79 protein-coding genes and 1 pseudogene (1 of these 80 running past the window's edge) are annotated in these 115,343 nt (G+C 71.1%); 39 read left to right on the forward strand and 41 right to left on the reverse strand.

Annotated elements, in window-relative coordinates; all coding sequences use genetic code 11:
* On the reverse strand, positions 1 to 227 hold a 227-nt coding region (locus JQN84_RS29100; protein WP_204961791.1), incomplete at its 3' end, for a hypothetical protein.
* Between the two features lie 431 nt (positions 228 to 658).
* Positions 659 to 952, reverse strand: coding sequence for an SCO4848 family membrane protein (locus tag JQN84_RS29105; RefSeq protein ID WP_204961792.1), 294 nt, complete (start codon positions 950 to 952; stop codon positions 659 to 661).
* A 289-nt stretch (positions 953 to 1,241) separates the two neighbouring features.
* On the opposite strand from JQN84_RS29105, the gene JQN84_RS29110 reads away from it, so the two are divergent.
* Both JQN84_RS29110 and argS read left to right on the forward strand, forming a co-directional pair.
* Complete coding sequence (locus JQN84_RS29110) at positions 1,242 to 1,676, forward strand: PRC-barrel domain-containing protein (protein WP_204961793.1); 435 nt, start codon at positions 1,242 to 1,244, stop codon at positions 1,674 to 1,676.
* 454 nt (positions 1,677 to 2,130) lie between these two features.
* Positions 2,131 to 3,849, forward strand: coding sequence for an arginine--tRNA ligase (gene argS, locus JQN84_RS29115; protein ID WP_204961794.1), 1,719 nt, complete (start codon positions 2,131 to 2,133; stop codon positions 3,847 to 3,849).
* Between the two features lie 45 nt (positions 3,850 to 3,894).
* Here argS and JQN84_RS29120 read toward each other — a convergent pair whose 3' ends face one another.
* The 3 genes from JQN84_RS29120 to JQN84_RS29130 are packed head-to-tail and all read right to left on the reverse strand — an operon-like array spanning position 3,895 to position 5,734.
* Positions 3,895 to 4,398, reverse strand: a complete 504-nt coding sequence (locus tag JQN84_RS29120; protein ID WP_204961795.1) for an SRPBCC family protein — start codon at positions 4,396 to 4,398, stop codon at positions 3,895 to 3,897.
* The gene (locus JQN84_RS29125; RefSeq protein ID WP_204961796.1) at positions 4,395 to 4,757 is read right to left on the reverse strand and encodes a metalloregulator ArsR/SmtB family transcription factor; all 363 of its coding nucleotides are present in this window, start codon (positions 4,755 to 4,757) and stop codon (positions 4,395 to 4,397) included. The genes JQN84_RS29120 and JQN84_RS29125 overlap by 4 nt, the downstream gene beginning before the upstream one ends.
* 47 nt (positions 4,758 to 4,804) lie before the next feature.
* On the reverse strand, positions 4,805 to 5,734 hold the full coding sequence (locus JQN84_RS29130) for an oxidoreductase (protein ID WP_204961797.1): 930 nt from the start codon (positions 5,732 to 5,734) through the stop codon (positions 4,805 to 4,807).
* Between the two features lie 105 nt (positions 5,735 to 5,839).
* Between JQN84_RS29130 and JQN84_RS29135 the strand changes: the two genes are divergently transcribed.
* Positions 5,840 to 6,412 (forward strand): TetR/AcrR family transcriptional regulator, encoded by a 573-nt coding sequence (locus JQN84_RS29135; RefSeq protein WP_204961798.1) that lies wholly within the window; start codon positions 5,840 to 5,842, stop codon positions 6,410 to 6,412.
* 10 nt (positions 6,413 to 6,422) lie between these two features.
* Here JQN84_RS29135 and JQN84_RS29140 read toward each other — a convergent pair whose 3' ends face one another.
* Positions 6,423 to 8,219, reverse strand: a complete 1,797-nt coding sequence (locus tag JQN84_RS29140; RefSeq protein ID WP_204961799.1) for a sigma-70 family RNA polymerase sigma factor — start codon at positions 8,217 to 8,219, stop codon at positions 6,423 to 6,425.
* 129 nt (positions 8,220 to 8,348) lie between these two features.
* Between JQN84_RS29140 and JQN84_RS29145 the strand changes: the two genes are divergently transcribed.
* From JQN84_RS29145 to JQN84_RS29160, 4 genes are all read left to right on the forward strand, one after another.
* Positions 8,349 to 10,853: a S8 family peptidase gene (locus tag JQN84_RS29145; protein WP_204961800.1), complete on the forward strand. Its 2,505-nt coding sequence runs from the start codon at positions 8,349 to 8,351 to the stop codon at positions 10,851 to 10,853.
* Positions 10,854 to 10,960: 107 nt separating this feature from the next.
* Positions 10,961 to 11,821, forward strand: coding sequence for a hypothetical protein (locus tag JQN84_RS29150; protein ID WP_204961801.1), 861 nt, complete (start codon positions 10,961 to 10,963; stop codon positions 11,819 to 11,821).
* 164 nt (positions 11,822 to 11,985) lie between these two features.
* Positions 11,986 to 13,212 (forward strand): cytochrome P450, encoded by a 1,227-nt coding sequence (locus JQN84_RS29155; RefSeq protein WP_204961802.1) that lies wholly within the window; start codon positions 11,986 to 11,988, stop codon positions 13,210 to 13,212.
* 41 nt (positions 13,213 to 13,253) lie between these two features.
* On the forward strand, positions 13,254 to 13,439 hold the full coding sequence (locus JQN84_RS29160) for a ferredoxin (protein WP_204961803.1): 186 nt from the start codon (positions 13,254 to 13,256) through the stop codon (positions 13,437 to 13,439).
* A gap of 56 nt (positions 13,440 to 13,495) precedes the next feature.
* On the opposite strand, the gene rph is transcribed toward JQN84_RS29160, so the two are convergent.
* Both rph and JQN84_RS29170 read right to left on the reverse strand, forming a co-directional pair.
* Entirely contained in the window at positions 13,496 to 16,159 is a 2,664-nt protein-coding gene (gene rph / locus JQN84_RS29165) for a rifamycin-inactivating phosphotransferase (RefSeq protein WP_204961804.1), read from the reverse strand.
* A 361-nt stretch (positions 16,160 to 16,520) separates the two neighbouring features.
* Entirely contained in the window at positions 16,521 to 17,228 is a 708-nt protein-coding gene (locus JQN84_RS29170) for a TetR/AcrR family transcriptional regulator (RefSeq protein WP_204961805.1), read from the reverse strand.
* Positions 17,229 to 17,342: 114 nt separating this feature from the next.
* Between JQN84_RS29170 and JQN84_RS29175 the strand changes: the two genes are divergently transcribed.
* The 4 genes from JQN84_RS29175 (at position 17,343) to JQN84_RS29190 (ending at position 21,621) form a co-directional block, all read left to right on the forward strand.
* Complete coding sequence (locus JQN84_RS29175) at positions 17,343 to 18,323, forward strand: NAD(P)-dependent alcohol dehydrogenase (RefSeq protein ID WP_204961806.1); 981 nt, start codon at positions 17,343 to 17,345, stop codon at positions 18,321 to 18,323.
* A 277-nt stretch (positions 18,324 to 18,600) separates the two neighbouring features.
* The gene (locus JQN84_RS29180; RefSeq protein ID WP_204961807.1) at positions 18,601 to 19,992 is read left to right on the forward strand and encodes a carbohydrate-binding domain-containing protein; all 1,392 of its coding nucleotides are present in this window, start codon (positions 18,601 to 18,603) and stop codon (positions 19,990 to 19,992) included.
* Positions 19,993 to 20,155: 163 nt separating this feature from the next.
* Positions 20,156 to 20,749, forward strand: a complete 594-nt coding sequence (locus JQN84_RS29185; RefSeq protein WP_204961808.1) for a DUF4956 domain-containing protein — start codon at positions 20,156 to 20,158, stop codon at positions 20,747 to 20,749.
* Positions 20,746 to 21,621 (forward strand): polyphosphate polymerase domain-containing protein, encoded by an 876-nt coding sequence (locus tag JQN84_RS29190; RefSeq protein WP_281902128.1) that lies wholly within the window; start codon positions 20,746 to 20,748, stop codon positions 21,619 to 21,621. The genes JQN84_RS29185 and JQN84_RS29190 overlap by 4 nt, the downstream gene beginning before the upstream one ends.
* Here JQN84_RS29190 and JQN84_RS29195 read toward each other — a convergent pair.
* From JQN84_RS29195 to JQN84_RS29215, 5 genes are all read right to left on the reverse strand, one after another.
* Positions 21,540 to 22,265, reverse strand: coding sequence for a response regulator transcription factor (locus JQN84_RS29195; protein WP_204961883.1), 726 nt, complete (start codon positions 22,263 to 22,265; stop codon positions 21,540 to 21,542). The two genes, JQN84_RS29190 and JQN84_RS29195, sit on opposite strands and share 82 nt — an antisense overlap.
* 200 nt (positions 22,266 to 22,465) lie before the next feature.
* On the reverse strand, positions 22,466 to 23,758 hold the full coding sequence (locus tag JQN84_RS29200) for a poly(ethylene terephthalate) hydrolase family protein (protein WP_307821478.1): 1,293 nt from the start codon (positions 23,756 to 23,758) through the stop codon (positions 22,466 to 22,468).
* Between the two features lie 103 nt (positions 23,759 to 23,861).
* Positions 23,862 to 24,974 (reverse strand): ricin-type beta-trefoil lectin domain protein, encoded by a 1,113-nt coding sequence (locus tag JQN84_RS29205; RefSeq protein WP_204961810.1) that lies wholly within the window; start codon positions 24,972 to 24,974, stop codon positions 23,862 to 23,864.
* A gap of 284 nt (positions 24,975 to 25,258) precedes the next feature.
* Positions 25,259 to 26,974, reverse strand: coding sequence for a PQQ-dependent sugar dehydrogenase (locus JQN84_RS29210; protein ID WP_307821480.1), 1,716 nt, complete (start codon positions 26,972 to 26,974; stop codon positions 25,259 to 25,261).
* Between the two features lie 31 nt (positions 26,975 to 27,005).
* The gene (locus tag JQN84_RS29215) at positions 27,006 to 28,070 is read right to left on the reverse strand and encodes an SMP-30/gluconolactonase/LRE family protein (protein ID WP_204961811.1); all 1,065 of its coding nucleotides are present in this window, start codon (positions 28,068 to 28,070) and stop codon (positions 27,006 to 27,008) included.
* A gap of 531 nt (positions 28,071 to 28,601) precedes the next feature.
* On the opposite strand from JQN84_RS29215, the gene JQN84_RS29220 reads away from it, so the two are divergent.
* Positions 28,602 to 29,453 (forward strand): SAM-dependent methyltransferase, encoded by an 852-nt coding sequence (locus JQN84_RS29220; RefSeq protein ID WP_239486421.1) that lies wholly within the window; start codon positions 28,602 to 28,604, stop codon positions 29,451 to 29,453.
* 96 nt (positions 29,454 to 29,549) lie between these two features.
* Here JQN84_RS29220 and trpS read toward each other — a convergent pair whose 3' ends face one another.
* Positions 29,550 to 30,665, reverse strand: a complete 1,116-nt coding sequence (trpS, locus tag JQN84_RS29225; protein ID WP_204961812.1) for a tryptophan--tRNA ligase — start codon at positions 30,663 to 30,665, stop codon at positions 29,550 to 29,552.
* 141 nt (positions 30,666 to 30,806) lie between these two features.
* Positions 30,807 to 31,592, reverse strand: a complete 786-nt coding sequence (locus JQN84_RS29230; protein ID WP_204961813.1) for a class I SAM-dependent methyltransferase — start codon at positions 31,590 to 31,592, stop codon at positions 30,807 to 30,809.
* A 47-nt stretch (positions 31,593 to 31,639) separates the two neighbouring features.
* Between JQN84_RS29230 and JQN84_RS29235 the strand changes: the two genes are divergently transcribed.
* Positions 31,640 to 32,227 carry a helix-turn-helix domain-containing protein gene (locus JQN84_RS29235; protein WP_204961814.1) on the forward strand — a complete coding sequence of 196 codons (588 nt, stop codon included), beginning with the start codon at positions 31,640 to 31,642 and terminating at the stop codon, positions 32,225 to 32,227.
* On the opposite strand, the gene JQN84_RS29240 is transcribed toward JQN84_RS29235, so the two are convergent.
* From JQN84_RS29240 to JQN84_RS32455, 6 genes are all read right to left on the reverse strand, one after another.
* A complete protein-coding gene (locus tag JQN84_RS29240) occupies positions 32,217 to 32,363 on the reverse strand; it encodes a hypothetical protein (protein ID WP_204961815.1) in 147 nt (48 codons plus the stop codon). The genes JQN84_RS29235 and JQN84_RS29240 overlap by 11 nt on opposite strands.
* Before the next feature lie 198 nt (positions 32,364 to 32,561).
* The gene (locus JQN84_RS29245; protein WP_204961816.1) at positions 32,562 to 33,335 is read right to left on the reverse strand and encodes a hypothetical protein; all 774 of its coding nucleotides are present in this window, start codon (positions 33,333 to 33,335) and stop codon (positions 32,562 to 32,564) included.
* A 437-nt stretch (positions 33,336 to 33,772) separates the two neighbouring features.
* Positions 33,773 to 35,422 carry a serine/threonine protein kinase gene (locus JQN84_RS29250; RefSeq protein WP_204961817.1) on the reverse strand — a complete coding sequence of 550 codons (1,650 nt, stop codon included), beginning with the start codon at positions 35,420 to 35,422 and terminating at the stop codon, positions 33,773 to 33,775.
* A gap of 265 nt (positions 35,423 to 35,687) precedes the next feature.
* On the reverse strand, positions 35,688 to 37,229 hold the full coding sequence (locus JQN84_RS29255; RefSeq protein WP_204961818.1) for a cellulose binding domain-containing protein: 1,542 nt from the start codon (positions 37,227 to 37,229) through the stop codon (positions 35,688 to 35,690).
* A 179-nt stretch (positions 37,230 to 37,408) separates the two neighbouring features.
* Entirely contained in the window at positions 37,409 to 38,890 is a 1,482-nt protein-coding gene (locus JQN84_RS29260; RefSeq protein WP_204961819.1) for an endo-1,4-beta-xylanase, read from the reverse strand.
* A 345-nt stretch (positions 38,891 to 39,235) separates the two neighbouring features.
* Positions 39,236 to 40,630: a LuxR family transcriptional regulator gene (locus JQN84_RS32455; protein WP_204961820.1), complete on the reverse strand. Its 1,395-nt coding sequence runs from the start codon at positions 40,628 to 40,630 to the stop codon at positions 39,236 to 39,238.
* A gap of 132 nt (positions 40,631 to 40,762) precedes the next feature.
* On the opposite strand from JQN84_RS32455, the gene JQN84_RS29270 reads away from it, so the two are divergent.
* The 4 genes from JQN84_RS29270 (at position 40,763) to JQN84_RS29285 (ending at position 45,126) form a co-directional block, all read left to right on the forward strand.
* Complete coding sequence (locus JQN84_RS29270) at positions 40,763 to 40,936, forward strand: putative ATP-grasp target RiPP (protein WP_144081550.1); 174 nt, start codon at positions 40,763 to 40,765, stop codon at positions 40,934 to 40,936.
* A gap of 67 nt (positions 40,937 to 41,003) precedes the next feature.
* The gene (locus JQN84_RS29275) at positions 41,004 to 41,987 is read left to right on the forward strand and encodes an MvdC/MvdD family ATP grasp protein (protein WP_204961821.1); all 984 of its coding nucleotides are present in this window, start codon (positions 41,004 to 41,006) and stop codon (positions 41,985 to 41,987) included.
* A complete protein-coding gene (locus JQN84_RS29280) occupies positions 41,984 to 42,976 on the forward strand; it encodes a TIGR04500 family putative peptide maturation system protein (RefSeq protein WP_204961822.1) in 993 nt (330 codons plus the stop codon). Before JQN84_RS29275 ends, JQN84_RS29280 begins: the two co-directional genes overlap by 4 nt.
* Complete coding sequence (locus JQN84_RS29285) at positions 42,973 to 45,126, forward strand: peptidase domain-containing ABC transporter (RefSeq protein WP_204961823.1); 2,154 nt, start codon at positions 42,973 to 42,975, stop codon at positions 45,124 to 45,126. The genes JQN84_RS29280 and JQN84_RS29285 overlap by 4 nt, the downstream gene beginning before the upstream one ends.
* 5 nt (positions 45,127 to 45,131) lie before the next feature.
* Here JQN84_RS29285 and JQN84_RS29290 read toward each other — a convergent pair whose 3' ends face one another.
* Positions 45,132 to 45,821 (reverse strand): histidine phosphatase family protein, encoded by a 690-nt coding sequence (locus JQN84_RS29290; protein WP_204961824.1) that lies wholly within the window; start codon positions 45,819 to 45,821, stop codon positions 45,132 to 45,134.
* A gap of 270 nt (positions 45,822 to 46,091) precedes the next feature.
* Between JQN84_RS29290 and JQN84_RS29295 the strand changes: the two genes are divergently transcribed.
* The 4 genes from JQN84_RS29295 to JQN84_RS29310 all read left to right on the forward strand — a co-directional run bounded on the left by JQN84_RS29295 (position 46,092) and on the right by JQN84_RS29310 (position 54,237).
* Positions 46,092 to 47,150 (forward strand): polysaccharide deacetylase family protein, encoded by a 1,059-nt coding sequence (locus JQN84_RS29295; RefSeq protein ID WP_204961825.1) that lies wholly within the window; start codon positions 46,092 to 46,094, stop codon positions 47,148 to 47,150.
* 315 nt (positions 47,151 to 47,465) lie between these two features.
* Positions 47,466 to 49,925 carry an IPT/TIG domain-containing protein gene (locus JQN84_RS29300; RefSeq protein ID WP_204961826.1) on the forward strand — a complete coding sequence of 820 codons (2,460 nt, stop codon included), beginning with the start codon at positions 47,466 to 47,468 and terminating at the stop codon, positions 49,923 to 49,925.
* Positions 49,926 to 50,218: 293 nt separating this feature from the next.
* Positions 50,219 to 51,628: a poly(ethylene terephthalate) hydrolase family protein gene (locus tag JQN84_RS29305; RefSeq protein WP_204961827.1), complete on the forward strand. Its 1,410-nt coding sequence runs from the start codon at positions 50,219 to 50,221 to the stop codon at positions 51,626 to 51,628.
* 251 nt (positions 51,629 to 51,879) lie between these two features.
* Positions 51,880 to 54,237: a low temperature requirement protein A gene (locus tag JQN84_RS29310; RefSeq protein WP_204961828.1), complete on the forward strand. Its 2,358-nt coding sequence runs from the start codon at positions 51,880 to 51,882 to the stop codon at positions 54,235 to 54,237.
* A 25-nt stretch (positions 54,238 to 54,262) separates the two neighbouring features.
* Here the strand turns inward: JQN84_RS29310 and JQN84_RS29315 are convergent, their stop codons facing one another.
* Positions 54,263 to 55,492, reverse strand: a complete 1,230-nt coding sequence (locus tag JQN84_RS29315; protein ID WP_204961829.1) for a cellulose binding domain-containing protein — start codon at positions 55,490 to 55,492, stop codon at positions 54,263 to 54,265.
* Positions 55,493 to 55,719: 227 nt separating this feature from the next.
* On the opposite strand from JQN84_RS29315, the gene JQN84_RS29320 reads away from it, so the two are divergent.
* From JQN84_RS29320 to JQN84_RS29330, 3 genes are read left to right on the forward strand one after another with little or no spacing between them, the layout of a single operon-like run.
* On the forward strand, positions 55,720 to 56,397 hold the full coding sequence (locus JQN84_RS29320) for a vWA domain-containing protein (protein ID WP_145922261.1): 678 nt from the start codon (positions 55,720 to 55,722) through the stop codon (positions 56,395 to 56,397).
* Positions 56,394 to 57,248: a protein phosphatase 2C domain-containing protein gene (locus tag JQN84_RS29325; protein WP_204961830.1), complete on the forward strand. Its 855-nt coding sequence runs from the start codon at positions 56,394 to 56,396 to the stop codon at positions 57,246 to 57,248. The genes JQN84_RS29320 and JQN84_RS29325 overlap by 4 nt, the downstream gene beginning before the upstream one ends.
* Positions 57,245 to 58,864: a protein kinase family protein gene (locus JQN84_RS29330; RefSeq protein ID WP_204961831.1), complete on the forward strand. Its 1,620-nt coding sequence runs from the start codon at positions 57,245 to 57,247 to the stop codon at positions 58,862 to 58,864. Before JQN84_RS29325 ends, JQN84_RS29330 begins: the two co-directional genes overlap by 4 nt.
* Before the next feature lie 832 nt (positions 58,865 to 59,696).
* On the opposite strand, the gene JQN84_RS29335 is transcribed toward JQN84_RS29330, so the two are convergent.
* Positions 59,697 to 60,065, reverse strand: a complete 369-nt coding sequence (locus JQN84_RS29335; protein WP_204961832.1) for a hypothetical protein — start codon at positions 60,063 to 60,065, stop codon at positions 59,697 to 59,699.
* Positions 60,066 to 60,148: 83 nt separating this feature from the next.
* Between JQN84_RS29335 and JQN84_RS32460 the strand changes: the two genes are divergently transcribed.
* Positions 60,149 to 62,989 carry a CHAT domain-containing protein gene (locus JQN84_RS32460; RefSeq protein ID WP_204961833.1) on the forward strand — a complete coding sequence of 947 codons (2,841 nt, stop codon included), beginning with the start codon at positions 60,149 to 60,151 and terminating at the stop codon, positions 62,987 to 62,989.
* Positions 62,990 to 63,152: 163 nt separating this feature from the next.
* On the opposite strand, the gene JQN84_RS29345 is transcribed toward JQN84_RS32460, so the two are convergent.
* The gene (locus JQN84_RS29345) at positions 63,153 to 63,410 is read right to left on the reverse strand and encodes a hypothetical protein (protein ID WP_204961834.1); all 258 of its coding nucleotides are present in this window, start codon (positions 63,408 to 63,410) and stop codon (positions 63,153 to 63,155) included.
* A gap of 316 nt (positions 63,411 to 63,726) precedes the next feature.
* Between JQN84_RS29345 and JQN84_RS29350 the strand changes: the two genes are divergently transcribed.
* A complete protein-coding gene (locus tag JQN84_RS29350) occupies positions 63,727 to 64,038 on the forward strand; it encodes a trypco2 family protein (protein ID WP_204961835.1) in 312 nt (103 codons plus the stop codon).
* Positions 64,039 to 64,110: 72 nt separating this feature from the next.
* Here the strand turns inward: JQN84_RS29350 and JQN84_RS32465 are convergent, their stop codons facing one another.
* Positions 64,111 to 69,279, reverse strand: a complete 5,169-nt coding sequence (locus JQN84_RS32465) for a type IV secretory system conjugative DNA transfer family protein (protein WP_204961836.1) — start codon at positions 69,277 to 69,279, stop codon at positions 64,111 to 64,113.
* On the reverse strand, positions 69,272 to 69,832 hold the full coding sequence (locus JQN84_RS29360; RefSeq protein ID WP_204961837.1) for a hypothetical protein: 561 nt from the start codon (positions 69,830 to 69,832) through the stop codon (positions 69,272 to 69,274). The genes JQN84_RS32465 and JQN84_RS29360 overlap by 8 nt, the downstream gene beginning before the upstream one ends.
* 191 nt (positions 69,833 to 70,023) lie before the next feature.
* On the opposite strand from JQN84_RS29360, the gene JQN84_RS29365 reads away from it, so the two are divergent.
* On the forward strand, positions 70,024 to 70,908 hold the full coding sequence (locus tag JQN84_RS29365) for a hypothetical protein (RefSeq protein WP_204961838.1): 885 nt from the start codon (positions 70,024 to 70,026) through the stop codon (positions 70,906 to 70,908).
* Positions 70,909 to 70,930: 22 nt separating this feature from the next.
* Here the strand turns inward: JQN84_RS29365 and JQN84_RS29370 are convergent, their stop codons facing one another.
* The gene (locus JQN84_RS29370) at positions 70,931 to 73,012 is read right to left on the reverse strand and encodes a serine/threonine-protein kinase (RefSeq protein WP_204961839.1); all 2,082 of its coding nucleotides are present in this window, start codon (positions 73,010 to 73,012) and stop codon (positions 70,931 to 70,933) included.
* 276 nt (positions 73,013 to 73,288) lie between these two features.
* On the opposite strand from JQN84_RS29370, the gene JQN84_RS29375 reads away from it, so the two are divergent.
* The gene (locus JQN84_RS29375) at positions 73,289 to 73,456 is read left to right on the forward strand and encodes a hypothetical protein (RefSeq protein WP_204961840.1); all 168 of its coding nucleotides are present in this window, start codon (positions 73,289 to 73,291) and stop codon (positions 73,454 to 73,456) included.
* Between the two features lie 2 nt (positions 73,457 to 73,458).
* Here the strand turns inward: JQN84_RS29375 and JQN84_RS29380 are convergent, their stop codons facing one another.
* Entirely contained in the window at positions 73,459 to 74,064 is a 606-nt protein-coding gene (locus JQN84_RS29380; protein WP_204961841.1) for a hypothetical protein, read from the reverse strand.
* Positions 74,065 to 74,488: 424 nt separating this feature from the next.
* Between JQN84_RS29380 and JQN84_RS29385 the strand changes: the two genes are divergently transcribed.
* The 9 genes from JQN84_RS29385 to JQN84_RS29425 all read left to right on the forward strand — a co-directional run bounded on the left by JQN84_RS29385 (position 74,489) and on the right by JQN84_RS29425 (position 89,232).
* Positions 74,489 to 75,646, forward strand: coding sequence for an NAD(P)/FAD-dependent oxidoreductase (locus tag JQN84_RS29385; protein WP_204961842.1), 1,158 nt, complete (start codon positions 74,489 to 74,491; stop codon positions 75,644 to 75,646).
* 35 nt (positions 75,647 to 75,681) lie between these two features.
* On the forward strand, positions 75,682 to 75,894 hold the full coding sequence (locus JQN84_RS29390) for an MbtH family protein (RefSeq protein WP_204961843.1): 213 nt from the start codon (positions 75,682 to 75,684) through the stop codon (positions 75,892 to 75,894).
* 439 nt (positions 75,895 to 76,333) lie between these two features.
* Complete coding sequence (locus JQN84_RS29395) at positions 76,334 to 77,521, forward strand: LeuA family protein (protein WP_204961844.1); 1,188 nt, start codon at positions 76,334 to 76,336, stop codon at positions 77,519 to 77,521.
* On the forward strand, positions 77,518 to 78,915 hold the full coding sequence (leuC, locus tag JQN84_RS29400) for a 3-isopropylmalate dehydratase large subunit (protein ID WP_204961845.1): 1,398 nt from the start codon (positions 77,518 to 77,520) through the stop codon (positions 78,913 to 78,915). Before JQN84_RS29395 ends, leuC begins: the two co-directional genes overlap by 4 nt.
* A 9-nt stretch (positions 78,916 to 78,924) precedes the next feature.
* Positions 78,925 to 79,551 (forward strand): 3-isopropylmalate dehydratase small subunit, encoded by a 627-nt coding sequence (leuD, locus tag JQN84_RS29405; RefSeq protein WP_204961846.1) that lies wholly within the window; start codon positions 78,925 to 78,927, stop codon positions 79,549 to 79,551.
* Positions 79,491 to 80,711, forward strand: coding sequence for a pyridoxal phosphate-dependent aminotransferase (locus tag JQN84_RS29410; protein ID WP_204961847.1), 1,221 nt, complete (start codon positions 79,491 to 79,493; stop codon positions 80,709 to 80,711). The genes leuD and JQN84_RS29410 overlap by 61 nt, the downstream gene beginning before the upstream one ends.
* Before the next feature lie 25 nt (positions 80,712 to 80,736).
* Positions 80,737 to 81,765 (forward strand): isocitrate/isopropylmalate dehydrogenase family protein, encoded by a 1,029-nt coding sequence (locus JQN84_RS29415; protein WP_204961848.1) that lies wholly within the window; start codon positions 80,737 to 80,739, stop codon positions 81,763 to 81,765.
* Positions 81,766 to 82,008: 243 nt separating this feature from the next.
* Positions 82,009 to 83,049 carry a serine O-acetyltransferase gene (locus tag JQN84_RS29420; protein WP_239486422.1) on the forward strand — a complete coding sequence of 347 codons (1,041 nt, stop codon included), beginning with the start codon at positions 82,009 to 82,011 and terminating at the stop codon, positions 83,047 to 83,049.
* Between the two features lie 138 nt (positions 83,050 to 83,187).
* Positions 83,188 to 89,232: a non-ribosomal peptide synthetase gene (locus JQN84_RS29425; protein ID WP_204961849.1), complete on the forward strand. Its 6,045-nt coding sequence runs from the start codon at positions 83,188 to 83,190 to the stop codon at positions 89,230 to 89,232.
* A 38-nt stretch (positions 89,233 to 89,270) separates the two neighbouring features.
* Here JQN84_RS29425 and JQN84_RS29430 read toward each other — a convergent pair whose 3' ends face one another.
* The 9 genes from JQN84_RS29430 to JQN84_RS29470 form a co-directional block, all read right to left on the reverse strand.
* Positions 89,271 to 89,987: an aspartate/glutamate racemase family protein gene (locus JQN84_RS29430; protein WP_204961850.1), complete on the reverse strand. Its 717-nt coding sequence runs from the start codon at positions 89,985 to 89,987 to the stop codon at positions 89,271 to 89,273.
* 36 nt (positions 89,988 to 90,023) lie between these two features.
* Positions 90,024 to 91,337 (reverse strand): MFS transporter, encoded by a 1,314-nt coding sequence (locus JQN84_RS29435; protein WP_204961851.1) that lies wholly within the window; start codon positions 91,335 to 91,337, stop codon positions 90,024 to 90,026.
* Between the two features lie 2 nt (positions 91,338 to 91,339).
* Positions 91,340 to 94,576: a non-ribosomal peptide synthetase gene (locus JQN84_RS29440; protein ID WP_307821482.1), complete on the reverse strand. Its 3,237-nt coding sequence runs from the start codon at positions 94,574 to 94,576 to the stop codon at positions 91,340 to 91,342.
* Positions 94,573 to 96,573: an amino acid adenylation domain-containing protein gene (locus JQN84_RS29445; protein ID WP_239486423.1), complete on the reverse strand. Its 2,001-nt coding sequence runs from the start codon at positions 96,571 to 96,573 to the stop codon at positions 94,573 to 94,575. Before JQN84_RS29445 ends, JQN84_RS29440 begins: the two co-directional genes overlap by 4 nt.
* Before the next feature lie 12 nt (positions 96,574 to 96,585).
* Complete coding sequence (locus JQN84_RS29450; RefSeq protein WP_204961853.1) at positions 96,586 to 101,097, reverse strand: non-ribosomal peptide synthetase; 4,512 nt, start codon at positions 101,095 to 101,097, stop codon at positions 96,586 to 96,588.
* 188 nt (positions 101,098 to 101,285) lie between these two features.
* Entirely contained in the window at positions 101,286 to 102,149 is an 864-nt protein-coding gene (locus tag JQN84_RS29455; protein ID WP_204961854.1) for a hypothetical protein, read from the reverse strand.
* On the reverse strand, positions 102,146 to 103,141 hold the full coding sequence (locus JQN84_RS29460) for a fatty acid desaturase family protein (protein ID WP_239486424.1): 996 nt from the start codon (positions 103,139 to 103,141) through the stop codon (positions 102,146 to 102,148). Before JQN84_RS29460 ends, JQN84_RS29455 begins: the two co-directional genes overlap by 4 nt.
* 3 nt (positions 103,142 to 103,144) lie before the next feature.
* On the reverse strand, positions 103,145 to 104,158 hold the full coding sequence (locus tag JQN84_RS29465) for an amidinotransferase (protein ID WP_307821483.1): 1,014 nt from the start codon (positions 104,156 to 104,158) through the stop codon (positions 103,145 to 103,147).
* Positions 104,159 to 104,299: 141 nt separating this feature from the next.
* Positions 104,300 to 105,313: an aldo/keto reductase gene (locus JQN84_RS29470; protein ID WP_204961856.1), complete on the reverse strand. Its 1,014-nt coding sequence runs from the start codon at positions 105,311 to 105,313 to the stop codon at positions 104,300 to 104,302.
* A 265-nt stretch (positions 105,314 to 105,578) separates the two neighbouring features.
* Between JQN84_RS29470 and JQN84_RS29475 the strand changes: the two genes are divergently transcribed.
* Complete coding sequence (locus JQN84_RS29475) at positions 105,579 to 106,430, forward strand: alpha/beta fold hydrolase (RefSeq protein WP_204961857.1); 852 nt, start codon at positions 105,579 to 105,581, stop codon at positions 106,428 to 106,430.
* On the opposite strand, the gene JQN84_RS29480 is transcribed toward JQN84_RS29475, so the two are convergent.
* Positions 106,354 to 108,453: a BTAD domain-containing putative transcriptional regulator gene (locus JQN84_RS29480; RefSeq protein ID WP_204961858.1), complete on the reverse strand. Its 2,100-nt coding sequence runs from the start codon at positions 108,451 to 108,453 to the stop codon at positions 106,354 to 106,356. The two genes, JQN84_RS29475 and JQN84_RS29480, sit on opposite strands and share 77 nt — an antisense overlap.
* Positions 108,454 to 109,298: 845 nt before the next feature.
* Between JQN84_RS29480 and JQN84_RS29485 the strand changes: the two genes are divergently transcribed.
* The gene (locus tag JQN84_RS29485; protein WP_204961859.1) at positions 109,299 to 112,604 is read left to right on the forward strand and encodes a non-ribosomal peptide synthetase; all 3,306 of its coding nucleotides are present in this window, start codon (positions 109,299 to 109,301) and stop codon (positions 112,602 to 112,604) included.
* A 132-nt stretch (positions 112,605 to 112,736) separates the two neighbouring features.
* On the opposite strand, the gene leuS is transcribed toward JQN84_RS29485, so the two are convergent.
* Together leuS and JQN84_RS29495 are read right to left on the reverse strand one after the other, a co-directional pair.
* Positions 112,737 to 115,202, reverse strand: a complete 2,466-nt coding sequence (gene leuS, locus JQN84_RS29490) for a leucine--tRNA ligase (RefSeq protein WP_307821484.1) — start codon at positions 115,200 to 115,202, stop codon at positions 112,737 to 112,739.
* Positions 115,203 to 115,312: 110 nt separating this feature from the next.
* A pseudogene (locus tag JQN84_RS29495) lies at positions 115,313 to 115,343 on the reverse strand (IS5/IS1182 family transposase); its annotated part runs 68 nt beyond the window's last position; the annotation flags it as partial.

Here is a 115,343-nt window from a genome sequence, read left to right on the forward strand (position 1 = left end):
CACGCCGCCAGCGTTCGTCCTGAGCCAGGATCAAACTCTCCAACAAAAACTGTGTTGAACAGCAATCCCGACAACAAACAAATGTTGCCAAAGGAATCCCCACCAAACAAACCCGAAAGCCTGCCCAGTGCGGGGTATAAATCATAATTGGCACTGGCTTTACAAGCACCCTGTTGAGTTCTCAAAGAACAACCACACACCAACCAGACAGCCGCATCAGCAGCCACCCGACCGGGGCATTTTGTTCACTGCGCCCCGCGCTTTCGCGCTGGGCACTTTTACTACGTTACCTCACCGTCTTCCCCGTGTCAACCGGTGTGTCCCGGTGTGTCCCGGTGTGTCACGCTTCGTACGGCCTTGCTCCGCTGAGCGCACGCAGCGGCCAGCGCTACGATTGATCATCGGATTTGGCAGAACCGGCCGCTGCGGTCTCCCGCATGCTCGCCCGGTGCTCTGCCGGTCGACAACCTTACCCGGTCGGTTCCGCCCGGCCAAATCCACCCTGCGGCGTTCGGCGAGCCCCACCCGGACCGCGTCGTCCCGGAGACAGTGCCCCCGGCGACCCGGTGCCACACATCGAATCTGGCCCCGGGGCTTTCACCCCGTTTGCCCGTTCCGCGCTGGCAGAGAGAAAGTTACGCGGCCTCGGGTTTGATCGTCAAATCCGCTGGTCATCGGCTTCCGCGCCGCCCGCCTGACGCCTGCGGGACAGGCGGGGTGCCGCCCGCCACCCCCGGACGCCCAGCACACCGGCCGTGGAGCCGATGGCCAACGAGGCGGCGATGAGTACCGCGTGGATCCAGAGGAATCCGGTCGGAGCACCCACGCCGACCGCGTCCCCCGTCCAGGCCCGTGTGTCGTTCCAGATGGCGAGCCCGAACCTCGGCCAGATCACCCAGGTCCACACCCCGACGCCGACCAGGAACAACGACCAACCTCGCGACAACACCATGGTCGACGAGTATCCCAGCGCCCCACCGCCTCACCCCACTCCCGTCCCCGACGCACACTCCCCGCCACCGAACCGCGTTGATCAAGAGGTTTGCGTCATCCTCGGGAACATCCGTGACGCAAACCTCTTGATCAACGCGGCCAAGCAGCGGCGGGCGGCGGGCGGACGGCGGCCAAACGACGGGCGGGCGGCGGGCGGGCGATGGGCGGGCGGATCTGGCGGGCGGGGTTTCCGCTGGTGGGGGTCGGGGCACCTGGCAGGGGTCGACGACGACGTGGAGGTGACCCGGATGCAGCCGTTCGACCCGTGGGCATGGCGTGACCCGGCGGCGCTGGCCGGCGGATACGACCACACCGAGCCGGGTGAGCGGCCCGACCGGGAGTCGCACGACGGGCCGGACGCGCCCGGCCCGGGAACACCGCTCGACCTGACCGGCTACCGGGTGGAGGCGACCGACGGGCGGATCGGCGCGATCGACGAGGCGAGTGAGGAGGCGGGCGCCCGCTGGCTGGTGGTGGACACCGGGCCGTGGATCTTCGGGCGGAAGGTCCTGCTGCCGGTCGGCACGGTCGCCCGGGTGGACCACGGGGACCGGGTGGTGCACGTCGACCGGAGCCGGGAGCAGGTCAAGGACTCACCGGCCTTCGATCCCGAGGACGGTGCCCGGCCGGACTACCGCGACCAGGTCGGTGACTACTACGCGCAGAGCTACCGCCGGGGCTGACCGCCGGGGAGCCCGGTCCGCCCGGCGGGCACTCACGGCGGACCGACCAGGCCGCGACCGGACGCGCCCAGCAGGGCCGACCGGGCCGGGGCGGGAGGTGTCGGCAGGGCGACTGACCAGGTCGCGAAACCAGGCACGGCCAGCAGAGCCGACCAGGCCCGCAGGGCGGACCAGCCACGCCGGGGACCGGACCCGGCCGGCAGGGCGGATCGGCCACACGGCCGGTCCGGTAGGCTGCCGGCATGACCAGCGCGACCGCTCAGCACACCCGGACGTCGTACGACGTCGTGGTCGGTGCGGAGCGACGCCGGCGATCCGTCGCCCGCCCGCGCTGACCCATTCCCTGCGACCGGCGGATCGAGCCGCCGGTCCTTTCCGCTGTCCTCGGTCCGTCCGCAGGCTCCCCCGTCCGGGGATCCGCCTGGCTGACGGATCCGAGCAGATTGGCGTACCGATGGATCTTGAAAGGTTGCTCACCGACCGGCTGACGCCCGCGTTCGCCGCCGTGGCCGGCGAACCGGTCGCGCCCGCCGTGCGGCGCTCGCCGCGGGCGGACTTCCAGTCCGACGCGGCGCTGGCGCTGGCCCGGCGGCTCTGCCGGCCGCCGCGCGAGATCGCCCGGGCGGTGCTGGACCGCGCGGACCTCGACGACGTCTGCGCGGTGGCGGAGATCTCCGGCCCCGGCTTCGTCAACCTGACCCTCGCCGACGGGGCGCTGGCCGGGATGGTCGCCGCGCTCGCCGGCGACGAACGGCTCGGGGTGCCGGTGACCGGCGACCCGGAGACCGTGGTGGTCGACTACTCGGGGCCGAACGTGGCGAAGGAGATGCACGTCGGACACCTGCGCTCGACGGTCATCGGCGACGCGGCCGTCCGGGTGCTGGACTGGCTCGGGCACCGGGTCGTCCGGGTCAACCACCTGGGCGACTGGGGCACCCCGTTCGGGATGCTGATCGCACACCTTGCGGACCTGGGTGAGGCGGAGGCGGCGCAGGAGCTGTCCATCGGCGACCTGGACGGGTTCTACCGGGCGGCCCGGTCGAAGTTCGACGCCGACCCGGCGTTTCGGGAACGCGCCCGGCAACGGGTGGTCGCGTTGCAGGCCGGCGACCCGGAGACCCGCCGGCTGTGGCGGTTGCTGGTCGGGCAGTCCCAGCGGTACTTCCTGACCGTGTACGAGCTGCTCGACGTCACCCTGACCGGGGCGGACTTCCGGGGCGAGAGCGCGTACAACGACCGGCTCGGCGCGGTGGTGACCGACCTCGACCGGCTCGGGTTGCTGACCGACAGCGCCCGGGCCGCCTGCGTCTTCCCGCCCGGATTCGTCGGACGCGACGGCGTCGGGCTGCCGTTGATCGTGCGTAAGGGCGACGGTGGGTACGGGTATCCGGCGACGGACCTGGCGGCGCTGCGGTCGCGCGTCGACGAGCTGGGCGCGACCCGGCTGCTCTACGTGGTGGGCCTGCCGCAGCGGCAGCACTTCGCGATGGTGTTCGCGGTGGCCGGACAGGCGGGTTGGCTGCGTCCACCGGTCCGCGCCGAGCACCTGGGCTTCGGCTCCGTCCTCGGCCCGGACGGGCGGATGCTGCGCAGCCGGGCCGGCGGCTCGGTGAAGCTGGTCGACCTGCTGACGGAGGCGGTCACCCGGGCCACCGCGCTGGCCCGCACCCGCAACCCGGACCTGGACGAGGCGGCGGCGGCCGAGATCGGCCGGGCCGTCGGCATCGGCGCGGTCAAGTACGCCGACCTGGCCACCGACCGGACCCGTGACTACGTGCTCGACTGGGAGCGGATGCTCGCCCTGGACGGCAACACCGCCCCCTACCTCCAGTACGCGTACACCCGGACCCGGTCGGTGCTGCGGCGGGCCGGCGCGGTGCCGGGGCCGGCGACCGGGGTGGTGCTCGGCACCCCGGCCGAGCGGGCGTTGGCGTTCGAGCTGCTCGGGTTCGCCGGCGTCGTGCACGAGGTGGCCCGGACGGCGCAGTTCCACCACCTCGCCGGCTACCTGCACCGGCTGGCCACCCGGTTCAGCACGTTCTACGAGCGGTGTCCGGTGCTGCGGGCGGACGGCGAGCTGCGGGCGAGCCGGCTGCTGCTGACCGACCTGACGGGACGGACCCTGCGGCAGGGACTGGCCCTGCTCGGCATCCGCACGCTTGACCGGATGTGAGCACGGCGGGGCCGCGCCGGGCGACCGGACGCGGCCCCGACGGGCTCAGCCGGTCGGACCGCGTAGCCCCTCGTAGTACGGCTTCATCGCCGGGTAGTAGTCGTCGAACCCGGCCTTCGGGGCGTCCGTCCCGGCGGCCACCAGCAGGTCGAGGTAGTACTCCCAGCCGGGGCCGATCTCGCCGACGTGCTCCTCGCTGTCGAGGTGGTGGGTGAACCGCAGCTCGGTGCGGCCGGCCGTCTCGGTGAGCAGCAGCTCGATCCGCCAGCCGCCCGACCCGTCGGCCGCCGACACGGCCAGGTGCCGGGGCGGCTCGCAGGTGTCGATCCGCAGCTCGGTCCAGGGGGCTTCGTCCTCGAACACCATCTGCAACCGGATCGTCCGGCCGGGGCCGGCGTCGCCCTCCCAGGGGCCGAACCAGCGGGCGGTGCGCTCGGGTTCGGTGACGCTCGCCCAGACGTCCGCGACGGGGGCGCGGAAGGTGCGTACCAGCACCAGGTCGGTGCCGGTGGCGGTACGCGCCAGCCGGCCGGTGGGGGTACCGGTCACGCGGTTTCTCCTCTGGCTCGGTCCGCCGTGTCGCGCGTGCGACGCTCCCGGCGGGTGCGGTGGACCTCCGTTTCGAGCGCGTCGAGGTGCTGGGCCCAGCCGCGTGGGCGGCGGAACCGGGCGAGCCACTCGGCGAGCTCGGTGAACCGGTCGGCGTCGAGCCGGTAGCGCCGTTGCCGGCCGACCAGCTCGCTGCGGACCAGGCCGCTCTCCCGCAGCACCCGCAGGTGGCGGCTGACCGCCGGCCTGCTGATCGGGAACCGGTCGGCGATCTCCCCGGCGGGGAGGTCGCCGTCGCGCAGCAGCTCGAGGATGTGCCGACGGACCGGATCGGATATCGCCGCCGCCACCTCGTCCACCGGGGAAGCGTAACCTATGGGTTACGCTTTCACCCGGGCGGCCCCGTTCAGCGCAGCGGGGTGGGGGTCAGGCGCACCCCGGTGATCTCTTCGGAGCGGGCCCACAGGTCGGCGGCGAGCCGCCGGTCGGTGGCGACGCCGCGCAACGGCGCGAAGGTGGGCTCGGCGCGGCGGAAGCGCCGGCCGGGACCGATGTGCCGGCCGGTGGGCGCGCTCGGGTCGGTGGCGGCGAAGAGCATGGGCGCGGCGGCCTCGTCGAGAGGACGGCGCAGCGGGCGCGCGAGCACGGTCTCGATCCGGCGGACGAGCGGTGGCAGGTCCCGGGAGAGGTCGGTCCTGGTCATCCCGGGGTGGGTGAGCAGGCTGCGTACCGGCGAGGCGATGGCCCGTAGCCGGCGGTCGAGTTCCAGCCCGAACAACACGTTGGCGAGCTTCGAGGTGGCGTAGGCGCCGGCGGCGGAGTAGCGGCGTTCGGCGGCCAGGTCGCTCAGGTCGAGCCGGCCGAGCCGGTAGAGGCCGGAGGAGACGGTGACCACGACCGGCTGCCGACCGGCGGTCAGCGTGGGCAACAGCCGGACGGTGAGGGCGAAGTGCCCGAGGTGGTTGGTGGCGAACTGGCTCTCCACCCCCTGCGGGCTCAACCGCCGGGGGACGGTGCCGATGCCGGCGTTGTTGACCAGGGCGTCCACCGTGTCGACGTCGCGGTCGAGACCGTCGACGAAGGCGTGGACGGAATCGAGGTCGAGCAGGTCCAGGCGGCGGACGACGAGATCGGCCCGGGGGTGGGCGTCGAGAAGTTCGGCCCGGACCCGGGCGCCCTTGGCGGTGTCCCGGACGGCCATCACCACCCGACCGCCCCGGGCGGCCAGGTGGCGGGTGATCGCCGCGCCGAGGCCGCTGCTGGCGCCGGTGACCACGAAGGTCCGGCCGGACTGGTCGGTGAGATCGGCGGCGGTCCAACCGGGTGCGCGGTCCATGGCATGCCTTCCGACGGAGAAGTGGATTACCCATCCGATTCAAGCCGGGATTAAACGGATTGTCAATCCGATCGGATGGGTGATCCGCTGCGTTAGGCTGGTGTGGTGACCACGACCCTGCGCGCGGACGCCGCGCGCAACCGCGACCGGGTGCTGGCCACCGCCCGTGCGCTGGTGACGGAGGGCGACCTGTCGTTGCAGCTCAACGACATCGCCCGGCGGGCCGGCGTCGGAGTCGGCACCGTCTACCGGCACTTCCCTACCCGGCGCGCCCTGCTGGAGGCGCTCGCCGCCGACGCCTTCGCCACCCTGCTCGACCAGGCCCGGACGGCGAGCCGCGAGGACGAACCGTGGGCGGGACTGCGACGGCTCACCCGCAGCCTCCTAGTCGGCCAGCTCACCGAGCCGACCCTCGCCGAGGTGCTCTCGACCAGCCCGGACGAGGACGCCACCGCGCCGACCACGACCCGCCGGGCGGAGTTGGCCGCGCTGGCCGCGACCGTGCGGGAGCGGGCGGTCCGGGCCGGTCAGCTACGCCCCGACCTGACCCTGGACGACCTGCAACACCTGGTCTGCGGAACCGCGTTCGCCGCCCGGATCGCCGACGCGCCGGCGGACCGGGTCGAGCTGTACCTGGCCGTGCTGCTCGCCGGCGTCCGCGTACCCGACCAGGGGTGACCCCGCCCGCCTAGCCCGGCCGCACGCACGGGTCGGCCACCGTGGACGACGGGCTCTGCGCGGTCCGGCCGTCGACGGCGGTCACCCGTACCGTCCAGGTCACGGCGGACGCCCGGAGCTGACCCACGGTCACCCGGGCGGACGATCCGTCCACCGTCATCGCCCGGCTCGTCGGGGCGCCCCCGGCGGGGGTGTACCGCACCTGTGCGTCGACCAGCGCACCGCTGCCGGTGGCCCGGACGACCAGGGTGTAGGTGTCCGGGCCGCAGCGGACGTGCGCGTTCGCCGACACCGTGAAGGGCGCGGCGAGCTGCGCACCCGTCGTCGGGCGGGGAGCGGCCGGCGGCCGGGAGGGTGCCGGCGTCGGGCCCGGGACGGCACCTGTCGTGGTGCCGGTCGGTGCACCGCCGGGCGCGGACGGGTCACCGGCACCGCTCGTGTCGGGCCCCGGGGTCGTCCGGGCCGAGGGCGCCGCGGTGGCGACGACGGACGGCGTGACCGCCGCCGCACCGGTGGGGACGCCTGACGTCACCGACACCTGCTCGGCGTCCCGCCCGGCCGCCGACACCGCCCAGGTGCCGGCCACCACCAGGAGCAGCAACAGCCCGGCGGTCACGGCCATCCGCCGCCGACGCCGCCGGTCGCGGTCCCGGGTCGCGGTGGACGTCGCCGTCGCGCCGGCCGGGGCCGCCGCGATGCCGGCCGGGGCCGACCCGGCCCGCCCGGCGGCATCCGACCGACCGGCGACGACGGACGACCCGGCCGTCGAAGCCGGATCGGCCGTCGGCATCGGATCGGCCGGGCGCGTCGGACCATCGGGCGACGACGGACCATCGGGCGACAAGGGATCAGCCGGTGAGGACGGATCGGTGGGGGACGACGGATCGGCGGGACCGGGACCGGTCGGAGAGTCCGGCCCGGCAGGGCGGTGGGCTGCGGTGGCGTCGCTGCCGGCGGTGGGCCCGGGCGGGTCGGTGGCGGCCGGACCGGTGCCGGCCGGCAGCCCGGCGGTGGCCTGCACGGCGGTGGAACCCGCCTCGGCCAGCCGCGACCACACCGTCTCGGCCACCACCAGGAACCCCGGCGCGGTGTACGCGGTCAGCAGCGCCGCCGGATTGCACTGTTCACGCCGGAGGAGCCCGCACCGTGCGCAGTCGTCGATGTGCCGGGCGAGCCGCTTGCGTAGGACCGGGGTGAGCCGGCCCTGCCAGTCGCCGAGCAGCTCGGCCAGGACCGGGCAGTCCCGCGCCCCACTGCGGGCGACGAGCAACGTGCCGAGCGCCCGTTCGAGCTGTGAGCGGGCCCGGGACAGCCGGGCGTGCGCGTGGTTCGCGGGCACCCCCAGCGCCGTACCGATGTCGGCCGAGGAAAGGTCGTGGCGGATCGCCAGGTGCACCACCTCGCGGTCGCCGGGGTTGAGCGCGTCGACCGCCAGGTGCACCAGGGCGCGTACCTGGTCGGCGTTGACGGCGGCGGCCGGGTCACCGGTGTCGGCCGCCGGCTCGGCCGCCTCGGAAAGCGGCGCGGACCGGGACCGTTCCCGCAACTGCCGCAGGCATTCGCTGCGCACGATCGCGTACAGCCAGGAACGCAGCCGGTCCGGGTCACGCAGCTGGTCGATGCGCTGGCCGGCGGTGAGGAACGCGTCGTGCACGGCGTCCGCGGCGGCCTCCGGCTCGTGCAGCATCGTCCGGGCGTAGGTGTAGAGCCGGTCGGCGTAGCGCCGGTAGATGCCCTCCAGGCCGATCCGGTCACCGCGCCGGAGCGCTTCGACGAGCGCCCGGTCGTCCTGCGCCATCACGTTCATCAGTGCTCCCACCGCTCGTCGACCGGTCCAGTACAGCGAAGAAAAAATTCCCCGGGAACTTTCTGTTGGCATGCCGACCCCGGCGCGCTCCTACCGGTGTCATCGCAGCGCCGACACCGGGAGACACCCATGACAACGACACGCTCCACAACCCACCGGACCCACGTCCGCCGGTACCTGACCACCGTAGTGGTGGCGGCGCTCGCCGCCGGGTTCGTCGCCACCACCGACGCCGACGCCGCCGCCACACCGGACGGCCCGGCCGGGCGGTCCGCCGCCGACGCCGGGCCACTGGCCTTCCGGGTCGACCCGGGCCTGACCCCGCCCCGGGTGCAGCTCGACCCGGTCGGTCGGACCGGCACCGACCGGGAGGTCGGCGTGGTGGCCGGACCGGACGGCTCGCCCGCCGGCCTGGTCCTCGACGAGGTGATGGTGCGGACCGCCGACCAGGCCGAACTGGACGCCTTCCTGGCCCGCTGGGGTGGCCAGGTGCTCGACTCGTTCGCCCCCGACGAGCAGGGGCAGGACCACCTGGTCCGGGTGGACGTCGACAAGGCCGACCCGGCCGGGCTGGTCACCGACCTGCTCGCCGCCGAGCCGCGTCAGGCCGGCGGCTACCGGGTCGGCGACGAGCGGGCGCTGCGGCTGCTCGCGCTGGCCGCCGCCGAGTGGCGTACGGGCACCGAGCTGGTCCTCGACTGGCTGGTGGAACCGTCAGGCATCGCCGACGGGCAGGTCTTCGAGGCGCCGGACATCGGCAAGAACGTCTTCGACTGGTCGTTCATGCGGGCCGGTGGCGCGCTGGACGTCGGGGTCGCGCCGGCCTGGCAGCTGCTGGACAGCAAGGGCCGGCTGACCAAGCAGGTGAAGTACCTGGTGCAGGACGGCGGGTTCCAGTTCAACTCCGATTTCCCGAGCAAGGTGTCTCTCCACAAGGCGGAGTGGGGCGAGACCAACACCAACGACTGCACCGGCGGAACGCCCTGCCCGTGGCACGCCACCAGCGTGGTGCTCGCCGGGATGGGCCGGGTCGACAACGACTACGGCACCGCCGGTCCGGCCGGGCCGGTGGTGCAGGAGCTGGTCGCCGTCCGCAACGGCATCGACTACTGGACGGTCCTGCGGCGGCTGGAGAAGGCCGCCGAGTCGACCCACCCGGACGTGGTCAACCTCAGCTTCACCCGGGACGTCGACCTCGGTGTCAGCCACGCCCGCACCTGGACCGACAGGCGGATGAAGCACGTCCGGGACACCGGGGCGCTGATCGTCGCCGCCGCCGGCAACAACGGCACCAACGTCGACGGCGACACCCTCTGGGTGCCCTGCGAGAGCACCCACGTGATGTGCGTGGGTGGAATGAACCAGGACGCGACCGTGGCCGGCGGGTCGAACTGGGGCACCAAGGACCTCACCACGTCGGTGGAGATCTACGGTCCGATGTGTGTGCCGGGCCTGACCGACCCGGGCACGCCGGCCGTCAACACCACGAAGACCACCTGCGGCACCAGTTTCGCCTCACCGTTCGTGGGCGGGGTGGCCGCCCTGGTGATGGCCGCCGACCCGACGCTCACCTCCGAGCAGGTCCGGCAGATCCTCAACGACACCGCGCACGTCGGTGGGCTGGGTGCCAAGGTGACAGGCAGCCAGCGCCGGGTCGACGCGCTGTCCGCCGTCGCCGAGGCGTTGGGCGTGACGGTCGGCAAGCCGGCGGTGAGCATCAGCACCCCGAAGACCAAGCAGAAGTTCGCGGTGGGCCAGTCGGTCGACCTGTGGGGCACCGCGACCGACTTCCTGGGCAAGGAGATCCCGCTCAGCTGGACCAGCAGCATCGACGGTGAGCTGGCGACCGGGTCGCAGACGTTCGTGCCGTCGCTGTCCGCCGGCACCCACGTGGTCACCGCCAGCGCCACCGACAGTCTGGGGCGTACGGGTTCGGCATCGGTGACCGTCACGGTGGTGGACAGCCCGACGAAGGTGGCCATCGTCTCGCCGCCGGCGGGGCTGACCCTCGTCGCGGGGCAGCCGGTCGGGCTGCTCGGCACCTCGAACGACCCGGACGAGTTCGGGCCGGTCCCCGACGCCCAGGTGACCTGGACGGTGCGCCGGGGCGACACGGTGGTCCTGGAGAAGACCGGCCACCAGGCGGTGCTGCCGGCGAACGCGGTCACGCCCGGGGCGTACACGGTGACGTTCGCGACGGCCGGGTCCAGCGTGCAGCGCGCCTTCTCGGTCACCGCGGCCCCGGCCGGGCAGTCCCGGCCGACGGCCACGATCACCAAGCCGGCCACCGCGCTGGACCTGACCACGGTCGAGGCCGGGCCGAAGTCCGTCGCGTTCGCCGGGACCGGCACCGACGCCGAGGACGGCACGGTCGCGGGGACCCGCTTCCGGTGGACCGCGTACGGCGACGGCGGCGTCAAGCAGGTGCTGTGCCAGGGCGGCGGGGTGCCCACCGGCGAGCCGGTCGACGACAAGGGCTCGCCGAAGGACTGTGCCTCGTTCACCGGGGCGCTGGCCCAGCTGACCAGCGGGACCGACACCACCACCTGGTCGGTGTGGCTGGAGGTGTTCGACGCGACGGGACTGGTCGGCACGGATTCCGTGCCGGTCCGCATCCGGCACCTCGTCGGCTGACCGATCCGTACCGGCGGGGGCGGGCACCACCCGGCTCCCGCCCCCGATCCGACCCTGACCGGGGACCTGCCGGTTCCCGGACCGTACGCACTCAAGGAGAGCACATCATGCGTGGACAAACGTGGACGCGTCGGACGGTCGCCCTGGGCGGCGCGCTGCTGAGCACGGTCGTGCTCGGTCAGGTCGCGCTCAGCGGGCCGGTGGCGGCGGTGCCCGGCCTGTCGATCCGGACCACTGTCGGGCCGAACAACAGCGTCGCCAAGTCGCAGAACGCGGTCTGCCCGACCGGCACCACCGTCATCGGTGGTGGCGGGGCGATCAGCGGGTCGGGTCTCGGCCAGGTGGGCATGGACATCGTGCAGCCGCTGGCCGACGCCGGGCTCTACTCGGTGACCGGCCGGGAGGACCCGAACGGTGTCGCCGGGAACTGGTCGCTCACCGCGAGCGCGATCTGCGCCCCGACGCCGTCGGGCCTGGAGGTGGTGACCGGCCACTCGGCGGTCAATTCGGTCAACCCGAAGTTCCTGGAGTTGTTCTGCCCGGTGGGCAAGCGGGCGATCGGCGGCGGTGGCGCAGCCGTCGGCTCGGGAGCGAGTGACGTGCTCCTGGAGGACCTGCGGATCGGTCAGAGCAGCGTGACGGTGGCGGGGGTCGAGGCCGGCAACGCCTTCGCGGGCAACTGGTCGGTGGACGTCTCGGTGATCTGTGTCGACCCGCTCCCCGGCGAGCAGCGGGTGATCGTGGACAGTGCCGACAACTCCACGGCCAGCCGCGCGGTCACTGCCACCTGCCCGGCCGGGAAGAGCCTGCACGGGGTCGGCGGTGAGATCGTCGGTGGCGAGGGCCAGGTGAGGCTGACCGAGATGCGGCCCACCTCGTTGACCACGGCGACCGTCCGCGCCGCCGAGGACGAGAACGGCTTCAGCGGCAACTGGAAGGTACGCGCGTACGCGGTCTGCGCGAACTGACCGGTCGGGCCGTCGGACGACGGCCACCCGCGGCCCGCGCCGATCCGTCGGTGCGGGCCGCCTGGCCGTTCACCCGGGGTGGGCTTCGGGGTTGTGTCGACCTCCGTCGATCGGTAACGTCACGAATCGATACGACTACTCACAGTCATGGCAGGAGTGTCCGCATGACACAGATCACGGAAACCGAACTGCCCCACTGGCCGCCGGTCAACCCGGCCCGCAGCCCGTTCGCCCTGATCGACGACGCCGAACGGCAGCCCCTCGCCGACCGGGCGGTGACCCGGGTGCAGCTGCCCACCGGCGCCACCGCCTGGCTGGTCACCCGGCACACCGAGGTACGGCAGCTGCTGCGCCACCAGGCGTTCAGCTCCGATCTGCTCCGCCCAGGCTTCCCCCTGCTCCGCCCGCTGCCGCCCGAGGTCACGGCGGACGCCCAGGGGGCGTTCATCCGGTTGGACGGTGAGGCGCACCTGCGGCTGCGCCGGATGCTCACCGCCGAGTTCATGATCAAAAATGTCCGCCGGATCGAGCCGCTGATCCACCAGACCGTCGCCGAGGCCCTGGCCGACCTGGCCGCCGCCGGTTCCCCGGCCGACCTGGTGTCGACGTTCGCCCTGCCCCTGCCGTCCAAGGTGATCTGTCACCTGCTCGGCGTCCCCTACGCCGACCACGACTTCTTCCAGTCCCGCAGCCGGCTGCTGCTCGACCGGCAGGCACCCATCGAGCAGATCCAGCACGCCGCCCAGGAACTGCGGGACTACCTCCGGTCACTGATCGACGCCAAGCAGGCCCACCCCGACGAGGCGGACGACCTGCTCAGCCGGCTGATCCGGGAACGCGTCGAGCCGGGTGAACTCGGCGTCGACGAACTCGGCGGGATGGCCCTGCTGCTGCTCATCGCCGGTCACGAGACCACCGCCAACATGCTCGGGCTGAGCGTCCTGCTGCTGACCCGCCACCGGGAACAGTGGGCGATCCTGCGCGACCGGCCCGACGTCGTCCCGGGGCTGGTCGACGAGTTGCTGCGCTACCTCAGCATCGTCCGTACCGGGCTGTTCCGGGTGGCCACCGAGGACGTCGAGATCGGCGGCCGGCTGATCCGCGCCGGTGAGGGCGCCATCGCCCTGCTCTCCCTGGCCAACCGGGATCCCGGGGTCTTCGACGACCCCGAGGGGTTCGACCCGTACCGGGAGGCCCACCAGCACCTGGCCTTCGGGTTCGGGATGCACCAGTGCATCGGGCAGCCCCTAGCCCGCGCCGAACTGCGCATCGCGCTGGTGGAACTGGGCCGCCGCTTCCCCGACCTGCGGGTGGCCGTCGACCCGCAGGAGCTGAGCACCCGGGACAACTCGGTCGTGTTCGGCCTCGACGCCCTCCCGGTGACCTGGTGACGCCGGGCGGACGGCAGGCGGTCGGGGGGACCACGTCCCGGGTGGCCGTCGACCGGGACCGCTGCTGCGGGGCCGGCAACTGCGTGCTGACCGCCCCCGAGGTCTTCGACCAGGACGACACCGACGGGCTGGTGCTGCTGCGCGACCCTACGCCGGGGGCCGCGCTGCTCGACCGCGTCCGTCGGGCCGTCGAACTCTGCCCGGCCGGCGCGATCCGGATCGACTGACCCCGGTGGGCGTCGGACGGGGTGCACCCCGTCCGACGCCCACCGGGCTGCGGCGCTCAGGGCAGTAGTTCGACGTACCCGTCGGTGCCGTGCACCCGGATCCGCTGCCCGTCCGGGATCAGCCGGGTGGCGTCCACCACCCCGACGACGGCCGGCAGGCCGTACTCCCGGGCGACCACCGCGCCGTGCGTCATCAGGCCACCGACCTCGGTCACCAGCCCGGCGACGGTGACGAACAGCGGCGTCCAACTGGGATCGGTGTACGTGGTGACGAGGATGTCCCCCGGTTCGAGATCGGCCCGTGCCACGTCCCGGACGACGCGCGCCCGACCCTCGACGGTCCCGGCGGAGACCGCCAGCCCGACCAGCGCGCCGACCGGCACGTCGTCACGGCGGTACGTCCCGGCGACTATCTCGCCCTCCGAGGTGAGCACCCGGGGCGGGGTGAGCGCCCGGTACGACAGATGCTCCGCCATCCGTCGGCGGATGAGCCCGTCGTCGACCCGGCGGGTGCGGACGACCTCGTCGAGTTCGGGGAACGTGAGGTACCAGATATCCTCCCGGTCCCGCAGCACACCGTCGGCCACCAGGCGGTCGGCCTCGGCCAGCAGCGCCTGCTTGTACGCGAAGGTGCGGGTGACCATGCCGAACTTCGGGTACTCCCGGTAGCCGACGAACGTCCGGGCCCGGTCGATCATCCGTTTGGTCCGGTCCGCCTTGTCCGCGCCGCCGTCGGGCAGGGCCCGCAGCCGCTCCAGCACCTCCCGCTCCTTGTCCCACGCCGTCCGCAGGCCCTGCTCGAAGTGCCGCCCGCCGGCTCCCGGCGCGAAGTTCCTGACGTTGCCCAGGATCAGCGGCACCAGCATGGCGGGGCGTTCCCGCCAGCGGGGCCGGGTGATGTCGATCTCACCGACCCCCCGCATGCCGTATCGGTCGAGCCAGGACCCGATGGCCACCCGGGCCTCCCGGCCACCGGCGAGCTGGTCCAGCCCGGCCAACAGGTCGTCCGGCCCACCGGGGCCGTCGTGCTCCCGGCCGGGCCCGCCGTCGTCGGCCACCCGGCTGCCGTCGTCGGCCACCCGGCTCAGGAAGGCCACGACCTTCGGGTACGGCCGGATCGCGTCCGCGACGTCCAGCAGGGCCAGCCCCATCTCCGAGGTGACGTTGTGCGGGACGGACTGGGTGAGCGGGTCGGCGGCGTTGCGCTCACCGAGCCACTCCTGCAGGTGCTCGTTGAGCCACCAGACCGCCTCCATCCCGGCCAGGATGACCGGGATGCTCCTCGGGTCGATCATCATCCGGGTCAGCCGGGGGAAGTCGGTCCGGATGAAATCCAGCAGCGCCGGCCCGGACTTCGTCCGGATCTCGCGGCGCAGGGCGGCGTTGGCGTCGTCGATCCGGGTGATCAGCTCGGTGACCAGCGCGGGATCGGTCTCGACGGACGGTGCCGCCGGCGCGGCCGGCGGGGCGGCGGGCTTCTCGTCCGGCACCTCCCGGACGAAGTCGCCGCGCTCGACGACGGTCCGCAACGCGTCCCCGATCAGCGGGTCGGATCTGCCCAGGGCGGCCAGCAGGCCGACCCGGCCGGTCGGCGACGCCAGCTCGGGCGTCACGTCGGCGAACAACCGGCCGGCGGCCTCGTACATGGGCCGGGCCGCGATCAGCTGGTACATCGAGTACCCGAGGGGCTTCATCGGGTCGGTCATCATCTGCTGGTGGCCCACGGAGACGTAGACGTGGTTGTCGGTGTCGTCGGCCACCGGGACGGGGAACAGCGTGGTGACCGGTCGGGTCTGGACGATCTGGAAGTCGTCGTCGACCAGGCACCACTCCACGTCCTGCGGCTGACCGAAGTGCGCCTCGATCCGCCGACCCAGCCGTGCCAGCCGGACGACCTGCGGGTCGGTCAGCGCCGGCTGGTCCTGCCGCTGCGGGTCGATCGCCACCACCCGCGTCCCGCCGGTCGTCGTGGTCCGCAGGGCGTGACGTTTGGCAGCGATCGTCCGGGCGACGACCCGGTCGCCGCGGACCCGGAACACGTCCGCGTCGACCAGCCCGGAGACCAGGGCCTCGCCGAGGCCGAACCCGGCCTCCACGAAGGAGACCCGCCGGTTGCCGGTGACGGGATCGGCGGTGAACAGGACGCCCGCCGCCCCGGCGGGGACCATCCGCTGGACGACCACCGCCATCGCGACCCGCCGGTGGTCGATGCCGTTGCGCTGGCGGTAGGTGACGGCCCGCGCGGTGAACAGCGAGCCCCAGCACCGGCTGATCTGCCGCAGGACCGCGGCCGGGCCGACCACGTTGAGGTAGCTGTCCTGCTGTCCTGCGAACGAGGCGGTCGGCAGGTCCTCCGCCGTCGCGCTGGACCGCACGGCGTACCCGCCGGGCTCGCCGAGCGCTTCGAGGGCACGGGTGACCTCCGTCGCGACGTCGTCGGGCACGGTGACGCCCTCGATGGTCCGGCGGAGCTGCGCGCTGAGGACGCCGATCGCCGCCCGGTCGGTGGGCGCCAGCCGGGCCAGTCGGTCGAGTTGCCCGTCGAGTCCCGGTGCCAGCGCGGTGACCCGCCGGAAGGCGTCCGTCGTCACGCAGAAGCCCGCCGGCACCCGGACCCCGTCGAGCCGGGTCAGCCCACCGAGGTTGGCGCCCTTGCCGCCGACCAGTTTCCGCTGCGTCGGGTCGACCTCGCGCAGCCCCCGCACGTACCGCCCGCTCATCGGACGGACCCCGGGACGGTCGGGCCCGGCCGCGGGACGGCGGTCGGGCGATTCAGCGGCCCCGAATACGTCGTCGGGTACGTGGACATCATTTCGCCTTCCGCTGGTGATGAGGTCGCCGGCGCACCGTGGTGATGCATTTCCGCTGGTGGCGACCACGGCTGACGATTCTGCGGGGTGACCCGGGTCTTGCGGCAAGTCCCCCCGTGCGCTATATGTTGGGAGAGCAGGAAATGGTGGGCGCGCGAGAATGGTGAACGCGCCAGGCGAAAACGTTTCCACCAGGTCGCCTGTCGATATCGGGGCCGGGGCGTGATGCGACGCGACACGCCGGTGACCGGCCCGCGCCGACCTCAGCGGATCAGTGCGTCGACGTCCAGCCCTGCGCGCGCAGCCGTTCGATGCCATCCAGCAGCAGGTCCAGCGCGAACTCGAACTCGAACTGGTCGTCGCAGCCCGCCCCGACGACGGTGCCGGTGTCGTGCGCGGCGGCGGTGGCGATCTCCGCGACGTGCGGGAACCGGGCCGCGACCTCCGGCGGCAGGGGCGCGGGGGGTGTCGGGACGGTCGGGCCGGTCCGGCCGGCCTGCCGGGAGGCGTCGAACAACTCCTGGCTGAAGCCGAGGATGCGGCTGCCCATGGCGTGCATGACGTGGTGGGTGAGGTCGGCGGAGAGCCCGCCGGCCCGCAGCGCCCCGATCATCGAGTCGAGGTAACCGAGGACGGCCGGCGTCGCCGTGCTCCGCGACTCGATGGCCAGCGAGGCCCAGGGGTGCCGGCGCAGCACCTGCCGGGCCGAGAGGACCCGCCGACGGATCGCGGGCTGCCAGCCGACGCCCGGGGTGAGCGGCTCGATCTCGCCGACCACCACGTCGATCATGCCGTCGAGCAGTTCGTCCTTGTTGGCCACGTGCTTGTAGAGGGCCATCGGCACGACGCCCAACTCCTGAGCGAGGTTGCGCATGCTGAGCGACTCGATCCCGGCCCCGTCGGCCAGCGTGACGGCGGCGCGCAGGATGCGGTCCCTGTTCAGCGGCGTCCGGCGCAGCGTCTCAGCCTGCTCGGCCATCTCGGTTCCCGTCCTCGGTCGGCGAGGGAAACCATAACCGCATTGACAGGTGTACGGCGTACACCTACCGTGGAGACACAGTAGGTGTACGCCGTACACATTTGAGGAGGAGCCATGCGGGCGATCGTGCAGGACCGGTACGGGCCGCCGGAGACGTTGACCCTCGCCGAGGTCGACGTGCCGGTGCCCGCCGCCGACGAGGTGCTCGTCCGGGTCGAGGCCGCCGCGCTCAACGCGTACGACTGGCACGTGATGCGGGGCGACCCCCGGATGGCGCGACTGACCCTGGGCCCGACCCGGCCCCGGGCCCGGATCCGGGGACGGGACGTCGCCGGCCGGGTCGAGGCGGTCGGCGTCGACGTGCGGGACCTCCGCCCGGGCGACGCCGTCTTCGCCGACCTCGGCGACACCGACGGCGCGTTCGCCGAGTACGTGTGCGCGCCCGCCACCCTGGTCGCGCCGAGGCCGGCGAACCTGACCGCGCCGCAGGCGGCAGCCCTGCCGCTGGCCGGGGTCACCGCGCTACAGGGGCTACGCGACGCGGCCCGGGTCGGGCCCGGCCAGCGGGTGCTGGTCAACGGCGCCTCCGGCGGGGTCGGCACCCTGGCCATCCAGCTCGCCAGGGTGCTCGGCGCGACGGTGACCGGGGTGTGCAGCACCCGCAACGTCGAGCTGGTGCGCTCCCTCGGCTGCACCCACGTGATCGACTACACCCGCGCGGACTTCACCCGGGGCGGCCGGTACGACGTGGTGTTCGACCTGGTCGGCAACCGTTCGCTCGGCGCGCTGCGGCGGGCCCTGACCCCGACCGGGACGCTGGTGCTCTCCGGCGGCGGCGTATACCGGGGCGGCAGCCTGCTCGGGCCGGTCCGGCTCCTGGCCCGGGGGCGGCTACTGGCCCCCTTCGTCCGGCAGCGCATCGTCGTCCTCACGGCGACCCCCGGCCGGGAACACCTCGACGCGCTGCGCGCGTACGCCGAGGCCGGCCAGCTCACGCCGCTGATCGACCGGACCTATCCGTTGGCTGAGGTGCCCCGCGCCATCGCCTACCTCGAAGGTGAACACGCCCGCGCGAAGGTGGTCGTCACCCTCTGACCGCCGCCGCGGTCGATCCGGCCCGGTCCCCGATTCCCCGGTCAAGTGCGCCCGGCTCAGAGTTTCGTCAATGTCACCTGTCAATCAGCTGACAATCGTGAAAGCGCTTCGATTTCCCGCTCCAGCCCTGTCGACACGCGGCGTACTTCATTTAGCATCGTCAATGCCAAGCCTCGTTCATCCGCCGTTCACCTTGCCGACGGCCGGCCGTCGAGGCGTCCGCACCGCGCCCGGGCCCAGCGCACCCCTCCGCCCACACCGAGGAACAGGACCCCCCATGACAGCCACCGCACGCCGTACCGCCGTCCTGGCCGGCCTCACCGCCACCCTGCTGGCCGGCCCGCTCGCCGTCGCCGCCGTCGCCGCCGCGACCGCCACGATCACCCTCAACGGCTCCAGCGCGAGCGTCACCGGCAGCAACGTCACCGTGGCCGGCAGCGCCGTCACCATCACCGCGCCCGGCTCCTACGAGATCAGGGGCACCCTGAACAACGGCTACGTCAAGGTCGACACCGCCGTCACCGGCACCGTGGAACTCATCCTCGCCGGCGCCTCGATCACCAACTCCACCTCCTCGCCGCTGTACGTGACGAACGCCAGCGCGGTCACCCTCACGCTGGCCGCCGGCACCAGCAACAACCTCACCGACGCGACGACGTACACCAACACCGGCGAGCCGGACGCCGCCCTGTTCAGCGCCGCCGACCTGACCATCGGCGGCACCGGCGCGCTGACCGTACGCGCCAACCACGCCGACGGCATCGTCAGCAAGGACGACCTGGTCATCCAGTCCGGCACCATCACCGTCAACGCGGTCGACGACGCGATCCGGGGCAAGGACTCGCTCACCGTCAACGGCGGCACGATCGCCGTGACCTCGTCCGGCGGCGACGGGCTCAAGTCCAACGACACCGAGGCCGGCAAGGGCGTGCTCACCATCACCAACGGCACGATCACGGCCTCGGTCGCCGACGACGCCATCAAGGGTGAGAACGACCTGAACATCTCCGGCGGCACCATCAACGTCACCCGGTCCTACGAGGCGCTGGAAGGGCTCCGGACCACCATCAGTGGCGGCAACATCACCGTCGTGGCCAGCGACGACGCGGTCAACGCCGCCGAGGAGGGCCTCGGCCACATGGAGCCGTCCGCGATCGCGTTCATCAAGGTCACCGGCGGCACGGTGGTGGCCACCGGTGGCACGGACGGCTTCGACTCCAACGGGTCGCTCACCTTCGCCGGGGGCACCGTGGTGGCCCGGGGCTCCAGCACCCGGGGCGGCGGCGAGGGCGCGATCGACGCCGACGGCCCGATCTCCTTCACCGGCGGCACGGTGGTGGGCGCCGCGCTGACCTCGCTGGCCGTGTTCCGGGCGGTGCCGAACACCGGCCAGGGCTGGGTGGCCCCCCGGTTCAACGCCAACCTGGCCGCCAACACCATCGTGCACGTGGTGTCCGGCAGCACGGTGTTGGGCTCGTACCGGACCTCGGCCACCGTGCGGGAGATCGTCCTGTCGTCCAACCGGATCACCAACGGCCAGCGGTACGACATCTACACCGGCGGCAGCGTGACCGGCACCAACATCGGCGGTCTCTACACCGGCGGCAGCATCACCGGGGCCACCCGGGTGCTGACCGGTGTCACCGCCGGCCAGTACGGGCGGTTCTGAGCCCCCGGGCCCCGCGGTTCGGGCCTGACCGGGCCCGAACCGCAACCCGGCGGGGCCGACGGCGTCCGCCGTCGGCCCCGCCGGTGCACCACTGCCAGATCCGATGCCCCACCGCCGGACGCCGTATGTGGGAAACGGCCGGCGGACACCCCAAGGAGCAAACATGTCCCGCTTGGTCCTGGCCGGAATGGACCTGGTCGCCGTGGTCCTGCTGGTCTTCGCGCTGTACTTCCCGCGCCACCGACGGCGGGACCTGGTGGTGGCCTACCTCGGCGTCAACGTCGGCGTCTTCGCCGTGGCCAGCTCACTGAGCAGCAGCACCGTCGGCGCCGGCCTCGGGCTGGGGTTGTTCGGAGTGCTGTCGATCATTCGGCTGCGCTCCACGGAACTCGACCAGCACGAGGTGGCGTACTACTTCTCGGCGCTCGCGCTGGGCATCCTCGGCCCGCTCTCCGGCACCTCGGTCTGGATGGTCGGCGCGCTGACGGCACTGATCCTCGCCGTGATGTTCGTCGGGGACCATCCCCGGCTGCTGCGCCGGTACCGGCGGCACATCATCGTGCTGGACAGCGCGGTCACCGACTCGGTCGCCCTCACCGCGCACCTGGAGCAGCTGCTCGGCGCGCGGGTGCACAACGTCAACGTCGAGCGGGTCGACCTGGTCAACGACACCACCGTGGTGGACGTCCGCTACTCGCGGCCCAGGGTCACCGCCACCGGCGGGCGACGGCCGGTCGACGCGGGTGCCGTACGGTGACCGCCGTCGACCCGGCCACCGGGGCGCTGGCCCGGCTCACGCCGATCGGGCTCACGGACCTGACCGAGCGCGCCGCGCTACAGACCCGGTTCGACCGCAAGTACCTCCTGCCGCTCGCCGAGCTGCCGCACCTGCTCGCCCGGCTCGACCACACCGACCAGGTGCTGGAGATCGACGGCAGGCGCGCCTTCCGCTACGAGTCGATCTATTTCGACACCGCCGACCTGGTCAGCTTCCGGCTCACCGCGCGTCGACGCCGCCGCCGCTTCAAGATCAGGACCCGGACCTACCTCGACTCCGGTCTGTGCTGGCTGGAGGTGAAGACGGAGGGCACCCGGGGTGGCACGGTCAAGCAGCGGCTGCCCTACCGCCCCGACGACAGCGGCACCCTCGCCCCCGGCCGGTCGTTCGTCGACGAGGTGCTCACGGCGCTGCGCACCGACCCCGCCCTGCATTTCGCGCCGACCCTCACCACCAGCTACCTGCGCAGCACGCTCTACCTGCCGGCGACCGCCAGCCGGGCGACCATCGACGTCGGGCTGCGCTGGGAGGACCGGCGCGGCCGTCGGCTGGCGCTGCCCGACCTGGCCATCATCGAAACCAAGACCGGCTCCACCGCCTCCCACGTCGACCGGCTGCTCTGGCGGCAGGGGCACCGCCCGGTGGCCATCTCCAAGTACGCGACCGGGCTGGCCGCGCTCGACCCCGACCTGCCCGCCGGGCGCTGGCGGCGCACCCTGCGCCGGCACTTCCACGCCGGGTCCCCCGTCGGGGCGGCACGGGGGACGCCTCAACCGGTAGGCGTCGGAGGGGACCGCACCGATGACCCCGGTGGCAGCCGTAACGCGTACCCGACGCCCCGGACGGTGTGAATCAGCGGCGGACCCCAGCGGTCGATCTTCCTGCGCAGGCAGTGGACGTACGACTCGACGATCCGGCCGTCGCCGCCGAAGCGGTAGTGCCACACCCCGTCGAGGATCTGCGCCTTGCTGACCACCCGGTCCGCGTTGACCAGCAGGAACCGCAGCAGGTTGAACTCGGTGGGCGACAGCGGCACCGGGTGCCCACCCCAGCGCACCTCGTGGGCCTCCTCGTCCAGCTCCAGGTCGGCGAAGCGCAGCAGCCCGCCGTCGCGCACCTCCCGGTCGGCCCGGCACCGCCGCAGGACCGCCCGCACCCGCAGCACCAGTTCCTCCAGGCTGAACGGCTTGGTGACGTAGTCGTCGGCCCCGGCGGCCAGCCCGGCGATACGGTCGGCCACCTCGTCGCGGGCGGAGAGGAACAGCACCGGCACCCCCGGACCGGGACCGGCGCGCAGGCTCCGGGCCACCTGGATGCCGTCCACGTCCGGCAGCACCACGTCGAGCACCACCAGATGCGGGTCGAAGTCAGACGCCACGACCAGCGCCTCCCAGCCACCGGCGGCCACCCGCACCTCGAAGTCGTGCATCCCGAACGTCGCCGAGAGCAGGACCCGGAGCGCGGGATCGTCGTCCACGACGAGCACCCGGGGCATCGGGGAGATCACGTACCGTTCGGCGGGGACATGATGACGGTGACCTCGCAGTCGGCTGTGGATCGGCGGCGGACACCCGACCGCCGACGAGCACGGCCCGCGGGGCGCGGGGCCACCACGGGCCGTCGCGGATCGTCGGCGGGGGCCGGCGACCGCCGGGCCGCCCACCCGACGTGGCGTCGGGTGGGCGGCGGTGGCGGTCAGGGGCTGGTGCAGGTCGGTGACGGGCTGGTCGGCGTGCCGGTGCCGAGGAAGCCGAAGGTCGTCGAGGTGCCCGGGGCGAGCGTGCTGTTGTAGGCGGCGTTGCGCACGGTCACGGTCGTGCCGCTGGTGCTCAGCGTGCCGTTCCAGACCTGGCTGATGCTCTGTCCGCCGCCCAGCTGCCAGCGGGTGGTCCAGCCGTCGACGGCGGTGCTGCCGGCGGTCACCGTGACCTCACCCTGGAAGCCACCGGACCACGAGCCGATCGTGCGGTAGGTGGCGGTGCAGGCGGTGCCGGGCGGCGGGGTCGTCGGCGGCGGCGTGGTGGGCGGGGGCGTGGTGGGCGGCGGAGTCGTCGGGGGCGGGGTGGTGGGGGGCGGGGTGGTGGGGGGCGGGGTCGTCGGCGGCGGGGTGGTCGGGCCGCCCGGGGGCACCAGGGGGCAGGTGGAGCTGTAGCGGGAGACGCCGGTGCTGTCCGCCAGCGGGCAGAGGAACTGCGTGTAGCGGGTGTCGTTGTCCAGGAAGATCTTGAGCCAGGGGATCAGCAGCCGCATCTCGGTCGGGTTCGACCTGGTGAACGACAGGTGGTCGTTGCCGGCCAGCTCCGCCCAGGCGTGCTCCACCCCGGCCGGCAGCGTGTTGTAGATGCCCTGCACGTAGGACGGGGTGACGGTGCCGTCGTTCTGACCCGACAGGAGCAGGGTCGGGACCTGGGTGGTGGACATGTTCAGGTTGTTGCCCGGCGTACCGGGGGCGAGACCGACCGCGGTCTTCAGCGACGGCCGCCGCAGCGCGGCCAGCAACGTGCCGGCCCCACCCGCGGAGTGGCCCATCACGCTGAGCCGGTTGGGATCCACCCGGGTGCGCACCGGGCTGGTCCGGGTGAGGTAGTCCAGCGCCGCGAGCAGCTGGGTGGCCCGGGCGTCGGCACCGTCGGTGCGGCTGTTGGTCTCGATGCCGAGCACCACGAACCCGAAGGACGCCAGCCAGGGGCCCATCCAGGCCTCCTCGTTGGCGAACAGGGCGGAGTAGCCGGGCACGATCGCCACCGCGCCCCAGGTGCCCAGGCTGGTGTCGGTCGGGTAGTAGACGAACCCGCCGTTGAAGCCGTTGCCCGCCGGCACGGTCGCCTGTGTGGTGGCGAACGGCCCCCGGGTGGCGGCCACACTGGCCGGGGTCGGGTCCGGGCCACGTTGGTAGGGGTTGTCCGCCGCCGCCACCGCGGCGTGCGGCGCGGTGGCGGTCACCACGAGGCCGAGGAGGACCGCGAGGCCGGCCGAGAGCCAGCTCACGGACCGGGGTACGGGGCGGCGGCGTCCGGTCGGGGGCGGGGTGGGAGGTCGATCCGTCGGTAGCGTCACTTCAGGCATCTCCTTCGTTGGACGGGGCTGCGGGCTACCGCCGGCTCCACTGCTGGTTGGCCTGGCCGTTGCAGGTCCACAGGACGAGCTTCGTGCCGTTGGCGGTGGCCCCGCCGTTGGCGTCGAGGCAGAGCCCGGACTGCACGCCGGTGATGGTGCCGTTGGCGTTGAGGTTCCACTGCTGGTTGGTGCCGCCGTGGCAGTCGTACGTGGTGACCAGGGTGCCCGGGGTGGTGCCGTAGCCGGCGGCGTCCAGGCATTTGGTGCCGAGCACCGTCAACGCCCGGCCGGAGGTGTACGTCCACTGCTGGTTGGTGCCGCCGTGGCAGTCCCAGAGCTGCATCTGGAGCCCGTTGATGGTGGCGGAACCGGGCACGTCGACGCACCGGCCCGACGCGGTGCCCACGATGGCGCCGGTCTGTCCGCCGCTGTTGCCCGGGTTGCCGATGCTGCCGGGTACCGACTGCAACGCGCTGTACCAGCGGGCGGCCATCTTGTCGTAGCCGCCGGAGGTGGGGTGGATGCCGTCGATCAGGTCGGCGGTGGACAGGGCGCTGTGCATGTCGACCAGGTGCACCCGCTTGCCGGCGTTCACCTTGCTCGACACGATGCCGGGGATCGCCGCGTTGAAGGTCCGTACGGCGTTCTCCTGGTTGCTGTTGGACAGGGGGATGAGCTGCGCGACGAACACCTCGGCGGTGGGCACGGTGGTGGTGATCTTGTCGATCAGGGTGGAGAGCCGGTTCGGCGCGCTACCCACGTTGTAGTTCTGCAGGATGTCGTTGGTGCCGATGTGCAGCAGCACGCTCTGCGGCCGTTGGTTGTTCAGCCAGCCGACGATGTTGGCGTCGATCTGGTCGATGCGCCAGCCGGGGTGCCCCTCGTGGTCGTGGTCACCGAGACTGCCCGGCCCGTTGAACTGCGATCCGGTGAAGTCGATCGTGTACCGGCCGGCGGCCAGGCGCTGCCAGAGCCCGATCCGGTAGCCGCCCGGCACCTGCGTGCCCTCGGTGATGGAGTCGCCGAGCGGCATCACCCGTACCCCGCCGTTGGATTCGGCGTGGGCGGGGCCGGTCGGTGTCACCACCCCGGCCGTCATGAGGCCGAGTACGGCGAGTGCCGCGAGCCATCGTGCCCTCGTTCGCATGGACTTCTCCCCTGGATCGGTGGAGCTGGCCGGGGAGTGTGGCCGGTCGGCCGCCATGGTGGTCTGGCGGCACGTCCGAGCGGGCCGGCCGACGGGTACGGCGGCCTGCGGCCACCCGGACCCACCGGTCGTGCCGGCCGTCTCGTCGGCACCCCCACACCCTCGGCACTGGGACGGGTTTGTGAGCGTTAACAACGACCATTGTAAATTCTTGTCGCCGCCCTGGTCCATATCCGGCACCCGCCCCGCCCCCGTCGGACCGGGGGCGGGGCCGGGGGGCCGGGCTACCGGCCCAGCGTCACCTTGAGGATCCGCTCGTTGCTGTTGTTGGGGATGCTGTCCTTGTCACCGCCGGTGCTCGTGGTCAGCCACAGGTTCCCGTCGAGGGTCGGCTCGACGGTGCGCAGCCGGCTGTACGTGCCGACGAAGTACTGCTGCACGTCGGTGAGGGTGTTCCCGCTGATCACCGCCCGGTACATCCGGTTGCCCCGCAGGCAGCCGAGGTAGAGCACGTCCCGGACGATGGCCAGGCCGCTGCACGACGCCTCGGCCACCGGGTAGGTGCGGATGGGGGCGATGAAGTTCGGGTTGGCGCAGCTGCCCGTGGTGCCCTCGCAGGCCGGCCACCCGTAGTTGCCGCCCCGGACGATGATGTTGGTCTCGTCCATGACGTTGTTACCGAACTCCTGCTCGAAGAGCCGGCCCCGGGAGTCGAACGCCAGCCCCTGCGGGTTGCGGTGCCCGTAGCTCCAGACCGCGTTGCCGAACGGGTTGTCCGACGGCACGGTGCTGTCGGGGCGGATCCGCAGCACCTTGCCGCCCAGGTCGTTGACGTCCTGGGCACGGTCCGGGCTCTGCCCGTCGCCGGTGGCGGCGTAGAGCATCCCGTCCGGGCCGAACCGCAGCCGCCCGCCGTTGTGGTACTTGTTGCGCGGGATGCCGGTCAGCAGCACCTGCACCGTGCCGGTCTGCAACGTACCGTCGTAGCGGATGCGGACGATCCGGTTGTCGGTCGTGGTGGTGTGGTAGATGTACAGCCACCGGTCGGTGGTGAAGCTCGACGACACGGCCAGCCCGAGCACCCCGCCCTCACCGTTGGTGCCGGCCACGTTGGGCACCGTGCCGATGCTGCGCTTGTTGCTCCCGTCCGGGTTCATCGCGACCACGTCGAACAGGTCACGCCGTCCGTAGAGCACCGTGCCGTCGGGCAGTTGCACCAGCCCCCACGGCAGGTCCCGCTCGGTGGTGACCACCGTCGTGCCGCAGACCGCGCTGGTGCAGGTCGACCCGGTGCGCACGGTCACCGCGCTGCTCGCCGTGGAGGTGTTGCCCTGCGCGTCCCGGGCGACGACCGTGTAGCGGTACTCGGTGTCGGCGGCCAGCCCGGTGTCGGTGAACGAGGTCGCCGGCGGGTTGCCGGCCGTGCCGGTGACCGAGCCGACCGTCACCCCGCCGCGCAGGATGTCGTACCTGGTGACCGCCACGTTGTCGGTGGCGGCCGTCCAGGTCAGGATCACGTCGGTGCCGTTGGCGGTGGCGGCGAGGTTGGTCGGGGTGGTGGGCGGCTGGGTGTCGGACTGGCAGAACGGCGGCGTGACGGAGAGCGTGGCGCTGGCCTGCGACACGTTGCCGGCGGCGTCCCGGGCGTTGACGTACCAGCCCCAGGTGACGCCCTGCGCGACGGTCAGGGTGGCGGTCAGCGTCCTGCCGGCGACCGAGGTGACCAGTTGGCCGTCGTGGTAGACGTCGTAGTACGCGACGCCGACGTCGTCCCGGGCGGCGGACCAGGCGAGCGTGACGGACTGGCAGGTCAGCCGGGTGCTGCGCAGGTTCGTCGGCGGGGTGGGCGGCCGGGTGTCGGCGGCGGCCCGGGCGGACGTCGCCCCGGCCGGCGCGGCCGGTGGGCCGGCGGTGACGGGCGCGCCGGCCAGGACGGCACAGACGCTGGTCAGCAGCGCGAGGCCGGCGAGGCGACGGGGTTGGCGAAGACTGGATCGCACTCGATACGTCCCTTCCTGGAAACCGGGTGGGTCAGTACGGGTAGCCGGGCACGTTGAGCCGCACGCTGTACAGGCCGGAGTCGTTCGTCCGGCCCGAGGTGACGAAGAGGGTGCGCCGGTCGGACCCGCCGAACGCCACGTTGGTGGTGCCGCTCACGCCGGACCGGATCGTGCCGAGCTGACTGCCGGTGGGCGAGTAGACGTGCACCAGCCCGTCACCGCCCGAGGTCCAGTACACGTTTCCGGCGCAGTCGATCGTGCCGCCGTCCGGGCCACCGACGTAGTTGACGAACACGCTGCGGGTGCCGGTGCTGCCGTCGGGCTGGACGGCGTACTTGTAGATCTTGTTCTCGCCGTAGGCGCCGACGTACAGGGTGGCGCCGTCGGGGGAGAGCGCGATGCCGTTGGGTTGGCGCAGCGCGTCGTCGACCAGCGACACCTGGCCGTTGGACACGCGGAAGACGCTGGTCCGTCCGCTCATCTGGTCGGGGCGGTTGCCGCGCTGGAAGTTGGGGTCGGTGAAGTAGACGACGCCGTCGGAGCGGACCGCCACGTCGTTGGGCGAGTTGAACGCCCGCCCCTGGTAGTTGCCGGCGACGACGCCCCGGGCCAGGGTGTCGAGCCGGTACGTCGAGACGCTGCGCTGGTCGTGCGTGGCGGCGACGAGCTGCTGCCCGTCGGGGGTGAGCGCGAGCCCGTTGCTGCCCGCATTGCCGAGGAACGTGTCGAAGGTGGCCGGCGGGGTGAACCGCCGGATCGTCGACGGCTGGACGTACTCGGACCCGGTCGGTGCGGCCATGTCGGAGAAGAGCAGGTAGCCCCGGTCGGCGATCCAGACGGGCCCCTCCAGGAACGCGAAGCCGCCACGGATCTTCGTGGCCGTGACCGAGGTCGACGGCAACGGCGGGCCGTAGCCGGTGCCGGTCGGGCAGACGCCGGGTGGCGCACCGGGCGGGCCGGCCAGGGCGGCGGACTGCCCCGCCGCCGACGCGGCCCGCAGGGACGGTGCGGGCGCGGCGTCGGAGCCCGCCGGGACGGCGACGGGCAGGGCGAGCAGGAGACTGGCCAGCGCGGTGGCGGCCGGTTGCAGGACCATCGGGAACTCCGATCGGCGAACGGACCCGCCGTCGTCGGCGGTCGCGGGGTGGTGGAACTGATCTACCGGTATCGATGCATCATGGGGCAGCATAAATTAGGAACCACCACACCGCATGGGTGACGATCCGCCGATCCCGGCCCTGATCCGGATTTCTCACTAAGATGCTGGTCGATATGGTGGGATTACCGACCACCACCTGGACGCCGACCGCCGACCGAGTCCACATGCTGATCGGGGTCGGTCGATGGATGCCCCGGGGCCCGTCCGGCCGTCGCGGCATGACCCGTCGCCGCCGGCGGTACGACGTTCCGCCGGAGACCATCGTGGACGGGTCGACTGTGGAGTCCGACCGGCCCCCGGAGAACGCCGACGGTCCCGATTCGCACCCGCCTGCCGCGTTACCGACAGAGGCGGAATCGACGTTGGGAGCGCGCTCATCTACCCTCAGGGCAGATCCGGCCCACGTCGTGGCCGGCACCGGTTCGGCAGCCATGGGTGTCGTGGTCTCCCCGCCAGTATTCACCGACCATGGCCCTGTTCGGAGGGATCGAAGCGTTGACGAGCGACAAGGCGGCGCCGCCGGGCGTCGACACCACCCGGCCCAGCATCGCCCGGGTGTACGACTACTACCTCGGCGGCAAGGACAACTTCGCGGTCGACCGGCACGCCGCCCAGATGGCGATGCAGGTCACCCCGGACGGGCCGGAGGCCGGGCGGGCCTGCCGGGCCTTCCTGCGCCGGTCGGTCCACTACCTGGCCGCCGAGGCCGGCATCCGTCAGTTCCTCGACCTCGGCTCCGGCCTGCCCACCCGGGGCAACGTGCACGAGATCGCCCACCGGGTCGACCCGGACGCCCGGGTGGTCTACGTGGACAACGACCCGATGGCCCTCGCCCACGGGCGGGCCCTGCTGGCGGACGCCCGGACCACCACCGTCGTCGGTGCCGACGTCAGGCAGCCCGACGAGTTGCTGACGGAGCTGCGCGACCGCAGGCTGATCGACTTCGACCAGCCGGTCGGGCTGCTGCTCCTGGCGATCCTGCACCACCTGCACGACGACGACGATCCCGCCGGGGTGGCCCGCCGGCTGATCGACGCCCTCCCCTCCGGCAGCTACCTGGCCATCTCGCACTTCTACGACCCGGGTCCGGCCCAGCCGGAGGTCTCGGCGAGGGCGCGGGCGGTGGAGAAGGTGTTCAACGAGACGCTGGGCACCGGCCGGTGGCGCACCCGGGACGAGATCCTCGGCTTCTTCGGCGACCTGGAACTGGTTCCGCCCGGGCTGGTTCCGCTGGCCGAGTGGCACCCGGACGGCGAGGACGACTCCCGGCAGACCACCACCTACCACACCGTCGTCGGTGGGGTGGCCCGCAAGGTCTGAACACGGGCACTGCCGTCGGCGACGTGACCGGTCCCCACCCGGGAGCCGGCCCGGCCGGCGGCAGGCCCCTCGGGCGCGCCACCGGCCGGGCCGGCGTCAGTAGCAGGTGTTCATCGCCGCCCGGACCTCGGCGAGGGTGGCGTCGGCGACCGCCCGCGCCCGCTCGTTGCCCTCGCTCAGGACGGCCCGCAGGTGGGCCCGGTCCCGCCCGTACTCGGCCCGGCGGACCCGGACCGGGGCCAGGTACTCGTTGACCGACTCGGTGACGACCTTCTTGAGCACGGCGGCCCCCGCCGACCCGATCTCGGCGGCCACCTGCTCCGGGCTGCGCCCCTGACACAGGGCGGCCAGCAGCAGCAGCGACGACACCTCCGGGCGGGTCACCGGGTCGTAGCTGATGTGCCGCTCCGAATCCGTCTTCGCCCCCTTGACCAGCCGGGCGGTCTCGTCGGCGGTGGCGGCGAGCGTGATGGCGTTGTTCCGGCTCTTGCTCATCTTGGTGCCGTCCGTGCCGAGCAGCAGCGGGGCGCTCGACAACAACGCGTCGGGCTGGGGGAACACCGTCGAACCGGCGCCGTACCTGTCGTTGAACCGGCGGGCGATCGTCCGGGTGAGTTCGAGGTGCGGAAGCTGGTCCTGGCCGACCGGCACCAGATTCGCCTTGCAGAACAGGATGTCGGCGGCCTGGTGGACGGGATAGGTGAACATCAACCCACTGACAGCGGACTGCCGCGAGTGCGCGATCTCGTCCTTGACCGTGGGATTGCGGTTGAGTTCCGACACCGAGACGAGGCTGAGAAACGGCAGCATCAACTGGTTGAGCGCCGGGACCGCCCCGTGCGTGAAAATCGTGCTGCGGGCCGGGTCCACCCCGATGGCCAGGTAGTCCAGGACCAGTTCCTCGACGTGCTGGAGCAGATTGTCCGCCACGTCGCGGTCGGTGAGGACCTGGTAGTCCGCGATGATCACGAACAGTTCCACGCCGAGTTCCTGGAGCCGGACCCGGTTGTGCAGCGTGCCGAAGTAGTGACCGAGGTGCAGGCGGCCCGTGGGACGGTCACCGGTGAGCACCCGGAACCGCCCCGGGTCCTTGCGGATCAGTTCCTCCAGCACGGCGCTACGGGCCTGCGCGGCGGACGTCCCGAGCGCATCGGCCGGTCTGGCGCGGGCGATGTCACCGGCGTCTTCGGTCCGGGGTACGGCGGTGTTCACACGATCTCCTGAAGGGTCGGTCTCGACGCCATGATTGCACGGACCCCACTTCGGACAGCGCAATGACGATGACGACCGCGGGCACCGGAATCGCACCCGTCGTCCGGGAGATGCGACTCCGGGCGCGCACTCCCCCACCCTTCAGCGGCGGGCCAGCCAGACCGTCCGCCCGGTCCGGACACTGAGATCGGTACGGGTCGCCAGACCCGCCACGATCTGGTCCAGGGCGGCGAGATCCCGGGCAGGGAGCCGTCCCTGCAGTCCGTGGCGCATCCGGCTCAGCGAAGCCTGCGCGTAGCGGGTGGCGGCGGCCGGCAATGGCGGACGCAGGTCGATGTCGAAGTGCCGCTCGGTGACCGAGGTGAAGCCGGCCTGCCTCATCCGCTCGCCCCAGTTCTCGTGCATGTGCAGGCCCGCCTCGTGCCGCCGCTTCGCCGCCTCGGCGTGACCGCGCTGCTCCACCTCCTCGTCCGGGGTGCCGGTGAGGAAGTGGGGGAACGATTCCAGCTCGGCGATCACCAGCAGCCCGCCCGGCCGCAACATGCCGTACGCGGACGCGAGCGCGGTCACCGGATCGGCCATGTGGTGCATCGACGCGGCGGCCCAGATCAGCTCGACCGGCCCGAGGTCGGGCCAGGACGTGTCGAGGTCGGCTTCGACGGTGCGGATCCGGTCGCCCAGCCCGGCGGCGTCGGCCCGGCCGCGCAGGTGGGCGAGCATCTCCGGGGAGAGGTCGACCGCGGTGACGGTGGAGCCGGGCAGCTCCCGCGCCAGGGCGAGGGAGCCGGTGCCGGTGCCGGCACCGAGGTCGACGACGTGGGGTCGCGTGGCGGCCTCGCGGCCGACCCAGCCGATCACGTCGCGGAAGTACTCGTGGAGCACCTCGGCGTCCAGGTCGAGCAGCTCGATGAGGTGGTCGTGTGCCATGCGGGAACGGTAGCCCGCCCGTGCCGCACGGGCATAGCATCTTGCTTATGAGGCAAGACAAGGATCTGGAGACCCTGGTCCGGCAGCGCATCCGCAGCCTGCGGGTGGCCCGTGGCTGGTCGTTGGACGAGTTGGCCCACCGCTGCCTGATCAGCCCGTCCACGCTCAGCCGGATCGAGACCGGACACCGGCGGGTCGCCCTGGACCAGATCGCCACGATCGCCCGGGTGCTCGGCATCACGCTCGACCGGCTGGTCGAGTCCGACGCCGACGACGACGTCGTGATCCGTCCGCACTGCGACGAGGACCGGGGCGTCACCACCTGGCTGCTCTCCCGGGACAGCAACCAGACGGTCGCCAAGCTGCGGATCACCCGGGACGTCCCGACCGACCTGCGGGTACACCCGGGCCGGGACTGGTTCACCGTGCTCTCCGGCACCATCGAGCTGCGCCTCGGTGACCGGACGATCCTCGTCGGCACGAACGAGGCCGCCGAGTTCTCCACCCTGGTCCCGCACGCGTTCGGCGCGCACGACGGCCCGGCGGAGATCCTCTGCATCCTCGACCACGAGGGCGAACGCAGCCACCTCGGCCCGCACCACCCGCGTCCCGGCCGACCGGCGGCTAGCCCGTGATCACCGGCCAGGCGTAGGCAAGCAACGCGCACGCCGCCCCGAGCAGGGCCAGCGAGAACCCCCGGCTGGGGATGGGCAGGGCGGCGAGCACGAGCAGGATGACCGCGATGACATAGAGAAACGCCTGTACCGACATGACTGTCCCCTCGGGAGGCTGATGAACGGGCGGTGCGCTCTCTACCCCGGACGGCCCGGTCGGGAAACCCCACCCCCGGCGACCGTCCCGGGTCCACCTCTCCCGACCCGCGCTCCCGTCCGGGCGGGACGACGCACTGCCGTCCCGCCCGCACGGCGACGGACCGCCGTCCCGCCCGGACGGCGGGGCCGGCAGGTGTCAGCAGCCGAGCCGCTTGGTGGACAGCGCGATGTCGTCGATCCAGAGGTCGAACTCACCAGGCGTCGTGCCGCCCTGGTAGAGCTGCCAGCCGATCTTCACGGTGTCGACCGCCGGCAGGACGAACGGGACGTCGTTGCCGCCGTGGTCGGTGGTGGAGGCGGTCAGCTCCGGCTTCGCCATCCCGTCGATCCACACCGCGACCCGGTTGTCAGTCGGGTCGAGCTGCCACTCGAAGCACTGCCAGGTGTCCTCGGTGACCGGGGCGGACTCCCGCCAGTTGGTCCAGTCGCCGGTCGGGCCGCCGTCCGCGCCCACCCCCCAGAAGGTGCCGGGGACGGTCGGCGCGTACTGGCCGCCGATCGGGCGGACGACCTCGGAACTGCCGCTGCCGGTCGCCTCGACCAGCGTGAAGTGCGCCCAGTCCGGGGCGGTGGGGAAGGCGTCGACCCGCAGCCGCATCCGCCCGTAGAAGCGGTTGCCCGGCGCGGCGAAGTCGTCGACCCGCAGGAAGGCACGTCCGTTGTCGACCGTGTGCAGATGCAGCACCTGGTTGCCGTGCCTGGCGTGCTCGACGGTGAGCGTGCCGTGGCGGGTGTCGACGCCCCAGTTCAGCGTGCTGGGACCCCCGAGGGGCAGCCGTTCGAAGTCCTCACAGAACAGCGTGCCCCGGGGGCACGAACGCTGGGTGGCCGCCGACGGGCCGGCCGGGACGCTGCCGGCGGCGGTGCCGAGGATCAGGGCGGCGGTGAACACCGCGAGGAAACTGCGCATGGTCATTCCTCCAGGACGGCTGACCCCCACCATGCGGGCAGGGCTCAGCGGGAATCCCGGCCGACGAGCACCGCCGACCTCGCCCCCGGGCGCGTCGGACGCCTACGACGGTCGGAGGTGGGGCGGTCTCGGCGGGCGCGGGAGGGCGTGGCAGGGACACCGACGACGGGACACCCGCCCGTCGCCGTGGTGCTGGCCCGGCGAGGTGGCACCCGCGGCTGCCGAACTGGCGCGGTGCCGGCACCGCGCTGCTCCCGTGCTCACCGTCGCCAGCCCGGTTGCCCCCGTGCTGCGGCGAACTGAGCCATTCCAGCACGATCGGATCCGATCAGGCAACATCGACAGGCATCAGCACGCCCGACCCGGCCGGCCCGACCCGCCGAGCCCGTCCTGCCCCGGCTCACCGCCCGGCCGGGTCGCGGCGCGCAGCCTCCCGGTCAGCCGACCGCACCCCGGTCGACCAGGCTGAACGTGGTGCCTACCGGGGCGTCGCCGAGGACCTCCACATAGATCTTCCGCTGGCTCGGGCTCCACTGCACCACGCCGTACTGCTCGCTGACGATGGCGTAGGAGAGCCGCCCCTTGTCGTCCTTGCCCTCCCGGGAGATCCCGAAGAGGGTCGCCGCGGTCGGCTCGCAGTCGGTGCCCACCAGGGAGGCGTACCCCTCCGCGTCGATCTTGACGCCGAGGCAGGGCCGGTGGGAGATCTCCGGGTTCAGCGATTTGATCATGAAGTCGACGCCGACCGGGTCGAGCACGAAGCGGGCGTCCGGCTTGGTCCCGTCGCCGACCCCCACCACACCGTCGAACGGCAGCGACAGGTCGCGGTCGATCTCCACCACGTGCAGCAGGATCTGTCGCTGCCCGGCCAGGATGGCCCGGGTACGGTCCACCGGGGCGGACGGCGACGCGGCGGACGGCGACGGGGTCGGCGTACCCGATCCGGACGGGGTGCCAACCGGGCCACCCGCCGTCGGCCCCCCGGCTGCCGCGCCGGTCGGGTCCGGGGACGACCGGTCGCCGACCAGTCGGGGGCCGAACACCACGACCGACACCAGCGCCGCGACCACCGCGACGGCCGCGCCCACCCCGACGAACAGCCGACGCCGGGACGGGACCCGTCGACCGGACCCGTCCACCGCCGACGACGGACCGCCGATGCCACCTGACGCCGACGACGGACCCGCGGACGGCGTGACCGGTGCCGACGATTCGGCAGGAGGCCGGTCGGCACCGGCGGAGGCCGGCACGGCCTGATCGCCCGCCGGGGCGGTGACCGTCAACAGCCCGTCGAGCAGCTCCCGGGCGGTGGGCCGCACGTCGGGATCCTTCTCCAGGGCCCGGGAGACCAGCTCCCGCAACGGCCCCCGCAGACCGGTCAGGTCGGGCGGTTGGGTGAGGATCCGCATCGCGGTCGCGGTCGCGGAGTCGCCCCCGAACGGGTTGCGGCCGGTCGCGGCGTAGGCGACCACGGCACCCCAGGCGAAGACGTCCGCGGCCGGGCCCACCGCCCGGCCGGACCCGGTGTCGAACCGCTCCGGTGCCATGTACGAGACGGTCCCGACCATCTGGTGGGTCCGGGTGTGCTGGCTGGTCGCCTCGAACGCCCGCGCGATCCCGAAGTCGATGACCTTGATCCCGCCGGGTGCCACCAGCACGTTCGCCGGCTTCAGGTCCCGGTGGATCACCCCGGCGCCGTGGATGGCGGTGAGCGCGGTGGCCACCCCGACCGCGATGCCGTGCAGTTGCGCCGCACCCAGCGGCCCGCCGTCGCGGATCACCTGGGCCAGGCTGGGGCCCTCGACGTACTCCACCACGAGATAGGGCGGGTCGTGGTCCGGGTCGGCGTCCAACACCTCGGCGGTGCAGAACGGCGGGACCTGACGGGCCCGGTTCACCTCGCTGCGGAACCGGCCCCGGAACTCGTCGTCGTGGGACAGCTCCGCACGGACGACCTTCACCGCCACCCGGCGTCCCTGCGGCGACCGGGCCAGGAAGACACTGCCCATGCCCCCCTCACCGAGGCGGTCGAGCAGCTCGTACCCCCCGAGCCGGGCCGGGTCGCCGGGACGCAGCCCGTCGTTCACGTCGGCTGCCCGCAGACCACGACCAGCCCGCGAACCGTTGCGCCAATCACGCGTACCCCTCAGCTCACTCGGACACCGTCGGCAGCCTATCGCCCGCCCACCCGGGACCGCCGGTGCCGTCGGCGGCCTGGTCGGTGCGGACGGACGCGACGGGGCCCCGCCGGGATGACCGGCGGGGCCCGTCCTGACGGTCACCCGGATCGTGGCGGATGACCAGGCTGCTGCGCCACGCCCCGGGAGGTGCCCAGGGGCGGCCGGAGGGGGGTCAGTTGCAGGTGGTGCCGTTGAGCGTGAAGGGTGCCGGCGTGGTGGGCGAGCCGCTGGCGGTGAAGCCGAAGCTGACCGCGCCGTTGGTCGGGATGCTGGCGTTGTGGCTCTCGTTGCCCACCGTGACCGCCGCGCCGGTCTGCTGGAAGACGCCGTTCCAGTGGCCCTGGACCAGCTGGCTGCCGGGGAAGGTCCAGCCGAGCGACCAGCCGTTGACGGCCGGGCCGTCGTTGTAGACGGTGACGCTGACGTTGAAGCCGGTGTTCCAGGAGTTGGTCACCACGTACGACACCCGGCAGGTGCTCGCGAGGGTGGTCGCCGGTCGGATGTCGCCGTAGTCGTCCCGGGCGGTGGCGAAGTCCTGGAAGCCGAAGCCGGGACCGGCCGACCGGGTGGTGGTGCCGGCGGCGAGGACGGTGCCGTTGGCGTTGACCGAGTAGACCGGTCCGCCGCTGTCGCCGCCCCGGGCCGACTCGTCGCCGTCGAGCTGGGTGGCCTCGACCAGGTCCTCGATGTCGTCGTAGTGGAAGTCGACCCGCAGGTTGCAGACCGGTCCGCCGATCTCACCGGCCGAGGTGTACCCCGACTGGCAGAGCAGCTGACCGGGGAAGACCTCGGTCCAGCCGGTCACCTGGGCGCGTACCTCGTCGTTCTGCCCACCGACATAGATGTGGCTGCCCGGCGACGAGGTCGAGACCAGCATGGTGTCGTGGTCGTCGTTGCTGGCGACCCCGTAGCCGATCAGCGTGCCGCTGTTGGTGTTCGTGTTCCAGCCGACGTGCCAGGGCTGACCGATCGGGCCGCAGTGTTCCGCGGTGAGCAGGTAGCCCACGTTGGTCGTCTGGTTGCGGACGCCGAAGCCGGCGGTGCAGCCGTACGTGGTCAGCCCGATGCCGATCCCACCGTCGTACGGCGCGGAGTCGTTGTAGCGGGACCGCTCGACCATCCGCTCGCGCACCACGGTCCGGGTGCTGACCCCGGTCGCCGGCAGCTTCGGCTGCTTCGCGCCGGCCTTCGGGTCGACGGCGACCTCGATCCCGGAACCGTCGGTACGCAGCCGGACGGCGTGGGTGGCGTCGTTCGGGTCGGCGGCCACCACGGGGGCGAGCTTCGCCGCCGCCTTCTTCAACTCGGTACGGGAGTAGGTGGCACCGGCGACCTCCACCGGGGCGGTACGGCGTGCGGTCGCCACCGCCGCCGCGACGTCACCGGGCAGGGTGCCCTTCCACCAGAGGGTGACGTGGTCGTCCACCAGGCCGATGCCGGCGTAGCCACGCGGCGCGCCGGCCTCGATGGCGGTGCGCACGACGTTGGCCGCGTCGACCAGCGGGGCCTGGGCGAGCATCCGGTCCCGGGTCTGCGCCGGGATCACGTCGAGGATGGAGCGGTCGTTCTCGGCCGTCGGCGACGTCGCCGACGCACCGAACGGCTGGCTGGGGGCGGCGTTGGAGGGTGCCGTCAGCGGACCGACCACCACCGTGGCGCCGAGGAGCACGCCGGCGACCACCGAGCGGCGGGTCGCGTTCCAGGTTTGCGTCATGACCATGAGTCAAGTGATTGCGCCGCCCCGGGAACAGGCAGAAGCATCGGCAAGAATCGGCCACGAGGGTGGCGACGCCCACACCCGCGTCGACCACGACGCCTCCGGTCACCGGGACGCCGGCCGGGCCCGGAGCTGGTGGCTCCGGCCCGGCCGGCGGGGGTGGGGTGCGCCCGCCGTCAGGCGGTGGTGCAGGAGATGTTGCCGGGCGCGGTGCTGCTGCTGCCGTTGACCAGGAACCCGAAGGTGGTCGAGGCGTTCGGGCCGACGGAGCCGTTGTAGGAGGCGTTGCGGATGCTGACCGTGCCGCTGGTGCCGGTGTTGCTGCCGTTCCAGACGTTGGCGATGGTCTGCCCGCTGGCCAGCGTCAGCTGCACCGTCCAGCCGGTGATGGCGGTGGAGCCGGTGTTGGCCACGACCACCTCACCCTGGAAGCCGCCGGTCCAGCTGCTGACCGTGCGGTACGTCGCGGTGCAGCCGCCCGGCTGCCCGGTCGGCGGCGGCGTGGTCGGCGGAGCGCTGGTCGGTGGGGTGGTCGGCGGCGTGGTGGGCGGGGTGGTCGGTGGCGTCGTCGGCGGGGTGGTGGGCGGCGGGGTCGAGGTGCCCGGGACCGTGGTGGAGGCCGAGTTGAGCGCGTTGAGGACGGCGGTGTACGCCGGCTTCGGGTTGCTGTTGCGGTCGAACAGCAGCGGGTTCTCGTTGCCCCGCCAGGAGTCGCTGTCCCGGATGCCCCAGGTGGTGATGCCGACGCAACGCGGGACGTTCATGCACGCCTGGGTCAGGCCCTGGTACTGGCTGGTCGAGGCGTTGGTGACGTCGGCCTCGGTCAGCGCCACGTCCACCCCGAGGGCGGCGAAGCTGGACAGCGTCTGCTGGAAGTTGCCCGGCAGCGAACTGCCCCCGGTGAAGTGGGTCTGCAGACCGACGCAGTCGATCGGCACGCCGCGCGCCTTGAAGTCCTTGATCATGTTGTAGACGCCCTGCGTCTTGGCGTACGTCCAGTTCTCGATGTTGTAGTCGTTGTAGCAGAGCTGGACCGACGGGTCGGCGGCCCGCGCGGTGCGGAACGCCACCTCGATCCAGTCGTTGCCGGTGGACTGGAGGTTGGAGGAGCGGCGGGTGCCGTTCTCGGCGTACGCCTCGTTCACCACGTCCCAGGCGTAGAGCTTGCCCTTGTAGTGGGCCATCACGCCGTTGATGTGGCTGATCATCGCCTGCCGCAGCGCGCTGCCGCTCAGGCTGCCCCAGAACCTCGGCTGCTGGGCGTGCCAGGCCAGGGTGTGGCCCCGGAACCGCATGCCGCGCTGGGTGGCCCAGTTGTAGATCGCGTCACCCCTGCTGAAGTCGAACTGCCCGGGGTTGGGCTCGGTCGCGTCCGGCTTCATCTCGTTGACGGCCGTCATCATGTCGAACTCGCGGCTGGCGATGTTCAGGAAGCCGGAGTCGCTGAGCCGGTCCGCCCCCATCGCGGCCCCGAAGTACCGGCCGCTGCGTTCGGCGGCGGCCTTCAGCGTGGTCCCGGGCGGTCCGCTGAGGTCGGCGTGGGCCAGGGTCGCCACGGCCATCGACGACACGGTGATCGCCAGGGCGCAGGCGCCGCCCAGCAGCAGCCGGCTGGCCCTCCTGGTACGGCGTTGCGGTCGAGCGGGTACGTCGTTCATCTGTGCGTTTCCTCCTCGGTGTTCCGTCCGGTCACCGCCGGACGGGCACGCGACCGGTCGACCGCTCGTGGGATCGACGACCGGGACACCGCGCCTGCGGCGGGACCAGCACGTCACAGTGGGGCGTCGAGCCGGTGTCGACCCGGCCGCGCCCTCGTCGGTGACCACCGGTCGGCTGCCCGGTCCGCCCGGTGGATGGCGAACACTCCGCGTCCTACGCCCGTGCGGGGTGACGCTGCCCTGCCGTGATGCTATATCGAATGGATTCGATCTGCGACAGGTGTCCGACCCGGTCCGGCGGGTGTCGACCCTGCGCGACGGCCCGACCACGGACCGGTGGCACGCTCAGCGGGTACGCGCCCGCCGGGCCGCCAACTCCGTACGGTTACGGACGCCGAGCTTGCGGAAGATGTTGCCCAGATGGAACTCGATCGTCTTCACCGAGACGAAGAGCCGCTGCGCCGCCTCCCGGTTGCTGAGCCCGTTGGCGATCGCGGTGGCGACCCGGGCCTCGGCCTCGGTCAGCGTCGGCTCCCCTGCCGGCACCGGGAACGGCGGGTCGGCGACCAGCGGGACACCGGCACCCGCCGCGGACGTGCCGAGGGAGCGCAGGTCCCGCATCACCAGCGTGAGCATCCCGGCGGCACCGGTCCGGGCGTACCCCGCGCACGCCTGCTCCAGCAGCCGGGCCGCCTCGCCCCGCCGGCCGGCCCGCCCGTGGTGCACGCCCAGCAGCCAGGCCACCCGGGCGGCGAGCAACTGCTCGACCGGGCGGGTCAGCAGGTCCACCGCCGCCGTCAGGGTCGCCGTGGTGGCCGGGCCCGGCTGGAGGATCCAGTCCCGCCACGCCGGCAGCACCGGTCCGCCCGGCCAGGAGGCGGGCGGGTCGTCGATCCCGGCGAGCAGGTCGCCGGCCAGCCGGGACCGGCCGGCGAGGGCGTGGTGGGTGGCCAACTCCCAGCGGTGCTCGTACTGGAGGCCGGCGGTCACCCCGACGTCCCGGGCCACCACGAGTTCCAGCAGCCCGGCCCAGGTCTCCCGGTCGCCCCGGGCGAACGCCAGCGCGGCCGTGCACTCGGGCAGGTGGCGGGCCACCCAGGCCGAACCGACCTGGGCCGCCAACTCGCGGGCCTGGTCCAGGTGGACGGCGGCATCGTCCAGGTCACCGCGCAGCGCGTCGCACTTGGCCAGCCAGGAGGTCGCCTCGGCCTGCACGTCGGGGGTGCCGCACCGCGCGGCCAGCCGGGCCGCCTCCCGCAACTCGGCCTGCCCCCGGACCAGGTTCCCCGCCCAGCAGTCACCGACCCCGACCAGGGCGAGCAGCCGGGCCCGGTCGGCCGGCGGCAGGTCCAGGTCGGCGAGCAGCGGGGCGAACCGGCGCGCCTCGTGCGGACGCATCAGCGTCATCACGGCGGTCAACGCGCACTCCACCAGCACCGGGTCGTCGCCGAAGGCGTGCTCGTCGAAGATCCGTACGGCGGCGTCGAGGTGCTCCGGGCCCTCGGCGAGGCCGGCCCGGGTGGCCGCCGTCCCCGCCAGGGTGCGGTAGATCAGTGCGGTACGCGCCGAGCCGCTCGCCTCGTGGGCCTGCCGGACCCGGGTCAGCAGGGGGAGCAACCGGTCGCTGTCGGTGGTCCGGGACAGCGTGAGGAAGGCCCGGAACAGCAGGCGCGCGGCCTCGTCCGGGTCGGCACGGTCGGCCGCCGACAGCAGGCGCTCGGCCGTGATCTCGGTGGACACCGGCTGAGCGTAGAACCCGGGGCCAACCCTGGGGATTTCCCTGGTGCCCAGGTCACCCCGGGCCACCCAGACTGCATGCACCTGCCGGTCCAGCCGGCCGGTGGGCGTTCGCGAACGGATAGAGGTAGCACCATGAAGCGCAGGACCGTGGAGATCGACACCATTCCCGCCGACGGGGTGGAGCTGGCCGACGACCAGCTCGCCCGGATGCTCGGTGGGCTGCCCCGCAACGGGGCGGGCTCGTCGAAGACCATCGACGACATCCCCGGCGGGGGTCGACCGGACACCGACACCGACTTCGACTGATCCGTCACCGTCGGCGATCCGGCCCACCGAGGGGCCGGACGTCGGCGGTCCCCCGCCCGGAGCACCCATGATCCTCATCCTGACCGCCCCCGACGACGTACACGCCGACGCGGCCGAGGTGGAGCTGGGCCGACGTGGCGTCAGCTGGGTCCGCTTCGACCCGGCCGACGTACCGTCCCGCGCCTCACTGTCGGTGACCATCCGGGACGGTCGGCTGACCCGTACCCTGGTCCGGCACGCCGGCCCGGGCGGGACCGTCGACCTCGACGCGGTGACCGCCGTCTGGTTCCGCCGGCCCGGCGTCCCGGTCGCCCCGCCCCACCTGGGGGAACCCCACGCCGGCTTCGTGGTTCAGGAGAGCCGGCAGTTCGTCGGCGACGTCTGGGAGACCCTCGACGTGCCGGCGCTGCCCGCCGCCCGGCCGGTGGTGCTGCGGGCCCAGCAGAAGCTCCGCCAGCTCCAGCTCGCCCTGCGCCTCGGCTTCGACGTGCCGGCGACCGCCGTCGGCAACGATCCCCGCGACGTGCTCGACCTGTTCTCGCACACCGGCGGCCGGATGATCACCAAGCAGGTCGGGCTGACCAGCCTCCGCGACGAGCTGATGCGCTTCACCGAACCGGTCACCCACCACGACGTCGGCCACGTCGACGGGGTACGCCACTGCCCCCTCATCGCGCAGGAACGGGTGCCCAAGCGGGTCGAGCTGCGGGTCACCGTCGTCGGCGACCGGGTGTTCACCGCCGCCATCGACTCCCAGCGGTCCAACCACGCCCGGCACGACTGGCGTCGCCAGGACGACCGGAACACCCCGCTGAGCCGCTACGACCTGCCCGCCGACGTCGCCGCCAGGTGCAAGGCGCTGACCCGCGCGCTCGGCCTGCGCTACAGCGCCCTCGACCTGATCGTCACCCCCGACGGCCGGTACGTCTACATCGAGATCAACCCCACCGGCCAGTACCTGTGGGTGGAGGAGGAGACCGGGCTGCCCATCACCGCCGCCGTGGTCGACCTGCTCACCACGCCCGCCCCCACCAACGGAGCCACCACGTGACCACCCTGGACCCGGCCCTGCTCGACGCCGCCGTCACCCTGGTACGGGAGCTGACCGTCGACCGCGCCGGCCTGCGCGAGGCCCGCCGACGCCTCACCCCGCTGCGGGAACGCTGGCCGGGGGCCGATCCGGCGGTCGTGCGCGACGAGGAGGTGGCCGACGGGTCGGTCGCCTTCGACGTGCTGCTGCGCGAACCGGCCGGCACGGTCTCCGTGGCGTACAGTCCGACGCCGGCCCTGCCGTGGCCGCTGCGCGGGGCGGTCCGGCACTCCGACCACCACCTCGCCCGGATCGGCACCCGCACGCTGCGGGTGGGCGAGGCGCTCACCGCCCTCGACTTCCTCTGGTACGACCACGAGGTGCTCGCCCGGCTGGTCGACACCGGCCTGGTCGCCGAGGAGCTGGAGCAGCACCCGGTCGCGGTCGACGACGACGCGCTCCAGGCGGCGGCCGACGCGTACCGCCGGGCCAAGGGGCTGCTCGACGCCGAGTCGACCGCGCGGTGGCTCGCCGACCGGGGGCTCACCACCGAGGACTTCGCCGACCTGATCGCGCACACCGTGGCGGTCGCCCGGCTCCGGGCCCGGGTGGTGGGTGACCGGCTGCCGGAGTGGTTCGCCGCGCACCGGTCCACGTTCGACCGGCTCCTGATCGCCTGGACCGCCGAGGGGACGCCCCCCGCCGACCGCGCGACGGCGCTCGCGGCGGTGGCCGCCGCCGTCCGTGCCGGCCGGGCCGCCGGCACCCTGCGGGCGGTGGCGGTCGCGGCCCCGCCGGAGCTGCGCGACGCCACCGGGCCGGTGCCGACCACCATCGCCGGTACGGCGGTGACGGCGGTGGTGGTCGACCGCGAGCCGGCCGTCCTCGACGACGACACCCGGGCGCTGGTCGAGCGGGCCATGTTCGACGAGTGGCTGGCGCAGCGGCGGGCCGGCACCGACGTCGAGTGGTTCTGGCTGCCCCGGGACCGGACGACCCGGGTCCGGTGACCGGCCGGCGACGGGTGCCGGTGGTGCTCCAGGTCGCCGCCACCGACTGTGGGCCCAGCGCGCTGGCCATGCTGCTCGCCGCCCACGGCCGGGCGGTCCCGGCGTCGTACCTGCGGGCCCGGCTCGACGTCGGCCGGGACGGCCTGAGCCTGCGCGACCTGCGTGACGAGGCGCAGCAGCACGGGCTGCGTTGCCGGGCGATCGCCCTGCCGGCGCTGCGCGTGGACGCCACCCGGCTGCGGGAGCTGCCGATGCCGCTGCTGGCCCACTGGAACGGCGACCACTACCTGGTGGTCGAGCGGATCGGCCGCCGGGGCGTCGACGTGGTCGACCCGGCCGTGGGTCGCCGACGGCTCTCCCCCGCCCAGTTCTGCGCCGGCACCACCGGGGTGGTGCTGCTGGCCACGGCCGACGGTCCCGCCCCACCGGCACCGGCGGCACCGTCGCCGGTGCGCGACCTGCTGGTACCGGTGCTACGCCGGCACACCGGGTTGCTCGCGCTGTTGGCGGCGACCTCGGTGCTGCTCACCGCGACCGGCCTGGCCGTGCCGTGGGCGACCGCCGCGCTCATCGACGCCGTCGCGCCCCCGGCGGCGACCTGGCTCGCCGCCGTCGCCGCGCTGGCCCTGCTCACCGGGGCGTTGTCCCTGGCCCGTGGCCTGACCGTGACCAGCCTGCAACGGCGCATCGGCAGCCGGCTCGGCACCGAGACGGTGCACCGGCTGTTCGACGTGGTCTACCGGTACTTCCACCGCCGGTCGGCCGGCGACCTGGTCGACCGGGTCCGGGCGGTGGCCGGCGTCCGGGACCTGCTGGCGTCGGCGCTGGTCGCCACCGCGCTGGACGGGCTGCTGGTGGTCGGCTACCTGGCCGTGGTGACCGTGCTGTCACCGGTGCTGGGGCTGGCGGCCACCGCCGTGATCGCCGTCCAGGCGGGCACCGCGCTGTGGGTGGGCCGCCGCTCCGGCGCGCTGCAACGGGAGGAACTGCTCGCCTCCGGTGAGGAGGCGGCCCGGCTTTCCGAGGCGGTGCAGGGCATGGCGGCGATCCGGGTCGCCGGCGCCCAGCAGCGGGTACGGCAGCGCTGGCAGGAGTCGTTCGACCGGGGTGTGTCGGCGGCGCACCGGCTGGCCCGGCTGTCGGCGGTCGCGGACGCGCTGCTCGCCGCCGGATCGATGGCGAGCCCGGTGCTCATGCTGCTGGTGGCGGTCCGGCAGGCCGACTCGCCGGGTCGGGCGGCCGGGCTGTCCGCGCTCGCGGTCGCCGCGATCACCCCGGCGGTCGCGCTGGCCCAGCGGCTACCGTCGTTCACCCTGCTCGCCCCCACCATGGACCGGCTGGCCGACATCGTGGACGCCCCGGTCGAGCAGCCCACCCCGGGTCTGCCCGCGCCCCGGCTGACCGGGCTGGTCACCCTGACCGGGGTGGGTTTCCGGTACGACAGGCGGTCGCCCTGGGCGCTGCGCGACGTCACCGCCGTGATCCGGCCCGGCAGCAAGGTGGCGGTGGTGGGCGGCTCGGGCAGCGGCAAGAGCACCCTGGTCGGCCTGCTGACCGGCCTGTACGCCCCGACCGGGGGCCGCATCCACGTCGACGGCCACGACCTCGCCACGCTGGACCTGTCCTCGGTGCGCCGGCAGATCGGGGTGGTCCTGCAGGAGACGTACCTCGGCGCGGGCACCCTGCGCGAGGCGTTGACGCTGTCCCGCCCGGACGCCTCCGACGCGGCCGTCGACCGGGCGGTCCGGCTGGCCGTGCTGCACGACGACGTGGCGGCCCTGCCGATGGGGCTGCACACCCACCTCGGCGACGGCGGCGTCGGCCTGTCCGGCGGGCAACGGCAGCGGGTCGCGCTCGCCCGCGCGCTGCTGGCCGACCCGGCCCTGCTCATCCTGGACGAGGCGACCAGCGCGCTGGACACGGTGACCGAGGCGACGGTCGAGGCGAACCTGCGGACGCTGCCGGTGACCCGGTTGGTGATCGCGCACCGGCTCTCGACGGTCGCGGACGCCGACCTGGTCCTGGTGCTCGACCGGGGGCGGCTGGTGGAGAGCGGGCCGCCGGGGGTGCTGTTGGCCGCCGGAGGGCCGTTCGCCCGGCTGGCCGGGGTGCCCGCCGCCGGGCGGTCGTGGCCCGACCCGGTCCGCTGAGCCGGTCACGGCGCGTGCGGGACGGCGGCGAACTCGACGAGGTCGAGGCGGCCGTGGGTGGCCACGTAGCGGGTGAGTGAGGTGTTGGCGACCGGGGTGGTGGCGAGGATCGCGTCGAGGTCGGCGAACGACAGCCCCTCCAGGACGTGCCGGGCGGCGACGACCACGGCGTCGTGGGCCACCAGCCACACCCGGCGGCCGGCGTGCCGGCGGTGCAGATCGGCCAGGGTGGCGCGGACGCGGGCGGCGACGTCGTCGAACGTCTCGCCGCCGGGTGGCCGGTAGGCGTAGGGGCCGTCGGTGGCGAGCCGGGCCGCCTCGGCGGGGAACCGCTCGGCGATCATGAGCGGGGTCAGGAGTTCCAGCTCGCCCATGAGCCGGTCGACCAGCCGCCCGTCGAGGTCGACCGGGGTGACGCCGAGGGTGGCCGTGGTGTCCGCCACCCGGGCCCAGGTCTGCCGGGCCCGCCGGTACGGGGAGCAGACCACGTGGTCGGGATGCCGGTCGGCGGGCTGTGCGGCGAGCCAGCGGCCGAGCCTGGTGGCCTGTCGCCGGCCCGACGGCGACAGCGGGATGTCGGCGTCGCGCCCGGTGAGCCCGTGGGTGGCGACGCCCCGCGCGTGGGCCTCGGCGAACGCGACGTTGGCGACGCTCTGCCCGTGCCGGACGATGGTCAACTCCGCGACGGTGTCCATGGTTCCACTGTGCGGCAGCGGCCGGCGCGGGGCGACGCCCGGCGACGCGGGCCGGGACGCGGGGTGACGCGGCGCTGTCGGGCCGGGGGCGGGGGGCGGCACACGGCGGCTCGCCAGCCCCGACGCCCCGACCGGACACGTTTCCGAAAGTTTTCCGAAAGTCGTTGACGCGTTCGAAATGCCGCTGCAATACTCCGATTCACAGCGACATCCACGCATCTCGATTGATTCCCGCGCCCCAGGTATCACCGCCCTCAGGAGGACCTGCGCATGATCCCCAGTACCGGTGGCCCCGGCCGCCCGTCCCGTTCCCGAGCCGCCCGCCTGACCGTCCGGTTGGCGGTGCTCGCCACCACCGTGGCGCTGGGTGCCGTCGGCGTCGCGGTCTCCGCCACCCCGTCCAGCGCCGCCGCCTGCAACGGCTACGTCGGCCTCACCTTCGACGACGGGCCGACCGGCAGCACCAACGCGCTGCTGAACGTGCTGCGCGCCAACAACGTCCGGGCGACCATGTTCAACGTCGGGCAGAACGTGCAGGGCAACCCGTCCGCCGCCCGGGCCCAGGTCGACGCCGGCATGTGGATCGGCAACCACAGCTGGAACCACGCGCACATGACCTCGATGGGTCAGAGCCAGATGCAGTCCGACCTCTCCCAGACCAACTCGGCGATCCAGTCGGCGACCGGCGTACGGCCGCAGTTGTTCCGCCCGCCCTACGGCGAGACCAACTCGACCCTCCAGTCGGTCGCCTCGTCGCTCGGCATGCGCCAGGTGATCTGGGACGTCGACTCCCAGGACTGGAACGGCGCGAGCGTCAGCCAGATCGTCTCCAACGCCGGCCGGCTCCAGAACGGCCAGGTGATCCTGATGCACGACGGCATCCAGAACACCCGCGACGCGATTGGGCAGATCATGGCCAACCTGAACAGCCGTGGCCTGTGCCCGGGCATGATCTCGCCGAGCACCGGCCGGGCGGTGGCCCCGGACGGCACCCCGCCGACCAATCCCCCGACCACCCCGCCCACCGGCACGCCGACCACCCCGCCGGCCGGTGGGACGTGCACCGCGACGGCGACGTACCCGAACGTGTGGGGCGACCGGTACAACACCTCGGTGACGGTCCAGGGCGGCAGCAACTGGACGGTGGTGGTGGCGCTGACCGCACCGCAGAAGGTCAACACCACCTGGAACGGCACGCCCAGCTGGGACAGCTCCGGTTACGTGATGACGATGCGCTCCAACGGCAGCGGCAACACCTTCGGCTTCACCACGATGATGAACGGCAACAGCAGCGCCAGGCCGCAGATCCGGTCCTGCACCGCGAGCTGATCACTGCTGGCCGCCACGGCCGGCCGGGCCACCGCAGGTCCGTCCTCCCGGACCGGGCCCTCCCCGATGCGTCCCCGCATCCGGGGAGGGCTCCCCGCGTGGCCGGCCCCGGACCCGCGCATCACGGACACCTCGACGACCGGGCGTCGGGACCGATCGGACATCGAACCCACCTGATCGTCCGCAAAGGAGTAAATGGCCTCGTCAGGGTCAGCCGCCCATGCGATCCTTCCTCTGCGGACGCCTGTCAGGTCGACCGTCGTCGTCACGGGGAGGACCGGCATGCGTGCCCTCGCACGCGCCACTCGGCGCTTGTTGTCAACAGCCACGGCCCTCGCGGTCGGTTGCGGGTCGGTGCTCGGCGCGAGCGCCGCCCCGGCCGCCGCGGATGTCGGCGGGCCGACCGCACTGATCACCGCCGGCCAGGCGTGCGCCCCGCAGGCACCGGGGCCCTACCTGAGCCCGGAGCGCCTCAACGACGCCCACGCCGTCACGCTCCAGGGCTCCTGGACCGGTGCGCCCCAGAGCGCCGATCCGCAGGCCGACTTCCAGGTGTGGGACGTCACCAGGCCCGAGGAGCCGCAGCAGTGGCGCGACGGGGTCGACAGGCGCAACAACCGGGTCTACATCCAGCTTGAGGACCCTGCCCGCCAACTCGACGGCGTCACGTACGCGTGGCGGGTCCGCGTCCTCGACGGCGCGACCACGTCACCGTGGAGCGACACCTGCCACTTCACGATCGACCGCAGCGGCGGTCCGGCGGCGGTGGTCGCCTCGACCAGGTACCCGTCCGGAGACTGGGAGGACGCCAGCGGCGCGGTCGGTACGGCCGGGGAGTTCACCTTCACCTCGGCCTCCACCGACACCGTGGACTACCGCTACCTGTTCTACTCCGGGGAGACCGGTGGCGACGACGACTACTCGACGGTGCCGGCGACGGGCCTCGGCGGCCCGGCGACGGTCTCCTGGACGCCGAAGGGCGCCGGCCACCACTCGGTGACCGTGTACGCCGTCGACCGCGCCGGCAACTGGTCCGACCGGACGGTGTACGAGTTCTGGGTACGGGAGACCCGGCCGTCCGTCTTCTCCAGCGCGTATCCGGACTGGGGCACCAACCTGGACTACGGTGTCGGCGTACCCGGAGCATTCGAGTTCACCGCCAACGTCCAGGGCACGGCGTCGTTCGCCTGGCGTATCGACGCCGGCGGCCCCTCCGGCACGGTCGCGGCCGACGCCGCAGGCAGGGCCGTCGCGATGGTCGCCCCGACCCGGGCCGGCCGCCAGACGCTGTACGTGCGCAGCGTCACCGGCGACGGCACGACGCACCCGGAGCGGGCCTACACGTTCGTCGTCGACAACGCGCCCAGGGTGACCGGTGACGTCGACCGGAGCGTCGTCGTCGGATCGTCACTCCGGTTCCACCTGGCCCCGCGGATGCCCGACGTCGGGTCCTACCTCTACTGGCGTCGCGACCACAGCGGCAACGAGCCCGACCAGAAGACCGTCCTGCCGGCGGGTGCGGACGGCACCGCTGACCTGACCTGGACCGCCACCAACGAGAACATGGACACCCAGGCGCTGCTGGTACAGAGCCGCAGCGCCGACGGCACCCTGTCGGAGCCCCGGTACGTCTCCGTCTCCGTCCAGGACGGCCATCCGTACGTGACCCGCAGCGGCGGCGATGTGCTGGGTTCGACGGCCAGCTTCACGGCACGCACCGAGATGGCGAACGCCACGGAGTACGAGGTTCTCCTCAACGGCGACCCCGCCACCCGTCAGGTGCTCCCGGCCGAAGCCGACGGCACTGTCGCATTCCGGTACACGCTCACCAGGCGCGGCTACACCTACGTCACCGTGGTCGCCCGGAACGCTGCCGGTGTGCGGACGGGCGAGGGTGGCACCTCCTGGTCGGTCACCGACTCGCCGGTGGTCGTCTCCACCGACTTCCCCTCGTCGGGCTCCGGCAGGATCGCGCCGGGCACCTTCACCTTCACGCCCCGACAGCCCGGCGCGGTGAAGTACGTGTACCAGGTCGGCGGCACCGAGAACACCGTCACGGCGGCGGCGGACGGCACGGCGACGATCACCTGGACGCCGCCGGACTCCGGTTACCACACACTCTACGTGCGGAGCCGGACCGCGGACGGTGTCGACTCGTTGCAGTCCCTCTACTCCTTCTACGTGGCACCCGACCCACTCACCGTGACGTCGGTGTCGCCGTCCTCGGTCGCCACCGGCGGCGTGCGGACGATCACCCTCACCGGCACCGGCTTCCAGCAGGAGGACCGGGTCACGGTCACCCCGACGGGCGGCGCGGCGCTGACCGCGTCGGTGCGGAGCGTGTCCCCCGACCACCGGACCCTCACCGCCGAGGTGGACCTGACGTCCGCCGTCGCGGGCAGGGCGTCCGTCTCGGTGCGGCCCAACGACTGGAGTGACGCGGTGTCGCTCGCCGACGCGTTCACGATCACCGGTGCACCGGCCATCCGGCCGGTGACCGCGCCGGCCGTCATCGGCCTGGTGGCGGTGGGGGCGACGGTCCGCGCCTCGACCGGGCAGTGGAGTCCGGCCGCCACGGCGTACACCTATCAGTGGGCGGCCGACGGCACCCCGATCGGCGGGGCGACCGGGGCCACCTATCGGGTCCCGGCGTCCCGGCTGGGCGAGCGGCTGACCGTGACGGTCACCGCGACCAGGCCCGGCTACTCGCCGACGCCGGCGACGTCGAAGGCCACCGGGCCGGTCACCGAGGGTGCGGTGCGCGGGCCGCGGTAGAGCCGACCACCACCGACGCGGTGGCCGAAACTATCGGTTCACACAATCGAAACTACCGGTTGAACAACCCGGAGTTGTGTGTCAGCCTAATAGGCATCGATCAATGTGAACGTTAACGGGATCTCGCCTGTCCCGACGACCCCCGCCCGGTAACCGCGTCGTCGCCACCGTCCGCCGCCGATCAGGCAGCCCGAGCCGACCCACCTCCGGTCGGACGACACCGGGCGGGCGGACCCGGCACAGGACCAGGCCCGCCGTCATCCACCACCACCCACCACCAGGAGGTACCGACAGTGCGAGGACACGCACCGCACTCCCCGCCCCCGGCGCAGCCCCGACCCGCCCGGGTCTCCCCCCGCCGGCGGGGAAGGCTCGTCACGCTCGCCGCCGCCGGGATCGCCGCCGCCGTTGTCGGGTTGTTCACCATGACGGTGACGACCGGGACCGCATCGGCCGCCGACAACCCGTACCAGCGGGGCCCCGACCCCACCCGGAGCAGCGTCGCGTCGGTGAACGGCCCGTTCGCCAACACCTCGGTCGCCGTCCCGACCGGGTACGGCTTCAACGGCGGCCGGATCTACTACCCGACCGACACCAGCCAGGGCACCTTCGGCGCGATCGCCATCTCGCCCGGCTACACCGCGCTGTTCTCCGTCGAGCTGGCCTGGATGGGGCCGTGGCTGGCCTCGCACGGCTTCGTGGTGATCGGCATCGAGACCAACAGCCGTAACGACTTCGACACCGCCCGGGGCACCCAGTTGCTCGCCGCGCTGGACTACCTGGTGCAGCAGAGCCCGGTCCGGGACCGGATCGACCCCAACCGGCTGGCCGTCTCCGGTCACTCGATGGGTGGCGGCGGGGCGCTCAGCGCGGCCATCCGTCGTCCGGCGTTGAAGGCGGCGGTCGGCATCGCGCCGTACTCGCCGTCGTCGAACCTGGCCAACGACCGGGTGCCCACGATGGTCTTCGCCGGCCAGGCCGACACGGTGGTCACCCCGTCCTACGCCACCGGCCTCTACAACAGCCTGCCGGCCACCACCGAGAGCGCCTACCTGGAGGTCGCGGGAGCCGACCACGGGTTCATGGTCGGCCGCTCCAACCCGGTGCTGATCCGGACCATGCTGCCGTTCCTCAAGATGTTCGTCGACAACGACGCCCGGTACAGTCAGTTCCTCTGCCCGCTGGCGGACAACAACGGCGTGGTCAGCTACCGCAGCACCTGCCCGCTGCTGCCGACGACGCCGACCACCCCGCCGCCGACGCCGTCGGACACCCCACCCCCGACCCCGTCCCAGACGCCGACCAGCAACCCGCCCGGTGCGGCCAGCCTGATCGTCGGCGCACAGTCCAACAGGTGCCTCGACGTGCCCAACGCCTCCCACGCCAACGGCACCCGGGTGCAGTTGTGGGACTGCAACCGGCAGGCCAACCAGGCGTGGACGTACACCTCTGGCAGACAACTGCGGGTGTACGGCGACATGTGCCTGGACGCGGCCGGCTCCGGCAACGGCGCGGCGGTCCAGATCTACGGCTGCCACAGCCAGACCAACCAGCAGTGGAACGTGAATGCCAACGGCACCATCAGCAGCGTGCAGTCCGGGCGGTGCCTGGACGTCTGGAGCACCGCCAACGGGGCGCAGGTCCAGCTGTACGACTGTCACGGTCAGACCAACCAGCGGTTCACCCTGACGCCCCTGACCTGACGCTGCGCCCGACCGGCACGCGGGCCGGGCCGGTGTCTCCCGTACGCCGGGAGGCACCGGCCCGGGCCCGGTGACGTACGCCGGGCAGGTGACTTCTGTTCGGATCGGCCGTTCGCTGCGCTAATCGACGTTGGCGGGACAAGCCGTGTCCGGTTTGCGAGGCTTATCGGGTGCGGAGGGATGATCCCGCGCCACACCCGACAGCCGGGGGTCGGCGTCTGGTGGCCCGTGATCCCGGGGCCATCGGCGATGTGAGCTGGGTCGAGCTCTTCGTCGATCTGCTCTTCGTGTTCGCGTTCCTGGCCGTCACCACGCTGATGGCCGAGCATTTCAGCCCGCTCGGGTTGGTCCAGGGCGTGCTCGTGATGCTCCTTCTCTGGCACTGCTGGACCCCGTGTGTCTGGCTCGGCAACGTGGTGCACCTCGACCGGGGGATCATGCCCCCGATCATGCTCGGCATCGCCGCCGCCCTGCTGGCGATCGGGGTCGCGATACCCGAGGGGTTCACCGACCGGGCCGGCGGGCTGCCCGGCCCCATGGTGCTGATCTGCGGATATCTGCTGATCCGGGCGACCGCCATGGTCGTCCTCACGTTCGTCAGCCGCCGGGGTGAGGGCGGACGGCCGTCGGTGGTCGCCGCCTGGTTGATCTTCATCGCCGGTGGGCTGGTGCTGCTCGCCTCCTACCTGGTGCCGCCGCTGCTGCCGGCGATCGTCGACGCCGCCCTGGTGCAGGCTGTGCTGTTCGCGGGCGCTCTCGTGACCGACTCGCTCATCCTCGTGGTGGCCAGCAAGGGTGGCTGGCGGGTCGTCTCGCCGTGGCACTTCGCCGAACGGCACGCCCTGATCGTGCTCATCGCGCTCGGCGAGACGATCATCTCGATCGGTGCCAGCGAGGGGCTCGGGGTGGACCGCCCGGTGACCGCCCAACTCGCCATCGGGGCGGTGCTGGGCATCAGCGTGGTCTTCGGACTGTGGTGGAGCTACTTCGACCTGGCCAAGTTGATCATTGAACGGGCCCTGCGGGCCAGCTCCGGGCGGGAGCGCGCCCGGGTCGGCCGGGACGTCTACAGCGGGTTTCACCTGCCCATGATCGGCGGGTTGATCTTCTTCGCGCTGGGCCTGAAGTACCTCAACACGCACGCCACCCCGAAGAGCACCAGGCCGTGGCCGTCGGCCGGCGTCGCCACCCTGTACGGCGGTGTGCTGCTCTATCTGGGCGCGCTCGTCGCGGTGGAGTGGCGGGCGGTCCGGCTGCTGGGTCGGGGTCCGCTGGTGGGGGTGGCGCTGCTGACGGCGCTACTGACGGTGGTCGGACGGCTGACCGCGGTGCAGGCGCTGGTGGTGCTCGTCGCCGCCGTCTGCACGATGCTGGTGCTGGACAACACCCTCTTCCGGCGCAAGCACCGGCAACTCCACGAGTCGGTCGAGGCGGAGAGCCTCCACGTCGGGACGGTCGACCCCCGGGAACTCTTCGTCGACCTCGTGTTCGTGTACGCCTTCATCGAGGTCACCGCCGTGATGAACCGGTTTCCCACCCTGCTCGGCCTGGCCCAGGGCATGATCCTGCTGGCGCTGCTGTGGTGGGCCTGGACGTCGTACACCTGGCTCGCCAACGCCGTGCGGCACGACAGCACGTTGGTGCGGCTGTGCACGGCGGGCATCATGACGGCGGTGCTGCTGATCGGGCTGGCGATCCCGCAGGCCTTCGTCCCCCTGCCCGGCAGCCTCCCCGGCCCGCTGCTGGTCGTCGGATGCTACATCGGCATCCAGCTCATGCAGGGGTTGATCTTCCGGCAGCTCGTCCGGGAGAACGCCGACCTGCGGGGCACCCGGACCCGGTTCGTCGCCATGACCGCCACCATCGCCATCCTGCTGGTGATCGCCGTCATCGAGGTGATCGCCCCCGACGCGGTCGCCCGGCACCCCGCCATCACGCTGCTCTGGGTGGCAGCGCTGCTCGTGCAGTACGGCGCCGGGTACTGGGCCGGTGGGCGGTTGTGGCGGATCAGGCTGGTCCGGCACTGGGCCGACCGGCACGCCCTGGTCATCCTGATCGCCGTCGGCGAGGCGGTCCTCTCCGTCGGCATCTCCATCAACAACGTGCCGATCTCCGCTCCCACGCTCGTCGTCGTCGTCGCGTCGGTGGTGGCCCTCGGCACGATCTGGTGGAGCTACTTCACCGGGATCGACGCGGCCCGGATCGCCCTCGGGGCCTACGAGGGGGACCGTCGGGTCCGCGCCGCGCGCGACGCGTACACCTACCTGCACCTGCCGATGATGGCCGGGATCGTCCTGGTCGCCTACGGCCTGCACCAGACCCTGGCCGCGTCCCAGGAACGGCACAGCGCCCTGCTGGGCCACTACATGCTGTTCTTCGGGGTGGCGCTGTACCTGTTCGGCAACCAGATGTTCTGGCTGCGGATCTTCCGGACGGTCAGCCCCCACCGGCTCATCGGCGCGGGGGTGGTCACCGTCCTCGCGCCGGTGACCGTCGCGCTGCCGGCCGTCGTCTCACTGGTGCTGCTGACCGTCCTCGGCGTCGTCTTCGCCGTCGTCGAGGCGGTGCAGGAGGGCGACCCACGGACCCGGCGGCCCGCCCGGACGTGATCCGGGCGGGCCGCCGGTGCCGGGCTCAGCCGGCGGTGCAGGGACCGCCGTTGAGCATGAAGCTGGTCGGCGGCGCGTTGCTGGCGTTCCAGCTGCCCTGGATGCCGAAGCTGACCGAGCCGTTCGCCGGGACGACGCGGTTCCAGTCGACGTTGCGGGCCGTCACCGTGGCCCCGCTCTGGCTGGTCGTCGCGTTCCACGCGGAGGTGATCCGCTGGTCGCCCCGGAAGCCGAAGGTGAGCGTCCAGCCGTCCACCGGCGTGGTCGCGGTGTTCTGGACCGTCACGACGGTGACGAACCCGCCCTGCCACTCGGACTGGTTCTGGTAGGTCACCCGGCAGGTGGGTGGTGGCGGCATCGGCGTCGTCGGCGGGGTGGGCGTGGTCGGCGCGTAGACCGTGTTGGAGGCGATCGAGACGTTGCCGGCCGCGTCCCGGGCCCGCACGTAGAACTGGTACCGCAGCGGCGTCGACGGCGGTGGGGGCGGCGGGAGCGCGATCGTGTGCGTCGTCGTCGGCACCGTGGCGACCAGGAACGAGGTGAACCAGCCGTCGAAGCGGTAGACGTTGTAGCCGCTCACCCCGACGTCGTCGGTCGACGGCGACCAGGAGAGCGTGGCGGTCGAGTCGGTCACGTCCCCGATGGTCAGGTTCTGCGGCGCGCTCGGCGGGGTGATGTCCGGCCCGGTGTCGGTGACCGGGGTGACCACGGTGACCGGCTCCGACGCCAGCGAGCGGTGCCCGACGACGTCCCGGGCCGAGACCCGGAACGAGTACTGCCGGCCCGGGCTGATGTAGCTGGTGATCGTGGTGGTGGTGACGGTGCCGACGCTCGCCGACATGACGACGTCGTCGAACGGGCTGTAGTACGTGATGTCGTAGCCGGCGATGGCGCAGCAGCCGGGCGTCGCGGCCGTCCAGGTGAGGGTGACCGAATTCGTGCGGACCTGGCTGGCGGCGACGTTCGTGGGCACGCCCGGTGGGAAGGGCGAGGTGTTCGGCGTGCCCGGCGGCGTGGTGGGCGGCGCGCTCGGCGGCGGCGTGGCCGCTCCCGTCAGGGGCACCACGGCACCGGCCGGCGCGGGCGCGACCGCGGGGAGTGCACCGGCGGCCGGTGCGGGCAGCGCCGTGGTGCCGGCGATGGCGGCGGGCACGGCGATCGCCCCCGTGCCGAGCACGGCGATCGACGAGACGACGGTGGCGAGCAGGCCGGGCCGCACCCGGCGGCGCAACGCGGACGAACGGACCCCTGACATGCGTCCACCGTGCGGCAATAAATCGATGCTTGTCAACGGCTTGCATCATCCGGTGTGCGGTTACCGCCCACCGCGACCCGACCGTTCCGACCCCGGGCCGCGCGACCGGCCGTCCCGTGCCGACGGCTGGCGTCACCCGCCGACCCGGTGGCGTAGCGCACCGCCACGGACGCGTAGACGCACGGTGTTACCTTGAGGCCGTCCACTGACGACGGTTGGGGGTTGGCATGGCGGAGACCGCCGGGCGGGTGCTGCCGGTCTACCTGGTGGCGGACGAGTCCGTCTCCATGACGCCGGTGGTGGGTGAGCTGAACGCCGGGCTCCAGTCGCTGCACGACGCCCTGCTGCGCGAGCCCCTCGCGGCGGCCAAGGTCAGGTTCTCGATCATCGGCTTCTCCGAGGACGTGATCGTCCACTCGGCCCTGTCCGACCTGCGCAACGAAACGTCACTCCCGCAGCTGTCGGTGCGGGCCGGGACCGCCTACGGCGTCGCGTTCAGCCTGCTGATCGACCGGATCCCGGCCGACGTGCGGGCGCTCAAGCGGGAGGGCTTCGCGGTGCACCGGCCGGCGGTGTTCTTCCTCAGCGACGGGCAGCCCACCGACCCCGGCCAGTGGGAGCCGGTCTACGCCGAGTTGACCGACCGGGAGCGCACCCCGACCGCGCCGAACATCATCGCGTGTGGCATCGGCGAGGCCCGCGCCGAGACGATCCTGCACGTGGCGACCAGGCCGGAGTTCGCGTTCGTGGCCACGCCCGGGGTCGAGGTGGGGTTCGCGATCGCCGAGTTCTGCACCGCCCTGACCCGCAGCGTCATCAGGTCCGGGCAGGCCGTCGGGGGTGACACCGCAGAGCTGGTCGTGGAGCGGCCGGACAGCTTCCGGATGGCCGTGGACGTGGTGTGAGCTTCGACTGGACGCCGCCGCTGATCGGGGTGCCGGGGCCGGAGTCGCCGGCCCTCGCCCCGCAGACACAGCCGTACCGGCCGGACACCGTGGCCGACGGCTGGGCGGCTGCCGGTTTCGCGGTACGGGCGGCCTCCGTACGCGGGCCCGGCCACCGGGCGTCCGGGGTGCCCCGCCAGGATGACTTCGCGCTGGCCACGGCGGCCGGTTCGGTGATCGCGGTGGTGGCCGACGGGGTCTCCAACGCCCCGCTGTCCCACCTGGGCGCGACCATGGTGTGCCGGACGGTCGTCGACTACCTGCTGCGCGCCGACGACCCCGTCGACTGGCACGACCTGCTGCGCTGCGCCGGCTGGGCACTTGTCGAATACGCCGGGCGGCAACTGGGCGAGACCGATCCGCAGCGGGCCGAGACGCTGCTGGCCAGCACCGTGGTGGTCGCCCTGGTCCGGCCGGACGGCCCCGGACGGGCGCTCGCCCACCTGGTCCGGGTCGGCGACTCGGCCGCCTGGCGGCTGCGCGACGGCTGTTGGGAGCTGCTGTTCACCGACCCGGCCGACCCGCAGGACGAACTGCTCCCGGACGGCGTCGCCGCCCTGCCCCGGGTGCCCGCCGAGGTCGACCCGGTGACGGTGACGCTCACCGCGGACGACGTGCTGGTGCTGGCCACCGACGGCTTCGCCGAGCCGCTCGGGCACGGCACCGGGGAGCTGGGGCGGCTGTTCGGCGACGCGCTGACCACGCCGCCCGCGATGACCCGACTCGCCTGGATGCTCGACTTCACCGGCGGATCGTGGGACGACGACCGCACCGTGCTGGCCGTCTGGCCGGTGCCGCCCGAGCCGTCGTGACCGGCCCGCTGCCGCCCGAGGTGAGCCTGTCCGCCCTCGGCCCGCGTACCCGGATCGGCACCGGCGGCCAGGGCACCGTCTACGCCCTCACCGAGGACCCCCGGTGGGTCTACAAGGAGTACGCGACCCGGTTCGTCGACGACGTCGACGTCACCACGCTCAACCGCTTCGTCAGGCTCGCCGCCGCGGCCGGACCGGATGCGGAGACACTGCTCGGTCTCGCCGCCTGGCCCACCGCGATCGTCCGCAAGGAGGGCGTGGTCCGGGGGTTCCTGATGCCCCGGGTACCCGACCGGTTCCGGGTCCGCATCCAACTGCCGCGCGGGCCGGACACCGTCCTGGCCCAGGTGCAGTACCTGTTGAACAGCGACGACTACCTGCTCGACCGTGGGCTGCACATCGACGACCGGACGCGCCTGGAACTGCTGCGCGACACCGGCGAGGCGTTGACCCTGCTGCACCGGCTCGGCATCTGCGTCGGCGACCTGTCACCGAACAACCTGCTGTTCAGCCTCGACTCCCGGCCCCGGTGCTACTTCATCGACTGCGACGCGATGCGGCTGGACGGCGACTCGGTGCTGGCGCAGGCCGAGACCCCCGAGTGGCACGTGCCGGACGCGGACGCCGAGGAACTGGCCACCCCCGCCACCGACGCGTACAAGTTCGGGCTCCTCGCGGTGCGCCTGTTCGCCGGTGACCAGCAGACCCGGGACCCGCAGGCGGCCCGGACCCGGCTCGACCGGCAACTGGTCACCCTCGCCGCCCGGAGCCTGGACCCCGCCCCGCACCTGCGGCCCGCACCGCAGCAGTGGTCGGACGCCCTGGAGCGGAGCATCCGCCGCACCCCGCCGACGGCACCGCCGCAACGGGCCGCTGCTGCCCCGACCGGTCCGGAGCCGACCCGCCCGGACGCCGTCCGCGCCGACCCGGTACGCCGCGTCGTCCCCGCCCCTGCGGTGGTCGGCCCCCGGCAGGCCGGCCGGGGTTGGGCTCTGCTCGGCGCGGCGCTGGCCGCAGTCGCGGTGGTGGCCGGCCTGCTCAGCGCCAACGACGACACCTCGAACCCGCCCTACCGGGCCGGGTCGGGCCTGCCGACGGGACTGGTGCGGCAGCCGTCCTACCCCCCGCTGCCGACGGGGATCCCGGGTCTGACCCGGCCCACCGGCGGCCCGGCGGGGGTGACCGGATATCCCGGCCTGCCCATGCCGACCCGGTTCGACCTGGAAAGGATCCTTCCGCTGACCCGGCCCTGCATCCTCAGCGAGGTCAAGGTGGGACCCGGTCTGAACCGGACGTCCGCCAGGATGAAGTCCTCGGTCGCCGCCGTCCGTGGCTTCCTGTGCGGGATCAACATCGACTCACCAGGCCTGGAGGACCGGAGCCGGACCCAGTTCACCCGGGCCGCCACCCTGACGAAGAACGGCCCGTTCCCCGTGGCGACGATCATCGGCATCCGCACCGCGACCGACGGCAACCCTCAGGTCAACGTGGTGTTCGACCCGGAGGGTGTCGGCTCGTCGTCCGGCTGCTGGCGCTCCCGGCTGTCGCTCGTCACCGACGACGACGGGTACGGTGTCGGCTCGCTCTCCGCGCCCGTCCGGTCGTACTGCCCGTGACCGCTGGCACCCTTGTGCAGCAGGTCGTTGACGGCGGCAGCGGTCGACGGTGACAGCGGACGCCCCTGCTCGACCGGGAAACCCAGCTCGGCGACCAGGCCGCGGTGCCGCAGGTCGACTGTCGCCTCCACGATGTCGGCGAACAGGCCCGCCGCCGACCGGGCCCGCCACCAGGAGACGACACCGAGGACCACGCCGATCGCCGCCGCCGGCCACCACCACGGGGTCAGCGCGAGGTAGAGCACCGCCCAGCCGGCCGAGGCGACGGCCCGGTCGAGCCGGTCGCGCGCCTGCGTCACGTCGGTGCGCCCCTCGGGGGTGAGCAGCAGCCACAGTCGCGGCCAGATCAGGCCCAGACGGAGCCCGTACTGTGCGGCCACCCGGTCGTCGGCGAGCCGGATCCGGTCGCCGATCCAGGTGGGTCGGTCGGGCAGGTACACCGCCGGAACCACCCGTCCCCGGGCGGTCCACCGGCGCACGGCGGCGGCACGGCGGCGGGCGGTCAGCCCGGTCGCGAGCCGGCCGGCCGGCCCGGCCCAGGCACCCAGCCAGACGTGGCGGACGACCCTGCCGGCCGCCTGGGCGCAGCCGGCCGCCGCTACGGCGGCCACGACGACGAGCACCCCCACCACCAGCGCCAGGCCGACCCGCTCCCGCAGGTGGTCGACCGCGTCGGCTGCGGCGAGCGCCGCCCCGGGTACGTCGAAGACGGCATGACGCCCCGGCAGCACGGCGAAGGCGGCCACCGCGAGCCACAGCAGGGCCGGCCCGAGCGCCCGGGTCAGCCAACGGTCGTTGATCCGCCGCCCGACCTCGCCCAGCAGCACCTCGATCATGGCTCGGGCCGGTATGTCATCGCCGTGTCGGCCAGCGCGCAGTGCGGCACCCGGCCCCGGTCGTCCCGGTGGGCCCGGCGCGAGCAGCGGTGCAGCGGGCAGCGGTAGTCGCCGTCGAGCACCACCGGCGCGAGACCCTCCAGCCGGGCGCCCTCGGCGTGGTCCGACGGGCCGACGCTGCGCTCGGGCTCGGTCTCGGTCTCGGCCATCCAACCGAGCTGCCGGCAGACCTCCACCACCGGCCTGCCGGCGGCCAGTTCGTCGAGCAGGTCGTCGAGCAGGTCGCTCCACGCCCCCGCCTCCGCCCGCTCGCGCAGGGTCGGCACGGCGGCGCACAACGAGGCCAGCAGGCGGCGTTGCTCCATGTACGACACTCCCGTCGGTTGACGCCCGAGCCGCCGTCGAATCTACTGAATCCGTGCCATCGTCCGGGCGGTCCATCGATGCGGTGGACCCGCTCGTCGTCGCGTACAACGACAGTGGCGACGAGTCGCTGCTGGTCCGGGCCGAGGACCTGGCGCGGGACCTGCTCGCCGCGGACCCGTCCCGGGTGGACGTGCTCGCCGCGCTCTCCACCGTGCTGATGCTGCGGGGCCGCACCTCGGACCCGAAGCAGCTCGACGCCGCCGTGGCCGCCGCCGGGAAGGCGACGGCGCTGACCCCGCCCGACGATCCGTGGTGGCCGTACGTCAACGCCCAGCTCGCCATGGTGGTCGGGTTCCGTTTCGAACAGCGGCGTGAGGTGTCGGACCTGTCCACGGCGAAACGGCACGCGGACGTCGCGGTGGCCGCCGTCGACGAGGACGACCCGATCCGGATCGACGTGCTGATCCGCTGCGTGAACGTGTACCGGCTCAGTTTCGAGCGGTTCGGCCAGCTGGCGGACATCGACACGGCCGTACGCCTCAGCCGGGAGGTCCACCGCTCGACCGACCCGGACCACGTACTCACCGCCCACCAGTTGCTGGCGCTCTGCCTGGTCATGCGGTTCGCCCGGACCGGCAGCCCGGATGACATCGACGAGGCGATCGCGCACTGCCGCCGCGGTCTGGCCGGCATGCCCACGCGGCACATCGACCGGGCCGCCCTCAACGGCGTGCTGGTGATCGCGCTGGTGCAACGCTGGGTGAGCCTGGACGGCGACGACGACACCGACCTGCACGAGGCGGTCCGGGTCAGCCGGCAGGTCGTCGCCGACCTGCCGAGCATCGGCACGATCCGCGCGCAACTGCTGGCCACCCACGGCGCGCTGCTGGTCATGCACGGCCTGAGCAGCAACTCGTCGGCGCACCTGGACGAGGCGATCCGCAGCGCCCGGGAGGCCGTCGACGCGCCGACGGCCGGCACCCAACGGGCCGGACACCTGGTCAGCCTGGCCCACTCGCTGCTGATCCGGGCCCGGATGAGCAGCGACCCGGCCGGGGTCAGCGACGCCGTCGACACCGGCATGGCCGCCCTGGCCGGATTCTCGCCAGGCCACCCGGACCGGGCACGGGCCCTCAACGTACTCGGCACGGCTCTGCGGATCCGCTACCTGATCGATCACGACCCGGCCGACCTCGACGCCGCCGTCGGGATGTGGCGGTCGTCGTCGGCCTCCCGGGCGGGTGCCGTCGAGATCCGGATGACCGCGGCCCGCACCTGGGCGCAGACCGCCGCCGAAGCCGGTGACGCGGAGCTGGCCCTGGAGGCGTACGGGACCGCCGTGGGGCTGCTTCCGCTGCTCGCCTGGCGGGGCCTGGACCGTACCGTGCAGGAGAAACGACTGGCCGCGGCATCCGGCCTGGCCGGCGATGCGGCGGCCTGGGCGCTCGCCGCCGGGCAGCCGCACCGCGCGGTGGAACTGCTGGAGCAGGGCCGGCAGGTGCTGTGGTCGCAGGCCCTGCAGACCCGCAGCGACCTGTCCGCGCTGGCCGCGGTCGCACCCGCGCTCGCCGACGAACTCGACCGGACGCGCCGGGAACTGGACGGCACCGGGGCGTCCCCGGTCGTCGAGCTGCCGACCCGTCCCGGCTGGGAGCTGGGCCGCGACCTGCTGACCAGCGCGCTGGGTGGCCCGCACCGGGCCGGGACCGAGGACGCCGGTCACCGCCGCCGGCTGGCGGAACGGTGGGAGCAGCTCGCGGCCGAGGCCCGCCGGCAGCCGGGCTTCGCGAACTTCCTGCACCCGCCGTCGTTCGCCGCCCTCCAACCGGCCACCGCCGGCGGGGCGGCGGTGCTGGTCAACACCTCGCGCTGGCGCAGCGACGCGATCATCGTCAGCACCGACGGGGTACGCGCCGTACCGCTGCCGTGGCTGTCCCACGACACCGCCCAGCGTCGGGCTGCGGCGTTCCTGGAGGTGCAGCGGGCGGTGGAGGCGGGCGGTGGGCCGGCCGAACGGGCCGCGCTGCACCAGACGCTGGTGTCCCTGCAACGGTGGCTCTGGGACACCGTCGGGGAGTCCGTCTGCGCGGCCCTCGACGACATCCTCGGCGGCGGGCCGGACCGGCGGCACCGGGTGTGGTGGTGCCCGACCGGGCCGCTGACGATGCTGCCGTTGCACGCCGCCGGCCGGTTCGGCGCGAGCGCCCCGCTCGCCGCGCGACGCCGGATCTCGGTGGCCGCCCGCTGCGTGTCGTCCTACACCCCGAGCCTGTCCGCGCTGCTGCGCGCCCGCACCACCCCGGCCCCGGACGGGGCACCGCAGGCGTTCGCGGTGGGGTTGGGCACCCTGCCCGGCCAGGCGCCGCTGCCGGCGGTCAGCGACGAACTGCGCGCGGTCAGCTCGCACGTGCCCGGCCTGCGGGTGCTCTCCGGCCGCAGCGCCACCGTCGAGGGCGTGCTGACCGCGCTCGAACAGCACAGTTGGGCGCACTTCGCCTGCCACGGGGACCAGGACTTCAAGCGGCCCAGCGCCGCCGCCCTGCGCCTGGTCGACGGCAGGCTCAGCGTCCTGGACCTGGCCGGCCGTCTCGCCACCCGCAGCCAGTCGGCCGGCGGGTGCGACCTCGCCTACCTGTCCGCCTGCCGCACCGCGGCCGGTGGCCGGGACCTACCCGACGAGGGCATCCACCTCACCGCGGCGTTGCAGATGGCCGGCTTCCGGCACGTCATCGGCAGCCAGTGGGCGGTCGCCGACCGGGTGGCGGCCCAGGTCGCCGACGACGTCTACGCCGGCCTGCGGGCGGGCGACCGCCTGGACGCCGACGGTGCGGCCGTCGCACTGGACCGGGCCATCGACCGGGTACGACGCGCGCACCCGGACCGGCCTGAGGTGTGGGCGGCGCTGATCCACACCGGCCCGTAGCACCTCGGACCGGCCGTTGCGCTCCACGAGCCGCCGCAACCCGTACGCACCCGCACCGGGCAGCGCACCTACAGCGCTGCCGACGTGGCCGGGTGAAGATCATCCATGAGTTGCTGACACTCGGGCCGGCCGTCGACGACATCGCCACGCTCAGCGACCACCTTCACCTGCTCGACGGTGACACTGCGCCGGGCAGTTCGTCCGGCCGGGGCTCCCAGTCGCGGTGCGGTAGCGACGCCACCCGCCAGGCGACGATCGCGAAGACGTACAGGCCCGGCCCGACCAGCCACAGCAGGGCGTCCCGCCGACGGTAGGAGACACGCGGCGCGAGCCACGCCGTGGCCGCCGCCGGGACCGGCACGAACCCGAGATCAGCCAACAGCCCCGGCCCTGCCCACCGCTCGATCAGCTCGCGCAACACGAAAGCTGGCACGGTAACCCCCGCGACCAGTGACGCCGCGATCAGCACCCGCGGCAACCTGCCTCGCGCCGGGCCGGAGAGGGGTTGACGGACGACCACGGCCCGACGATACGACACGGCACCCACAACGCCCGGTGGACTGAAACGGGCCGCCGCGACGGTCTACTCCGGTGGGGCGTACGGGGGTGCACTGCTCCGCCTGCGGCCGGCTGACGCCGACGCCGGCCAGGGACATCCGAGGTGGGGCGTTGCTCCGGGTCACCAGTGGATTGCTACCGGCTGTCACGATGGGACTCCCCGATTCGAGGAGTAGTGGATGCAGCCGGATGTCCCCACCCACGACCTGACCATTCCCGAGGCCGTGCACAGCCTGCGTCAGCAGATCCTGCAGGCGGTGGAGTGGGCGGACGACGAGGACCTGACCTTCTCGGTCAATTCGATCGAGGTCGAGCTCCAGCTGACGGTGACCCGGACGCTGAAGGGGAAGGCCGAGGCGGGCCTCTGGAAGGTCGTGACCGTTGGCGGCGGGGTCGACCACGCCCGCGCGGCCACCCACCGGGTGCTCCTCAACCTGAAGCCGCAGTACCGCGACGGGAGGCGGGTGGCCATCAACGACCAGGACGACTGACGGGCCACGGTCGGATCGGCCAGCGCGCCGCCCCAGCGGCCGGCCTGCGGACAGGCCGACCGGCCGACCGGTTCAGGCTGAGGAACGCCGACCGAAGGTGATGAGCCGACGGAAGGCCGGATCCTCCTCGATCGGCTCTCCCACCACCTCCCGCAGGTCCGGGTCGTGGCTGGATGACCGCAGTTCGATCATGTCAGAGGCCAGGTGTTCATAGACGCAGAACGCCGTACCCGGTGGAAGCCGCCGGACCGACTGACGCCGTACGCCACCGGTCATCGGCTCGTCGAGAAGGACGTCCCGGACCAGTTGCGCGGTCCGGGCGTCCCGGTTGCCCGGCAGGATCAGCAACGCCGAGTGGTTGTTGGCGATGCTCTGCGCCCGGTGACCGCCGTAGAGGGCCTCCATCTGGGCCAGATCGTGGAAGACCGTGACCAACTGGATGTCGGTCCCGGCGGCGGTCGTGGCGATGGTGTCCAGATCCTCGATCCGGGCGATGTTGCCCGCCTCGTCCAGCAGGAGCAGCAGCGGCAGGAGCCGCTCCCCGAGTGCCTGCCGTCGGTACGCCTCGGCGATCACCCGCCGGATCAGCGCGGTGAAGACCGGTGCGAGCAGTTCCTGCTCCTCGGGAGGCGCGCAGAGGTAGAGGGTGTTCGCCTCACCGTTGAAGAAGTCCGACACGTCGAAGCCGGAGCGGGAGTTCTCCTGCACCCGCGGTGAGTCGTACGCCGCCAACAGCGAGGTCGCGGTGGCGTAGACCCCGGAGAGGGTGATGTCGGCCAGGGCCCGGATACCGGCGAAGGCCGCGGCGGCCTGCCCACCGTCGGGGTCCCGCTGCTGGAGTACCCGCAGCCGCGCCCGCACCTCGGCGTTCTCGCTGGACTTGAGCCACCGGCTTACCGCCGCCATCGACTGGCCGGTCCCCCCGGCGGCGTAGAGCAGCGCCTGCAGCAACTGCGTGGCGGAGGTGTACCAGAACTGGCTGTCCCGCAGGCCGCTGTCGCCGCCGAGCCGGGCCGACTCGGTCAACGACTTGGCCGTGACGATCGCCCCCTCCCAGGTACGGCAGTCGTCCAGCGGGTTCCACGAGGTGACCGCCGAGCCGTGGACGAGCCGACCGCCGGGCTCGAAGACCGACACGGTGCCCCGCTGCTGGCGCTGCCGGAACGTCGCGCTGAGCACGTCGGTCCGGACCGAGGTGACCAGGGCCGGCCCGTCCCACTCCAGCAGGGTGGGGATCACGATGCCGGTGGTCTTCCGGCTCCGCTGCGGCCCCATGGCCAGCACCGGCCGGAACCGGACGGCGCGGATCGGTTGGCCTCGCCAGCGGCCGAGCACCACCCGGTGCCGGGTGGGCTCCGGCTCCTCCGGGGAGGGTTCGGGAGTGAGCAGCTCGGCCAGGGTGGCGGTGGAGAAGGCACCGGTGGGGTGGGCGTCGGCCGGCGGGGCGGCGTACCCGGGATAGGCCGGCCCCGGCAGCGGCCGGGAGGTCGGGGGCGAGGAACGTTCGTCCACGCTGATCCGCTCCAGGCACTCCTGGAGCCGCTCCCGCATGTAGTCGATGTCCTCCAGGTCTCCCGGGATCGGCGTGACCACCTCGTACTGGGCTAGCGCCTCCCGTAGCAGAGCCGCCGCCGGCCGCATCTCGTTCGACTCCCAGTGCAGGGCGGCCCGGATCACCAGGGCGCTGGCGAGCACCCGCCGGGCACGGTCACCCGGGGCCGTGCGCAGGTACCGGCGGGCGATCTCGATCGCCTTTCCCCCCGCCGTCGCGGCCTCCGACTGCCGTCCCACCGCGGCGGCGGAGACCATCTCGATGATCCGGGCACCGAGGGCCAGCGGAAACAGGTTCACCTCTTCGTCGAGGAGCTGCTCGTAGAGGAGCGCCGCCTCCCGGGCGGTCTCCCGGCTCTCCTCGTCGGCGTCGATCCCGGATTCGATCAGCGACTTCAGCACCAGTAGTTGCGCCGTCATGGGTTGGGCGCCGGGCAGGTCGACCCGCCGGGCCTGTTCGATCACCGACGTGAGCATCTCGATCGCCCGGGGCGCGCGGTCGGCCGCCGCCAGGGCCCGGGCCTGGGCCTGGGCGGCCATGACCCGCAGGCTGAAATACAACCGGGGCCGCCTGGTGTACATCTCGTCGACCTGGTCGGCGACGAGGAGTGCCTCCTTGACCGCCCGGTCCCTGGCGGCCGGATCGGACTCACCGATCTCCAGCAGGACCTCCACCTGAATGATCCGGCTGAGCGCCAGATGGAACTCGTAGACCGCCGGAGCCTCGGCGTGCAGCTGGCTGAGCCTGGTGCGGGCCTCGCGGGCGTACTCCAGCGCGGCGGGCCGATCCACCGGGAGCAGTACGGAGACCGCACCGAGCCGGACCAGCGCCTGGGCCTGCCGGGTGGTGTCCGCCGTCGCCGGGGTGATCGCGTCGGCCTGGGTGACCGCATCGCCGACCAGGTGCAGCGCCTCGGAGGTCTCCCCGGTCGCCGCCCGGAGTATGGCCAGGAAGATCATCGTGTTGGCCAGCTCCGCCTCCGTCGGTTCGTCCGCCTCCTTCAGCAGGTTGACCGCGCGCACCGTCGCGCCGATCGCCGACTCCAGCTCACCGCTGGCCATCAACACCAGGGCCTGCGTGATCAGCACCCGACCCCCGTCGACAGGCGGCAGCTCCGCGACGTCGCGCACCGCATCCTCGGCTGTGCTGAGCGCCTTCACCCGGTCGAAGGCGCTCAGATGGGCGAACGCGAGGTTCCGTCGCGCCTCGGCGAGGGGCCGCCGGTAGCGGTCGGGGTCGTCCTCGGCGGCGCGGCGGGCGACCTCCACCGCCTCCCGGGCGGCCTGTACGGCGGCGGCGGCGTTGCCCGCCCCCAGCCGGATCAGCGAGTTGGAGCTGAGGATGGTGCTCAGTTGGGGGTGGCCGGTCATCGTCGGAAACTTGGCGAAGTATCCCAACGCCTGGTTCGACGGCCCTATCGCCACGTCCGGCAAACCCATGGCCAGGTACGCCACGCTGCTCTCCTGCCAGAGCTGGGCGGCCCGCTCCAGGTCGCCCCGGTCGCGCCAATGCCCGGCGGCCTGCTCGTAGACGGCCGCCGCCAGCGGCTGGAGCCGGGTCTGCGTCGGGAACGTGACCTCGGCCGCCTCCGCCGCGGCGCCCGGGACCTCGATCAGGGCCAGCGCGGCGGCGAGCCGGGCGGGGAGCAGGTAGGCGTCGGAGGCGACCGGGTCGTCGCCCGCGGTGACCGCGCCGGTGGCCTGGCCGACCAGCTCCGGCAGGTGGTGCTGGAGGATCCCGGTGAGGGTCTCGGTGGCCGCCGCGCGGACCCGCCCGTACGTCGAACCGCACATCCGCAGCAGGGACTCCAGCATCCGGGACCGGGCCCCCGCCCCCGCCACCTCGGCGAAGAGCCGCTGCGCGCCCGAGGGGAGGAGCCGGGCCGCGATCAGGTGTTCGCCGAGCAGGTCCGGTTCGACGGCCGGCAGGTACCGTCGGCCCGGGTAGAGGTCGTGCAGGGTGTCGGCCACCCGGGCGGCGGCGCTCTGGTCCAGGTCGATCCCGGTCAACACGGTCCGGGCCTCGTCCCGGGTCTCCGCACCGGCGAAGGTGGCCACGGCGAACAGGTCCCGGCGCTGGTCGTGACCAAGATCGTGCCGACGCAACGCGGGGGCCCAGAATCCGCTGTCCTCGCGGTTGATCAGCCGGTCCAGCAGTTCCCCGGCCGTCCGCTCGACGCCGGGCGGCCCGGCCGGGGACCGGTCGTCGGGGCCGGGTTCGGGGTCCGGGCCGAGGGTGTCCAGCAGCGCCCTGGCGTGCACCAGCAGCGGAGTGGGAAAGGCGGCCAGCTCTCCCGCCAGTTCCTCCCCGGTCGGGACCGGCGGTTCGGCCACCGGAGCCGGGTGTTCCTCCCGCCGCAGCTCGTGGAAGGCCCGGTGCGCGGCGAGATAGTGGGCGTACCGGTCCGCCGCGGTGAAGTCCTCCCGGCGCAGGCGGATGTCCTCGGCGGGGGTACCGCCGGTCATGCCGAAGGCGGCGTCCAGCCGGCTGCGGAACACCTCGGCGGAGCGGGCCAGGACGAGGATCCGTACCGGGGCGGCGACCTCGGTGGTCATACAGCGTTCCACCACATCGGCAACCAGGTCGGCCTGGTGGTCGACGTAGTCGAGCACCAGCAGGACCGGCCGGGCCAGTTCGGACAGCCGGTTGGCGGGGACCGTCTGGTGCACGGTGGCCAACCCGGCGACCCAGCCTTCCGCCATCGCCTCGGCACAGAGCTGGCTGGCCAGCCGGCTCTTGCCGATGCCGCCTGGTCCGGAGAGGACGGCGAAGCTGATCAGTGGGTTCTCCGCCCGTCGCCAGCGGCGCAACGTCTCCAGTTCCGTCTCGCGGCCGAGGAAGGGGACGACGGCGTACCGGGTCTGCAGCGGGGCGGCGATCGAGCCGCGCAGGTTCTCCCGGATGCGTGGGCCGAACCACTGGGAAGGTGGCCGGAGCCGGACCGCGAGGTCGGGGCCGAGCGCGAAGTCGACCAGGTTGCTCAGCCGGCGGCAACCACTGCCGAACCAGGAGTCCGGCAGAGCCGGGCCGAGGTCGCGGTCCTGAAGTAGCCAGGTGACCGGAACCGCCTCCAGCCGGCGGCTGCCGTAGTCCGGCCGGTCGTGGGTGACCACGCCGAGGAGCAGGTTGTCCAGGGTGAGCACGGCCGCCCCGGACTGTCCCGACCAGTTCGAGCGCCCCTGCTCCGGCAGCGGTACGGCGGTGGTGAGATTGAGCGGCAGCCGGTCGGCGCGGCCGGAGACCCAGTCGGTGTAGCCGCGGGCCACCTCGATCCCGCGCACCTCGCCCTCGCGTTGCGACCGGGGAAAGCCGGGGGCCCGGAACGGCAGGGGATGGTCGACGTCGAGTTCACCGATCGGCAGTTCCCCGTCGGCCGGGTCGGCGTCGACGAGCCGGAGCAGCGCCACCTCCAGCTCCGGCCGGGCCGGGAGGATCACCTCCGCGGTGGCGATCTCCTCGCCGTCGCCTGGCGTCGCCGCCTCCTGGCCGACTGCCTCCGTCCCGGCTGCCGGTGCCTGGCCGCCGGTCCGCCCGGCCCGGCGGACGGTGATCCGCTCCGGCCGGTCCCGCCAGTCGCGGACGACGTGCGCGGAGGTGAGGACCAGCCCCGGCGCGACCAGATAGCCGGAGCCCCGGCTGGGAGGTTGCCCGGCGCAGTTGACTTCCACGGTCCGACGGTCGTCAGTCACTGTCCTTGTCCTCCGTCGGCTCGACGAGCAGTGGGGTGTAGCCGGCCGCGCTCCGGGTCCAGCGCAGACCCCGAAGGTCGGAGAAGGTGAGGGTGAGCTCCGACAGGAGCGGTCCCGGCCCGGTCGGGGAGATCTCGAAGGTCCACTCCTGGCGGATCTGCGGCGCGAGCTGTATACCTCGGGACGACTGCGCCTCGCCCTCCGCCGGGGCGTATCGGACCTCCACGTTGTAGATGTAGTCGACGCTCAAGTTCTCGGCCCGGACCACGACCGCGCCCGGCTGGCCGGTGTCGGCGTTGCCCTCGAAGAGACCGGTGAGTTCGAAGCCGATCCGCCGGGCCTGGCCGAGCAGTCGGTCCTCCTGCATCCCCCGCTGGTACTCCTCCACCGCGCGGGCCGTCTCGGTGAGGGCCTGCGCCGTCTCCCGCAGGAGGCCGAGTGTCGCGCGGACGGAACGGACCACCCTTCGGCTGACTCCCCAGATCCAGCTGAGCACGAGCAGAACCAGGACCAGGGCCCAGGCGCGCAGCACCAATTCCCAGAACCGTGCCATCACCGCACCATCCATATCGGAATCGGACCGCGTCCTCCGTTGACGGGGAACCGGTCCGTTCACCGCATCCTTTCGGTGATCGGCGCAGGCTTCAAGGTCGCATGGCGCCGTAGTCGGAAAGGGGACATCCGCGCGGTGAATCAGATATTCTCGATGGCTTGTGGTGTCGGAAGTCCCGGAGGGGCGGACCCGTGAGCACGCTCGAACCGGCGGCCGGTCGGCCCCGCTCGGCTCAGGGCCGCAGCTTCGTGCGGCAACGTGCGGGCGTCGCGGCGGCCATCCTCATCGCGGCGATTCCCACACTGACCGGCTGTCCGGCGCAGTCTGACGACCGGCCGTCGGAGCGCGGCCCGTCGTCGGCGCCCACCGGTCCGTCGTCACAGGAGATCCGCGCGATCGACTTTGCGGGCCGGGAGTGGTTCGACGCGGTGACGAACTCGACCGTGCAGCTCCGCGACGGCAAAGCCGAGCGGAGAGGCGACGAAGGCATGGACGCGTACCGCTGGAAAATGGCCGGTCCACCCCGTTATGCCGACGCTGATGGCGACGGGGACACCGATGCCGCAGTCGGGTTGGCCGTCGAGGGTGGCCAGACCTCCTCAGTCTCGTGGTACATCTGGCTGTGGCACGAGGGCGACGCTCAGCAGCTCCGGCGGCCGATTGCCGAGGCCTCGCGGTGCGACGGGCTGATCGAGGCGGTCGATCCTGTTCCGACGGGCTTCTCCGTGGAAGGCTTCGTGTGGGGTCCCGAGGACGATTGCGCTGGCGGTGGCTCGGTGCCGATCGCCTACGTCGCGGCGGTCCGGCAGGGATGGCCCGTTCGGATCAGCCCTCGCCTCGGCCCGATCACCACCTGCTCACCGGGGGAACTCGCAGAACACCTCGTCCCGACCAGCGAGGTCCTCCTGCACACCTGGCCGGACGGTCGCTCCCCGGTGGTGGAACCAGCAGCCCGCTATGACGCGCTCATCACCGACTACTCAGAATTGACGGGCAGGTGGACCCTCGTCGTGGCGCTACGGGGCGAAGACCGAATCTGTGGCTGGGCGGAATCAACGCTGATCCGGAGGGGTTAGCGGAACGAAAGCGGAGCTGACCCTACGCCGGCTGGTACGTGTTCCAGAGCTTGACCAGGTCGGTTCCCGGACTATCGGTGACGATCACCCCGATTAGTCCCGACTCCGCGTCGGTCCAGACGAGGGCTCGTTCGGTGGCGCTCCAGGCAAAGACATGCAGGCCTGGTGGAGGCTCAATCTCGCCTCTTACCGGTTGTTCTGGCGGTGGCGCAGTCAGGTACACGCGCGACACGTCGTTGTAGGTGCCTGGTCTGTACTCGGCGAACATCGCATTGAGGCTGGCCCCGTTAGTGCAGTGCACACTCTGGGTTGGTAGACCCACCTCGCTCGGACGAGCCGGGAAGCTGCCGGTAAGGGCAAAGCTACCGGTGCCCGTGACGCACCGGCTCCAACTGGGATAGGAATCCCAGCCGTCGACGAACTCCGCCAGATCGAACCTGGCGAGTTCACTGGGTCGGTCGGGAAGGCCGCCGACGACGCTGTCCCCGGCATCGGAGTTGCCTGCTCCGCCTTTGGACCCCTGGCCGTTCAGCACGACTCCCACGATCACCCCGGCGCTGGCAAGCGTCGACAGCGCGGCCACCGTCAGGATCCAACGCGTCCGTCGGCGGGAACCCGGCTTGTTCGACGCCTCCGGCACCGGCGGACCGGCCAGACGGTCCGGGCCGGTGCCACCGGCCAGACGGTCCGGGCCGGTGCCACCGGCCCGCATGTGAGAGCTCACGGCCATCTTGACCCGCCGGTCCAGCGCGGGGACGTCCGCCAGCGCGGTCAGCCATGGAACTGGTCGAGCCCGACGAAGCACCCCCGCGACAGCACCAGCCGCGTCACCGGACCTACCACTCAGCCATCCGACGATCCGGCGGTCGTCGTCCGGGTCCAACCGGCCACTCGCGGCGAGGTGCAGGATGCCGTCGGAGGTGGTCTCGAACAGCTCCCACAGGTCCAGGTCCTCTGCATGCTCAGCGACGGAGAGCAACCACCTGACCGCTGGCCCGGGGTCGCCCGCTTCCGGTCGTGCCGCCGTACTGGCGGGATACCGCTGGTGGATGCTGTGCACCAGCTCGCCTACCTCGTTGGGACAGCCAGAAACCGCGATCCTCGTCCGTTCCCCGTCGAGAGCGACGAGGATGTCCCGGAGCAGATCGTCGTCGAGGTCAGACCGCGCCGCCAGACGGACAAGATCAACGAGAGCCGCCCGTTCCCCGGTGCGTACGGCGGCGACGAGTCGCCGTCCTCGGGCTGATGTCTCGGTGGGCGTGTCGAACTCTGCTGCGATCATCGCCAGGAGGTCGTCGATGGTCGGGAGGCGCCGGTCCGGATCCGCCTGCGTTGCTGCCCGGACAATGGAACGCCATGGCCCGGACGGCGGCACGAGCGGCACGTTCTGTCGAGGGACGGATCCGGTTACCGCCCAGCCGATGATCTGCCCGATGCTGTAGACATCGGCTGCCGGTAGGACCATATGGGCGTCGACACCAAGTTCGGGTGCCGCGTATCCCTCGGTTCCCAAGGACCGGCCCGCCCGCGTACGGCCTGGGTTGGTGGTCTCACCTCGGGGTCGCCTGCCGAGGCCCCAGTCCGCCACCACCCACCGCCCGTCGTACCAGAGAATGTTCTCCGGCTTCAGGTCACGATGGATCCAGCCAAGCCGGTGAGGCTCCCGCAGTCCGCTGCACACCGATTCGATCAGGGCCCGCAGGGCGACGGAATCGCGCAACTCACCGGCGCGGTCGTGGGCCGTCGCGTCCGCCAACGGCATGACGAACCAGTCGTGTGTAGGGCTCCAGTCGAGCACCGGCAACACGTTGGGGTTCTCACTGAAGCGGTCGGCAGCCTCGATCTCCCGTTTCATCCGGGCGACATCGTCAGCGGAACGCCCCCTGAGTTTCTTGAACGCCACCGGTAGGCTGGTGGGCTTGTGACGGGCGCGGAAGACCTGCGCCTGGCCGCCGACGGCGATCGGTCGGGGATCGAGGGCGAAGTCGCGCCGCTGCTGACGGGCCGACCTCCGGATCGCCTGGAGCGCCGTGAGCCGATCCGGCCCTGTTGCCCGGTCTGACCCGGGGCGCGGCATCGACCCGTCGTCGTCACGCGTCGGCATCAGTCACCAACGTCGGGACAGGCACACCAACAGCTGATCCGTCCAAGACGGGCTTCCCTCCGGTCCTACTGGCGAGCCGACGGACGGGCACAGTGGCGCAGTCTATTTGGAACACGGGCCGGTTCCTCAACAGCGGCCCGATCAACCGATCATGCTGCTCGCCGGCCGATCGAGGTGCCGGCAGTCGGCCCTGACGTAGGTCGTGTCCACAATTCCACGGTCACCAGGGGAGTGACGAACGGACCGGGTCGCGGCCACCAGGAGCGGGGTGGGCCGTTGCTGCAGCTACCGGTAGACGGCGTGTTCCACCTCGACACCGTGCTCGACGGGCAGCTCTCCACATTCGAACTCAAGCCGGGCGGTAAAGGTGTTCTACAGCAGATCACGGATGAGGTGAGCGTGGTTGTCCCACTCGCCGCACAACTGTCACCGCATGGCAGCTGACGTCACAGATCTTGTTCGTAGCAAACGAGGACTACACGCGGGTTTCCCCTGATGCTAAATTCGCCGACCCATGCCGGGTTGGCGGGATGACATGCGATCTCACCTTCGCTCACCAGTTTAGCGAGCACTGCCATGCCGAAGCTCAGGGTGATGCTCTCGGGCACCACGTCGTAGGACATGACCCGCGGAAGTACCCCACTGGCATTGACGCCCAGTTTAACCTCGACGAAACTCACCACGACCCGCAAGTCTTCCGGTGACAGCTCGTCATCCGGATGCAGGACAACTATCTTCTCAACTGTTCGGCGGGCCCGGCGTTGTATTTCGCGGTCCACAAACACCTGGTAGGGCGGGGCCGCTGCGATTCTGTCGCGGTCCATCACCATGAGCACAGTCGTGGCGCTCTGCGCCGCTCTGGTCTTCACCTCGACCGAAGCGAGCGCCCCGAAGCGGAATACGAGCTGAATGTCACATCCTGCCGGCGTATCGGAGTAGAGCCAGCAAGCGCCCATCGACAGGTATTTTTCGCCAAGCAACCTGACGACGGCGGCTGTGTCCATACCTAGTTCGAGCTGGAAAACAGGGTGGCCGATGTCCAAGGCGTTCACGAGGGTGGAGCCTCCCGGGCTCGAACAGCGACTGGATCCGTCTACAGCAGGCCCACACCTGCTACCGCGATCCAGGCAGCCTGGCTGAGATCGACACATCGACGTGTCCGACCGTAGCAGACCCGTAGGAAGCCAGTAGGCAACCTGAGACATGCCACGCGGCCCGAAGTAGACCACCTGTTTCACCTGACCGAGCGGGCGCCCCAACCGGTTCGTCGCAGAGCAGGCGGCTTTGCCACCATGAACGCCAACCGATAACCGGACGAGGAGAAATAGGTGTGGCGGCAACGGCCGAGTGGTCTGGACTGCCCCCGGCGCCCTCGTCACGCCGGCCGCGCGGGGACTGGCGACCCGGCCGCGCCGAATCGCCAGCCGTCCCCGACAGCAGGATCGACTGGCTCGCCGAACACGAGGAGGGATCAGCATGAGCTTGACGCTGCCGTCGTCCGCTCAAGTCGTGATCATCGGCGGCGGCATCATCGGCGTCAGTACCGCGTACCACCTCGCCGCAGCGGGCGTACGGAGCGTGGTGCTGCTCGATATGGGCCCACTGGGTGGTGGTTCCACCGGCCGCGCCGCCGGCGGTATCCGTACCCAGTTCTCTGACCGGCTCAACATCGACTTGGCCATGCGCAGCATGGAGATCCTCAAGTCCTTTCCGCAGCGCTTCAACCAGGAGATCGACCTCCAGCAGGTGGGCTATCTCTTCCTGCTGGACTCCGCCGACACGGTCGCCGACTTCGAACGGCACCTTCGCCTACAGAACGACCTCGGCCTACCCAACCGGATGGTGTCACCGGCTGAGGCCCAGCAACTGTCGCCGTACATAGTCACGGACGGCCTCCTCGCCGCCTCCTACTCCCCGCACGACGGTTACTGCACACCGGAGTCCGTGGTGCTCGGATTCGCCACTGCCGCGCGGCGTCACGGTGCCCAGCTCATTCCACACTGCGCGGTCACCGGCATCGAGACCGACGGCACCACGATCAGCGCTGTGCGTACCGAGGCCGGCACCATCCGCACCGATACCGTCATCTGCGCCGCCGGTGCCTGGTCTGGAAGTGTCGGCGACTGGGTCGGTGTGTCGTTGCCGGTGACGCCGCTGCGCCGCGGGGTCGTTTACACCGAGCCCCTGCCGGGATGTCGGCCGGGCCTCCCGTTCACCATCGACTTCGGCACGGCGTTCTACTACCGCAACGAGGGCCGGGGGCTGTTGTTGGGATACCCGGACCCGGACGAACAGTCGGGGTTCGACCAGTCCCCTACTGATCGATGGCTGCCGGCGCTGGGCCGCGCCCTGCATCGGCGTGCTCCCCGGCTTGTCGACGTGGGAATCGCCGGCGGCTGGGCCGGCCTGTACGAGGTGACCCCGGATCACAATGGCCTGGTCGGGGAGGCAGCCGAGACGTCCCGTTTCCTGTACGCCGCCGGATTCTCCGGCCACGGCTTCATGATGGGCCCTGCCGTGGGCGAGGTCGTTCGCGACCTCTACCTAGATGTCGAGCCCTTCACCGACGTCACGGGATTCCGGGCGGGCCGGTTCGCCAGTGCCGACGTCAGACCCGAACGCAACGTGGTCTGAGTCGACATCCCGCCACAACACCAATGGAGCGGATCATGGCGTTTGACGATGAGGACGGCCGAGACTACACGGTCGTCATCAACGACGAAGAGCAGTATTCGATCTGGATGGCGGATCGCGAGATTCCGGCCGGCTGGCGCGCTGTCGGCAAAGTGGGCCCGAAGGTCGAGTGCCTGGCCTACATCGATGAACACTGGACTGACATGCGCCCGCTGAGCCTGCGGCGCGCCATGGCAGAACAGGACTGAGCCAGGCACCCCAGCACGTCGCCGGTTCGAAAGCCGTACCCGGAGCGAGTGCGGTCGCTGCGGGAACATCGGTGACTCACTCGGCGATCACGGTGTACGACCGGCGGTGGGCCAGTTCCGCACACCGTAGCGGTGCACGGGACAGAGACGAGATCACCGATGATCACCGCTCCCTTCCCGCCGCCCGGACATGCATTCCGTAGGCGACCCGTACCTCATCCGGCATATGGCGCGGCTATCAGCAGTTACCGGTGCCGGGATGTGGGGATCGATGGCCACCGAGCGTCCATGCCATAAGCAAGTGCGCGTCCCATGATGAGTAGGCAGCAAAGCCCGCGGAAGGGGCCGTGATGCGTCACTTCCGCCCGAGCGGACATTCCATCGGTGCCACGAGCCGGCGCGAGTCGACCGTCGTGTGACCAGCAACGAGGAGCTTGGAATGACTGACAGCACCAGCCGCGCGCCGCGGCGAATTTCTATCTTCGATACGAGTCTGCGGGACGGCGAGCAGGCTCCGCGCAACGCGATGAGTCCACGCACGAAACTCGATCTCGCCCTGCGGATCGAGGCACTCGGCGTCGACGCCGTCGAGGCGGGATTCCCCGCCTCCTCGGCGAAGGACGTCGAGGCCACCCGACTGATCTCCGAGGCACTGACCACCGCCCGGGTGGCGACCCTGTGCCGGGCGGTCCGCAGCGATGTCGAGACCGCGGTCGAGGCGGCGGGTACGCGGAACCACCAGCTACAGGTCATCGCCACCGCCAGCGAAATCCACCTCGAACACAAGCGAGGTATCACCCGGCGTGCCGCGCTGCGCGAGCTGAGCGAAGCCATCTCGCTGGCTTCCTCACTCGGTGTCCCGTTCATCACCCTGGCGATGGAGGATTCCAGCCGCGGTTCACTCGACCTGCTGCGTGCCACGGTCGAGACCGCACTCGAGGCAGGTGCGACCCAGGTCGGTGTCGGGGACACGATGGGCTGTTCGACACCGGGCGAGTTCGGCGCGCTGGTCGCGACGGTCCGGGGGTGGGCACCGGCATCGGCGAGCCTCACCGTGCACTGCCACAACGACTTCGGACTCGCACTGGCCAACACGATGGCAGCCATCGAGGCCGGCGCGGACGAGGTCCAGGTGACACTGGGCGGCATCGGCGAGCGGGCGGGCAACACCGCCCTCGAGGAGGTCGTCGGTCTGCTGGCCTACAAGAGCGAGGTGTACGGAGCCACGACCGACGTCAAGACCGAGGGGATGTACGAGGTGTACACGGCGATCCGCGCGGCGATCGCACTCGAGGAGCCCCGCAACAAGGCGCTGTTCGGCACGTACGCGTTCGCCACCGCGGCGGGCATGCACCAGCAGGGCATGCTGCAGAACCCGCTGACCTACGAGTACGTCGAGCCGAGCCGCTTCGGCCGGGAGACGCAACTGCTGGTGGCGCGCCACTCCGGTCGCGCGGTGCTGCGGCACGTGGCCGTCCAGTCCGGGCTCGACCTCGACGATGCCACGGTGGACCTGCTCTACGACAAGTACGTCCTCGGTCGTGCCGACGGCGAGTGCGTCCAACTGGGTGTGTTGCGTGAGGAGATCCTCAGCGAGATGGCGGGCACCACGGGGCTCGCCCGATGACCGGTAGGACGCTGGCCGAGAAGCTGTGGCAGCGCCACGTGGTCCGCGAGCTGGACGACCGGACCGATCTGCTCTACATCGACCTGCACCTGATCCACGAGGTGTCGTCGCCCCAGGCGTTCGAGGGCCTCGGGTTGTCCGGTCGCCGGGTCCGTCGTCCGGAACTGACGCTCGCGGTCGAAGACCACAACGTGCCGACGCATTCGCTGACCATCTCCGACGCCGCGAGCAGGGCACAGATCGATGCGTTGCGCAACAGCTGTGCTGAGCACGGCATCGAGCTGTACTCCATGGGTGACGCCAGCCAGGGCATCGTGCACGTTGTCGGACCCGAGCTCGGCCTGGTGCAACCCGGCATGCTGGTGGTGTGCGGCGACAGCCACACGTCGACCCACGGCGCTCTCGGCGCGCTTGCCTTCGGTGTGGGAACCAGCGACGTGGAGCACGTGCTCGCCACCCAGACGCTGGCAGTCGCCCGCCCCGGCACCATGGCGGTCGAGTTCACCGGGCTGCCGCCGGCGGGAACCGAGGCCAAGGACATCATCCTCGCGCTCATCAGCGCCATCGGCACCAACGGTGCCCAGGGCTTCCTCATCGAGTACCGCGGTGAAGCGGTACGAGCCCTGTCGATGGAAGGCCGGATGACCATGTGCAACATGAGCATCGAGGCCGGCGCGCGAGCCGGAATGATCGCACCTGACGACACCACGCTCGCCTATCTGCGGGGTCGGCCCTGCGCGCCGTCCGGCGCGGACTGGCAGCAGGCGGTGGCGGACTGGGAGACGCTGGTGACCGACGATCCGGACGCCTTCGACCGGGTCGTCCGGATCGATCTCGCCGAGCTCAGCCCGCACGTCACCTGGGGCACCAATCCGGGGCACGCGGTTGCGCTCGACGCAGCCGTGCCGTCGCCCGAATCGTTCACCGACCCCGTCGAACGGGCAAGCGCCGAGCGCGCTCTCGCATACATGGACCTACGACCCGGCACCCGGATGCGTGACATACCGATCGACACGGTGTTCCTCGGCTCGTGCACGAACGGGCGGATCGAGGATCTACGGGCGGCGAGCGAGGTCCTGCGTGGCCGTCAGGTCAAGCCCGGGGTCAAGATGCTCGTGGTCCCTGGCTCCGGCCGGGTGCGGGCCCAAGCCGAGCAGGAGGGCCTACACGAGGTCTTCCGTGCCGCGGGGGCCGAATGGCGGCTGCCCGGCTGCTCGATGTGCCTCGGCATGAATCCGGACCGAATCTCCGGCAGGGACCGGGTGGCGTCCACGTCCAACCGGAACTTCGAGGGCCGCCAGGGTGGTCAGGCCCGTACCCATCTCGTCTCGCCCGCCGTGGCGGCGGCGACCGCAGTGGCCGGCAGGCTCGCCGCCCCACGAGACCTGGTCTGAGAGTAGGCAATGGAACCCTTCTCCACACACACGGGCCGGGCAATGGTGCTCCGGCGAAGCAACGTCGACACCGATCAGATCATTCCGGCCGAGTTCGGCAAGCGGATCTCCAGACACGGTCTCTCGGATGCTCTCTTCGCACGGTGGCGCAAGGATCCCGCCTTCGTCCTCAACTCGGCCGAGCGTCGAGGTGCGACCGTGCTCATCGCCGACCCGAACTTCGGCACCGGAAGCTCGCGTGAGCAGGCGGTCTGGGCGCTGCGTGACTGGGGATTCGTGGTCGTCCTCTCGACCCGCTTCGGCGACATCTTCCACCGCAACGCCCTACGCAACGGCCTGTTGGCGATCACCCTGCCGGACGATGCCGTCGCCTCGCTGATGGACCGGGCCGAAGCCGACCCGGCGTTCGAGATCAGTGTCGACCTGACGAGCTGCGAGTTGACCGCTGGCGCGGATCGTTGGTCGTTCAGCATCGACGAGCGCGCCCGTTGGCTGCTGCTGAACGGCCTCGACACCATCGAGGTGACGCTGCGCGATGCGGCGGACATCGCGGACTACGAGCGGGGTCGGCCTTCGTGGCTGCCCACAACTCGGCGCAGCGGTGGGCCAACGCAGGCCGCGGCGGGCAACCGGTGACGGACGCGGCGCTCCCCGGCGCGCGTCGTCTGGCACAGATTCCCGCCGACGGTCTCAGCGAGCTGGTCGAGGCGGGACGCCTGATGGGCGCGGTGGACCTCGCCCTGGGCAGCCCGGGATGGCCCCGGCCGCCGAAAGCGATGATCGATCAGGCGTGCGCCGCCCTCCGGGACGGGAACAACCAGTACGGCGACATGCGCGGTAACGGGGAACTCCGGGCGGCACTGGGCCAGTCGTTCCGTACACCGGCCGATCCGGACGCCGAGGTGACCATCACGGTAGGGACGGCCGGAGCGCTGGCCGTCGCCCTGCTCGGCCTGGTCGACCCGGGTGACGAGATCGTGGTGGTCGAGCCGTTCTTCGAGCCCTATCTCGCCTCGATCGCGGCGGCGTCGGCCGTGCCGAGGTTCGTCCGGGCCGGGCCACCGGGGTGGCGGTGGGACGTTACGGCACTCGCCGCCGCGATCGGCCCCCGTACCAGGGCGATCCTGGTGAACACGCCCCACAATCCCACCGGTCAGGTGCTGACGGAACACGAGTGGGCGGTCATCGCGGAGCTTTGTGAGCGGCACGACCTGATGGTCATCTCCGATGAGGTGTATGCGGCGTACGTCTACGACGACGGAACGCACATCTCAGCGGCAGACGTGCCCGCACTGCGGGACCGTGCGGTCGTGGTCGGGAGTTTTTCGAAGAGCCACGCCATCAGCGGCTGGCGCATCGGCTACCTGCGCGCCGCTCCCGCACTGACCCGCGCGTTGCGCGGCATTCAGACCGGCTTGACGGGAGGGGCTCCGGTGCCCCTGCAACAGGCCGTCGCCCGTTCGGGGTTGGTCGCCGGGCAGGACTGGGATCCACGGCCGGAGCTTCAGCAACTGCGCGACAGGGCGCTACACGTCTTTCGCAGTGTGGGACTCCGTTGCACGGTGCCCCGCGGCGGTTGTTACATCGTCGCCGAGCTCGGGCCGTACGGCCGGGAGGATTGTCAGTCCTTCGTCCGTAGGCTCGCGGCAGATCTGGGTGTTCTCCTCGCCCCGGGCCGGCTCTTCATGTCCGACCGATCAGCAGATTCGGGCTTCGTTCGTATCGCGTTCAACAAACCGCCGGCTTATCTCGACACCGCGCAGGGACGACTGGCGACCCTGGAACCCCTACGCTGACCGCTACGCATCCGAGGAGCCCATAGTGACGGTAATAGCTGTTGTTCCTGGTGACGGCATCGGCCCGGAGGTGACAGACGAGGCCGTCAAGGTCCTCGACGAGTTGCAACTCGGGCTCGACTTCGACCACCTCGACGCGGTCAACGCCACCACGTTCCAGACAACCGGGACGGGCCTGTCTCCCAGCGATTTCGAACGGATCCGCTCCGCACGGTCGGTACTGTTCGGCGCCATCGGGGCTCCCGGCATCAACAACTCCGAGTACGGCCGGGGCGTGCTGATCAAGATGCGTTTCGCGCTGGACCTCTACGTGAACCATCGACCGGCGTTTCTGTGGGACGCTCGGCTGAGCCCGCTGCGGGACGACCGTCGCCGGAACGTCGACTGCGTGATCGTACGGGAGAACTCCGAAGGACTGTACGTGGGGGTCGGCGGCAGGGTCCGTGCCGACACCCCGGACGAAATCGCGATCGACGAGGAGATCAACACCTACCACGGTGTCTCCCGCGTGCTCGACTACGCATTCTCGATAGCGCGAAGGTCGGTATGCCTCGTCGACAAGTCGAACGCCGTTCCCAACGGCGGAAGGCTGTGGCAGCGCTGTTGGCGTGACGCGGTCGAGGGTCGGCCCGACATCGACTGTTCCCACCTGTACGTGGACGCGGCAGCGATGAAGTTGATCGCCGACCCGTCGGCCTTCGACGTCATCGTGACCAACAACTCCTACGGTGACATTCTGAGCGACCTCACCGCCCAGTTGGCCGGTGGCCTCGGCATGGCGGCGTCGGCGAACCTCAATCCGAAGACCGGCTTCGGCGTCTACGAACCGGTCCACGGCAGCGCACCGGATATCGCTGGACAGGGAAGGGCGAATCCCGTCGGTGCGATCCTCAGCGCGGCGTTGCTCTGCGAGGGCATCGGCCTCGGCAAGGCTGCGGCGGCGATCCGTGCAGCGGTGTCGTCGGCGCTGGCGGCCGGACGCTGCACCCCCGACATCGGTGGCTCGTTGAGCACTCGGGAGGCTGGCGCCGCTATCCGCGCCGAACTGCGATAACCCGGGGCAGGGCTCGGGCCGGCCTGGTCATGGTCGCGATCGCCGCAGTCCCTGGTCGCCCGGAGCGACTCCGTAGTCGAGACCGTAGCGGCGGCTCAGGCAGTACCGGCAGGACCCCGGATCAGCCACGCGGCAGCCGGTTGCCGCGAAACCGATGTGTCATCCCGTAACAAGGGTGCCTGTCGATAGTGAGAGGCACACCGAAGCCACGGTCGATCGATCAGCAGGCGACGTGGAGGTTTGATGAGCGTTGATGACGCCGCGCAACTCTGTAGCTGCCACACGGTGGCCACCAACGACATGACCGAGAACGTTGAGCGCCGCGCAGACCTGGCGTCCTGTCTCTGGGAGTTGGCACTCCCCCGGATTCGGCAGATCCGCGCCCTGTGCGGTTACACCTGGGACCCGGCCGCAGACGAACTCATCGACCTGGTCGACGGTGACCTCCTGGCGCTCACGACACGTGACCCTGCCACCCATGGCTCGTGGCGGGAGGCGCTGGGCTCCTACCGCTCGTTCCACGCCGTACTGGCGTACCGGCTGGCTCACCATGTGCTCACCACGGCCCGGCACCGCGGCGCCTGCAACCAGCACGCGTACCTGCTGGCCCGACGCATCTCCGAACAGGCGAAGGTCGAGACCGGGGTGGAGTTGCACCCGGCGGCGCGGATAGGGCCGCGGTTCGTGGTCGACCACGGGTCCGGGACCGTCGTCGGTGAGGGCGTCGTGATCGGTAGCGACTGCTACCTCCTCCAGTGCGTGGTGCTGGGTTCGCTGAAGATCGCCGACAATCTGCCGCACCGGCGTCACCCGACCCTGGGCGACCGGGTGGAGGTCGGCGCGTACGCGAGGATCCTCGGTCCGTTGACCATCGGCGACGACACGATCATCGGCAGTCACGCCCTGGTCCGCGATGACGTCCCTCCCCAGTCCCGGGTCAGTGTGCTGAACGCCTACCAGGTCACGGCCGGCCGCACCGATCTGGCGATCACCGGCGTGGAGGCGGTGAGCCAGGACCGGTTCCGGGTGTACGGCGAAGGTCTGCACGATCCGGCATTGCGAGTGGAGCCGGAGTTCGCGGCAGGTGACGGGGAACTGCCCGTGGCCATCGTCGGGCGCGGCGGCGACCACCTGCTGCTGCAGGTGCCCGGGATGGCGGTGAACCGGCGGGCCCCGGTGCGGTTGAACGGCCGCGACGGCGGCAGCGTGGGCCTGGTGCTACCGAACGTGTGGCCCACCGAGCCGGGACCGGCATCCGCCCCACGTACCGGGACGGACCAGTGAGCGGGCGGGTGCCCACGGCACCGGCCCCGTTCGTCCGGTCGAGCCGGGAGCAACCGACGCAGGTGTACGCCGCTGCGGTGCGTTCCTTGGCGCAGAACAATCTCGGCGTGCCGGGTGAGCGGAGTTGAGGTGCCGGTGATGTGGTCCGCTGACGAGTCCGCCAGCAGGAGACAGCGACTGCTCAAGCTGCTGCTGACGCAGCAGGGGCACCGGGTCCCTGACGGGGGACGTATCCCTCAAGCCGACCGCACCGCGGACGTACCCCTGTCCTTTGCCCAGCAACGCATCTGGGTGCTGGACCGTCTGCTGCGACAGCGGTGCCTCTACAACGCCCCGTTGGCGTACCGGCTGCGCGGCCCACTGGACGTGGAGGCGTTGGAGGACGGGTTCACCCGGCTCGTCGCCCGGCACGAGGCGCTGCGTACCACCTTCGCCGAACGCAACGGCGGCCCGGTCCAGGTCATCGGCGCGCCGTACGCGGTCCACGCCGATGTCGTCCCGATGCGGTCCACGACGCACGGCGAGCTGGACCGGTTGGTACGTCAGGAGGCGACCAGACCATTCGATCTCGCACGAGGGCCGCTGCTGCGGCTGACCATCGTTGCGCTCGCGCCGGAGGAGCACGTTCTGCTGATCACGATGCATCACATCGTGACTGACACGTGGTCGGTCGGGGTGATGTTCCGTGAGCTGACGGTTCTCTACGAGGCGGCGCGTGACCGGCAGGCACCTCGGGGCCTTCCCGAGCTTCCTGTGCAGTACGCCGATTTCGCGGTGTGGCAGCGCCAGGTGCTCTCTGGTGATCGTCTGGGCCGCGAGCTGGACTACTGGACCGACCGGTTACGCGGGGCACCCGGAGTCCTGACCGTCCCGACGGACAGACCGCGACCGACAGAGCCCTCGTTCAGCGGCGCGGAGCTCTCGTTCACGGTGCCGTCACCCCTGGCCGGACGGCTCCGCGCGTTGGCCACCGAGCTTGGCGCCACCATGTTCATGGTGCTGCTGGCTGGCTTCACGGCACAGTTGGCCCGCTACGCCGGCACCACCGACGTCGTGATCGGCTCCCCGGTGGCCGGCCGTCACCGGGTCGAGGTGGAACCACTCATCGGGTTCTTCGTGAACAACCTGGTGCTCCGGACGGACCTTGCCGGCGACCCGTCGTTCACCGAGTTGGTGCAGCGGGTCCGGCGGGTGGCGCTGGACGCCTACGAGCACCAGGACCTGCCGTTTGAGCGTCTCGTCGACGAATTGCAGCCGGAGCGCCAGCTGAGCGTGCACCCGCTGGCACAGGTGAACTTCCAGGTCTACGAACCGCAGAACCTCGGTAGCGTCGGCCTCAGCACCGCAGTGGCGGCAGTGCCCGACGACCACCTCACCCTGCCCGGGCTCGCCGTCGAGCCGCTGCCCACCAGCACCGCGACCAGCAAGTTCGACCTCTCCGTGATCATCACCGAGGAGGGCGGCGCGCTGACCGGGTCAATCGAGTACGCCACCGAGCTCTACGACGAGGAGACGATCGCCCGGTTCACCGAAAACTACGTAGCCCTGTTGGAGGGTGCCGCGGCCGCCCCGGGCAGTCGCCTCTCCGATCTGCCGGCGATGGCCACGAAGCAGCTCCGGCAGGTGGTCGACGGCTGGAGCGGCGAGATTCGGAGGGTGCCGGACGGCCCCTGCCTGCACGACATGGTCCGCGCCCAGTGCGCCCGGACGCCAGACGCCCTGGCAGTGATCGGCGACGGGACTGAGCACCTCACCTACCGGCAGTTGATGCACCGCGCCGATGTGCTGGCGTTCGAGCTGCGCGGCCATGGCGTCGGTCCGGATGCCATCGTCGGCATCTGCGCCGAACGCTCCGTCGCCACGGTGGTGGCGCAGCTCGCCGTGCTCGTCGCTGGTGGCGCGTTCCTCCCGATCGATCCGGACCAGCCGATCCAGCGGGTGGCCGAGCTGCTCACCGAGGCGCGCGCGGTGCTACTGCTGGCCGGCCGGTCGGTACTGCACACGCTGCCAGCGAGCCTGGGCACACCGGTGCGGGAGCTGCCGGTGGGCGGTACGCCGGCCGGCGTACCGCCCACCGGCCCGCCACCGCCAGTCGCAGGGCCCAGCCATCTGGCGTACGCGATCTTCACGTCCGGCTCCACCGGCCGCCCGAAATGCGTCGTCACGCCGCACGAGGGTGTGGTCAACCTGATGGCGTGGGCACGGCACGAGTACGAACTGACGCCCGCGGACCGCATGCTGCACAAGGCGCCGTTCAGCTTCGACGTGTCGGTATGGGAGGTCTTCTGGCCGTTGACCGCCGGCGCGGCCGTCGTGCTCGTACGCCCCGACGGGCACCGCGATCTGCGGTACCTGGCCGAGCTGATCCAGCGGCACAACGTGACGACAGCGCACTTCGTGCCCACCGTCCTGCGCGCCTTCATGACCAAGCCGGCCGCCCGACGGTGCACGAGCCTGCGTCGGGTGATCTGCGGTGGGGAGGCGTTGACCACCGACCTCGTGGAGGGGTTCTACACCGCCTTCGCTGGCATGGACGTCGTCCTGCACAACCAGTACGGGCCAGCCGAGGCTTCCGTGCAGGTGACCGCCTGGCCACTGCGGGCGGGTAGCGCCCGGGTCGCGCTGGGCAGGGCCGTGTGGAACACCCGGATGTACGTACTGGACGACGCGTTGCGGCCGGTGCCGTGCGGAGTCCCCGGCGAGCTGTACCTCGCCGGGGTGCACCTCGCCCGGGCGTACCTGCATCAGCCGGGGCTGACCGCTGACCGGTTCGTTCCGGATCCGTTCGGCTCCGCCGGCACCCGCATGTACCGGACCGGGGACCTGGTTCGCTGGCTGGCGGACGGCACGCTGGAGTACCTGGGCCGGACCGACCACCAGCTCAAGATCCGAGGGTTCCGGGTCGAACCCTCGGAGATCAAGGCTCGGCTGATGGAGCACCCCACGCTGCGCGAGGCCGTGGTGGTGGCCTGGCCCCCTGGCGGCGTCGACAAGCAACTGGTCGCGTACGTGGTCCCGCACGGTGTCAGCGGCGACGCCGACCTCACGACCGACCTGCGTCAGCATCTCGCCCAGCGCCTACCTCGCTACATGGTGCCCACCTGGATCGTGGTCCTGGACTCGCTGCCGCTCAACCAGAACGGCAAGGTCGACGTCGCCGCACTTCCCGACCCCGCCCCCACCGGCCGCCCCACGTTCGAGGCCCCCCGCACCCCGGCGGAGCAGGCCCTCGGCGAGGTGTGGTGCGCAGTACTGCGGCTCGACGCGGTGGGCATCCAGGACAACTTCTTCGCCCTCGGTGGCGACTCCATCCGGGCCATCGAGGTGTCGTCGCGGGCGGCGGGCGTGGGGCTGCGGGTCAGCCCCAACCAGATGTTCCAGCACCAGACGCTCGTCGAACTGGCTGCGGTCGCCAGCGAGGAGGACGATGCCGACCCGCGCGCCGGCACCGCGACAGTGGGCGAGGAGGACACCACCGGCCCGGTCCCGCTCACCCCGATCCAGCGCTCGTTCTTCGACACCGGTGACCCCGAGCGGGACCACCTCGCGCAGTACGTCACGCTGACGGTGGACCGAGCGTTGGATCCGGAGGTCATCGACCGCGGGTTGGACAGTCTGGTCCGCCACCACGAGGCACTGCGCTACCGCTACCAGCCAACGTACGGATGGCGGCCGATCATCGAGCCGCACCGTCCGGGGCGTCGGCTCAGGCGCGTCGTCGCACCGACCGACGGCGTCCAGCCACTGCTCGACGCCGAATTGCCGGGGCTGCTCGACAGCCTCGACCCGGCACGCGGTGAGCTGCTCACGGCCGTGCTGTTCGACCGGCCTACCGCCAGCCCGTTGCTGCTGCTCGTCATCCACCACCTCTGCGTGGACGCCGTGTCGTGGCGGATCCTGCGCGAGGACCTGGAGTCGGCGTGCCGGCAGCTGGCCGACGGGGTGCCCGAACCACAACTCGCCGCCGGCACCACGTCGTTCTCCCGGTGGGCCCGACGCCTGGACGCTCTGGCGGGCTCGGACGAGCTGGCCCTCGACGCACAACGCTGGCGGCAGCTTCTGCCCAGGACCGTGCAGCCGCTGCCACGCGATGGCGTCGAACCGGAGGTCAACGACCGCTACGGTGATGTCGTCCACGTCGACACGATGCTGTCCCGCAAGGACACCGAAGCCCTGCACGGGCAGGTGCCCGTCGCCTACCGGATGCAGGCCCACGAGGTGGTCCTCGCCGCCCTCGTGTTGGCCTGCCACCGCTGGACCGGCAACCCCGGGCTGCTCATCGACCTGGAGGGGCACGGGCGCGAGCAGATCTTCGCCGACCTCGACGTCACCCGGACTGTCGGCTGGTTCACCTCCGTGTTCCCGGTTCACGTCGCTCTGTCTGATCTGGACGACGTCGAAGCGTGCCTGCTCACCGTGAAGGAGACCATCCGTGCGTTGCCCGGCCGCGGGCTGAGCTTCGGTCTGCTGCGCGACGCCGACGAACCCTCGCGGAATCTCGGCGACCTACCCACTGCGGACATACAATTCAACTACCTGGGACGGCTGGACGCGGAGGGCGAACGAGCCTCCCTGTTCACCCCGGAAGGCGAGCCACTGGGGCTGGCCGTGGCCCCCGGACGCCCGCGCCGGTATCCGATCGAGGTCTATGCCTACGTCGACGGTGGGAAGCTGCTACTGCGCTGGGCGGTCAACCCGAGCGTCCACGATCCGAGCACGCTCGTCGAGCTCGGCAAGCAGCTGGTCGCCGCCGTCCGAGAGATCGTGGAGCTGGCCCACCGTTCCGATGCCGGGGCGGTGAGCCCCTCGGACTTCCCGTTGGCCGGGCTGTCCGCCGCGGACCTGCGTCGCCACTTCGGGGCGGCCCGCGACGTGGAGGACATCTACCCGCTCTCCTCCGTGCAGGAAGGGCTTCTCTTCCAGACCCTTGCCGGGCGGGAACCGGGGATGTACCTGACCCAGGCCAGCTGGGACGTCGGTCAGGTCGACGCGCCGGTGCTGGCGCAGGCGTGGCAGGAGGTGGTCCGGCGCAACCCGATCCTGCGCACCCGTTTGACGTGGAAGAGGGTGCGCCAGCCGCTCCAGGTGCTGCAACGCGAGGCGATCATCCCGGTAACGTTCGTGGACTGGTCGGCGCTGCCCGCCGACGAACAGGAGCACGCCCTGGACCGCCTGTTGCGTGAGGGTGTACGCGCCGGCATGAACCTGGAACAGGCCCCACTGCTCCGGATCACCCTGGCCCGGACCAGTTCGACCGCCTGGCGCATCGTGCTGGAGTGCCACCACATCCTGCTCGACGGCTGGAGCGTCGTGATGCTGCTCGCCGACGTGCGAGCGGTCTACGACGCCATCCTGGCCGGCTCAGGGCTACGGTTGCCGGTGCGCCGGCCGTTCCGCGACTACATCGCTTGGCACGGCGGTCGGGACGCCGCCGCCGACCGCTCGTACTGGACCGCACAGCTGGCAGGTTTCCGATCGCCGACCCCGCTGCCGTTGGGCGGTCCGGATCCGGCCGCCGAGGGACAGGGCGCACACACCCTGAGCCTTCCATCGAGCTTCGCGGCCGACCTCGACAGGTTCGCCCGGCAGGTTCGCGTGACCCCGAGCACGGTGTTCCAAGCCGCGTGGTCCCTGCTGCTCGGCCAGCATGCGGAAAGCGACGACGTGGTCTTCGGCGTGACCGTCTCCGGCCGCAGTGGCATGCCCGGCATGGAGAACATGATCGGCCTGTTGATCAACACCCTTCCCCTGCGGGTCCGGATTCCGACCGACGGGCGACTGGACGAGTGGCTCCGAGGACTCCAGGCGAGCCGGGCCGAGCTGCCCTCCGAGCACACCTCGCTGGCGGACATCACCGGCTGGAGCGAGCTGCCACCCCGCCAGCCGCTGTTCGACAGCATCCTGGTGTACGAGAACTACCCGGTCGATGAGCAGACCCGCGATGCACTGGGTGGGCTGTCGTCGACCGTGCTGAGGGTCGACGAGATCATCCACTTTCCGCTGCGGTGCGTCGTGAATCCCGGTCCACCGTTCGAGGCCCAGTTGCGATACGACAGGCGGCGGGTCCGGCCGGAGCAGGTCGCCCGGATCGCACAGAATCTCGCCATCGTGCTGACCGGGATGGTGACCGCGGCGGACCAGCGGACCGGCGACCTTCGCGCTCGCCTGCGCCCCTATCGCTGACCAGTTCGCGCGACCCGGCCCGGCAGGGCTGAGCGTGCCTACCTCTGGACGGCGTGGTCGTCGAGCCGCAGGTAGCCGGCGGCGGCGAGCGCAGCAACGGCGATGGCATCCGACACCGAGACGACCCGCGACGTAGACCCCTCCGGTTGCCACAGCACCGGCAGTTCGGTGCAACCGAGTACGCATGCGGCACCGTCGGCCGTATACCGTCGGACCAGTCGTTGCAGCGTTGCGCTGTCCGACGGGTGGCTGTTCCCACTCTTCACCCGGTCGATCAGCCCGTCGATCACCGGCTGGTCCGCTTCGTCGGGGTAGGCGACACCGAGTTCCCGTGGCCACGAGCGCTCGAAGATACCGATCCGCCGCGAGGCGATCGTGCAGATGACGACCGTTCGGACGGTGTCGCTACGAGCGAGCAGATCAGCGACCGTACGCACGCCGTCGACCACCGTGGCGTCGGTCTGGCGCTGGATCGCCTCCCGGTACGCGTGGGTCGTCGCCGAGGCCAGGGCGACGACCCGACAACCTACTGCCTGTAACGAACGGACCGCGTTGACCAGGTGTGGCTCGGGTGACTCAGCGGCCCCGACGAGATGGGCGATCCGGCTGGGAAACGGCCGGCTCAACAGGACGACCTCGGGGTGTTCCTGGTCGCTCCGCGCCGGGGTCATCCGCACGAGACGCTCGTACACGTACGCGCCCGCACGCGGTCCGAGGCCGCCGATGATCCCGATGGTGGCGTGGTTGTTGTGCACCGCCCGCCTGCCCTCCCCGTTAGGCACGACTATGACCTATCTGTCGCCGGTCGTGGCCCTGCTTTCGCCCGAGCCGGCCGCTTCGTCCGAGTGGACCGGTGCCGGCGTGGTCGACTCGGGATCGTTCTCCGGCCCGGCGGGTTTGCCGATCCCTCGCCAGACCGGGAAGAAGATGACACTCGACGCAGCCACCGCGTACGCAATGGCGAGGATGATCAGGGTCCGGTCGAGCCCGGCTGCGGCGATCAGCCCGCCACCGATGACCGGGCCGACCGCAACGAGGGCGTAGGCGCCGGTGGAGACCGCGCCCAGCGTGCGGGCCCGCAGCTGCTCCGGGATCCGGGTGAACTGGGCGACGCTGAGGATCGGGTTCATCATCCCGGCGCAGAAGCCGGTCGCGGCCACCACCAGCAGCAGCAGCGCCATCCCCGGCTCCAGGGCGAACGCGATGCACCGGGGCAACCCGATGAGGGTGAACGCGATCACGAACACCGGCCAGCGGGGCATCCGGTGAAGGACTGCGCCGAAGGTGATCCCTCCGACCACCGCCGCCGTCGCAGCCGTGCCCAGCAGCAACCCGGCGGAGGCGGCGCCGGAGAGCACCCGGTCGGCGTAGACCGGGATGATCACCGCGCTGTACGCGACGTCGAGCAGGTTGGTGAACGCCAGCAGCAGCGCGATCGACCGGAGCAGCGGGTCACGCCAGAGGAACGTGAATCCCGCGCGCAAGCCCTGCACGTAGGAGGTCCGGCTGGTGTCCGTGGATTGGTGGACGACCCGGGCCGTGAGCATCAGCAGCGCGGACACAACGAACGTGGCAGCGTCGATGATCAGGACGTTGACCGGCCCGACCAGGGCGATCAACCCGCCGGCGAGCGGTGCCCCCACCATCCGGGCGCAGCGCTCCACCACGTCCAGTGCGCTGGCGGCCCGCTCGATCCGGATCCCCGCGCGGTCGGCCAGGGTGGGGATCAGGGCATGTTTCGCGGCGTTACCCGGCGCGTCGAACAGGGCCCCGAGGAACACGAGAATCAACAGCAGCGGGAAACTGAGTGCGTCGAGCACGTGCAGCAGCGGAATGAGGCCGATCATCACCGCGCTGACCCCGTCGGCGAGCACGCTGGCGGTGCGGTGGCCGATCCGGTCGACGAGAACCCCACCAAATGCCATCGACAGGATGATCGGCAGGAACGACGCCGCCGCAGCGATGCCGGTAAGGGTGGGATCGCCCGTCGTGTCCAGCACAAACCAGGGTACGGCGAGGTAGGTCATCGCATTGCCGGTCAGCGAAATGCCGTGAGCCGACAGCACGACGGCCAGTGGTGCACGCGCTTTGTTCGTCGGGGCCATGGTCAGGTCTCCTCGGAATTGGCCTGCGACGGCGTGCCCAGCCGACACAGCGCGGATACCGAGGGGCCACGATAGTCCATCATGGAAACCAGAGCGGAATCGAGAACCGTCATCAGCGTGTCAGCCCAGTCCTGGTGGAAACGGACGCAGTCGTAGACGAACAACAGCTCGATCTGCTCCGATCGGCGGGTCGCGTACAGCGCGACCGGATATCTCGCCCAGGCGTCTGCGGTGTCCGCCGGTTCCACCGTGAGCCGGCCCACCTTCACCGACTCGACCAGCGCCTCCTGCATGTTGAACATGACCTGGGCCAGTCGTAGATCGGGCGTGTGATCATCCTGGTGCGACAGGCCGTCCAGGATCGCCTCCAGCGGCGGCCCGTCATGCGTGTACGCGTCCAGGACGGTGTCCCTGGTCAGCTGGAGCAGGTCGGTGAGCGTGGGGTCACCGGACATGTCCGCCCGGAGCAGATGCGTGTTCGCCACGAACCCGATCAACTCCGCGACCTCGGGCCTGACCCGGTTCGCGACCGGCGTGGCCACCAGGAACACCGGCTCGCGGAAGGCCTGGAACAGGGCCACCTGGTAAGCCGTCAGCAGCGCGATCGACGGCGTCGCCCGGTGCTCTGCCGCCACCTGAAGCAGCCGCCGGGTGCGGTGCGCGTCGAGCACGAGACGCCGTAGGGCCCGGTGCTGGTGCCGCTGCGAGGTGATCGGGTATCCGGCCGGCAGGTCGATGAGCCGAGACGCACCCACGAACCGGCCCCGCCAGTAGTCGATGTCCTTCGCCCAGGCGCCAGCCCGCAACTGTGCGAGCTGACCGGCGACGACGTCCCGGTAGCGCGTGGCGAGCGCGGGAAGCGGCTGGCTCCGGCCATCGGCGAACATCTCGTACAGCGACGTCAGCTCGGTGACGAAGTTGCGCATCGACCAGCCGTCGAAGGCGATGTGGTGGACGACCAGGTAGAGATAGTGTTCCTGGTCGTCGACCCGAATGAGGCCCACGCGAAAGACCGGACCGCGGATCAGGTCGAAGCCCGATCGCGCCGCGAGCCGTAGGCGCTCGCGTACCGCCTGGTGCGGGTCCTCCCCGGGCGCGACGGGATCCACCGGCAGTCCGACCGGGGCGGCGTCCGACACCACAGCCGTCGGTTCCCCCTCCACCAGCGGGAACCTCGTGTGAAGCGGCTCATGCCGCCGCACCACTTCGGTCATCGCGCGTTCCAGCGCCGGCACGTCGAGCCTCCCCCGCAGCCGCAGCAGGCCGGTCACGTTGAAGGCGGGACCACCCGGTGCCAGATGCTCGGTGTGCCATACGTGGGCCTGCGCGGGTGACAGCGGTCCGGTGGCCGGTGCCGACGTCGCTGCAGCCGTGCCCGCCGGTGCGGCCGGTGCCGCCGGTGCCGCCAGTTCCTCGTCGAGCTGAGCCGCCAGCGCCGCGACGGTCGGCGAGTCGAAGACCGCACGCAGTGCCAGCTCCACGTCGAAGACGTCCTGTATGCGGGCCACGAGACGAAGCACGAGCAGCGAGTGGCCACCGAGGGCGAAGAAGCTGTCGTGGACGCCGACTTCGGACACATCGAGCACCTCGCACCAGAGCCGGGCCATGGCGTGCTCGGTCTCGGTCCGTGGCCTGACCGCCGAGTCGACCGCCAGCAACCGCGCCGCGGACGGCGTCGGCAGTGCCTGGCGATCCACCTTCCCGTGCGCTGTCCGCGGCAGCGCATCGACCTGGACGAACACGGATGGCAGCAGGTGCTCCGGCAGCTCCGCCGCCAGCGCGGCGCGCACGTCGGTCGGATCGAGCCGTCGCCCGTTGTCGGCTGTCAGGTACGCCGCCAGAACCGCGCCGATGGCTTCGTCGTCCCAGACGCGGCAGGCGGCCTCCCGAATCGTGGGCAGCCGGCGTAGGGCGGCCTCGACCGCGCCCAGTTCCACCCGCTGACCCCGGACCTTCACCTGATCGTCGACGCGGCCAAGGAACTCCAGACCGCTGTCCAGGCGGAGGCGAGCCCGGTCCCCGGTCCGATACATCCGTTCACCGTCGACGCCGAACGGGTTCGGAACGAACCGCTCGGCGGTGGCCGCCGGGCGATTCCAGTAGCCGCGGGTCAACCCCGGCCCGGCAAGGTAGACGTCGCCTGCCATGCCGGTGGGGACCGGACGGAGTGCGCCGTCGAGGACGTACGCCGTCATGCCCCTGATCGGCCAACCTACGGGTACCTCGGCCGGCGGGACACCCTCGACCTCGTACCTGGTCGCGGTCATGGTGCACTCGCTCGGTCCGTACATGTTGGCGATCCGGGCTCGGGGGAAGACACGTCGCGCCGCGGCCACGTCTGCGCCGTATAGCCGGTCCCCGCTGACCAGGACCACGCCCACTGCGGGCAGTTCGAGGTCGCGTCGCTCCGCCTCGCGGACCATCTCCCGCAGCACCTGCGGGACCACCGCCGCAACGGCAGTGATTCCGTGGGTGGCGATGACCTCCAACGCCGCCGCCGGATTCCGTCCGCCCTCGGCAGCGATCACCACCCGCGCACCCACCGTCAGCGGGAAGATCATGTCTCGGAGCGACGCGTCGAAGGTCGCGGCCGACAACTGCAGGACCCGGTCCCCGGCACTGATCCAACCCGTGGCGCGCAGGTCGGCAAAGTAACTCAGCACGCCGCGGTGCAGGCCGACGATGCCCTTGGGCTCGCCCGTGGAGCCGGAGGTGTACACGACGTACGCGGCGTCGTCCGGACCGCCGGCCCGGTCCGGATCCCTGATCGGGGCCGCGACCGGCGGCTCGGCCTCGTTCGTGTCCAGCCAGTCGTCGACACCGGGTACCTCGGGTGGGCCGCACGGGGAGGAGCCGTCGTCGGAGCCGCGCCGGTACAACCCGAGGCGCAGCGCGCCCACGGTGGCCATCCTCGTCATCCACCCGGACGGCGGGCCGGAGGGAAGCGGGACGGCGACCGCTCCGGCCTTCCATATCCCGAGGAGCCCGGCGACGTACTCGGGGGAGCGGTCCAGGCAGAGTGCCACGAAGCTCTCCCGACCCGCGCCGCAGCGACGCAGCCACCCCGCCACACGCTCGGCCCGGTCGTCCAGTTCGCGGTACGTCCACGTGACCCCGGCCGCGACCACCGCAGGGGCCTGCGGTGTCGCGGCCACCTGGTTTTCCACCAACGCCGCTACCGAGCCGACCACAGCAGGGGGCGGATCTCCGCTCTTTCCGATCACGTGACCTCCTGTCACATCGAAGCGGTCGGGCCGTCCGCGGCTGGCGTCTCCTGCTCATGTACGAGTTGGTCGGCCAGTTTGCTGACCTGACGCCAGGTCTGCGGGTCCTGCCTGAAGCTCTCGCTGAAGGAGCGGACGGTCGGTGTCTCGAACAGCTGCCCGATGCCCACCTCCACCTCCAGCACGGCGTTGACGGCGGCGACCAGACGCAGCGCCCGTAGCGAGTTGCCCCCGGCGGCGAAGAAGTCGACGTCCACCCCCAGGCGCTCGTGCCCCAGGGCGCCCTCCCAGAGGCTCAACAGCACCTCCTCGATGGGTGACCCTGCCTCGGCCTGATCGTGTGCCGGGTCCGTATCCGGCACGGACGCCTCCGGCAGGGCGCCCCGGTCCACCTTGCCGCTCGGCGTGAGCGGCAGCGCATCCAGGACCATCACGGCGTCGGGAACCATGTAGTGCGGGAGCTTGCCGCGTAGGAACTCCCGCAGGTCCAACCCGCTGACGTCGCTGCGGACCGTGGCATAGGCAAACAGCCTCCGGTCCCCGGCGGCATCCGGCTGGGCCGTCGCGACGGCCTCCTTGACCGCAGGGTGTTGATGGAGACTTGCCTCCAGCTCCCCCAACTCCACCCGGAAGCCCTGGATCTTGACCTGGAAGTCCTTGCGCCCGAGGAACTCGATGTTCCCGTCGGGCAGGTACCGGCCGAGGTCGCCGGTGCGGTACAAGGTGCGACCGGTGGCCGGGTCAGGCACAAAACTGGCCGCCGTCCGCGCCGGATCGCGCCAGTACCCGGCCGCGACACCGATGCCACCGATGTACAGCTCGCCCACCTCGCCGATCCCGCATGCCCGCCCGTCCTCCGTGCGGATGTGGAACGTCTGGTTCGCCATCGGTTTGCCGTACGGGATGCTGCGCCACCCGGGCTGGACCTCGCCGATCGGATAGAGGATCGACCAGATCGACCCCTCGGTGGCGCCGCCGGTGCTGACCACCAACGCCTCGGGGGCCAGCGCCCGGATCCGGTTCGGCAGGTCGAGACGGATCCAGTCGCCACCGAGCAGGGCCAGCCGCAGGGTCGGCATCCGCCCTCGATCGCCCCGCCCCTCCGCAAGCTCGACCAGCATCTCCATCAACGCCGGTGCGGAATTCCAGACGGTCACGCTGTGCTCGCGGATCGCTCCGAGCCAGACCGCCGCGTCCGGGATCGGGGTACGAACCGGCATCACGATCGTGGCACCGGCCGCCAGGGTGCCGAAGATGTCGTACACCGCCAGATCGAAGGTGAACGAGGAGACGGCCAGCACGCGATCGCCGGGAACAAGATCGAACCGCGAGTTCATGTCCAGGACGGTGTTGACCGCGCCACGATGCGTGATCATGACGCCCTTCGGCAAGCCGGTCGAGCCAGAGGTGTAGACGATGTAGGCGAGGTCGTCGGGCGCGGCCGGGGCGAGCCCGTCGATCTCACCGCGGGAACTGACCGGCTCCAGAACCTCCACCCGTACCCGGGGCAACCCCCGGGGCCAGTCCAGCCGATCGTCCACGGCACCCTGGGTCACCACGCATCCCGCCTCCGAGTGATCCAACAGATGGTGCAGCCGTTCGGTGGGGAATCCGGGATCGACCGGCACGAAAACGGCCCCGGCCAGCAGTACGCCCACTGCGGCGACCACCTGTTCCCAGCCCTTGTCCATGACGATGGCGACCACCTGTCCCGCCGCCACGCCGTTTCGGCGCAACACCCGGGCCAACGCCTCGGCGCGTCCGGCGAGTTCGCCGTAGGTCAGCGAGCCACCGGCATGGATGACCGCCACCCGATCCGGTTCCTGCCGTGCCCGTCGGAGGAACGGCAGGTGGAGCAGAGTCTCCGCATCCGGAAACACGGTTTCGGTGGCATTGGCCTCAGCGATGACGTCCGGTGGCGCGGCGATCGTCGCGGGACCGGCCGGCGTACCGGACGGGTTGTCATCGGCGACACGCGCGCGTCGATCGGGCGCAGCCATGTTCGTCTCCATCCTTCGTCGCTGTCATCCGGTGGATTGGGTGAGGAGGTGGTGTTGTTCGGTGGGGGTGAGTAGGTCGAGGGTGGGCAGGGGTTGGTCGGGGTGGTTGGTGGCGGTGGTGAGCAGGCGGGTGTAGTGGGTGGCCAGTTGGGTGGCGGTTTCGGGATGGAACAGGTCGGTGGCGTAGTTGACCGCGCCGATGAGGTGGTCGTCGTGGTGGGCCAGGGCGATGCTGATTTCGAACTTGGCGTTGTTGGCGTCCAGTGGCAGGGGGGTCATGGTGATGTCGGGTAGCTGTGGGGTGCTGGTGTCGTTGTCGTCGAGGGAGAACATGACCTGGAAGAACGGGTCACGGCTGGGGTCGCGGTCGGAGGCGAGTTGCTCGACGAGCTTTTCGAACGGGACGTCCTGGTGGCTGTAGGCGTCGATGGCGGTGCGTCGGGCGTGGGCGATCAGGTCGGTGAAGGTCGGGGTGCCGGCGGGGTTGAGCCGCAGGACCAGGGTGTTGACGAAGAAGCCGACCAGTCGTTCGAGTTCGGGTTGACCACGCCCGGCCACGGGAGTGCCGATGGTGACGTCGGTGTTCGCGGTGTAGCGGGTCAACACCGCGTAGAGGCCGGCCAGCAGGACCATGAACGGGGTGGCACTGTGTTCCCGAGCCAGACGGTGCACCCGCTGGGTCACCTCGGCGTCAATGGTGAACTCCACGACCGCGCCCCGGCCGCTACGCGCCGCCGGGCGGGGCAGGTCCGCAGGGACCTCGGCCCGGGTCGGGTGGGCTAGCTGGGCACGCCAGTAGGCCATCTGCTCGTCCAGCACACCACTGTCCAGCCAGGCACGCTGCCAGTAGGCGAAATCGGTGTACCGCACCACCGGCTCGGCCAACCCGGGACTGGTCCCGTTGACATAGGCCGCGTACGCCGCCGACAGATCCTCGAACAGAATCGGCATGGACCAGCCATCAACCGCGATGTGATGCGCCACCAACACCAAAACATGATCATCAGCAGCCAACCCGATCAACATCGCCCGCAACATCGGACCCGACCGCAAATCAAACGGCCGCAACGCCAGTTCGGTCACCACCGTTCGCGCCCAGGCGATCGGCTCCTCGGAGACCGTCGCTGGCAACCGCACGCGGTCGAGAACGACGCTGACCGGCGGTAGGCAGGCCAGGACCGGTTCGTCGATCCGCCCGATGATGCGGCACCGCAGGATCTCGTGGCGACGTACGACGTACGACAGCGCTGCGCTCAGCGCGGGCTCGTCAAGCGGGCCGCGCGCCCGCATCGCCACGTAGCTGTTGTAGTCCTGCCGGTCCGGCCTCAGGTTGACGAGGAACCACAGCCGCCGCTGCGCCGCGGACAGCGGCGCGTCGACGCCTTCCGGGCACCGCTGTATCCCGGTCCGCGCCTGCCCGAGGTGGGCTCTGATCTCTTCTACGAACTCGGCGAGCACGGAGGACTGGAACATCACCCGCAGCGGCAGGTCGACCCGCAGCAGGGCGCGCAGCTGGGACAGCACCCGTACCGCTCGCAGCGAGTGCCCACCGAGCGCGAAGAAGTCGTCGTCCGGGGCCACGTGCTCGACGCCCAGTTCGCCAGCCCAGACGCTGGCCACCAGCGCTTCGATCTCGTCGCGGTGACCACCGGTCGACGGGCCACCGTGCCCGGTCGCAGCGACGGGCAGTGCGGCGCGGTCCACCTTGCCGTTCGCCGTCCGGGGCAGGCGGTCCAGCACGACTAGCGTCGACGGCACCATGTAGGCGGGCAGCGTCGCGCGTAGGTGGGCACGCACCTTCGCCCAGGTGCCGGCGCGCCCGGGGTGCCACACCACGTAGCCGGCCAGGTGCTGGTGCGGTGCCTCGCCGCGGACCACGACCGCCGCGTGAGCGACGTCCGGCTGACTCTGGAGGGCTGCTTCGATCTCGCCCAACTCGATCCGTTGGCCCCGGATCTTCACCTGGTGGTCCCGCCGCCCCAGGTACATGAGTGAGCCGTCCGGAAGCCACCGTGCCAGGTCGCCCGTGCGGTACAACCTGCTTCCTGGAGGGCCGAACGGATCAGGCACGAACCGGTCGGCGGTGAACGCTGGCCGGTGCAGGTAGCCACGGCCCAGCCCGGTGCCGCCGACATGGAGCTCGCCGACCACTCCGGTGGGGCACATCATCAGCGAGTCGTCCAGAATGCGGACGATCATCCCGCGTACCGGCCGCCCGATCGACACCACCGGGGTGCCGGCGACCGGCTCAGTCACCGCCCTGAAGGTGGTGCAGATGGTGGCCTCGGCCGGGCCGTACACGTTGAGGACCGACCGCACCCGGGGAACGAGCCGGCGGGCCAGATCCGCGGTCAGCGCCTCACCACCGGACGACACACACAGCTGCGGAGCCGACCACCGGTCCGGCAGAAGGGAGCTGGTCGTCGGCGTGGCATGCACATGGGTGATCTGATGCCGTTGGATCGCTTCGGCCAATCCTGGGCCGTCCGCCGCCAGCTCACGCGGAAGGACGACCACCCGTCCGCCCGCGGTCAGCACCGGAAGGTACTCAAGGATGACCACGTCGAACGCGACCGAAGCGAGCGCGGCCATGGAGTGCGTGGCGGCCAGTTCATACCACTCGACGACGTCGGGCATGAGATTCGACAAGCCGCGGTGGGTGAGCATGACCCCCTTGGGCTCCCCGGTCGACCCGGAGGTGAAGGCGATGTAGGCCAGGTTGTCGGGTGCCACCGACCGCTGACGGCGTGACCCGGGAGCGGAGGGCAGGGAGGTGACCTGACCGGTGTCGACGTCGACGACCGCCACGGTGTCGGGTGCGAGGCCGTCGGGCACCGCCCCGGTGGTCAGCAATGCCCCCGCCCTGGCCAGCTCCAGCAGCCGACGGATGCGGCCGGTCGGCTGGTCCGGGTCGATCAGCATGAACGCCGCCCCGGCCCGGAGCACCGCCAGCATGGCGACCATGGTTGCTGCGGATCTCGGCAGCATGATGCCGACGACCGTTTCCGGACCCACGCCGGCCGCCGACAGCCGGGCGGCCACGCGGCCGGAGCGGTGCGCCAGCCCCTGGTAGTCCAGGGTCTGTGCGCCGTCGACCACGGCGATCGCCTCAGGCGTACGGCTGCACCGGTTCAGAATCAGGTCGTGTACCAACGGCGGAGCCACGGCGGCCGAAGGTCCGGTGGATTGGGTGAGGAGGTGGTGTTGTTCGGTGGGGGTGAGTAGGTCGAGGGTGGGCAGGGGTTGGTCGGGGTGGTTGGTGGCGGTGGTGAGCAGGCGGGTGTAGTGGGTGGCCAGTTGGGTGGCGGTTTCGGGATGGAACAGGTCGGTGGCGTAGTTGACCGCGCCGATGAGGTGGTCGTCGTGGTGGGCCAGGGCGATGCTGATTTCGAACTTGGCGTTGTTGGCGTCCAGTGGCAGGGGGGTCATGGTGATGTCGGGTAGCTGTGGGGTGCTGGTGTCGTTGTCGTCGAGGGAGAACATGACCTGGAAGAACGGGTCACGGCTGGGGTCGCGGTCGGAGGCGAGTTGCTCGACGAGCTTTTCGAACGGGACGTCCTGGTGGCTGTAGGCGTCGATGGCGGTGCGTCGGGCGTGGGCGATCAGGTCGGTGAAGGTCGGGGTGCCGGCGGGGTTGAGCCGCAGGACCAGGGTGTTGACGAAGAAGCCGACCAGTCGTTCGAGTTCGGGTTGACCACGCCCGGCCACGGGAGTGCCGATGGTGACGTCGGTGTTCGCGGTGTAGCGGGTCAACACCGCGTAGAGGCCGGCCAGCAGGACCATGAACGGGGTGGCACTGTGTTCCCGAGCCAGACGGTGCACCCGCTGGGTCACCTCGGCGTCAATGGTGAACTCCACGACCGCGCCCCGGCCGCTACGCGCCGCCGGGCGGGGCAGGTCCGCAGGGACCTCGGCCCGGGTCGGGTGGGCTAGCTGGGCACGCCAGTAGGCCATCTGCTCGTCCAGCACACCACTGTCCAGCCAGGCACGCTGCCAGTAGGCGAAATCGGTGTACCGCACCACCGGCTCGGCCAACCCGGGACTGGTCCCGTTGACATAGGCCGCGTACGCCGCCGACAGATCCTCGAACAGAATCGGCATGGACCAGCCATCAACCGCGATGTGATGCGCCACCAACACCAAAACATGATCATCAGCAGCCAACCCGATCAACATCGCCCGCAACATCGGACCCGACCGCAAATCAAACGGCCGCAACGCCTCGGTGTTGGCCAGCCGTAGCGCCTCCTCGAATCGGTCCGGGCCCCTGCCGGTCAGATCCACCCGGTGCAACCGGACCGGCCCCGGCGGGTCGACCAGCGGCTTGATCCCGTCGTCGTCCGACGTGAACCGGGTCCGCAGCACCTCATGCCGGCGGACCACGTCCGACAGCGCGCGCTCCAGCGCCGCGGTGTCGACCGTTGCGTGCCGTAGACGGAACGCATAGGGAACGTTGTAGTCCGTGCCGTCCTGGATGAGCTGCTCGGTCAGCCACAGCCGTTCCTGTGCGTACGAGGTGACGGGCGGACCGGACACCCGTCGAAGGCTTCCCCTTGCCGCGACCGCGCGGTCCTGGGCGGCCCGGATCCGTTGCCTCAGTCGCGCCGTACGTGTGGGGCGGGACTGCCCGCCGTACGGCGGGTGCTCATCCTCCCGGCCCGGTTGCTGCCCAACGGCCACCACTCGACTCCTTGCTTCGGGCTGACCGCAAACCGTCGGGCGGGTCAGGTCCACCAGATCATCTCGTTGTCGGCGTTCAGCCCGCTGAAGCAGGCGAGCAACAGGCGTCGGCCGGCGTCCGGCGCTGCCCGGCCGCCGAGGACCGCGTGGACCAGATTTCCGTTGATCACACACAGATCCCCGGTGCCTGTCGTCACGTCGAGGCTCGGCACCTCCCGCAGCAGTTCCGGTGGGTACGGATAGCCGCTGTGGGCCAGGCCCAACCGGCGTCGGGACTCGTCGTCGGGCTCCAGGTTCCACAGCTTCAGCTGGCCGGTGCCGGCGGGCACGTACGGGTAGAAGTTGATCGCCATCACCCGACGCACTGTCTGGATCTCGAATCCCGCCTGCAACGGATCGCTGAGTTGGGCGAGATCGTCGTGCGGCAGCAGAAGGAACTCGCCGGTACCGGTCCAGCAGACGGCCTTTGCGCTGCCTGCGGCCCGCCCGCCGTGAGCAGCGGGCCTGATCGGCACCGGGGGCTGGTGCCCGCGCAGCACGGCGAGGAAGTCTCCCAGTGCGTCGCGCGTGCCCTCCCACAACATCGTCACCGCGTGGGCGAACCGTTCGACCTCGTCCAGATAGCTCTCGGTCGTCTTCTCGATGTGGGAGGCCCCGACAAAGTAGCCCTCGACACCGTCCTCCCCTTGGCCGTAACGGGGGGTACGCATCGGGGACGCCGCGAAATTATCGCTGATCCGCCGGCAGTCCGCAGGATCAACGAACCCGCTCACGCGGTATGCGGCAAGCTCTCCGTGCAGTACGGCGAAGACGGCGTCCACGTCCACGACGCGGTGGCTCTCCGCGAGAAGGAACTGCTCCGGGGCATGCGTACGGCCGCTCAACGGCCCGGTGCTCTGGACGCTCATCGGCTGCCGCTGCGCCGTGGTCCGGAAGCTGCGGCATCCCCGCCCACGCCGGCGCTCCGATGCAGAAGCGCGCGGCGGACGTCGAGGAACCCCACCATCGCGGGTACCGGGCTGACGATGCGCGTCGTGGCGTCCAGCCGGTTGCGCGCCTTCTCACGAACCGCGGGCAGCCTCGACCAGTGCGTGGTCGGGCTCAGGTGGTGTTCCTGGTGGTAGCCGTCATTGAAGGCCAGCAGGTTGTACAGGCGTCCGTAGTGACTCACCGAGTCGGCCGCCCGGTCGTGCGGGTCGGCGCCGTAGTGCCGGTAGTAGTTCTGGACGTTCACCAGAATCAGCGCCAGGAAGAAGGCCGGCAGGTAGCCGAACAGGGCCCAGCGCCAGGACAGCGTGGCGAACGCCACCAGCGACAGACAGTGCGCGGCACGGTCGAGCTGCACCTGCCGCAGCTCGCGTCCCTGACGCGGCTCACGGTGTGCGACCAGGGACATGATCGTCGTCTCGGTGCGGCGCACTCGCCAGAGCCATGCCCCTGCCAGCACTTCCCGGGCCCGACCCACCAGGGAGGACACTGCTCCACCGACGGCGTAACTGATCAACGGCGCATGCTCACCCGCCTTACCATCCCGGTAGGTGGAGCTGAGGTCTCTGGTGGAACCGTCCGGACCCTTGACATCGTTGTTGAAACGGTGATGGTTACGCACGTGCGTCAACTGGTACGCCTGCACCGATTGTCCGACGTTGATCGAATTGATCAGCGAAACAAGCGCGTTGAGCCGTCCGGAAACGAACCACGACTGGTGGGTGAAAAGGTGGGTGACCACAATGATGTTGTAGGTGATCAGAAAACAGGTACCGACGGCCATCGCCGCCCGCTGGCCCGTTGCGGCAGAATCCCACGCGGCAGCGAACCAGAACATCGCCAGCAGGTGCACGACGCTGTAGGCGACCAGGATCGAGTCGAGCGGTGAGTTCTTCCACACCCGCATCGTCATCTCCTAAAAGTAGGACTGCAGGCTCCCGCGTCGGCGAACGTCGACGGTTGCGCAGTGAAACGATCCGCCGAACGAATTGAAGTGACGGAAGTCGCACTTGACGGGCGTGAAGCCGTGCTTCTTGAGTACCGAGATCATCGGCTCGTCCTGCCGTTCGACCAGCACCCGGTTCTCGTCGAGTGACAGCAGGTTCATGTTGATCCATTTGCTGGTGAAGTACAGCGGGTGCGAGTCGGGCATGACGGGTTGGGGCGCCGGAATGATCTCCCAGTCCTTGAACAGCTCGGGCACCTGTGGCACCCGCTCCGGATTCACCAACAGCTTTCCGGGGGCCAGCGGCATCAGCGTGGCGTCGATGTGCATCGGGTGCGCGTCGGCGAATTCGAAGATGTGCAGGCGGTATTCCTCGCCGAGGTGCCGCGCCAGCCACTGCACACCGAACTCGTTGGTGACGTGGCTCTTCTGGCCGATGATGTCACGGCCACACCGGATGAAGTCCGCGGCGTCGAAGGTCGGCTCGAACTCGGTCACCACGAGCCGCTGCGGCTCGCCGGCACCGGGCTCGGCCCAGTCCAGGTCGTACTGCTCGTCCTTGAGCTCCGGTTTGGGGGCGGTGCTCCAGCGGGCACCGTTCCTGAAGTATTCCTTGATCAGTGGCCGGTAGGCGAGTGTCTCGTAGTAGCGCGACCGCCACGCCGTCGGACACTCGATGATCTGATCACCCAACACCAGCAGCACGTCTCGGGGCATCGCCGCGTACATGCCGGTGCTCGTCCAGTCCAGGGTCGTGTAACCGCGTCGTTGGGGCAGGGGCTCCGGGCGGCGGACGGTCACCCCCTCCGCCTCCAGGAGGCGGGCCAGCCCGTCCAACTCACGGCGCGCGGCTTCCACCAGTTCCAGGGGGAACGGCCGGCCGGCCCGATCGCGGAAGGTGCCGTGATGTTGTGCGGGCAGCACCGCCGAGAGCGTGAGGTGCCACGGGGGGAAGGTGGCGTCGTCGACGATGCCGACGATCACCTCCTCCAGTGGGTCCCACTCGTTGTGGGACATCACCGGGTTCGCCGGCTCGCACGAACGGGAGGCCCCGGGATACGGGACGGGTGACGGGTCGATCTTCAAGGGGGGCTCCTCCATCGGCCTCACACGGCCGGGTCGCCGTTACTGCGTCGGCCTGCGGACGGTGCGGTACGGCGCGAAGGTCTGCCGGTCGCCGGACCACGCGTGCCGGGGCGCCACCTCGTCCAGCCGCTCCAGATCGGAGCGGGAGAGGTTGATCGTGGCGGCCCGGACGTTCTCTCCGAGACGGCTGCGACGGGTCGTCCCCGGAATCGGCACGACGTCATCGCCCTGCGCCAGCAGCCAACTCAGCGCCAACTGGGCGGGGGTCACCTGCAGCTCTGCGGCGAGCTGCCGCATCCGGTCGAGAATGGCCCGGTTCCGGGCCAGGTGCTCGCCGTGCAGTCGTGGGTCGAGATGCCGGTCGTCGTCGGCGGTCAGCCGCTCCGTACCCAGGTCCGCGCCGGTCAGGAAGCCCCGGCCGAGCGGGCTGTACGGCACCAGACCGACACCCAGACGCCGGGCCGCCGGAACCACGTCGTCCTCCGGGTCGCGCCACCACATCGACCATTCGAACTGCACAGCCGTGATCGGATGTACGGCGAAGGCCCGCGTCAGCTCCTCAGGACCGGTCTCGGACACCCCCAGATAGCGAACCTTGCCGGCGGTGACCAGCTCGGCCATCGCGCCGATGGTCTCCTCGATCGGCACCTGCGGGTCGATCCGATGCATGTAGTACAGGTCGATATGGTCGACGTTCAAGCGCGACAACGAGGCGTCGCAGTATTTCGGAATGTCCTCCGGCCGGCAGGAAACCCGCGCCGGGCCGCCCGGCACGTCCCGGACGATGCCGAACTTGGTCGCCAGCACCACCTCGTCGCGCCGCCCCGCCAGAGCGCGTCCGACCAGGCGCTCGTTTCCACCTGCCCCGTAGCTCATCGAAGTGTCGATCAACGTGACGCCGAGGTCGACGGCACGTTGGATCGTGGCAATGCTCTCCTGCTCGTCGGCCGGCCCGTAGTCCTGCGACATACCCATGCAGCCGAGGCCGACGGGAAAGGTCGACAGACCCTGACGACCGAGCGACCGTGCTGCGTTGCCGACCCTGGTCTCCATGCGCGCCTCCGGACGAGGTAGAGATGCGGCCGGTGAGCCAGCCGCGCAGCGTTCGATCGCCTGTCTCGATGCTGCACCAGAGACCTGACGTCGAGTCGACAGCGCTGCGATGCGCCGGCCACCGCCGGGACGCTGATCAGTGATGCGACGCAGGCCCGCACGCGGGTTCGGTACGGCCGTTGTAGCGCCTACGGGGTGAGGGCCGCCCGGGTACGGGATCGCCCCCGCGGCACAATGCCTGCACTTCCGAGGGATTGGAGATCCGATGCCAGGGGTGGAGAGTGGAGGGACCCGGGAGGGCTACGTCGTCGTCAACGGCGTCCGCACGTACTACGAGGAGCGCGGCAGCGGCGAGCCGCTGCTGTTCCTGCACGGCGGGCTGTGCACCGCGGAGATGTGCCAGCCGCAGACCGTGGCGCTGGCCGCGCAGTACCGCGTGCTGGTGCCGGAGCGCCGCGGACACGGCCGTACGCCGGACGTGCCAGGCCCGTTGTCGTACGAGATGATGGCTCGCGACACGACAGCGTTCATGGATGCGCTCGGCATCTCCACCGCGCACCTGGTGGGCTGGAGCGACGGCGCCCTGGTCGGGCTCCTGGTCGCCATGGGTGAGCCCGAGCGGGTCCGCCGCCTGGTGTTCATGGGACAGGCGCTGAACCTCGATGGCCTGCGGCCCGGCACGGTGGAATACATGTCCGGTCTGACCGCGAGGGCGATACCCGCCTACACCGAGGCGTACGAGAGGTTGTCGCCCGACGGTCCCGGTCACTTCGCCGTGGTGCTCGACAAGCTGAAGCGGCTGTGGTGCGCCCCGACCGGGGTGACCCTGGATCGGCTCGCCGGCGTGCGGTCACCAACCCTGATCCTGATCGGCGACAACGACATCGTCGACGTGGCGCACGCCGCGGCGATGTACCAGGCGCTGCCGGAGGGCCGGTTGGGCGTGGTGCCCAACGGCTCCCATCACCTGCCGATGGAAAGACCGGACGTAGTGAACCAGTTCATGCTCGCCTTCCTTTCCGAGGACGAGCCCGCACCGGTCACGCCGCCGCGAGTTCGGCAGCGTACGCATGCATCAGACGGTGCAGTGCGTACCGTCGGGGACGGTACTCCTTGATGAGTTGCCCACGGGTCAGCTCGCCGAGGTGCTGGCGGATCCGGTCGACCGGGCCGCCGACGAGGGCGGCCGCGTCGGCCAGGCCGATCTCCGGCTCGCGACGGGTGCCCAGGGCCCGGAACAGGCCGGCGGTCGCCCCGTCCAGCGCGAGGTACGACCAGGAGAACACCCGACGCAGATCGGTCGCGGCGTCGCCGTGCCGGAGCGCGTCGAGCACACGTTCCGTCCGAAGGTCCTCGACCAGGTAGGCAAGGGGCAGGTCGGCGTTGGTGGCGGCTCGGGCAGCCACGATGGCCAGGGCTAGCGGTAGCCGGGCACACAGCTCGATCAACTCGTTCGCCGCATCGGGCTCCACGGCCAGCCGGTCGGCGCGGAGCCGGCTGCGCAGCAGGGCCCGCGCCTCCCCCACGCTCATCAGATCGACCAGCAACGGCGTCGCCGCTTCGATCACCGCCATGCCGGGCAGGGAATCCCGGCTGGTGACCACTATGAAGCAGTCGGCAGAGCCGGGCAGGAGCGGGCGGACCTGCTCCGCGTCGCGGGCGTTGTCGAGCACGACGAGCATCCGCCTGCGCGCCAACAGGCTGCGGAACGCCACCGTACGCTCGGCCAGCGTCGGCGGCACCGGCGCTCGGCTGTCCAAGGACCTGATGAAGCTCTCCAGTACATGGCTGGACTGGGCCGGGGTGGCATCCGGTCCGAATCCGCCCAGATTCGCGTAGAGCTGCCCGTCGGGGAACCGGCGGGCCACCTGGTGTGCCCAGTGCACCGCCAGGGTGGTCTTTCCGACGCCCGCTGTGCCCGAGATCAACGCGATCGGTGTCCCCGTGGTCTGGTGGCATGCCGCCTCCAGCATCGCGTCGAGTTGAGCCAGAGCCGACGCCCGGCCGACAAAGCCGAACGAGTCGGGTGGCAGTTGGGTGGGTACGGTCAGGGTGGTGTCGTCGGCACGATCCGTCACCTCTATCGGCGACGGCGGATCGGCGGGCGCGTCCTCGCCCGGAGTGTGGCCGCTCAGGATCGCCTGGTACACCTTTTGGATATCGGGTGCCGGGTCGACGCCCAACTCACCGGCGAGTCGTTCGCGCAGGCCGGAATAGACGCCGAGAGCGGCGGCCGGTTGGCCGGTGGCGGCCAGCGCGACCATGAGCCGCGCGTGCGCCGGCTCGTGCAGCGCATTGGCCTCGACCATCCGGTACAGCAGGGGCAACGCCTGCTCGTGCTGGTTGATCGCGGCGGCCGTGTCGGCGTAGTCGAGGATCGCCGCATGCAGCTGGCGCACCAGGGCAGCGACCGGCGGCTCAAGGTGTAGGACGGGCAGATCGGCCAGCGGGTCTCCGCGCCACATGGCCATCGCCCGCTGGTATGCCTTGAGGGCGGACTCCAACTGGCCGTCGTACCGATCGCAACGGGCCCGTTCGAGCTCGCTCTCGAAGACAAGGTGGTCGATCTGGTTGTCCTCCACCGAGAGCAGATAGCCGCCACGGTTGGCGAGCAGCACACCGCTGCCGCTCCCCGGAGAGCGGCTGGACCGCAGCTTACGCCGCAGTCGCGAAACCTGGGACCGCAACAGGTCCACGGCCGTTGGCGGCGGGGTGGCGCCCCAGATCAGTTCCACCAGCGATTCGACGCTCACCACCGTGTTGGGTCTGGCCGCCAGCGCGCCCAGCAGGATCCGTTGCGGCTCCGAGCCGAGGTCCACCGGCACCCGGTCCACCTCGACGGTCAGCGGCCCGAGCACCCTGATGAGCAGGTGGTGGGCGAGCAACGGATCGCCCTGACCCAGCCGCATCAACTCGTGCGCTTCCGCCGGGGACTGGCACAGCACGGCCACGATCCGACGCAGCGTGCTGGCGCGTGGCTGGGTGACCCGATCCTGCTCCAGGTCACGCAGGGCCCCGAGGCTGATCCTCGCCTCCGCCGCCAACTCCTCCTGAGTCCGGCCGACCCGGCGTCGCAGTGCCCGGACCCGCTGCCCGACCGAGTCCGGCGAACCCGCGGCACGCCGTTGGGTGGCGCTCATCGGCCGATACCCCGCCGAGCCCCGACATGCTTTATCGGCGGTTCAGATTCGGAATAACCAGATTTGCCCGAATAATGGCAAAATGCGCTCAGCATATTGCTACCCCCGTGCTCTGCTGATTCGGTTGCAGACATTACAGTTGATCTATGCTTATGTCAATGAGAGGAAGCTCCTACCACTCCGACGATGGCCGGCGGCATAACCTTCTGCACGGTGTAAACTCGGACTGGTCCGGTGGGCGTTAGGAGACTCCCCGCCGACCTAAAGGGATGTCTCGAAATCCCCACCTCGATCATTCATCGCCGAGGTCGGCACTTTCGGCCCTGCGTTGTTGATCGCTGTTGTTCGATGCGGTTAGGTCGAGGGCGTGCCTGCGGGCCGCCTGTCGTGGCGGTGGGCGTGATCCCCTTGTGGTCCTCCGGTTGTCGGGACATGGCTGAGCTGGTCAGCCGGGGACGGGAAGCGCCGCGATCCGACCACCACCCGCGGCGCCCCGCCCCGGTGGAGGCCGACCACGGATCCACCCCGACAGGGTGCCGGCCGGCCGACAAGGCGTACCCGTCCGAGGCCCACGGCCGCCGACCTCCTCAACACCGTCCTGGCCGGCTGACCACCGACCCGGTTCCACGCACGCCTTCACCCTGACCTTCAGGCACCAGCGGATCGCTTTCCCGTACGGCACCGGCAGTGAGTCCGTAAGTCGCCCGTACCGATGCGCCACCGATCGCCATGAGCAGTGTTTTCAGTCGTCCGTTCGGAGCCGCTCGTGTCCCTTCCCGGTCAACTTTCCGGGCGTGGGGGTCTCCATGATGGGAACGGGGCCACGGATCCGCAGGGGAGGAACGGTGGGGCAGGGGCGCGACATCGACCAGCCGATGACATGGCGACTGCCAATCCACCTCCAAGCGTTATGGCGGCAGCTTCGGCTGTTTCCGCAATCCCCGGCGGAACACCTGTTCCGCGGCTACGTGCTGTCTGGTCCGCTCGATATCGAACGGTTGCGTGATGCAGTTGGGTGCGTCGTCCGACGGCACGCGATACTGCGCACCACCTTTCGTGAGCACGACGACGGTGCGCCGGTCGCCATAGCCTACGACGAAAGCGTCGTCGACTTCGCCGTCATCAACGAAGCCGGCAGCCCCCGCAGCACGTGGCAGGAGATCCTCCGCCGGCACGCCCATCAGGCGACCTGGCAGCCGTTCAACCTCGACACCGAGCCACTTCTGCGGACCCGGGTGGTACGGCTGGGCACCGACCGACACGGTCTACTGCTGATCATGCACGGGTTGGTCGCCGACGAACGGTCCGTGGACATCATCTGTGGGGAGATCTCGACCTTCTACCGAGCGGGGACGAAGCGCGACGTGGCCACGCTCCTGCCACCACCGGTGCAATACGCCGCCGTGACGCTCCACCCGGGCACTGCTGCCGTCCCCCCGCGCCCGGCCGCACCCCACCAGGGGCAGCCTTGGCCGGCCGGCACACCGGAGCCGGTCCGGCCGCTCGCCGACCATCGACGGCGGGACATTCCCGACGCGGCCGGTCGGCGACGTAGGTTCAGCGTCGCGCATGGCACCCTGACACGGTTGACCGCTGCGGCCGGTCCGGGGATCGAGCCCGGGGCGGCCCGGCCCGAAGACCACGACGCGGTGCTGCTGGCCGTGGTCTGCATCCTTCTGAGCCGGCTCAACGGGCAGCGCGACATTCTGCTCGGATACCTGGTGGACGGCCGCAACCAGGCCGGCGACGCCCCGTTGATCGGTCGACTGGCCGGACCGGTACCGGTCCGGCTGGACCTGTCCGGCGTCAGACGTCTCGCCGACGCCGTCGACCTGGCCGCCGACGTGCTGGCCTCTCGGTCCACCTCCGCCGGTGTGGCCGCCGGCTCACTCTCGGGCGCAGCGTCGGAGACCTGGCCGATTCTTCCGGTGACGGTAGACATCGCGGCGGAGCGGCCCCACCCGATCCGGCTTCCCGGAATCACGGTACGGCCGCTGGATCTCGACGATGTCATCGCCCGATCCGAGCTAGCCCTGACGCTACGCCGAGGGTCACACGGGGTGTCCGGCACGATCGACTATCAGGCGGCCCGCTTCAGCGACGCCACCGTCGCCCGATGGTCGGGACACCTGAAGACGCTGATCGCCAAGCTCACGGACGATCCACGCCGACCGCTGGACGAAACGTCGATCCTGTCCGCAGCGGAACATCGTCGGCAGATCACGGAGTGGACAGCGACGGCACGGGAGCACCCCGTGCGGACCGTCCCGGAACTCGTCGCCCTCCGGACAGCCACCTGCCCGGATGCGATCGCCGTGATCGACGGGCGGGAGGCGATGACCTACGCGCAGCTCGCTGAGCGCGCCCGCCGGCTCGCCGGGCGCCTTCGTACGGTGGGTGTGGGTCCGGACGTGCCGGTGGCGGTACGTCTGCCGCGCACTGCGAACCTGGTTGTGGCGCTGCTGGCCGTCCTTCAGGCCGGCGGAGCATATGTGCCGGTGGACACCGGCTATCCCGTCGTGCGGCAGGAACAGATCCTGACCGACAGCGGGGCCCGCGCCGTGATAACCACAGTCGAGCTTGATGACCACCTGCCGCACCCGGCCGACCGGGTGGTGTTACACGTCGACCGGGACGCGTCCGCCGACGAATCGCCGACCGTAGGTGATCCCGGTCCGCATCCCGATCCGGCCAACCTCGCCTACATCCTGTACACCTCCGGATCGACCGGGCGGCCCAAGGGTGTCGCGGTGCCCCACGCCGGGCTCAGCAACCTGGTGGCATGGCACGTCGAGCGCTACGGGCTGACGGCAGGTGACCACACCACACAGGTGGCCGCAGCGGGGTTCGACGCGTCGGTGTGGGAGATCTGGCCCACGTTGACGGCCGGCGCAACCCTGCACATTGCCGACGACGAGCACCGGCTGCGGCCGGACCTGCTGCTCAATTGGCTGGCGCGGCAGCGGATCACCGTCAGTTTCCTGCCGACGCCGCTGGCCGATAAGGTCCTGCGGTTGCCGCCGCCCTCCGGTCTGGCGCTACGCGCGCTTCTCGTCGGGGGAGACGTGTTGCGCGGGAGACCTCGCCCCGACTGCGGATACACGGTGGTCAACCACTACGGTCCGACCGAAGCCAGCGTTGTCACGACAATGGCCGTTGTCTCGCCGGCAAGCGCCGGTACGTCGCCCGACCGCCCCCCTCCGATCGGGCGTCCGATCGACAACCTGCGAACCTACGTGCTCGACGACAACCTACTTCCGGCCCCCGTCGGGGTTCCGGGTGAACTGCACATCGCCGGTGCCGGACTGGCCCGCGGCTATCTCGGGCGGCCCGGCCACACGGCCGAGCGGTTCGTCCCCGACCCCTTCTCCCCGGTGCCGGGCGGACGTCTCTACCGCACGGGCGATCGGGTCCGGTACACGCCCACCGGGGACATCGAGTTCCTCGGCCGGCTGGACCACCAGATCAAGCTCCGGGGGCACCGGATCGAGGCCGCGGAGGTGGAGGTCGCGCTCCGTGCGCACCCGGGCATCGAGGACGCGGTGGTGACACCGTACGAGGACGAGCAGGGCCAGACCCGCCTCGTCGGCTACATCACCGGACCGGGCGCGGCCGGGCTCGCGACCGATACGTTGCGCGAGCATCTCGCCAGCCGTCTACCCGACTACATGATTCCCTCCACCTTCGTCCCGCTGGACCAATTGCCGAACACGGCGCATGGCAAGATCGACCGGCATTCGCTGCCCCCCGTCCGGACGACCACCCGGACGGTCAGGCAGCATCCCCGAGACGCCGTCGAGGCGGTGATCGCCGCCACCTGGACCCAGGTCCTGGGCCAAGCTGGCGACATCGATGTCCATGACGAATTCGTCGCTCTCGGTGGTCACTCGTTACTCGCCGGGCAGGTGGTCTCCCGGGTCAACGCGATGTTCGGTGTCGACCTTTCCATCCGGGCCCTGTTCGACGCGTCGACGGTGGAGACCTTCGCGACGGTGGTACGGCAGACCGGTGGAGCCGACCGGGTCACCGACGTCGCCCGGCTCATTCAACAGATCGACCAACTCTCCGACCACGACGTGGCGAGACTGCTCGTCGAGGTCGGAGAGGACAGCGGCGACGCGAATCCGATCCACCACGACGGCAGGGCATGAGGGACGGCACCCGGGACACCCTGATTCGGCGGTGACCACAGCAGTGTCCCGGTCGCTGTCCGGCGGGCATCAGCGGCTCGCTCCATACCGCGCATACGGATGCCGCCGTGCACGCCGGGCTGTGGTGCCGACTCAGTGCGGTGCGGACACCACATTGACCACCCGGGGCGGGCGGACGATGACATTCGCGACGGCAGCCCCCTGCAGCACGTGCCGGACCTTCTGCGAAGCCAGCGCAAGGCTGCGCAGCGCATCCGCGGAAACATCCACCGGTACGTCAATTCGATCCCGCAACTTGCCGTCCACCTGGACGATGCAGGTGATGGTTTCCGTCGCGACCAGATCCGGATCCGCCTCCGGCCAGCCGGCCCAGCAGACTGAGGGTTGCCGGCCAAGCCGCTCCCACGCCTCCTCGGCCGTGAACGGTGCAAAGCAGGAGAGCATGCGCGTCAGGGACTCGGTTCCCTCCCGCACCGCCGGGTCGGCCGGTCCGCATCCCCGATCGACAGCCCGCCGCAGCACCGAGGTGAGTTCCATCAAGCGGGCGATTGCCACGTTGAGCCGCTTGCTCTCCATCATCGCGGTCGCGTCGTTGATCAGGCGGTGGACTGCCTGACGTACATCCCTGTCACCCTGAGCTGGATCGGCATCGATGGTCGCCGGATCAACCTCGCCAGCCAGCCGCCACACCCGGGTCAGCCACTTCACGGCGCCGGTTGGTGACACGTCCGCCCAGTCGATGTCCTCCTCAGGGGGGCCAGCGAAGACCATTGTCACCCGGACCGCGTCCGGGCCATACTGCGCGATCTGATCCTGAAGGTTGACCAGATTGCCGAGGCTCTTGCTCATCGCCTTACCGTTCATGATTACCTGGCCCTGGTTGGTGAGCCTTACGAACGGTTCGACGAAGGGCAGATGCCCCAGGTCGTGAAGAACCTTGGTGAGAAAACGGGCGTACATCAGATGGCCGGTGGCGTGTTCCTTGCCGCCGATGTACTCGTGCACCGGCAACCAGCGTTGGATGCCGGCCGGGTCGAAGGGCCCGTCCTGGTAGTGCGGGTTGGGATAGCGCAGGAAGTACCACGACGAGTCGACGAAAGTGTCCATCGTGTCGGTGTCGCGATGCGCGGGCTGGCCGCAACTGGGGCACGCGACCTCGACCCAGTCCTTCGCGCTGGCCAACGGCGACTGCCCGGTATCGGACCGCAACTGGTAACCGGACTCTGGCAACCGGACCGGCAACTCTTCGTCCGGCACCGCCACCTCGCCGCAATTTTCGCAGTGGACGATGGGAATGGGCGTCCCCCAGTATCGCTGCCGCGACAGCAGCCAGTCGCGCAGCCGGTAGGTCACGGCTGGTTCGCCGAAGCCCCGCTCGGCGAGTTCACGTACGATCGCCGCCGCTGCGACGTCGGATGACATGCCGTCGAAATGGCGGGAACGGACGAGCGTGCCGCCGCCGGAGGTCGCCGCCCCGGTCTCGGCTGGTTCGGGCTGCCCGGTGTCCACGACCACGCGCACCGGAAGTCCCAACGCCCGGGCGAAATCGAGATCGCGCTGGTCGTGTGCCGGCACTGCCATGACCGCCCCGGTGCCGTAGCTGGCGAGCACATAGTCCGCGGCGTAGATCGGAATCTGTTCCTCGTTGGCCGGATTGATAGCGTAGCGGCCGAGGAAGACCCCCGTCTTGGGTCGGTCGGTGGCGAGCCGGTCAGCCTCCGAGGTCGTCCGCAGCCCGGCCCGGTACGCCTCGAACTCCGCTCGTCGCTGCGGCGCGCACAACTCGTCGGCGAGCGGCGAATCGGCCGCCACGACGAAGAACGTAACTCCAAAGATCGTGTCCGGGCGGGTCGTGAAGACCCGCACCGGCTCGTCCCGTCCAACGATGGCGAAGTCGATGTGGGCGCCTTCGGACCGCCCGATCCAGTTCCGCTGCATCGCCAGCACGTCCGCCGGCCAGGTTTCCTTCAGCTCACTCATATCGTCGAGCAGGCGCTGCGCGTACGCGGTCGTGCGGAAAAACCACTGTGTCAGGTCACGCGTCTCAACCTGGCTGCCGCACCGCTCGCAACAACCGGCGACGACCTGTTCGTTGGCCAACACGGTCCGGTCCACCGGGCACCAGTTGACCGGGGCGGAACGGCGGTAGGCCAGACCACGCTCGAACATACGCAGGAACAACCACTGGTTCCACCGGTAGTACTCGGGGTCAGAGGTGTGAAAGCGAGTGCGCCAGTCGAACGATACGCCCAGCTTACGAAATGACTCCGCTTGGACCTCAATATTGCGATACGTCCAGTCGCGCGGGTCGAGATTCCTTTTGAATGCCGCGTTTTCGGCGGGGAGACCAAACGAGTCCCAGCCGATGGGATGCAACACGTTCATCCCTCGCATGCGAAGGAACCGAGCGATGCCGTCACTGATCGAGTACACCTCGGCGTGGCCCATGTGAAGATCGCCCGATGGGTACGGGAACATGCTCACCACATAGGAGCGGGGCCGATCGTCGGGGAGCCCTTCCGCCTCGAAGACGCGCTGATCAGCCCAAACCTTCTGCCACCTATCAACGGAAGCATGGGGGTTATAGCTCTCCTCCACGTGCGCTGACTCCTCACGGCTCAATGGGTACGCGGATCGGCAACGGCTCGCCCCATGCCACTGTAGGTCAGTATCTCGGCGGGCTGACGAGCAGGGTCAATGAGTCATTCTCATCGTGCGTGGCGGTCGGCTTCGACGTGG

Origin of the sequence: Micromonospora humidisoli (assembly GCF_016900955.1) — a bacterium.
In the GTDB taxonomy this organism is placed as follows: domain Bacteria; phylum Actinomycetota; class Actinomycetes; order Mycobacteriales; family Micromonosporaceae; genus Micromonospora; species Micromonospora wenchangensis.

Excerpts from the sequence above, each read along its gene's own strand:
- JQN84_RS29105 (WP_204961792.1), bottom strand. The coding sequence starts at position 952 with ATGGTGTTGTCGCGAGGTTGGTCGTTGTTCCTGGTCGGCGTCGGGGTG.
- JQN84_RS29110 (WP_204961793.1), top strand. The coding sequence starts at position 1,242 with ATGCAGCCGTTCGACCCGTGGGCATGGCGTGACCCGGCGGCGCTGGCC.
- argS (WP_204961794.1), top strand. The coding sequence starts at position 2,131 with ATGGATCTTGAAAGGTTGCTCACCGACCGGCTGACGCCCGCGTTCGCC.
- JQN84_RS29130 (WP_204961797.1), bottom strand. The coding sequence starts at position 5,734 with ATGGACCGCGCACCCGGTTGGACCGCCGCCGATCTCACCGACCAGTCC.
- JQN84_RS29140 (WP_204961799.1), bottom strand. The coding sequence starts at position 8,219 with ATGAACGTGATGGCGCAGGACGACCGGGCGCTCGTCGAAGCGCTCCGG.
- JQN84_RS29145 (WP_204961800.1), top strand. The coding sequence starts at position 8,349 with ATGACAACGACACGCTCCACAACCCACCGGACCCACGTCCGCCGGTAC.
- JQN84_RS29150 (WP_204961801.1), top strand. The coding sequence starts at position 10,961 with ATGCGTGGACAAACGTGGACGCGTCGGACGGTCGCCCTGGGCGGCGCG.
- JQN84_RS29155 (WP_204961802.1), top strand. The coding sequence starts at position 11,986 with ATGACACAGATCACGGAAACCGAACTGCCCCACTGGCCGCCGGTCAAC.
- rph (WP_204961804.1), bottom strand. The coding sequence starts at position 16,159 with ATGAGCGGGCGGTACGTGCGGGGGCTGCGCGAGGTCGACCCGACGCAG.
- JQN84_RS29170 (WP_204961805.1), bottom strand. The coding sequence starts at position 17,228 with ATGGCCGAGCAGGCTGAGACGCTGCGCCGGACGCCGCTGAACAGGGAC.
- JQN84_RS29175 (WP_204961806.1), top strand. The coding sequence starts at position 17,343 with ATGCGGGCGATCGTGCAGGACCGGTACGGGCCGCCGGAGACGTTGACC.
- JQN84_RS29180 (WP_204961807.1), top strand. The coding sequence starts at position 18,601 with ATGACAGCCACCGCACGCCGTACCGCCGTCCTGGCCGGCCTCACCGCC.
- JQN84_RS29185 (WP_204961808.1), top strand. The coding sequence starts at position 20,156 with ATGTCCCGCTTGGTCCTGGCCGGAATGGACCTGGTCGCCGTGGTCCTG.
- JQN84_RS29195 (WP_204961883.1), bottom strand. The coding sequence starts at position 22,265 with ATGCCCCGGGTGCTCGTCGTGGACGACGATCCCGCGCTCCGGGTCCTG.
- JQN84_RS29205 (WP_204961810.1), bottom strand. The coding sequence starts at position 24,974 with ATGCGAACGAGGGCACGATGGCTCGCGGCACTCGCCGTACTCGGCCTC.
- JQN84_RS29215 (WP_204961811.1), bottom strand. The coding sequence starts at position 28,070 with ATGGTCCTGCAACCGGCCGCCACCGCGCTGGCCAGTCTCCTGCTCGCC.
- JQN84_RS29220 (WP_239486421.1), top strand. The coding sequence starts at position 28,602 with ATGGCCCTGTTCGGAGGGATCGAAGCGTTGACGAGCGACAAGGCGGCG.
- JQN84_RS29230 (WP_204961813.1), bottom strand. The coding sequence starts at position 31,592 with ATGGCACACGACCACCTCATCGAGCTGCTCGACCTGGACGCCGAGGTG.
- JQN84_RS29235 (WP_204961814.1), top strand. The coding sequence starts at position 31,640 with ATGAGGCAAGACAAGGATCTGGAGACCCTGGTCCGGCAGCGCATCCGC.
- JQN84_RS29240 (WP_204961815.1), bottom strand. The coding sequence starts at position 32,363 with ATGTCGGTACAGGCGTTTCTCTATGTCATCGCGGTCATCCTGCTCGTG.
- JQN84_RS29245 (WP_204961816.1), bottom strand. The coding sequence starts at position 33,335 with ATGCGCAGTTTCCTCGCGGTGTTCACCGCCGCCCTGATCCTCGGCACC.
- JQN84_RS29255 (WP_204961818.1), bottom strand. The coding sequence starts at position 37,229 with ATGACGCAAACCTGGAACGCGACCCGCCGCTCGGTGGTCGCCGGCGTG.
- JQN84_RS29260 (WP_204961819.1), bottom strand. The coding sequence starts at position 38,890 with ATGAACGACGTACCCGCTCGACCGCAACGCCGTACCAGGAGGGCCAGC.
- JQN84_RS29270 (WP_144081550.1), top strand. The coding sequence starts at position 40,763 with ATGAAGCGCAGGACCGTGGAGATCGACACCATTCCCGCCGACGGGGTG.
- JQN84_RS29275 (WP_204961821.1), top strand. The coding sequence starts at position 41,004 with ATGATCCTCATCCTGACCGCCCCCGACGACGTACACGCCGACGCGGCC.
- JQN84_RS29290 (WP_204961824.1), bottom strand. The coding sequence starts at position 45,821 with ATGGACACCGTCGCGGAGTTGACCATCGTCCGGCACGGGCAGAGCGTC.
- JQN84_RS29295 (WP_204961825.1), top strand. The coding sequence starts at position 46,092 with ATGATCCCCAGTACCGGTGGCCCCGGCCGCCCGTCCCGTTCCCGAGCC.
- JQN84_RS29315 (WP_204961829.1), bottom strand. The coding sequence starts at position 55,492 with ATGTCAGGGGTCCGTTCGTCCGCGTTGCGCCGCCGGGTGCGGCCCGGC.
- JQN84_RS29320 (WP_145922261.1), top strand. The coding sequence starts at position 55,720 with ATGGCGGAGACCGCCGGGCGGGTGCTGCCGGTCTACCTGGTGGCGGAC.
- JQN84_RS29335 (WP_204961832.1), bottom strand. The coding sequence starts at position 60,065 with ATGGAGCAACGCCGCCTGCTGGCCTCGTTGTGCGCCGCCGTGCCGACC.
- JQN84_RS29350 (WP_204961835.1), top strand. The coding sequence starts at position 63,727 with ATGCAGCCGGATGTCCCCACCCACGACCTGACCATTCCCGAGGCCGTG.
- JQN84_RS29360 (WP_204961837.1), bottom strand. The coding sequence starts at position 69,832 with ATGGCACGGTTCTGGGAATTGGTGCTGCGCGCCTGGGCCCTGGTCCTG.
- JQN84_RS29370 (WP_204961839.1), bottom strand. The coding sequence starts at position 73,012 with ATGCCGACGCGTGACGACGACGGGTCGATGCCGCGCCCCGGGTCAGAC.
- JQN84_RS29385 (WP_204961842.1), top strand. The coding sequence starts at position 74,489 with ATGAGCTTGACGCTGCCGTCGTCCGCTCAAGTCGTGATCATCGGCGGC.
- JQN84_RS29390 (WP_204961843.1), top strand. The coding sequence starts at position 75,682 with ATGGCGTTTGACGATGAGGACGGCCGAGACTACACGGTCGTCATCAAC.
- JQN84_RS29395 (WP_204961844.1), top strand. The coding sequence starts at position 76,334 with ATGACTGACAGCACCAGCCGCGCGCCGCGGCGAATTTCTATCTTCGAT.
- leuC (WP_204961845.1), top strand. The coding sequence starts at position 77,518 with ATGACCGGTAGGACGCTGGCCGAGAAGCTGTGGCAGCGCCACGTGGTC.
- leuD (WP_204961846.1), top strand. The coding sequence starts at position 78,925 with ATGGAACCCTTCTCCACACACACGGGCCGGGCAATGGTGCTCCGGCGA.
- JQN84_RS29420 (WP_239486422.1), top strand. The coding sequence starts at position 82,009 with ATGAGCGTTGATGACGCCGCGCAACTCTGTAGCTGCCACACGGTGGCC.
- JQN84_RS29425 (WP_204961849.1), top strand. The coding sequence starts at position 83,188 with ATGTGGTCCGCTGACGAGTCCGCCAGCAGGAGACAGCGACTGCTCAAG.
- JQN84_RS29435 (WP_204961851.1), bottom strand. The coding sequence starts at position 91,337 with ATGGCCCCGACGAACAAAGCGCGTGCACCACTGGCCGTCGTGCTGTCG.
- JQN84_RS29445 (WP_239486423.1), bottom strand. The coding sequence starts at position 96,573 with ATGGAGACGAACATGGCTGCGCCCGATCGACGCGCGCGTGTCGCCGAT.
- JQN84_RS29455 (WP_204961854.1), bottom strand. The coding sequence starts at position 102,149 with ATGAGCGTCCAGAGCACCGGGCCGTTGAGCGGCCGTACGCATGCCCCG.
- JQN84_RS29460 (WP_239486424.1), bottom strand. The coding sequence starts at position 103,141 with ATGACGATGCGGGTGTGGAAGAACTCACCGCTCGACTCGATCCTGGTC.
- JQN84_RS29470 (WP_204961856.1), bottom strand. The coding sequence starts at position 105,313 with ATGGAGACCAGGGTCGGCAACGCAGCACGGTCGCTCGGTCGTCAGGGT.
- JQN84_RS29475 (WP_204961857.1), top strand. The coding sequence starts at position 105,579 with ATGCCAGGGGTGGAGAGTGGAGGGACCCGGGAGGGCTACGTCGTCGTC.
- JQN84_RS29480 (WP_204961858.1), bottom strand. The coding sequence starts at position 108,453 with ATGAGCGCCACCCAACGGCGTGCCGCGGGTTCGCCGGACTCGGTCGGG.